Consider the following 112,343-nt stretch of genomic DNA (forward strand, 5'->3'; position numbering starts at 1 on the left):
TCACGTGCTGTCCCTCGCACAGCATGCAGTCCGTCCCATGGACGGACTGACGGGGCGGGGTGCCACCCCGCTAGGCTGGCGAGGTGCGCCTTCCGACAGAAGGTCGCAAAGCCGACAGCCGTCGCATCCCTGGGAGATCATCCATGGCCTCGTTGCCGACATCCGCCGCCGACAGCCGGACCCGAGCCGACGCCCTTCGTGAGGCGCTCGCCACCCGAGTGGTGGTGGCCGACGGCGCCATGGGCACCATGCTCCAGGCGCAGGACCCCACCCTTGAGGACTTCGAGAACCTCGAAGGCTGCAACGAGATTCTGAACATCACCCGCCCCGACATCGTCCGGTCGGTGCACGAGGAGTACTTCGCGGTCGGAGTGGACTGCGTCGAGACGAACACCTTCGGCGCGAATCTCGCGGCCCTCGGCGAGTACGACATCCCCGAGCGGGTGTACGAACTCTCCGAATCCGGCGCCCGTATCGCCCGCGAGGTCGCCGACGAGTTCACCGCGTCCACCGGACAGCAGCGCTGGGTGCTGGGTTCCATGGGGCCGGGCACCAAGCTGCCCACCCTGGGCCACGCCCCGTACGACAAGCTCCGTGACGCCTACCAGCAGAACGCCGAAGGCATGATCGCCGGCGGCGCCGACGCCCTCCTGGTGGAGACCACCCAGGACCTGCTCCAGACCAAGGCCTCCATCATCGGCGCCCGGCGCGCCCTGACGGCCACCGGCAGCAGTCTTCCGCTGATCTGCTCCGTCACCGTCGAGACCACCGGCACCATGCTGCTCGGCTCCGAGATCGGCGCCGCGCTCACCGCGCTGGAACCGCTCGGCATCGACATGATCGGCCTGAACTGCGCCACCGGCCCCGCCGAGATGAGCGAGCACCTGCGCTACCTCGCCCGGCACTCCCGGATCCCGCTCTCCTGCATGCCGAACGCGGGTCTGCCGGTGCTCGGCAAGGACGGCGCGCACTACCCGCTGGGCCCCTCCGAGCTCGCGGACGCCCAGGAGACCTTCGTACGCGAATACGGCCTCTCCCTGGTCGGCGGCTGCTGCGGTACGACGCCGGAGCATCTGCGCCAGGTGGTCGAGCGGGTCCGGGGCACGGTCCCCACCGTCCGCGAACCGCGCCCGGAGCCGGGTGCCGCCTCGCTCTACCAGAGCGTCCCCTTCCGCCAGGACACCTCGTACCTCGCGATCGGCGAGCGCACGAACGCCAACGGCTCGAAGAAGTTCCGCGAGGCGATGCTGGAGGCCCGCTGGGACGACTGCGTCGAGACGGCCCGCGACCAGATCCGCGAGGGCGCGCACATGCTCGACCTCTGTGTCGACTACGTGGGCCGCGACGGTGTCGCCGACATGCGGGAGCTGGCCGGCCGCTTCGCGACCGCCTCCACCCTCCCGATCGTGCTCGACTCCACCGAGCTGCCCGTCCTGCGCGCCGGACTGGAGAAGCTCGGCGGGCGTGCCGTGCTGAACTCCATCAACTACGAGGACGGCGACGGCCCCGAGTCCCGCTTCGCGAAGGTCACCGCGCTGGCCGTCGAGCACGGCGCCGCGCTGATCGCCCTGACCATCGACGAGGAGGGCCAGGCCCGTACCGTCGAGCACAAGGTCGCCATCGCCGAGCGGCTCATCGAGGACCTCACCACCAACTGGGGCATCCATGAGTCGGACATCCTCATCGACACCCTGACCTTCACCATCTGCACCGGTCAGGAGGAGTCCCGGGGCGACGGAATCGCCACCATCGGCGCCATCCGCGAGCTGAAGAAGCGCCACCCCGACGTCCAGACCACGCTGGGCCTGTCGAACATCTCCTTCGGCCTCAACCCGGCCGCCCGCGTCGTGCTGAACTCCGTCTTCCTCGACGAGTGCGTCAAGGCGGGCCTCGACTCCGCGATCGTGCACGCCTCCAAGATCCTTCCGATCGCGCGCCTGGAGGAGGAGCAGGTCAAGGTCGCCCTCGACCTGATCCACGACCGCCGCGCCGAGGGGTACGACCCCCTGCAGAAGCTCATGGAGCTCTTCGAGGGCGTCAACATGAAGTCGATGAAGGCGGGCAAGGCCGAGGAACTCCTCGCCCTGCCGCTGGACGAGCGCCTCCAGCGGCGCATCATCGACGGCGAGAAGAACGGCCTGGAGGCCGACCTCGACGAGGCGCTCCAGGACACGCCCGCCCTCGACATCGTCAACAAAACGCTGCTCGAAGGCATGAAGGTCGTCGGCGAGCTCTTCGGCTCCGGCCAGATGCAGCTGCCGTTCGTGCTCCAGTCCGCCGAGGTCATGAAGACCGCGGTGGCCCACCTGGAACCGCACATGGAGAAGTCGGACGCCGAGGGCAAGGGCACCATCGTGCTGGCCACCGTCCGCGGCGACGTCCACGACATCGGCAAGAACCTCGTCGACATCATCCTGTCCAACAACGGCTACAACGTCGTCAACCTGGGCATCAAGCAGCCCGTCTCCGCGATCCTGGAAGCCGCCGAGGAGCACCGCGCCGATGTCATCGGCATGTCCGGTCTCCTGGTGAAGTCCACCGTGATCATGAAGGAGAACCTCCAGGAGCTGAACCAGCGCAAGCTGGCCGCCGACTACCCGGTGATCCTCGGCGGCGCCGCCCTGACCCGGGCCTATGTCGAGCAGGACCTCCACGAGATCTACGAGGGCGAGGTCCGCTACGCCCGCGACGCCTTCGAGGGCCTGCGGCTGATGGACGCCCTCGTCGCCGTCAAGCGCGGAGTGCCGGGCGCCGCACTGCCCGAGCTCAAGCAGCGCCGGGTGCCCAAGCGCGAGGCCGCGGCCGTCGAGGTGACGGAGCCGGAGGAGGGCGTCCGCTCCGATGTCGCGACCGACAACCCCATCCCCGAGCCGCCCTTCCGGGGCACCCGGGTCGTCAAGGGCATCCAGCTCAAGGAGTACGCCTCCTGGCTGGACGAGGGCGCGCTCTTCAAGGGCCAGTGGGGCCTCAAGCAGGCCCGTACCGGCGACGGACCGACGTACGAGGAACTGGTGGAGACCGAGGGCCGCCCGCACCTGCGCGGCTGGCTCGACAAGCTCCACACCGAGAACATGCTGGAGGCCGCCGTGGTCTACGGCTACTTCCCCTGTGTCTCCAAGGGCGACGACCTGATCCTGCTCCACGAGGACGGCTCCGAGCGCACCCGGTTCACCTTCCCGCGCCAGCGCCGCGGCCGGCGCCTGTGCCTCGCGGACTTCTTCCGGCCCCAGGAGTCCGGCGAGGTGGATGTCATCGGCCTCCAGGTCGTCACCGTCGGCTCGAAGATCGGCGAGGCGACCGCCGAGCTCTTCGAGGCCAACTCCTACCGCGACTACCTGGAGCTGCACGGCCTGTCCGTACAGCTCGCCGAGGCCCTGGCGGAGTACTGGCACGCCCGGGTCCGCGGCGAGCTGGGCTTCGCCGGGGAGGACCCCGCCGACGTCGAGGACATGTTCGCGCTGAAGTACCGCGGCGCGCGCTTCTCCCTCGGCTACGGCGCCTGCCCCGACCTGGAGGACCGCGCGAAGATCGCTGACCTGCTGGAGCCGGAGCGGATCGGGGTCAAGCTCTCCGAGGAGTTCCAGCTGCACCCCGAGCAGTCCACCGACGCGATCATCATCCACCACCCGGAGGCGAAGTACTTCAACGCCCGATGAGGCGCTGTTCCCCGCACGGCCGCCCGCCGTTCCCCGCGCGGTGGCCGGACGAGTCGTAGACTGGTCGGTCCAGTGCAGGCCGGTCGCCCTCCCCACCGGGACGGCGGCCGGCCTTCTCGTCCCTACGGAAGGTGTGCCGGATGACCAGTACGGTTCCCGCGTCCCTGACCCGCACGGCCGAAGGCGCCGCCCTGCAGGCTGTCCTTCTCGACATGGACGGAACCCTCGTCGACACCGAGGGCTTCTGGTGGGATGTGGAGGTGGAGGTCTTCGCCGATCTGGGCCACCGGCTCGACGAGACCTGGCGCGACGTGGTCGTCGGCGGGCCGATGACCCGCAGCGCCGGGTACCTCATCGACTCCACCGGTGCCGACATCACGCTCGACGAACTCACCGTGCTGCTCAACGACCGGTTCGAGAAGCGCATCGGCCGCGGTGTCCCGCTGATGCCGGGCGCCGGGCGCCTGCTGGCGGAGCTGGCCGCGTGCGACGTGCCGACCGCGCTGGTCTCCGCCTCGCACCGCCGGATCATCGACCGGGTCCTGGACTCCGTCGGCCATCACCACTTCGCCCTGACCGTGGCGGGCGACGAGGTCACCCGCACGAAGCCCCACCCCGAGCCCTACCTCACCGCGGCGGCGGGCTTCGGCGCGGACCCCTGGCGCTGCGCGGTCATCGAGGACACCGCCACGGGAGTCGCCGCCGCCGAGGCCGCGGGGTGCCGGGTGGTCGCCGTACCGTCCGTGGCGCCGATCGCTCCGGCGGCCGGACGCGTCGTCGTCAGTTCCCTCGAAGACGTCGATCTCGCGTTCCTCCGGGAGCTGGTCACCGGACAGCCCTGAGGCGAACCTGGTCTGTCCCGCCAGGTCCCGGACAGACGGATCCGGTCCGGCACCACAGGGCCCCGGACCGGATCGCCGCACAGCCGAATCCCCGCGAGGGGCGGCTCGGTCACTGGGCGCCGGGGCGCACCAAGCCGCTCTCGTACGCGTAGACGGCGGCCTGCACGCGGTCCCGCAGGCTCAGCTTCGTCAGCACATGCCCCACATGGGTCTTGACCGTCGTCTCGCTGACGAACAGATCCGCGGCGATCTCCGCGTTGGACAGGCCGCGCGCCACGAGCTTCAGGACCTCCACCTCGCGGTCCGTCAGCGTGTGCAGGGCGTCCGGAACCGGGTCCTCGCCCGAGGGCAGGTGGTCCGCGTACTTGTCGAGCAGCCGGCGCGTGATGCTCGGCGCCAGCATCGCCTCACCCGCCGCGACCACCCGAATGGCCTGAACCAGCTCATTGGCCGGAGCGTCCTTCAGCAGGAAGCCGCTCGCGCCCGCGCGCAGCGCCTCCACCACGTACTCGTCGAGGTCGAACGTGGTCAGGACGAGCACCTTCGCCGGACCGTCCCGGCCCGGACCGGTGATCTGACGGGTGGCCTCCACGCCGTCCATGCGGGGCATACGGATGTCCATCAGCACCACATCGGGCTGGAGCGCCCGCACCTGGTCGATCGCCTGCAGACCGTCACCGGCCTCCCCGACCACAGCCAGATCGCCCTCCGCCTCCAGGATCATCCGGAAGCCGGTGCGCAGCAGCGGCTGGTCATCGACCAATAGGACGCGGATAGCCACGAAAACTCCTTACGGGCCCTCAAGGGCCACCGGTTGGCCGGCCTCGGCCCGGACCGGTCCCATTCTGCCCTGGCCGTCCCCGCCCGACTCCGCCGGGCGTACCGACAGGGGATAGACCGGGGGAGTCCCGCCGAATTCCGGGCAGACCGCGCGGTGGTCGCACCAGCCGCACAGCTTCGTCGGACGCGGCCGCCACTCGCCGGTCTCCGTCGCCAGCGAGATCGCGTCCCACAGGGCCAGCAGCTTGCGCTCCACCCGCTCCAGGTCCGCCGTCACCGGGTCGTACGTCAGCACGTCGCCGCTGCCCAGATAGACCAGCTGCAGCCGCCGCGGCACCACGCCCTTGAGCCGCCAGATCACCAGGGCGTAGAACTTCATCTGGAAGAGGGCGCCCTCCGCGTACTCCGGGCGCGGGGCCTTTCCCGTCTTGTAGTCCACGATCCGGACCTCGCCGGTCGGCGCCACGTCGATCCGGTCGATCACCCCACGCAGCCGCAGCCCGGACTCCAGCTCCGTCTCGACGAACAGCTCCCGCTCGGCCGGCTCCAGACGCGTCGGGTCCTCCAGCGAGAACCAGCGCTCCACCAGCTGCTCCGCCTCGCCCAGCCAGCGGGCCAGGCGCTCACCCTCCGTGTCCTGCGCGAACAGCTCCGTGAGCTCCGGCTTCGATTCCAGCAGCCGGTCCCACTGCCCGGGAATCAGCGCCCGCGCCCGCGGCGCCGTACGGTCGGCGGCAGGCGCGTCGAAGAGCCGCTCCAGCACCGCATGCACCAGCGTGCCCCGGGTAGCCGCCTCACTGGGCTTCTCCGGCAGCTTGTCGATGACCCGGAAGCGGTACAGCAAGGGACACTGCATGAAATCGCTCGCCCGCGACGGCGACAGTGACGAAGGCGGCTGGGGCGGCCGCGGTACGGAGGTCATGGCTCAGACCCTACGGCCCGCCACTGACAGCAAGCGGCATACCATCGACCACAGAGCCTCGCACACTGCATGATCGTGGCAAACGCCACCGACCGGAGGGATCCCGTGGACGAGAGCGGCGACAGCGGGCGGCCGCAGCCCGGCGCAGGGGGATCGGACCCCGGCGCCGCACCCGAGAACGGCAAACCGCGACGCCCCGAAGAACCCGGCGGCGGCCTGCTCATGGGCCGTCCCTTCGGGGTGCCCGTGTACGTCGCCCCCAGCTGGTTCGTCGTGGCCGCCCTCATCACCTGGGTCTTCGGCGGCCAGCTCGACCGGGTGCTGCCCGAGCTCGGCGGTGCCCGCTACCTGGTCGCCCTCTTCTTCGCGATCGCGTTCTACGCCTCCGTGCTCGTCCACGAACTCGCCCACACGGTCGCCGCGCTGCGCTACAAGCTGCCGGTCCGCCGCATCCAGCTGCAGTTCTTCGGCGGTGTCTCCGAGATCGAGAAGGAGTCCGAGACGCCCGGCCGCGAATTCGTCCTCGCCTTCGTCGGCCCGCTGCTCTCCCTCGTCCTCAGCGGTGTCTTCTACCTCGCGATGCAGTTCGTCGAGCCCGGCACCGTACCCGGAGTACTGCTCGCCGGACTGATGATCTCCAACCTCATCGTGGCCGCCTTCAACCTGCTCCCCGGCCTCCCGCTCGACGGCGGCCGGATGCTGCGCGCCGTCGTCTGGAAGATCACCGGCAAGCCCATGAGCGGCACCATCGCCGCCGCCTGGGTCGGCAGGGGCCTCGCCGTCACCGTCCTCATCGGTCTGCCGCTCCTCACCCACACCGGGGCCCTGGGCAACGCCACCGACGAGATCGGCGGTGTGGAGACCGTCACGGACGCCCTGCTCGCCGCGATCCTCGCCGGAATCATCTGGACCGGTGCCGGGAACAGCCTGCGCATGGCCCGCCTGCGCGAACACCTCCCCGATCTCCGCGCCCGCAGTCTCACCCGGCGCGCCGTCCCGGTGGAATCGGCCACCCCGCTCTCCGAGGCCCTGCGCCGCGCCAACGAGGCGGGCGCCCGCGCCCTCGTCGTCGTCGACGGACAGGGCAACCCCAAGGGCGTCGTCCGCGAGGCGGCCATCGTGGGTGTCCCCGAGCACCGCCGCCCCTGGGTCCCCGTCAGCGGTCTCGCCCAGGACCTCACCGACGGCATGAAGGTCCCCGCCGAGCTGGCCGGCGAAGCCCTCCTCGACCGGCTCAAGGCGACCCCGGCCACCGAATACCTGGTGGTCGAGGAGACCGGCGAGATCTACGGAGTCCTCTCCACCGCCGACGTCGAACGGGCATTCGTCGCAGCCATGGCCCGCCCCGGCGCCTGATCCGGCGGCGGGCGGCCGCCCGCCGCCCCGGCAGGCGGTCGGCACCCCCCGAATCACCGGTAGGCTGGTCACATGTCTGAACCGACCGGTGCCGCCCGCCGACGTGGGCCCTTCAAGGTCGGGGACCAGGTCCAGCTCACCGACCCCAAGGGACGCCACTACACCTTCACGCTCGAAGCCGGAAAGAATTTCCACACCCACAAGGGTTCTTTCCCGCACGACGAGCTGATCGGTGCTCCCGAGGGCAGTGTTGTCCGTACCACGGGAAACGTCGCCTATCTCGCGCTGCGCCCCCTGCTCCCCGACTTCGTCCTGTCCATGCCCCGCGGCGCCGCCGTGGTCTACCCCAAGGACGCGGGCCAGATCCTGGCCTTCGCCGACATCTTCCCCGGCGCCCGCGTCGTGGAGGCAGGCGTCGGCTCCGGCGCGCTGAGCACCTTCCTGCTGCGTGCCATCGGCGAGCAGGGCATGCTGCACTCCTACGAGCGCCGCGAGGACTTCGCCGAGATCGCCCAGCAGAACGTGGAGCGCTACTTCGGCTCCCCGCACCCCGCCTGGCAGCTCACCGTCGGCGACCTCCAGGACAATCTCTCCGACACCGAGGTCGACCGCGTCGTCCTGGACATGCTCGCGCCCTGGGAGTGCCTGGAGGCCGTGTCCAAGGCGCTGGTGCCCGGCGGCATCCTCTGCGCGTACGTCGCGACCACCACCCAGCTCTCGCGGACCGTCGAGTCCATCCGCGAGATCGGCTGCTTCGCCGAGCCGCAGCCCTGGGAGTCGATGATCCGCAACTGGCACGTCGAGGGCCTCGCCGTCCGGCCCGACCACCGGATGATCGGCCACACCGGCTTCCTGGTCACCGCCCGCCGCCTCGCGGACGGCGTCGAGGCGCCGCTGCGCCGCCGCCGCCCGTCCAAGGGTGCCTACGGCGACGACTACGACGGACCCGGCAGCCGGAGCGGCTCCGCCGCCCGCGACTGACCGCGCGCAACGCACCGGCGCCGCCGCGCAGTTCCCCGGGACGAACCGGGAACTGCGCGGCGGCGCCTTTCCGTTGTCCCCGGGGACGGCCGGCCGTTCCCGGGAGCCGGCGTCCACCCCGCCGTTCCCCCGCGGTGTGAGGTGTGGCACGATGCTGGCCACCCCTCACCCCCCACCGTCCGGCACCGCCTTCCGGCTCCACAGGAATCACAGGAGACATACCGCGTGCAGACCTCCGCGCTCCCGGACCTCGCGCACACCGACACCAAGCCGGTGCACTGGCTCGCCACGGCCGCGGCCATGGCCGCCGTCGTCGCCGGAGCGGGTCTGCTCCAGCCGGACTCCGCCACCGCGACCGCCTCGGCCTCAGAGCACCGCGGCGCGGCACGGCACGGCACCGCGCCCGCCAAGGCCCCCGATCCGGCGGCGGTGACCTTCCCGCTCGACTGCGGCACCGTGGGGAGCGTCGTGGCCCGTCAGGCGCCCGGAGACCTCGACGGCGACGGCAGGCCGGAGACGGTGGCGGTCGTCCACTGCGCCGCGGGCTCCGGCACCCCGCCCAGTGGTGTCTACGTCCTGACACAGGGGAACGGGGCCGCACCCCGGGTCGTGGCGACCCTGGTGGACCCCGCTCAGAAGATGACGGTCGGCGACTTCGCCGTACAGGGAGGCGTCGTCTCGGCGACCCTGCTCGGCTACTCCTCGGCCGATGTCCCGCGTTGCTGCCCGGACCGGCAGGAGAAGGCCACCTGGCAGTGGAAGGGCGGCGCCTTCGTCCGCTCCGGGGGCGACCTCACCCGGAGTGCCTGAACGGTTACGCCGCGTCCGGGCCGTACACCTCGACGCTGTCCGAAACACGACGGACGTGAATGCAGTCGCCGGGGCACTCCTTGGCCGAGTCCACGACGTCCTGGAGAAGCGGCAGCGGCACCGGCGTTGTGGCGCCCTTGTCCTGCAACAGCTCGTCGTCGCCGCTCTTCACATACGCCAGGCCGTCGATGTCCAGCTCGAAGACCTCCGGCGCGTACTGCACACAGATGCCGTCGCCCGTGCAGAGGTCCTGGTCGATCCAGACCTCCAGGTTCTGCGTGCCACTGTCGTCCGACGCGTCCTGCTGCACGGTCATGTGTCCTGCCGTTCCCTGCGTATCTGAACCAATTGGAGCCAGCCCTGACGGGTGTTGAACGCTTCGACGATACAACCGGCCGCTTTCCGATGTTGAAGGGTGGGTATTCCCTTGTCGTGAGGGAGAGCGCAAGGGTGAAGATCGGACACGTCCCGGAGTCTTTGTGATCTAGGGGTTTCAATCATCACCCACCCAGGTAGGGTCAGGAAGCGTCCAGCTCCCCATGGAGGAGGTGAGGACCGTGGCAGCCCACGACGACGACATCAACCGCGGCATCCGGCCCGGGCGGGGGTCTGATGACCCAGCCGGCCAGGTTGCCTATCTCGAGCAGGAAATCGCCGTCCTGCGACGTAAGCTCGCCGACTCTCCGCGTCATACGAGGATTCTCGAAGAGCGGATCGTCGAGTTGCAGACGAACCTGGCGGGCGTTTCCGCACAGAACGAGCGGCTCGCCAACACGCTCCGCGAGGCCCGCGACCAGATCGTGGCCCTCAAGGAGGAAGTCGACCGGCTCGCACAGCCGCCGGCCGGCTTCGGAGTCTTCCTGCAGGCGAACGAGGACGGTACGTGCGACATCTTCACCGGGGGCCGCAAGCTCCGGGTGAACGTCAGCCCCAGCGTCGAGCTCCAGGACCTCCGGCGCGGCCAGGAGGTCATGCTCAACGAAGCGCTCAACGTGGTCGAGGCCATGGCGTACGAGAGCGCGGGGGACATCGTCACCCTCAAGGAGATCCTTGAGGACGGCGAACGGGCCCTGGTGCTCGGGCACACCGACGAGGAACGGGTGGTGCGGCTCGCCGAGCCCTTGCTGGACATCACCATCCGCCCCGGCGACGCCCTGCTGCTGGAGCCGAGGTCCGGCTACGTCTACGAAGTGGTTCCCAAGAGCGAGGTCGAGGAGCTCGTCCTCGAAGAGGTCCCGGACATCGACTACGACAAGATCGGCGGACTGGGCGACCAGATCGAGCTGATCCGCGACGCGGTCGAGCTTCCCTACCTCCACCCCGACCTCTTCAGGGAGCACGAACTGCGGCCACCGAAGGGCATCCTGCTCTACGGCCCGCCCGGCTGCGGCAAGACCCTCATTGCCAAGGCGGTTGCCAACTCGCTGGCCAAGAAGGTCGCCGAGGTCACCGGACAGCCCGCGGGGAAGAGCTACTTCCTCAATATCAAGGGCCCCGAGCTCCTCAACAAGTACGTCGGCGAGACCGAGCGGCACATCCGCCTCGTCTTCCAGCGCGCCCGGGAGAAGGCGAGCGAGGGCACGCCCGTCATCGTCTTCTTCGACGAGATGGAATCCCTCTTCCGTACCCGCGGCAGCGGCGTCAGCTCGGACGTGGAGAACACCATCGTCCCCCAGCTGCTCGCCGAGATCGACGGGGTGGAAGGCCTGGAGAACGTCATCGTCATCGGCGCCTCCAACCGCGAGGACATGATCGACCCCGCCATCCTGCGGCCGGGCCGTCTCGATGTGAAGATCAAGATCGAGCGTCCGGACGCCGAGGCCGCGAAGGACATCTTCGCGAAGTACCTGACCCCGTCCCTCCCGCTGCACGCCGACGATCTGGCCGAGCACGCCGGCTCCAAGCCGGCCGCCGCCCACGCCATGATCCAGTCCGTCGTGGAACGGATGTACACGGAGTCCGAGGAGAACCGCTTCCTCGAGGTCACTTACGCCAACGGCGACAAGGAAGTCCTGTACTTCAAGGACTTCAACTCCGGCGCGATGATTCAGAACATCGTCGACCGGGCAAAGAAGATGGCCATCAAGGCATTCCTCGAACAGCGGCAGAAGGGCCTTCGCGTCTCCCATCTCCTCCAGGCATGCGTGGATGAGTTCAAGGAGAACGAGGACCTGCCGAACACCACCAACCCGGACGACTGGGCCAGGATTTCCGGCAAGAAGGGTGAGCGGATCGTCTTCATCCGCACACTCGTCACCGGAAAGCAGGGCGCGGACACCGGCCGTTCCATCGACACGGTGGCGAACACCGGGCAGTACCTGTAAAAAGCGGTCCGGCTGCGGATGCCCGAACGGGGCGTCCGCAGCCGGCTGCTTTCCGACACGTCGGCCCGGCCGGAACAATGACGTAATTGATCTCCCCACCGGCGCAGAGGCACTCTAGGCTCTGCGGTACCGCCGAGACGCGCAGTGCGGGGACGGGCACCGCATACGCACACCGGACAAGCAGCGGTACTTGAGCGTCGTCCCGGAGGGGAACGACGCCGGGCAAGGAGGGCCGCATGACCGTACGGCGAGTAATGGGCATCGAGACGGAGTACGGAATCTCCGTCCCCGGTCACCCCAACGCCAATGCCATGCTCACCTCGTCCCAGATCGTCAACGCCTACGCGGCGGCGATGCACCGGGCGCGGCGCGCCCGCTGGGACTTCGAGGAGGAGAACCCGCTGCGCGACGCGCGAGGCTTCGACCTCGCCCGGGAAACCGCCGACTCCAGCCAGCTCACCGACGAGGACATCGGCCTCGCCAATGTGATCCTCACCAACGGTGCCCGGCTGTACGTCGACCACGCGCACCCCGAATACAGCTCACCCGAGATCACCAATCCGCGTGACGCGGTCCTGTGGGACAAGGCCGGCGAGCGCATCATGGCGGAGGCCGCCGAACGGGCCGCGGCGATCCCCGGTGCCCAGCCGATCCACCTCTACAAGAACAACACCGACAACAAGGGCGCCTCCTACGGCACGCACGAGAACTACCTGATGCACCGGGAGACACCGTTCTCGGACATCGTGCGCCATCTGACGCCGTTCTTCGTCTCCCGGCAGGTCGTCACCGGCGCCGGCCGGGTCGGCATCGGCCAGGACGGCCATGAGCACGGCTTCCAGATCAGCCAGCGGTCGGACTACTTCGAGGTCGAGGTGGGGCTGGAGACCACACTCAAGCGCCCCATCATCAACACCCGGGACGAGCCGCACTCGGACGCGGAGAAGTACCGCCGCCTCCATGTGATCATCGGTGACGCGAACCTCTCGGAGATCTCGACCTATCTGAAGCTCGGCACCACGGCCCTGGTCCTCTCCATGATCGAGGACGGCTTCATCAACGTCGACCTCGCCGTCGACCAGCCCGTACGCACCCTGCACCAGGTCTCGCACGACCCGTCCCTGAAGCAGCTGATCACGCTCCGCAGCGGCCGGACACTCACCGCTGTCCAGCTGCAGATGGAGTACTTCGAACTGGGCCGCAAGTACGTCGAGGAACGTTACGGCGCCGACGCCGACGAACAGACCAAGGACATCCTGCTCCGCTGGGAGGACACCCTCAACCGGCTGGAGAACGACCCGATGAGCCTGGCCGGGGAGCTGGACTGGGTCGCGAAGCGGGAGCTGATGGAGGGCTACCGCCGCCGCGACAGCCTGGAGTGGGACGCTCCCCGGCTGCATCTGGTGGACCTCCAGTACGCGGACGTACGGGCGGAGAAGGGGCTGTACAACCGTCTGGTGGCCCGCGGCAGGATGAAGCGGCTGCTGGACGAGAACGAGGTCTCCAGGGCGCGCACGAAGCCCCCCGAGGACACCAGGGCCTATTTCCGCGGCCGGTGCCTGGAGCAGTACGCGGACGATGTCGCCGCGGCCTCCTGGGACTCGGTCATCTTCGATCTGCCCGACCGTGACTCACTGCAACGGGTTCCCACGATGGAGCCGCTGCGCGGGACGCGCGAGCACGTCAAGGAGCTCCTGGACCGCTGCCGCACGGCGGAAGAGCTGGTCCGGGTGCTGTCGGGCGGCTGAAAGCTCTCCCGGCTGGGAATCATTCAGATGACCTCCGGACGTTGAGACAAGTACCGGGCCAATGTCGGACCCCATGGGTAGGGTCTGATCAAGTGCTTCGAACCGAGCGGGGTGAGCTACATGGCGACCAAGGACACCGGCGGCGGACAGCAGAAGGCGACGCGTTCCACCGAGGAGGCCGAGGAGCAGGCGCAGGACGCGCAGGCGTCCGAGGACCTCAAGGAGCGCCAGGAGAAGCTGAGCGACGACGTCGACTCGGTACTGGACGAGATCGACGACGTCCTGGAGGAGAACGCCGAGGACTTCGTCAGGTCCTTCGTGCAAAAGGGCGGACAGTAGTTCACGGATGTGAACGCCCGGATGTGAGCCGGGCGCCCCGGGCCGGAAACGGTCCGGGGCACGGCCCGGCGGAGGCCGGCCCGGGGCGACAGGGCGGCCGCCCGCGCCGCGGAGACCGGCCTTCCCCTCGTGGGCGGCCCGCACGATCACATACCGCTACTCCCGCCGAACAGGTGGATCGCTGTCACGGGGCGGGTAGGGTCCGTGGCGTAATGTGCTGCAACTGCAATTCGGCCATCGGCAAGTTGGGGGATGATCCTGACACCTTGCGCAGGGCCATCGCATACCTGGAGGGAAACGCGTGGAAGCCAACACTCGTAGCACCGGGCGTCTACCAGCTGCCTTCCTGACGCCGGGTTCGTCCTCGTTCATGGACTTCCTGTCCGACCAGTCGCCCCAGATGCTCCCGGGCAACCGGAATCTGCCGCCTCTGCAGGGAGCCATCGAGGCGCCGCACGGCACGACCATCGTCGCGGCCTCGTTCCCCGGCGGAGTCGTCCTGGCCGGTGACCGGCGCGCCACCATGGGCAACATGATCGCGCAGCGCGACATCGAGAAGGTCTTCCCCGCCGACGAGTACTCGGCGGTCGGTATCGCCGGCACGGCCGGCCTGGCCGTGGAGATGGTCAAGCTCTTCCAGCTGGAGCTGGAGCACTTCGAGAAGGTCGAGGGCGCCCAGCTCTCCCTGGAGGGCAAGGCCAACCGGCTCTCCACCATGATCCGCAGCAATCTGGCCATGGCCATGCAGGGTCTCGCCGTCGTTCCGCTCTTCGCCGGCTTCGACGTCGACCGCGAGAGGGGCCGGATCTTCTCGTACGACGTCACCGGCGGCCGCTCCGAGGAGCACGGCTACGCGGCGACCGGTTCCGGCTCGATCTTCGCCCGCGGGTCGATGAAGAAGCTCTACCGCGAGGACCTGACGGAGGAGCAGGCTCTCACTCTGGTCGTACAGGCGCTGTACGACGCCGCCGACGACGACTCGGCGACCGGAGGCCCGGACGTGGCCCGCCGGATCTACCCGATCGTCACCGTCATCACCGACGAAGGCTTCCGGAGGCTGACGGACCAGGAGTCCGCCGAGATCGCGCGCGCGATCCTGGACCGGCGCCTGGAGCAGCCCGACGGCCCGCGCGCCGCGCTGCTCTGACCGGGTCCTGAGACCTCTCCGATGCACTCGTCACTGACAGAAAGGGACGGATAGCCGGTGTCGACGCCGTTCTATGTCTCACCCCAGCAGGCCATGGCCGACCGGGCGGAATACGCCCGGAAGGGCATCGCCCGCGGTCGCAGCCTGGTTGTGCTGCAGTACGCCGACGGCATTGTGTTCGTCGGCGAGAACCCGTCCCGCGCGCTGCACAAGTTCAGCGAGATCTATGACCGGATCGGCTTCGCCGCCGCCGGCAAGTACAACGAGTACGAGAACCTCCGCATCGGCGGCGTGCGCTACGCCGATCTGCGCGGATACACCTACGACCGCGACGATGTGACGGCCCGTGGGCTGGCCAACGTCTACGCGCAGACGCTGGGCACCATCTTCTCCAGTGCGGCCGAGAAGCCGTACGAGGTGGAGCTGGTGGTCGCCGAGGTCGGTGCCGCGCCCGACGGCGACCAGATCTACCGGCTGCCGCACGACGGCTCGATCGTGGACGAGCACGGCTCGGTCGCGGTCGGCGGCAACGCGGAGCAGATCGGCGGATACCTGGACCAGCGCCACCGTGACGGCATGACGCTCGCGGAGGCGCTCAAGCTGGCCGTCCAGGCGCTGTCCCGGGAGCCGAACGGCGGCGAGCGGGAGATTCCCGCGGAGCGGCTGGAGGTCGCGGTCCTGGACCGTACGAGGCCGCAGCAGCGCAAGTTCAAGCGCATCGTCGGGCGGCAGCTGGCGCGTCTGCTGGGCGCGGACGAGGCGGCGGCGAGCACCCCGACGGACGCTCCGTCCGACACCGAGGACGCCGATTCCACCGACACCCCGGCGGAGCCGGCGGGTTCCGCGGAGCCCGGTTCCGCGGAGCCCGGTTCCGCGGAGTCCGGGTCCGCGGAGTCCAGTTCCGGGAAGTCCGGCGGTTCCGCCGCGGACACGGACGCTCCCGATTCTTCGGGGTCCTCGGACGCGCCGGGGTCCTCGGATTCCTCGGAGGGATAGCCCCCTTCCGGCACAGTGCGTTCCCGTGTCCCGGCCCGCCGTCTCCGCGGTGGGCCGGGACACGGTCATGTCCGGGCGGCGACGGCGGGCGGCGGTGCGGTGGAGCCGCGTTCCACCAGCCGGACGGGCAGGCCGCCCCGTTCGGCCGGGCGGCCGTCCAGGACGGCGAGCAGTGCCGCCATGCCCCGCTCGCCGACCTGCTCGGCGGGCAGCTGGACGGTGGTGAGCTCCGGTTCCACGGCGGTGGCCAGCGCCAGGTCGTCGAAGCCGGTGACCGAGATGTCGTCCGGTACCCGCAGCCCGAGCCGGCGGACCGCCTTGCAGGCACCGGCGGCCAGCACGTCGTCGTCGCAGATGACCGCGGTCGGCCGGGGGCCCGGAGCGGCCAGTGCCCGCGCGGTGGCCTCGCGCCCCGCCCGTACGTCCAGGGAGGCCCGGACGGTGCGGACGGCGGCGTCCGGGACGTCCCGCAGCGTGTCGTGCAGCGCCTGGGCCCGGACCGCGAAGGTCCAGGTGTCGACTGCGGACGCGACATGGACGAACCGGCGGTGGCCGAGGGACAGCAGGTGCTCCGTCACCTGGCGCATGCCGTCGGCGATGTCGAGGTTCACATGCGCGGCGGCCTCCGGGCCGGCCGGATCGCTGTCCAGCATCACCAGCGGCAGCTCCGCGCCGTGCAGCGCGCCGAGGGCATCGGACGCCATGGAGGAGGCGATCACTCCGTCGAGGGCCGCCCGCGCGGAGGCGAAGGGGTCCCGCGCCGGGCCGGTCCCGTCGGGAGAGGGATAGAGCACCACCCCGAAGTCGTGCTCGGCGGCGACGGCGGCGGCGCCGGTGTAGACACGGGCGAAGAACTCGTTGGTGAGCGCGGGGACCACCAGCAGGGCGGTCCGGGTGCGGCCGAGGCGGAGACTGCGGGCGGCGAGGTTGGGCCGGTAGCCCAGCTCCCCGGCGCACTCCCGTACGCGCTGGGCCGTGGCCTGCGACACCCGGCCGCGCCACTTGCCGCCGAGGACGAGGGAGACGGTGGCCTGGGAGACCCCTGCGGCCCGTGCCACGTCGCGGCTGGTGGGCCGGGGCGGGACGGGCTGCTGTGCGCTGGTCACTCGGGCCTCCGTGCGGGGTGGTGCGGGGGTGATCGGGGTGGTGTGCCGCGAGAGCGGGGGTGCCGGGAGGTGGACCGGCCGACTGCCGACATGGTACGTATGGGCCTCGACGTTATACGTAAAACTCCAGCGGGGCGGAAGCCGGGCGGGGGAGAGGGACGGACATGGCCGCGGGATATCTGGAAATCCTCCGGGCGCGGCACGCCGCCCGGCTGCTGACCGGCACCTTGGTGGGGCGGCTGCCGAACGCCACCGCCCACATCGCGATCGTGATGTTCACCCGTGCCGAGGGCGGCAGCTACACCCAGGCGGGTGTCCTCGCCGCCGCGTACGGTCTGGCGACGGCCGTCGGGCAGCCACTGCTGGGCCGGGCCGTCGACCTCTACGGGCAGCCGCGCGTCCAGTTCCCCGCCTCGGTGCTCTCCGCGCTCGGCATGGCCCTGCTCGCGCTGACCGGCCTCGGCACACTGCCGCTGGCCTACCTCGCCGTCGTCGTCGCGGGGGTCTTCACGCCACCGCTGGAGGGCGGGCTGCGGGCCCTGTGGCCCACCGTCCTGGGGCGTGAGGACCGGGTGCACCGGGCGTACGCCATGGACGCCGTGGCCCAGGAGGTGATGTTCACCGTTGGCCCGCTCCTGGTGACCGTGCTGGTCTCCGTGTGGTCGCCCGCCGCCGCGCTCCTCGTCATCAACGCGATAGGTGTCGTCGGGGCCCTGTCCGTGGTCCTGTCGGAACCCTCCCGGACCTGGCGCTCGGCGCCGCGCGAGGCGCACTGGCTGGGCGCCCTGCGCTCGCCCGGACTCCTCGCGCTGCTCGGCTCCTTCTTCTTCGTCGGGCTGGCGATGGGCTCGATCACCGTGGCGGGAGTGGCCTACGCCGACGACCACGGCAGTGAATCCGTGTACGGCTGGCTGATGGCCGCCCTCGGCCTCGGCGCGCTGATCGGCGGCGCGGCCTATGGGGCGCGGCAGTGGGCGGGCGCGCCGGAGCGGCGGCTGCGGGTGATACTCGCTCTGCTGGCCCTGGGCTACCTGCCGTTGACGCTGACCCCCTCGGTGCCCGTGATGACGGCGCTGGCCGCGCTTGCCGGGGTGTTCCTGGCTCCGGCGATCGCCTGCTCGTTCATCGTCGTGGACCGGCACGCGCCGCGCGGCACGGTGACCGAGGCGTTCTCCTGGCTCGTCACCACGTTCGGCGTAGGTGCCGCGGCCGGAACCGCCGCGGCGGGCCCGGCCGTCGAACTCGGCGGAACGGCGTGGAGCTTCGCGGTGGCGGGGGCCGGCGGGGTGGCCGCGCTGCTGGTACTCCTGGCCACCGGAAGGGTCCTCGCAGTTCCCGGGCGTACGCCCGCTGTTGTGGCGGGATCGGAAAATGATCGAAACGGTGCCGTCGAACCCGGTTTCAGCTCAGGCCATAAGGCGTAATGTTCAGTCATGGACCGCCGCATTTTCGGGCTGGAGAACGAGTACGGCGTCACGTGCACGTTCAGGGGACAGCGCCGACTGTCACCTGACGAAGTGGCGCGCTACCTCTTCCGCCGTGTTGTGTCATGGGGCCGCAGCAGCAATGTCTTTCTGCGGAACGGCGCCCGCCTCTACCTCGACGTGGGATCGCATCCGGAATATGCAACCCCCGAATGCGACAATGTGACCGAACTGGTCACGCACGACAAGGCCGGCGAGCGCATTCTGGAAGGTCTGCTCGTCGACGCCGAACGCCGCCTGCACGAGGAGGGAATCGCGGGCGACGTCTATCTCTTCAAGAACAACACCGACTCTGCGGGAAACTCCTACGGATGCCATGAGAACTACCTCGTGGCCCGGCACGGAGAATTCTCCCGGCTCGCGGACATCCTCATTCCGTTCCTCGTCACGAGGCAGCTGATCTGCGGCGCCGGCAAGGTGCTCCAGACGCCGCGCGGAGCGGTCTACTGCGTCAGTCAGCGCGCCGAGCACATCTGGGAGGGCGTCAGCTCCGCGACGACCCGCTCGCGTCCGATCATCAACACCCGGGACGAACCCCACGCGGACGCGGAGCGGTACCGCCGCCTCCACGTCATCGTGGGTGACTCGAACATGTCCGAGACGACGATGCTGCTCAAGGTCGGCGCGACCGACCTGGTGCTCCGCATGATCGAGGCGGGCACCGTGATGCGGGACCTGACCCTGGAGAACCCGATCCGGGCGATCCGCGAGGTCAGCCACGACATCACGGGGCGGCGCAAGGTGCGCCTGGCCAGCGGCCGTGAGGCCTCCGCCATCGAGGTCCAGCGGGAGTACTACGAGAAGGCCGTCGACTTCGTCGAGCGCCGGGGCATCCGGACCGGCACCGTCGACCAGGTCCTCGAACTGTGGGGCCGTACGCTCGACGCCGTCGAGGCCGAGGACCTCGACCGGATCGGTACGGAGATCGACTGGGTGATGAAGTACAAGCTCATCGAGCGGTACCGCGCCAAGCACAACATGACCATGTCGAATCCGCGGGTCGCCCAGATAGACCTCGCGTATCACGACATCCACCGTCGCCGTGGCCTCTACTACCTGCTGGAGCGCAAGGGGCAGGTCGCCCGGATCTGCAACGACCTGAAGATCTTCGAGGGCAAGTCGGTGCCCCCGCAGACCACCAGGGCGCGGCTGCGCGGTGACTTCATCCGCAGGGCACAGGAGCAGCGGCGGGACTTCACCGTCGACTGGGTGCACCTCAAGCTCAACGACCAGGCCCAGCGCACGGTGCTGTGCAAGGACCCGTTCCGTTCCGTGGACGACCGAGTGGAGAAGCTGATCGCGGGTATGTGAGCCGGCGACCAGGAAACGCCCCGGCCTATCGCGCGACAGGGCCCCGTACGTTCCTCGTACGGGGCCCTCCGCATGGCCCGAAGGGTGTCCCGTGACCCCCGGTGAATCAGCGCGCGGCGTCGGATGCGGTGCGTGCAAGGCGGAGGGGCATCCGCATACCGGATGTATGCGGATGTTCCGACAATGCCGAGAGGTGCCGCAACTGTCGTCGCGCGCCCACCAGGGATGACGGGACAGCCTTTAGAGTGTCCGGGACCCAACTACCGTGCCCCCTGAGATCTGAGGAACCAGTGCGCCGACTTGCCGGCCTTCTCGTCGTCCCCCTCCTGCTGTTGTCGACAGCGGCGTGCGGCAGCGACGACAAGGCCTCCGACTCCGCCTCGTCGAAGAACGGAATGCCCGCGATCACCGCGGGTGCGAAGTTCGGCGAGAAGCCCACCCTCGCCAAGGGGAAGGGTGATCCGCCCAAGGAACTGAAGACCGAGGTCATCAGTGAGGGTGACGGCGCGAAGCTCAAGAACGGCGACGCGATCCAGGTCAATTATCTCGGTCAGTCGTGGGACTCCACCAAGCCGTTCGACAACAGCTTCGACCGCAAGACGCCGTTCGATCTGACGCTCGGCGCCGGAATGGTCATCCAGGGCTGGGACAAGGGTCTGGTCGGTCAGAAGGTCGGCAGCCGCGTCCAGCTGGTCATTCCCCCCGAGCTCGGCTACGGCGAGCAGGGCCAGGGCGACATCAAGCCCAACGCCACCCTCGTCTTCGTCGTCGACATCCTGAAGGCGACGCAGATCCCGGCCTCCGCCAAGGGCAGCGAGGTCGCCCAGGACAACATCGACCTGCCGAAGGTCGGCACCAAGACCGACGGCAAGGCGCCGACCGTCACGATCCCCAAGAGCGATCCGCCGAAGAAGCTGGTCTCCAACTACATCCTGGAGTCCGACGGCGCGGTCATCAAGGAGAGCGACAGTGTCGTCGTGAACTACGTCGGTCTCCTGTGGAAGGGTGGCAAGGAGTTCGACAGCACCTACGCCCAGGGCAAGACCCAGACCTTCCCGCTCGCCCAGATCACCCTCAAGGGGCTGAAGGACGGTCTGATCGACAAGAAGGTCGGCAGCCGCGTGCTGCTCGTCATCCCGCCGGACCAGGCGTTCGGCGACAAGGCGCAGCAGAGCATCCCCGCCAACTCCACGCTCGTCTTCGCCGTGGACATCCTGGCGAAGATGTAAGACTGTCCCGGTTGCCCAGTTCATCATTTAGAGGAGCAGTTCAGTGAGCATCGAGAAGCCCGAGATCGACTTCCCGGGTGGCGAGCCGCCGGTCGACCTGGAGATCAAGGACATCTGGGAGGGCGACGGCGCCGTCGCCAAGGCCGGCGACACTGTCTCCGTCCACTACGTGGGTGTGGCCTTCTCCACCGGCGAGGAGTTCGACGCCTCCTGGAACCGCGGCACCCCGCTGCGTTTCCAGCTCGGCGCCGGCCAGGTCATCTCCGGCTGGGACCAGGGCGTCCAGGGCATGAAGGTCGGCGGCCGTCGCCAGCTGACCATTCCCGCCGCGCTCGCGTACGGCGACAGCGGCGCCGGTGGCGGCCGCATCGCTCCCGGTGAGACGCTGATCTTCGTCTGCGACCTCGTCGGAGTCTGATCCGTCCGGCGGACGTGAGCACAGGGCCCATGCCGTACGGCATGGGCCCTCGGTCTGTCCAGCGGGAGGCCCTCGCTTTTGTCCGGACACGCGGGGGCGGTACGGTCGACGGTCATAGCACGTAGAGAAAGGGCGTCGATGGCGATTGCCAAGGCCGAGCGGCTGATGAACCTGGCGCTGTGCCTGCTGGGAACCAGGCGCCCGCTCAGCAAGCGCGAGCTCCGCGGCTCCATCGAGGCCTATCTGGAAGCCGGCTCCGACGACTCCTTCAACCGGATGTTCGAGCGCGACAAGGACGATCTGCGCGAACTCGGTCTGATCATCGAGACCGTCGAGAACCTGGACGGCGACACCGGATATCTCGCGCGCCGTGACAGCAACCGGCTCCCGCCCATCACGCTGGACGCCGAGGAAGCGGCGGCGCTGGGGCTCGCCGCCAAGGTGTGGCAGCAGGCCCGGCTCGCCGGGGCCGCGAGCGGCGCGCTGCAGAAACTGCGGGCCGCGGGCATGCCCGAGGCGGAGGACGCGTACGAGGTGCACAGCGCCCTCGAACCCCGTATTCCGGTTCATGAGGCGGCCTTCGAACCGCTGATGCTGGCCTGCCGGGACCGCCGCCCGGTCACCTTCGACTACCGCAAGGCGAACTCCGCCCGCCCCGGACAGCGGCAGGTCGAGCCCTGGACCCTGGAGTGCTGGCGCGGGCATTGGTACCTGGCCGGCTGGGACCGGGACCGGGGTGCCGAGCGGGTGTTCCGGCTCTCCCGGATCACCGGCCGGGTCCGCTCCAGGTCCGGCGCCTTCACGGCCGAGGTGCCCGACGTCGTGACGGTGCGCGAGACCGTCGAGAGCTGGGCGGGGGAGACCGCGACCAGGACCGCGCGGATCAGGCTGCGCGCCGGTTCCGGATACCCGCTGCGCTCACGCGCGATATCGGTACGGGACCTGGGCGACGGCTGGGACGAGCTGGAGATTCCGTACGGGCACGGCCTGGACGCCTGGCTCGTCGAGTTCGGCCCGGACGTCGTCGTGGAGGAGCCCGCCGATCTGCGGGCCGATGTGGTGGACCGGCTGCGTGCCGTGGCCAAGGACTAGGGGACCCGTACCGATGGCCACGAACGCGATCGACCAGACCCGCCGGATGCTCTCCCTGGTGACCTATCTGCGTGAGCGCCCCGGCGCGCACGTCCAGGACGTGGCGCGGGCCTTCGGGATCACCGAGGACGAGCTGATCTCGGACCTCGACGTGCTCCCGATGTGCGGGACCAGCTTCCGGGGCGGTGACCTCCTGGACATCGACACCGACGGTGACCGCATCTGGTGGCACAACCCCGACGACGTGGCCGAGCCGCTGCGGCTCGCCGCCGACGAGGCCACCGCGCTGCTCGTCGCGGCGCGCGCCGTGGCGACCCTGCCCGGACTGCGCGAGAGCGACCGGCTGGCGCTGGTACGGGCGACCGCCAAGCTGGAGACGGCCGCCGGTGAGGTGGGGGCCGCGAGCTCCCGGCTCTCGGTGACCTTCGAGGCGGAGGGCGGGGTCTTCGCCGATGTCGACCGGGCCATCTCCGAGCGGCGCCGGCTCTGGCTGCGCTACTACTCACCCGCCCGCGACGAACTGACCGAGCGGGAGGTGGACCCGATCCGGCTGTTCGCGGTCGGGCACACCTACATGGAGGGCTGGTGCCGGCTCTCCGAGGCCCGGCGCACCTTCCGGCTGGACCGGGTCGCCGAGATCCGGCTGCTCGACGCACCGTCCGCGCCGCCGGAGCTGGAACTGCGCGATCTGTCGGAGGGGCTGGTGCAGCCCTCGGCACAGGACCCGGAGGTCGTCATCGAGGTGGGCCCCGGCGGCCGGTGGGTCGCCGAGTACTACCCGCACGACAGCGCGGAGGAGCTCCCCGACGGCGGGATGCGCATCACGCTCCGGACCCCGGACCCCGCCTCGCTGCGCAGACTCGCGCTGCGCCTGGGCGGAGAGGGGCGCATCGTCGCACCGCCGGAGCTGGCGGACAGTGCGCGGCGGGCGGCCCGCGAGGCGCTCGCCGCCTATGACGGCGTGGCCTGAGCGGAGGCCGGAGGAGCGATGGACCAGATGTCTGTGATGTCCCGCGTCGCGGTGTTCCCGTGCCCGGTCCCCGGGCCGGGACGGACACCGGGACCGGGTACGGGACAGGGGCGGGCGCAGGGGTACGTCCCCGGCCCGGTCCCCGAACCCGTACCCGCCGCCGTGCGCTTCCGCGCCTCCTGTCCCGACTGCCAGGGGCGCTTCGAACTCGCCGCGGGCGGCCTGCGCCTGGTGATCGGCGCCGGCCCCCGCACCACGTTCTACTCCTTCACCTGCCCCGAGTGCGGCGCCGCCGTCCGCAAGCCCGCCGGTGAACGCATCATCGAACTCCTCACCGGCGGCGGCGTTTCCACGCTGCGCCTGCACACCGCCCCGTAGGAAGAAGAGGCTCCGCCGCATGTTCTGGCCCATGCTCGCCATCGCCCTGGGATTCCTGGGCATCGCCGTGCTCGGTGTCCTGGCCGTCAAGGTCTTCGTCGAAGCGGAGCGGCTGGGACGTCAGGTGTCCGCCACCACACAGCGCATCAACCGAGCGGCCGAGGACCTCGAACGAGCGGCGACCGACCTCGCCGCCACCGGGGATGCCCTGCGATAGCAGGGCCGCGGCCTGATGTTTCTCCACTTCGGGGGGTACGCTGCTGGAGTCGGCCCAGGCAGGGAGGTGCGGGCCGCAATCGGGAGTATGCACAGGCATTGCCTCACGTTTACCCCTGCGGGATACGATCGCTGCCAGCGCACAGGTCGGACGTATGTCCTGCCGAACGGGTAGCGAACCCACCCTCCAGTCGCCTCAGTGAGAAGGAAGTTGCCCATGATCGGCAATCTGAAGCCCCTCGAGATCGTTCTGATCATCGCTGTCATCCTGCTGCTCTTCGGTGCCAAGAAGCTTCCCGACATGGCGCGCTCGCTCGGCAAGTCGGCCCGCATCCTCAAGAGCGAGGCCAAGGCGATGAAGAAGGACGACGCGGAGCCCGCGGCCCCCACGACGGAGACCGTCGCGGACCAGACCCCGCCGCAGTCCACCACCGCGCGCACCATCCAGGCCGCTCCGGGAGACGTCACCAGCTCCCGCCCGGTCAGCGAGGCCAAGCCCACCACCCAGAGCTGACAGCTGACGCGTTCCGGCGACAGCCGCTGCACGAGACGAGGGAAGTGGGTTGCTCAAGTCTGCCCGCAAGCAGGAGAAGGACGACGAGGGGCGCATGCCCCTCCTCGATCACCTGCGTGAGCTGCGTAACCGGCTGCTGAAGTCGGTACTGGCCGTCGTGATCGCGGTGATCGTGGCAGCGTTCTTCCAGAAGGAGATCTTCGAGTTCCTGATGGAGCCGATCCTGGACTCGGTCGGCTGCAAGAACGGCGCCGTCACCATGGTCAACGGCCGGCCATGCGCCGAAATGACCACCAACGGTCTGCTGTCCCCCTTCACCATCGCCCTGAAGGTGGCGCTGATGGCGGGTGTGCTGGTGGCGACACCGGTATGGCTCTACCAGCTGTGGGCCTTCGTCGCCCCGGGCCTGCACAGCCAGGAGAAGCGGTACGCCGTCGCCTTCGTCGTGGCGGGCGTGCCCCTGTTCATCGGCGGGGCCTACCTCGCGTACGCGATTCTTCCGCAGACCGCCGAGATCATGCTCGGGTTCACGCCGGACAACGTGAAGAACCTGCTGCCCCTCGACGACTTCCTCGACCTGATCACCCGCATGGTGATCGTCTTCGGCCTGGCCTTCGAGCTGCCGCTGCTGCTTGTCGCGCTGAACATGACGGGCGTCGTGTCCGGCAAGCGGATGCTCACCTGGTGGCGCGGCATGATCGTGGGGCTCACCGCCTTCGCCGCCATCGCGACCCCCGGCGGTGAGCCGGTGTCCATGCTGCTGCTCGCCGGGCCGCTCGCGCTGCTGTACCTCGTCGCGGTCGGCTTCTCCCTGCTGAACGACAAGCGCAGAAGGCGCAACAACCCCGACGCCGAGCTCGGCGACGACGAAGCCTCCGTGCTCGACCTCACTCCCGAGGACGTCGGAGGCGTGGAGAGCGTGTCCGCCCGGCGCAAGGCCCTGCCGGAGCAGGCTTCCGGGGAGTCCGACCGCAAGGACACACATCGGCTGAACGGTTACGACGACATCACCTGACCTTGTAGGGTCCGGCGGGTGACCAGCGAGATCACCCTTTTCGTCAATCCCACCGCGGGAAGCGGCCGGGGCGCGCACGCCGCGCAGCCGGCCGCTTCCGCGTTGCGGGACGCCGGATTCTCCGTCCGTACGGTTCTCGGCGAGGACGCCGACGACGCCCTGGGCCGCGCCCGCGAGGCCGTGGCCGCGGGAACCGGGGCGCTGATAGCCGTGGGCGGGGACGGTCTGATGTCCCTCGCCCTCCAGGCCGTCGCCGGGACGACCACCCCCCTCGGTGTCGTCGCGGTCGGCACCGGCAACGACTTCGCCCGCGCGCTGGGCCTGCCGGTACGCGACCCGGCGGCCGCCGGCCGGTTCGCCGCCGGGGCGCTCAAGTCCGGGGGAGTGCGCGACATCGACCTCGGCCGGGCCGGCGGGCGGTGGTTCGGCTCCGTGCTCGCCTCCGGCTTCGACTCACGGGTGAACGACCGGGGAAACCGGATGCGCTGGGTCGGCGGGCGGTTCAAGTACGACCTCGCGATCCTCGCCGAACTGGCCGCCTTCCGCCCGATCCCGTACCGGATCCGGCTGGACGGCGGCGAGGTACGGGAGACCGAGGCGACGCTGATCGCCGTGGGCAACGGGAGCACCTACGGCGGCGGGATGCGGATCTGCGCGGACGCCGTGATGGACGACGGACTGTTCGACGTGACCGTGGTCGGGGACTGCAGCCGGGCCACCCTGCTGAAGGTGTTTCCGCAGGTCTACCGGGGAACGCATCTGAGCCACCCGAAGGTCACCGTGCACCGGGTCTCCTCGATCGAGCTCGCGGCCGCCGGTGTCACCGCGTACGCGGACGGTGAACCGATGGGAGCGCTGCCGCTCACGGCCACCTGTGTGCCCGGTGCGGTCAGGGTGCTGACCGGGTGAGATGCGGGGCGAAATAAAGATCGGGCTGACTGTCGGAGGTGGCGGGTAGGCTCGTATCAAGATGACAGAGGACCTCTCACCAGCTGAGCGATACCAGGCTTCTCGGGTCCGTGCGGCCGAGCAGGCCACGGCCCTCGGACCCTTCCGCGAGATGTACGAATTCGGACTGGACCCGTTCCAGATCGAGGCCTGCCAGGCCCTGGAAGCGGGCAAGGGGGTGCTGGTCGCGGCCCCCACCGGGTCGGGCAAGACGATCGTCGGCGAGTTCGCCGTGCACCTGGCTCTGGAGCAGGGCCGCAAGTGCTTCTACACCACGCCCATCAAGGCGCTGTCCAATCAGAAGTTCGCCGACCTGGTCAAGCGCTACGGCGCGGACAAGGTCGGCCTGCTGACCGGGGACAACAGCGTCAATTCGGAGGCACCGGTGGTCGTCATGACCACCGAGGTCCTGCGGAACATGCTGTACGCGGGCTCCCAGTCCCTGACCGGACTCGGATATGTGGTGATGGACGAGGTGCACTACCTCTCCGACCGCTTCCGGGGCGCGGTGTGGGAAGAGGTGATCATTCATCTGCCGGAGTCGGTGACTCTGGTCTCCCTGTCGGCGACCGTGTCCAACGCGGAGGAGTTCGGCGACTGGCTGGACACCGTCCGCGGTGACACCGCGGTGATCGTCTCCGAGCACCGGCCCGTGCCGCTCTGGCAGCACGTCATGGCCGGGCGCAGGATGTACGACCTCTTCGAGGAGGAGACCGACCACGGCGGCCGCGGTGCCGGACGCCGGGAGGTCAACCCCGACCTCGTCCGCCTCGCCCGGATGGAGAACCAGCGCGGGTACAACCCGCGCGAGCGCCGTCGCGGCAAGATGGTGCGCGAGGCGGACCGCGAGCGCGAGCGGCGTCAGCGCACCCGGATCTGGACGCCCGGACGGCCCGAGGTCATCGACCGGCTGGACGCCGAAGGGCTCCTGCCCGCGATCACGTTCATCTTCAGCAGGGCCGGCTGCGAGGCCGCCGTGCAGCAGTGTCTGCACGCCGGACTCCGGCTCAACGACGAGGACAAGCGCCGCCTGGTCCGGGAGATCGTCGAGGAGCGGACCGCGTCCATCCCCGGTGAGGACCTCCAGGTCCTCGGCTACTACGAGTGGCTCGAAGGGCTGGAGCGGGGAATCGCCGCGCACCACGCCGGCATGCTGCCGACCTTCAAGGAGGTCGTCGAGGAGCTGTTCGTGCGCGGCCTCGTCAAGGCGGTCTTCGCCACGGAGACGCTGGCCCTCGGCATCAACATGCCCGCGCGCTCGGTGGTGCTGGAGAAGCTCGTCAAGTGGAACGGCGAGCAGCACGCCGACATCACCCCCGGCGAGTACACGCAGCTCACCGGCCGTGCCGGACGCCGGGGCATCGACGTCGAGGGCCACGCGGTGGTCCTGTGGCAGCGCGGCATGGACCCGACCGCGCTGGCGGGCCTCGCCGGAACGCGTACGTATCCGCTGCGCTCCAGCTTCCGCCCCTCGTACAACATGGCGGTGAACCTGGTGCAGCAGTTCGGGCGGCACCGTTCGCGTGAGCTGCTGGAGACCTCCTTCGCCCAGTTCCAGGCCGACCGGTCCGTCGTCGGGATCTCCCGGCAGGTCCAGCGCAACGAGGAGGGCCTGGAGGGCTACCGGGAGGGCATGACCTGCCACCTCGGAGACTTCGAGGAGTACGCGCGGATGCGGCGCGACCTCAAGGACCGCGAGACGGAACTGGCCAAGCAGGGTGCCGCACAGCGGCGTGCCGCCGCGGCGTCGTCCCTGGAGAAGCTGAAGCCCGGTGACGTCATCCATGTGCCGACGGGCAAGTTCGCGGGTCTCGCCCTCGTGCTGGACCCGGGGCTGCCGGCGGGCCGGGCCAACGGCCACCGCGGATTCGACCACCACGACGGTCCGCGTCCGCTGGTGCTGACCGCGGAGCGGCAGGTGAAGCGGCTGGCGTCGATCGACTTCCCGGTGCCGGTGGAGGCGCTGGAGAGGATGCGCGTCCCGAAGTCGTTCAATCCGCGCTCGCCGCAGTCGCGCCGTGACCTGGCGTCCGCGCTGCGGTCGAAGGCCGGGCACATCGCGCCGGAGCGGCACCGCAAGCAGCGGGCCGCGGCGGCCGACGACCGGGAGATCACCCGGCTGCGCACCGAGCTGCGCGCCCACCCCTGCCACGGGTGCGACGAGCGCGAGGACCACGCGCGGTGGGCCGAGCGGTATCACCGCCTGCAGCGTGACACCCGGCAGCTGGAGCACCGGATCGAGGGGCGGACCAACACCATCGCCCGGACCTTCGACCGGATCGTCGCGCTCCTCACCGAGCTGGACTACCTGAGGGGCAACGAGGTCACAGACAACGGCAGGCGGCTCGCCCGGCTCTACGGCGAGCTGGACCTGCTGGCCAGCGAGTGCCTGCGCGAGGGCGTCTGGGAAGGTCTGAATCCGGCCGAACTCGCCGCGTGCGTCTCGGCGTTGGTGTACGAGGCGCGGCAGGCGGACGATGCGGTGGCGCCCAAGCTGCCCGCCGGTCCGGCGAAGACCGCCATGGGCGAGATGGTCCGTATCTGGGGCCGGCTCGACGCCGTGGAGGAGGACTTCAAGATCAACCAGGCCGAGGGGGTCGGGCAGCGCGAGCCCGACCTCGGGTTCGCCTGGGCGGTCTACATGTGGGCCTCCGGGCGCACGCTGGACGAGGTGCTGCGCGAGGCGGAGATGCCGGCGGGGGACTTCGTACGGTGGTGCAAGCAGGTCATCGACGTGCTGGGGCAGGTGGCGGCAGCCGCTCCCCGCGACGGGAGTTCGGTGGCGAAGAACGCGCGCAAGGCCGTGGACGCGGTGTTGCGGGGCGTGGTGGCGTACAGCTCCGTGGGATGACGCGTGAGAAGGGGGCGGGCGGGGAGGACTTCTCCCCGCCCGCCCCCTCACGCGTTCGCCGCCGCGGCCGCTTCGGGGGCGGTCACGGGGCGGGCCGGTCCGCCCGCCGGGACGCGTCGCGCCTGGCGACTTCCTCGCGGACGATCGGGATGACCTGCCGGCCGAAGTCGATGGCATCGTCCAGCAGGTCGTAACCGCGCGCGGAGAGGATCTCCACTCCCAGGTCGTAGTAGTCGAGCAGTGCCCGCGCCACCGTCTCCGGGGTGCCCACCAGGGCCGTCGAGTTGCCCGCGCCACCTGTCTCGGCGGCGGTGGGCGTCCACAGGGCCCGGTCGTGGCGCTCGCTCCGCGCGGCCACCCGGAGCAGCCGCTGCGAACCCGCGTTCTCGGGGTTCGTCAGCGGGTGGCGGCGACTCGGTGCGGCGCCCGCCCCGCGGGCCTTGACGCGGTCGAGCGTGCGGTGCGCCTTCTCCCAGGCCAGTTCCTCGGTCGGCGCGATGACCGGGCGGAAGGCGACCTGGATCCTGGGGGTGTCGGTGCGGCCCGCGGCCCTGGCCGCCGCCTTCACCGACTCGATCTGCTCGGCGGTCTCGGCGAGCGGTTCGCCCCAGAGGCAGTAGATATCGGCCTCGGCGCCTCCGGCCGCGTAGGCCGCGGGTGACGATCCGCCGAACGAGACGCGCGGGTGCGGCTGTTGGACGGGGAAGGTGTCGCTCACGAAGTCGTTGAACCGGTAGTGCGTGCCCTCGTGGTCGAAGGGTTCGTGCGAGGTCCATGCCTTCTTGATGATCTGGATGGCCTCGCGGGTACGGGCGTAGCGCTCGTCCTTCGTGAGGAAGTCGCCCTCGCGCCGCTGCTCGTGGTCGTTCCCGCCGGTGATGAAGTGCACGGCGAGACGTCCGTCGCTGATCCGGTCCAGGGTCGCGAAGGTCTTCGCCGCGAAGGTGGGGTACGAGACGTTGGGGCGGTGGGCCACCAGGATCTGCAGGGTCTCGGTACGGGCCGCGATGTAGGCGGCGGCGGGGGACGGGTCGGGGGAGCCGGAGCCGTAGGCGAACAGCACCCGGTCCCAGCCGTGGTCCTGGTGGGCGCGGGCCAGTCTGAGTGTGTACTCCTTGTCGAAGGACGCGCCGGAGCGGGCTGTCACTTCGGAACCTTCGTTGGTCGCCGCGATGCCGAGGAACTCGACGGGCATGGCAAGGCCTCATCTCGTGCTGCGCCGGAAACTGCCGTGTCGGGGAATGCCGTGACGTGGAGCGGTCAGGGACGACACGAGGCGGACCACACTCGACCGAAGTCGATGTGGTCACGGGTGACCAGCCGCAGCCGAGGGCGCATCCGCCCAGTGGAACAGGCGTGTTGGCGTCCCGTCAACCATGGGCCGGGAGCTCCCGGCCCACGGAGCGGGCGGAGCAGGGAGCGAAGCGGGGGGTGGAACAGGGAACGGAACAGGGGGTGACCGCGGCCCGTCGTCCGGACTCGCGGCCACGATGTACCCCTGCCCGTGATACCGCTCGGTCAGGTCCTGCGGCTCTTCGCCGCCGCCCCCGCGCAGATCATTCCCAGCAGCACGGTCAGCCCACCGACGATGACGTTGTTGATGATGACACCGGCGTCCGGGCTGCTGCCCACGACCCAGGTCGACACGATGATCCAGGCGCCCATGGCGCACATGGCCCAGCTCAGGCCGTACATGCGCTCCGGCATGACGGAGAATCCCAGGGCCAGTACGGCAATGGCGATACCCATCACGAGGTTGTGCGTCACGAGTGCGGGCTGGCTCGCCGTGAAGTGCAGCACCCATGGCGAGACGGCGCAGTACAGACCGACGAGGAATGCCGGTCCGTCCACCAGCGCCACATCACGGCCGCCGAGCACGCGGTCGTACCGGTCGCGCATTTCGGAGACATCGGGGTGACCAGCCAGGTCATGCCCGGTGTGCGAGACGTTGCTCATGAGTTTTCGTCTCCTTCGGTCCAGCAGGCCCGACCGCTGAGTGTGGAGTGCGCGGAAAGTGCCTGCATCTCCCATGATGCTCTTATCCCGCCCTTATGTGTAGATTTATTTGGCTATGACTGTTCCGGATGCGCGGCTGCGGCCCCCGCCCCGTCCGGCCGCCGGGCCGGCGGCCGGGATTCGCGGCCCGCGGCGGTGCCGGGCAGGACGGAGCGTGTCGCACCCCGTCCGGCCGTGCCACGCCGAGGAGCCGCCACCATGACCGATCCCCTCACTCCGCAACCGGCCGTCGTCGCGGTACTGGGCACCGGCACCCATGGGCGCGCCGATCGCACGCAACCTGGCCCGTAGCGGCTTCGTCGTGCGGGTGTGGAATCGCACCCGGGGCAAGGCGGAGGCGCTGGCCGGCGACGGGGCGTATGCCGCCGAATCACCGGCCGACGCCGTCGAGGGGGCCGGTGCCGTTCTCACCGTGCTCAGGGACGGCGCCGCCGTCCGGGAAGCGATCGAGGCCGCCGGGCCCGCACCGGGGACGGTCTGGATCCAGGTGTCGCCCCCGCGCACTTCCGCGATGTCGTCCTGGGCGGCCCGATGGACAACGGCTACTTCCGTTCGAAGTCGGCCGCGATCCTCGACGGAGACTTCACCCCCAGCTTCTCGGTGGACAACGCGCGCAAGGACGCGCTGCTGGTGCTGGAGGCGGCGGAGCGGGCCGGTGTCCGCATGGACACGGTGCGGGCGGGCGCGGAGCCGGGCTTCCGAACAGGGCCATGGCGCCGAGGACATGGCCGCCGGATACTTCGCCGGCTTCGACACCTGAGCCGGGCGGCCGCGTACCTCGCCGCCCGGCCGCCCGTCCCGTACCTCTCCGGCCCGCCCTGCGGGTCACATCGGCGGCATCAGGACCGTGTCGACGAGGTAGACCGTCGCGTTGGCCGTCGGAACACCGCCGCAGACGACCTTCGAGGAGTCGTTCACGGTGTACGTCACCCCCGAGCCGGATGCCGTCAGCGTGCTCTTCGCCAGAGTGTCGAAGGTCCCCTTCTCCAGCTGCTCCGGCGTCAGCCTCTGCCCCACCACGTGGTAGGTGAGCACCTCGGTCAGTGCGGCCTTGTCCGCCAGCAGCTTGTCCAGGTCCGCCTTCGGGATCTTGGCGAAGGCATCGTCGGTCGGCGCGAACACCGTGATGCTCCGCGCGTTGTTCAGGGTGTCGGCCAGACCCGCCTGCCCGACGGCGGCGACCAGGGTGGTGAGGTCCGGGTTGTTCGAGGCGGCCGTGGCGACCGGGTCCTTCGCCATGCCCGCGAACGAGCCCGCGCCGTCCTTCGGCACCGAGGCGCATCCCGGGCCGAACGGCTGGTCCTTGTCCGGGGAGCCGCCTTTCGGCGCGGCAGGAGCCGACGCGGTGCCCGGCCGGGACCCGGAGGCGGCGGCGGAGTCCTTGGAGTCGTCGGAGGAACAGGCCGTCAGGGCCAGCGGCAGAAGGGCCGCGGCGGACACGGCGACGGCGGCGCGGCGGAGGTGCAGGGCGTTCATGGTGTTCTCCTGGATCGTTGTTCTGGTGATCGCTCGGGGACCGGTATCGGTCATGTGCGGGTGGGTGACGGGGGATCAGGGCACGTCGACCACCACCGAATGCCAGCCGGTCGCTCCGTCGGGGACGGTGCCGGCGCGTTCGCCGGTCTGGGTGACGCCGGTACGGTCCGTCGCGCGGACCTCAAGGGTGTGATGGCCGGAGGTGGCCGGCCATTCCCACACCCACTGGCGCCAGGTGTCCAGGCTGTCCTGCGCACCGAGCCGGGCCGTGTGCCAGTCGCCGCCGTCCACCCGGACCTCCACCCGGGCGATGCCCCGGTGCTGGGCCCAGGCGACCCCGGCGACGGGCACCGTGCCCGGCCCGGGGGAGGCGAAGGGGCGCGGGGTGTCGATCCGCGACTGGGTCTTGACGGGGGCCCGGCGCGCCCAGCTGCGCTTGACCCAGTAGGCGTCGTAGTCGTCGAACGTGGTCAGTTCGATGTCCTGGATCCACTTGCAGGCGGACACATAGCCGTACAGACCGGGGACCAGCATCCGGACCGGGAAGCCGTGCGCGAAGGGCAGCGGTTCGCCGTTCATGCCGAGCGCGAGGAGCGCGTCGCGCCCGTCCATGACGTCCTCGACCGGTGTACCGATCGTCATGCCGTCCACCGACCGCGCCACGATCTGGTCGGCGGGTCCGCCCTGCGACGGGGGCTTCACTCCGGCCTCGCGCAGCAGGGCGGCCAGCCGCACACCGATCCAGCGGGCATTGCCGATGTAGGGTCCACCGACCTCGTTGGACACGCAGGCCAGCGTGATGTCGCGCTCGACGATCTCCCGCTCCAGCAGATCGTGGAAGCCGAGGGTGACAGGACTGCTCACGCCCCTGCCGTGGATCCGCAGCCGCCACCGGCCGGCGTCGACCTGCGGGACCACCAGGGCGGTGTCCACCCGGTAGAAGCTCTTGTTCGAGGTGATGAACGAGCTCACTCCCCGGATTCCCAGGTCCGCGCCGCGCGGCACGGCGGGCGCCGCCGAGTCCGGTGCCGGGAGGACCAGTTCACGGCGTGAAGCGGCGGCCCCGGCCTGCACGGACGCGGTGAGGCGGCGTCCCACCAGGCCCGCACCGGCCGAGGCCGCCGCCGCGGCGCTCGCCGCGACCACGAACCCACGACGGTCGAACGTCCCCGGCGCACCGCTGTCCGGCTCCCCGGCCGCAGTGGACCCGCCCGGTACCGGGGCGAGCCGTCCGACCAGGAGATACAGCACTCCCGCGGCCACCACGGCACCCACCACCGAAGGCAGCGCGTCGCCGGGCCCGCCCTCCGGCCGTCCGGCCGCCGACACCGCCCCGACCGCGCCGAAGACCAGAACCGCCGCCGAGCCGGTCCGCCGGTGCCGCAGCGCGAGCAGCCCCACCGCCATGGCGAAGAGCGCGAGCAGCACGAGGATGCCCAGCTGGAGCACCAGTTTGTCGGCGGTGCCGAAGTTCCGTACGGCGAAGTCCTTCAGCGCCGGGGGAGTGCGGTCGATGACCGCCCCGCCCACCGCCGTGACCGGACCGGCCTCGGGGCGTACGGCGGCGGCGACCAGTTCGGCGACGCCCAGGGCGCAGAACCCGGCGATCAGACCGCTGAGCGCGGCGAGGGCACGGCGCGTCCAGCGGGACCTCCGGGACCCCGTGGAACCGCGCGGCGGCGGATCGTTCTGATGCGGTCTCACACCATGCATTCGGCACGGAACCGGCTGGGGATTGGTCTTTCACCCGTTCGGGGGGCGGCCGAAGAGCCGCCGGTCCGCGCCGTTCCCGGCGGGGGATCGAGCGCACCGCCGTGCCGGGCGGCGCCCGGGAGACCGGACCGATCGCGGTACGCAGCCTTCCGGGACGGCCCGTCATGTCATGGCGGTGCAGGCAGGGCCCGGCCCGTCACGGCCCGTCAGGCGGGCAGGCAGGGACCGGCCCGGCCCGTCATGGCAGGCACGGACCGTCACGTCACGTCAGCCAGGGACCGGCCCGGACCGGCGGATCATCTGCGGCGCGTCAGGCGGGGAACGCCATCACGGCCAGGGGAGCCGACGTCGGCTCCTCGGACCCGCCGGCCGGTTCGACGGTGATGCCCATGCCGGACGCCCGTCCGACCGGCCCGTCCAGCAGGACCGCCCCGTCGGTGGCGGAGGGGTCCATCAGCCCGGCGGACCGCATGGTGCCGTTGTCGTCGAACCACAGCTGGTACACCTTGCCGCCGGGCGGCGGGGCCATCCCGGAGGCCAGGAACACCGCGTGATCGCGGCTCGCCGAGACGACGACCGTGCCCCGGGCGCCCCCGGCCAGCTCGCCCGAACGGCTCCTCGCGTCCGGTGCGGAAAGCACCCGCGCCAGCAGTTCGCCCCGCTGCCGCGAGAGGTCGGCCTCGTGCCGGGCGTCCTGCGCCAGCCGGCCCTGCCACACGGCGATTCCGCCGAAGGCGGCGGCGGCCGCGGCACAGGCGGCCAGCGCGAACGTCAGCCGGCGGCGGGAGCGGACACCGGCATCGGCGCGGCCGGTGGGGGACGGGCCGCCGCGGCCGTGGGCGGGCGGCTCCTGACGTACGGCCGTGATCTCCCGCAGCACGCGGGCGCGCAGTTCGCCCGGCGGTGTCCGTGCCGCCGCGAGACCGAGCCGGGCGGCGGTCGCCGACAGCTCCCGTACCTCCTGGGAGCAGGCCGCGCAGTCGTGCAGATGCCGCTCGAACTCGCGGCGCTCGGACTCCGGCAGCGCGTGCAGGGCATAGGCCCCGGTCAGTGTGTGCAGGTCGGCGGCGCTCACGCGCTCACCCCCAGGCAGTCGCGCAGCCGGATCAGACCGTCCCGCAGCCGTGTCTTGATGGTGCCCAGGGGTACGCGCAGGAGTTCCGCGACCTCACGGTAGGTCAGGCCCCGGTAGTAGGCCAGGTTCACCGACTGGCGCTGGAGCTCGGACAGGTTGCGCAGACAGCGCCGGACCTGTTCCCTCTCCAGCCGCGTCTCGACCTGCTCGGTGACCTCGTCGAAGGCGGGCGTACGGTCCAGCAGCGCGGCCCGGTGTTCCCTGGCCGCCGAGGCCTCCGCCGAGCGGACCCGGTCCACCGCCCGCCGGTGGGCGAGGGTCAGCACCCAGTTCATCGCGCTGCCCCGGGACGCCCGGAAGCGGGGCGCGGTCCGCCACACTTCGACCAGCACCTCCTGCGCCACCTCCTCGGACTGGGCGGGATCGCGGAGCACGCTGCGCACCAGCCCGAGGACCGGTCCGCAGACCGCGTCGTACACCTCGGCGAAGGCGTCCTGGTCGCCCATGGCGACCAGGACCAGAAGCTCCTGGAGATCGGGCCCCTGCACGGGTGCTCCGCAGATGTGTACGGCTTCCTTCACGCGGGGTTCCTCCTGGGATGCTCATCGGTTCCAGGAGTGATTCGGAGCCGGTGGCGGCGCGGATTGGCCGGTGCGCGTGAAGGTCCGGCGCACGCGGTCACCGAGCGCGCGTGATCCTGCCATGCCGTGGGCGCACCGCCGTCAGCGCACCGCGGTTCCGTCCGCCCGTCCGGGGATCGCGGTACCGGACGTCGCGTCCGCCGCCTCGGCCCTCTTCGACTGCCGTACCGCGCGGATGACCAGGAAGATCAGCAGCCCGAACGGCGAGAGCAGGATCGTCAGCACCAGCAGGGGGCCCATCACCAGCGGGGACACCGCCAGTTTCCGTGCCTGGAGGAACATCCACTGCCCCAGCAGCAGATCCCACGCGATGACCTGCGCCCAGAGTGCTCCCGCCCCGTTCCCGAGCGCCGCCAGGTCGCGGAAGGCGTCGATGTCGGGGTTGCTCACCGCCGTCCAGAGTTCGGGGAAGACGGGCAGGGCCAGCACGAGGTAGACCGCCAGCACCGGCAGGACGGTGAGGGGCGAGGAGACGATCCGGGTGGTGGTGCCCCAGTGGGGCGCGAAGATCATGAGCAGCCAGAACGGGGCCGTCAGATAGAACGTGATCTCGAAGAGTGCACCGGTCATGCCACGAGCTCCTTGTCGTAGGAATCGGTGTTCCGCCGGGCGGGTGTCTGCCGCAGCGCCACCCAGGCGCCGAGTGCGGCGGCGGCGAGGATCATGCCCGCGACGGCCAGGGTCGACCCGTCCGGGTGAATCAGCGGCTGGCCGCGCAGGGCCTGCCAGGTGATCAGGGCCACGACCGCCGCGTACGCGCCGGAGGCGACGAGCACGAGGCGGAAGCGGACACGCGGGTCGCGCAGCCTGGCGACGCGAGGCGCGAGCGCGAGCAGCAGGAGCAGGAACAGGGGGATGAGCTGGAGCGCGTGCATGCCGACGAAGTGGGGTATTCGCAGATCGCCGCCGGTTGTCGACCAGCCGGTGATCGGCATGGAGGGGCCGCCGTCCGGTACGCCCACGGCGTGCGCGCCCACCACGTCGGCGGTGTCCAGATCGCCCGCCGCCCGCTGCTGCGCGCTCGGCTGGGACATCAGGAAACCGATCCCCGCGCCCACCAGGGCGAGCACCACGCCGGAGCGGATCGCCCAGGCGGAGGCCCGGTCGGCGATCCGGGCGCGCAGCAGCAGCAGGGCGATCACCAGGGTCGCGGTCCAGAGGGTGATGACGGTGTACGCCATCACGTCGTAGAGCCGGGTGTCGAACGGCGTCTCGTGATTGAAGTGGCTGCGCTTGCCCCGGATGACCTGCCCGGTGATGATCGCCATCTCGCAGAGGCTCGCCAGGACGACCACATTGCCGGCCCAGCGGCCCGTTCGCCGGCCGTGGGTGAGGAGCGTCAGCATCCATGCCAGGGCCAGGCAGTAGGGCACGAACGAGACGGCGAACTTGAACGGCTTGGCCCAGATCGGCGCACCCGCCAGCATCCGGTCGTCGACCACCAGACCCACCGCGGAGACGACCGCCATCACGGCCATCGCGGCGGAGAACAGGACCAACGGCCGGTGCCATGAACGCCACGTCGACATGGAGAACCCCCTGGAGCGAGATGATTATGGATAGCAGGACTCCCCACTATCCGATAGAGGGACTATCTATGATGGGCGCGGGATTTGGCAAGTCATGAAAGGGCGGACACGCGGTGCGCATCGGTGAGTTGAGTCGTAGGTCCGGGGTCCCGGTGCCGACGATCAAGTACTACGTACGCGAGGGGCTGCTGCCCGCCGGGCGGCTGACCAGCCCGAACCAGGCGAGCTACGACGCCGGGCACGAGCGCAGGCTGCGGCTGATCCGCGCGCTGCTGGATGTCGGCGGGCTCTCGCTGTCCGCCATCGGGGATGTGCTGGAGGCCGTCGACGACCCCGAGCAGCCGGTGCACAAGGTGCTGGGTGCCGCGGCGGAGGGTGTCACGCCGACGGACGAGGAGGAGACGGGCCCCGAGCTGGAGGAGGCACGTGACGAGGTCGCCGAGCTGCTGGAGCGGCGGGGCTGGCACGTCGAGGAGGAGAGCACGGCCGGTGAGTCGCTGGCCGGGGTGCTGGTCGCACTGCGGCGGGCCGGGCACGGCGGATTCACCGAACTGCTGGATGTGTACGCGGATGCCGCCGAGCCGGTCGCCCGCGCCGACCTCGACTATGTGGCGCGCCGGGTGGCGCGCGAGGACCTGGTGGAGAGCGTGGTCGTGGGAACGGTGCTCGGAGAGGCGATGTTCGGGGCGCTGCGGCGGCTCGCGCATGTCGACGCCTCCGCCCGTCTCTACGAGGAGGCGGGCACACGCGGGGAGCCGGGAGGCGAGGAGGCTCCGGACGGCGAGGGGGCTCCGGACGGCGAGGAGGCCTCGTACGGCGAGAAGGCTTCGGATGGCGCCGAAGGGGCGCCGGGCGGCGGCGCGGAGGCGTCAGGGGCCCCCGAGCCCAGCGCGCGCGCCTGACGGACAGGGGCCCCGGTCGCCATGGCGACCGGGGCCCCTGTCAGGTGCGAGAGTGCGCGGGATTACGAAGGCGCGAAAGTGCGCGGGCGCGCGAAGGCGCGCGAAGGCGCGCGGATGCGGGCCTGTGCGTGCCCGCGGGCGTGACGGCGCGCGCTACGCGGCGCCCTCCTGCTCGCGCTCCACCTGGTCGTTCCACTCGCGCTTGACGGCGCGCCAGGCGTCGTCGTTCTTCCCGAGCCGCCAGTAGCCGGAGATCGACAACTGCTGGAGGGGGATCTTCCGGTCGAGCCGCAGATAGCTGCGGATCTGCTTCACGAAGCCCGCCTCCCCGTGCACGAACGCCTGCATCTCACCCGCGGGGAAGTCCAGCCCCTTCACTGCGGCGGTCAGGGCCTCGCCGACCGGGCGGTCACCGCGGTGCAGCCAGGTCACCGACACTCCGTCGGCCGTCACGACCTTCTGCTCCTCCGAGGCGTCCTGCACCTCGATGAACGCGTGCACCAGCGCGCCTGCGGGCATCTGCTCCAGCGCCGCGGCGATCGCGGGCAGCGCGCTCTCGTCGCCGGCCAGCAGATGCCAGTCGGCCGAAGCCTGCGGGCCGTAGCCGCCGCCGGGGCCCAGGAACGTCACCTGCTCGCCCGGCCGGGCCCGCGCCGCCCACGGTCCGGCGAGACCCTCGTCGCCGTGCACCACGAAGTCGATGGCCAGCTCGCGGGAGGCCGGGTCCCAGGAACGCACCGTGTAGGTACGGGTGGTGGGCCACAGCTCGCGGGGGTGCGACTCGCGGATCGCGGCCATGTCGAAGGGGTGCGCGTAATCGGCGCCCTCGGGCGCGAAGCACAGCTTGACGTAGTGATCGGTGAAGCCGGAGAGCTCGAAGCCGGCCAGCCCGTCACCGCCGAGGACCACCCGCACCATGTGAGGGGTGATCTGCTCGGTGCGCACGACCTGCGCGCCCTGAGCCTTGGGTGCCTGCCGGACCGGCCGCTCTGCCACGGAGTTCTCCCTGATCTGGACATTCGGGGACCCGGGAACGGGATCCCGGAAAGTTAGGTAAACCTAACCTAGCATCTCAGGCCCGAAGAGTGGAGAGCAGTCTCCGCACGGCGCCGCCCAGGCCCCACTGCTCCGCCAGTGCTTCGAGGGCGGCCGGATCACGCGGCTCGCGGGGCAGTGCCGGGTCGAAGGCGGGCAGCGGTACGTCACCGGCGACCCGGACCACCTTCGGCGCGACGGCGACATAGTCCCGTGCCTCGTCCAGCCGCTTGCGCTGCGAGGGCGTCAGCCTGGCTGCCGGATCGTCCACGGCGGCCATGATCCCGGCCAGATCGCCGAAGGCGTCCAGCAGCTTGGCCGCCGTCTTCTCGCCGATGCCGGGGACGCCGGGCAGGCCGTCGCTCGGGTCTCCGCGCAGCAGGGCCAGATCGACATAGCCGGCACCGTCCACGCCGTACTTCTCGCGCAGCCACGCCTCGTCCGTCACCTGGAGCATCCCGACCCCCTTGAGCGGGTACAGCACGCGCACCTGCCGGGCGTCGTCGACCAGCTGATAGAGGTCGCGGTCGCCCGTGACGATGTCGACGGGGCCGGTCGCCAGGCCGGTGAGCGTCCCGATCACATCGTCCGCCTCGTACGGCGTGACGCCGACCCGGGCGATCCCCAGCGCGTCCAGCACGTCCTCGATGACCGGGACCTGGGGGGACAGGGTGTCGGGTGTGTCCTCCTCGTCGGCGAGCCCCTCGGCCGTCTCCACCGCCACCCGGTGCGCCTTGTACGTGGGGATCAGCTCGACGCGCCAGTGCGGCCGCCAGTCGTTGTCCCAGCAGGCGACCAGGTCGTCCGGGCGGTGGTCCTGCACCAGGCGGGTGATGAAGTCGAGCAGTCCGCGCACGGCGTTGACCGGGGTGCCGTCCGGTGCGCGCACCGAATCGGGGACGCCGAAATAGGCGCGGTAGTAGAGGGAAGCGGTGTCGAGGAGCATCAGGCGTCGCGTCACACCCCGATGATGCCCCACGCCGCTGACACCGGCCTGAAGGTGACTTGAATCACACTTGTGTTTGGTGTGTGTAAGTGCGGGCAGGCGCGCCACCGGAGCGGACCACGTCGCATTTTCAACTAATGCGCGTGCAGTGCGGACCGAATCCGCACCGCTCCACGGTCTGCCGGAGGGGGTGGCAGACCGTTTTTCGGTTCAACGCGTGAGGTGTATGTGTCAAGGCTGCAAGCCGACCACTTGTACAAAGTGTTCGGCAGACGACCCGATCAAGCCGTGCGGAAACTCGAGAGCGGCACCGGCCGCGACGAGCTGCGCGCCGACGGAACGACCGCAGCGGTGATCGACGCCTCGTTCACCGTGGAGCCGGGCCAGATCTTCGTCGTGATGGGTCTCTCGGGGTCCGGCAAGTCCACGCTGCTGCGGATGCTCAACGGACTGCTCGACGCCACTGCCGGACGTGTGCTGTTCGACGGCCAGGACCTGACCGCCCTGAGCCCCCGGGAACTGCGTCATGTCCGGTCCTCCAAGATCAGCATGGTGTTCCAGCACTTTGCGCTCTTCCCCCACAGGAGCGTGCTGGAGAACGCCGCCTACGGTCTCGAAGTGCAGGGTGTGCCGCGCGCCGAGCGTGAGCAGCGCGCCGCCCAGGCGCTGGAACTGACCGGCCTGGCCGGCTGGGAGAAGTCCTGGCCCGACGAACTTTCCGGCGGTATGCAGCAGCGCGTGGGCCTGGCCCGCGCGCTGGCCACCGACGCCGATCTGCTGCTGATGGACGAGTCCTTCAGCGCGCTGGATCCGCTGATCCGCCGTGACATGCAGGACCAGCTGCTCGAACTCCAGAAGCGGCTGAAGAAGACGATCGTCTTCATCACCCACGACCTCAACGAGGCCATGCGCCTCGGTGACCGGATCGCCGTGATGCGCGACGGGCGGATCGTCCAGCAGGGCACCGCCGAGGACATCCTCGTCCGTCCGGCCAACGACTACGTCGCGTCGTTCATCCAGGACGTCGACCGCTCCCGGGTGCTCACCGCCGGTTCGATCATGGAGCAGCCCGAGAAGGGCCGCTCCGAGGCGGACCTGCTGGCCGAGGCGCCCGCGACCGTGACCGCCGAGACGCCGATCGCCGAGCTGTTCACACCCTGTTCCACCAGCGGGGTCGCCGTGGCCGTCACCGATGCCGGGGGCGGGGTGATCGGTGTCGTGCCGCGCGGACGTCTGCTCGCCGCACTCGGTGAGGAGCCGCGTGTCGAGGACGTACCGTCCACCCGGCCCGCCGACGTCGAGAAGGTGAGCGCCGGTGCCTAGGTTCACCTTCGGCGAGTGGGTCGAGAGCGCGGTCGACTGGCTCCAGTCGAACCTCACCTGGATCTTCGACGCCATCAAGGCCGTGCTCGGCGGAATGTACGACGGGGTCAACGCCGTCCTCGGCGGCGGTGAGCCGCTGCTGATGGCCGCGATCTTCGCCGTCATCGCGTTCTGGCTGCGCGGTGCGGTTCCGGCCGTGCTCACCTTCGCGGGCTTCGCCCTGATCGACTCCCTCGCCCTGTGGAACGACGCGATGGCCACGCTGTCGCTGGTCGTCGTGGCTGCCGTGATCACCATCGTGATCGCGGTCCCGACGGGCATCTGGGCCGCGCGGAACAACAGGGTCAGTGCCGCGCTCCGGCCGGTCCTCGACGTCATGCAGACGATGCCCGCCTTCGTCTACCTGATCCCCGGCGTCATGTTCTTCGGCGTCGGCGTCACCCCCGGGGTCATCGCCACCATCGTGTTCGCGATGCCCCCCGGCGTCCGGATGACCGAGCTCGGCATCCGTCAGGTGGACAGCGAGCTGGTCGAGGCCGCCGAGGCGTTCGGTACGACGCCCCGTGACACCCTGACCCGGGTGCAGCTGCCGCTCGCCCTGCCGACGATCATGGCCGGTATCAACCAGGTCATCATGCTGGCGCTGTCGATGGTGGTCATCGGCGGTATGGCGGGCGCGGGCGGTCTCGGCGAGAAGGTGTACGCCGCGATCACCCAGCTCCAGGTCGGCCTCGCGGCCGAGAGCGGTATCGCCGTCGTCATCCTCGCCATGTACCTGGACCGGATGACCGGCGCGCTCAACGAGCGGGTTTCCCCGCTCGGCCGCCGGGCCGCCGCCAAGATCGCCTCCGGCGCGCGTGGCCTGAAGATCACCCACTACAAGCCGGGCACCGCCGTCGCGATGATCGGTGTGGTCGTCCTCGCGCTGATCGCGGGCGGACTCAACATCGCCGGTTCGGACGACGGCGGGAAGAGCGCCGCCGGTGACAGCGCGAACGTCGGCAAGGGCCAGAAGATCAACCTGGGCTACATCCCGTGGGACGAGGGCATCGCCTCCACGTTCCTCTGGAAGGAGCTCCTGGAGCAGCGCGGCTACACGACCGACATCAAGCAGCTGGACGCCGGTCCGCTCTACTCCGGCGTCGCGCGCGGCGACATCGACTTCCAGACGGACTCCTGGCTGCCCACCACGCACAAGGACTACTGGGACAAGTACAGCTCCCAGATCGACGATCTCGGTTCCTGGTACGGGCCGACCTCGCTGGAGCTGACGGTTCCCTCGTACGTGAAGGGCATCGACTCGCTCGACGACCTCAAGGGTCAGGGCAAGAAGTTCAACGGCAAGATCATCGGCATCGAGGCCAGTGCCGGGATGATGGGCACGCTCAACGAGAAGGTGCTCAAGGAGTACGGCCTGGAGGGTGAGTACAAGGTCGTCTCCTCCAGCACGTCCTCGATGCTGGCCGAGCTGAACGCCTCGATCAAGAAGAAGGAGCCGGTCGTGGTGACCCTGTGGTCGCCGCACTGGGCCTACGGCAAGCACGACCTGAAGAAGCTCAAGGACCCCAAGGGTGCCTGGGGCAAGGGCGAGAACGTGCACACCGTCGCCCACAAGGGGTTCGCCGAGAAGGCGCCGGCGGTCTCCGAGTGGCTGAAGGACTTCAAGCTCACCGAGGAGCAGCTCACCAGCCTGGAGAACGAGATCCAGACCGCCGGTCAGGGCAAGGAGCAGGAGGGCGTACGCGCCTGGCTGAAGAAGTCCCCGGGCCTCGTCGACCAGCTCGCCCCGCTGCCCGAGGACGCCGGTGGCGGCCGCCAGGGCGAGGACGCGGGCAAGACGGTCAACATGGGCTACTTCCCGTGGGACGAGGCCATCGCGAGCACCTACCTGTGGCAGAACCTGCTGGAGGACCGCGGCTACCGCACGACCGTCAAGCAGCTGGACCCCGGTCCGCTCTACACGGGTCTCGCGCAGGGGCAGATGGACGTCCAGTTCGACTCCTGGCTGCCGACGACGCACAAGGCGTACTGGGACAAGTACAAGGACAACCTCACCGATCTCGGTTCCTGGTACGGGCCGACCTCGCTGGAGCTGACGGTTCCCTCGTACGTGAAGGGCATCGACTCGCTCGACGACCTCAAGGGTCAGGGCAAGAAGTTCAACGGCAAGATCATCGGCATCGAGTCGAGCGCCGGGATGATGGGCACGCTCAACGAGAAGGTGCTCAAGGAGTACGGCCTGGAGGGTGAGTACAAGGTCGTCTCCTCCAGCACGTCCTCGATGCTGGCCGAGCTGAACCGCTCGATCAAGAAGAAGGAGCCGGTCGTGGTGACCCTGTGGTCGCCGCACTGGGCCTACGGCAAGCACGACCTGAAGAAGCTCAAGGACCCCAAGGGTGCCTGGGGCAAGGGCGAGGAGATCCACACGGTCGCGAAGAAGGACTTCGCGAAGGACTTCCCCGAGCTCACCCGCTGGCTGAAGGACTTCAAGCTCACCGAGGCGCAGCTGGCCTCGCTGGAAGTGGAGATCCAGAACGGGGGCGGTGGCAAGGAGAAGGAATCCGCCCGCCGCTGGATGGACGCCAACCCCGAGGTGGCCGCCGCGCTGACGCCCGTCGGCAGCTGATTCGGGCACCCGGCCAGGAAGGGGACGGCCCCGGTTCAGCACCGGGACCGTCCCCTTCGCCATGGCCGAAGAACGCCCCTGGCGGGTTTCCCGCCTCTTCTCCCGTGCTCCATCTCCCGAACGATGTGCGTAGTGTGCTCGCAACCGGGAGGATGGCCAGGCGGGAGGGAGCCCGGACATGGACGAGAAGGAAGCACTGCGGGTCGGTGCCGCGGTCCGCCGACGGCGCAGAACCCTGGGGCTCACACTGGCCTCGGTCGCCGCGCGCAGCGGACTGTCCGTGCCGTTCCTGAGCCAGATCGAGAACGAGCGCGCCCGCCCCAGCGCCAGGTCGCTGGACCGGGTCGCCGAGGCGCTGGAGACGACGACCGCACGGCTGCGGGCCGCCGCAGACTCGGCGCGCTCGGTGGACGTGGTGCGCGCGGGCGAGGGGGACGGGGTGCGCCGCGTGGTGCGCGGCCGCCACCAGCTCAGCGCGCTGGAGTTCACCGGTGAGCAGGATCTGGGGCGCGAGTTCCAGCACCGCAACGACGAGGTGATGTACGTCGTCGAGGGCGCCGCCGAGGTGGAGGCCGAGGGGCAGGCGTACCGGCTGGAGCGCGGCGACACGCTGTTCCTGTCCGGCGGTGTCCGGCACCGCTGGCGCGCCACCGTCCCGGAGACCCGGCTGCTGATCGTCTCGGTGGCCGAGAACATCGACGCCACGTACGATTCCCGCCGCTGACCGCCGCTGACCGCCGCTGACCGCCGCTGACCGCCGCTGACCGCCGCTGACCGCCGCTGACCGCCGCTGACCGCCGCTGACCGCCCCGGGCCTCCGTGGACCTCCGTGGACCTCCGTGGACCTTCCCGGGCTGCCCTGGACCTCCCCGGACCGCCCCGGCCCGGCGGAGTCACCGGCCCGTCGCCGTACGTCCGTCCGAGAAAGGCCCGCCGTGCGTGTCGTCTCCCTGGTCCCCTCGCTCACCGAGGCCGTCGCCGCCACCGCACCCGGACTGCTGGCCGGGGTCACCGACTGGTGCACCCACCCGCCGGGCCTGGCCGCCGCCCGCGTCGGCGGCACGAAGAACCCCGATGTGGCGGCGGTGGCCGCGCTGCGCCCGGACCTGGTCATCGCCAATGAGGAGGAGAACCGCGCCCCCGACCTGGCCGCGCTGCGGGAGGCCGGGCTCGATGTCATGGTCACCGTGATCCGCACCCTCGACGAGGCCTTCACCGAGCTGGAACGGGTACTGGTCACCGGCTGCGGCCTCGGCCGGCCCCGCTGGCTGGACGAGGCGGAGGCCGCCTGGGCGGCGGTCCCCGCGCCGGGATCCCCGCGCCCGGCGGTCGTGCCCGTCTGGCGCAGACCCTGGATGGTGCTCGGCCGTGACACGTTCGCCGGTGATCTGCTGGCCCGCCTGGGGGTGCGCAACGTCTACGCGGACCACGCCGAGCGCTACCCCCGTATCCCGCTCGCCGAACTGAACGCGTCCGGCGCCGAACTGGTCGTGCTGCCCGACGAGCCGTACCGCTTCACCGCCGACGACGGGCCCGAGGCCTTTCCCGCGCTGCCCGCCGCACTCGTCGACGGGCGCCACCTCACGTGGTACGGGCCGTCACTGGCCGAGGCGCCCGCGGTGCTGCGAGCAGCGCTCCGCTGACCAGCCCGCGCAGCGTGGCCGTCCCGGCCACCGCCCAGGCGGCCACCAGGAACACATACAGCGCGACGGCCAGCCAGGTGAAGACGTCGAGCCCGGTGTGCCGGGCCAGCCCGGCGGCCCCGGTCACACACGTACCGACCGGGAAGGTGAATCCCCACCACGTCATCGCGAACGTCATCCCGGCACGCAGCGCCCGCACCACCATCGCCAGGGCCAGCGCCAGCCACAGCAGCGCGAACCCCATCACCGGCACCCCGTAGAGCACGGCGAACGCACCGAAGGCCGAGGCGTACGGGGCACCGGCCGCCCCCGGCGCCACATCGGCCAGCTGATTGACCGCGGTGGTCGACTGGCCCAGCGGACCCAGTACCAGGAACAGCGTCGGCGTCAGCGCGAGCGGCAGCGGCCCCTGGTGGACCAGCCGCGCGAAGACGGCCGGGAGCACCACCAGCGTGGCCAGCAGGGACAGCCCGAACATCGCGTAGCAGGCCATCAGCAGCGTCTCGCGCCACTGGCCCGCAGGCAGTTCGGGCACCAGCAGCGCGCCGAGCGAGGCGGAAACCATCGGCGCCACCAGCGGCAGCAGCCAGACGGGTGAGGCGCTGCCGGGCTCCAGGCGGTGGCGCACGACCATCAGATACGGGACGGTGACCGCGGCGGCGAGACCGATCAGCGTGCCCGCGACGTACAGCACCGTGTTCACGACCAGCGCGGCCTGCTCACCGATGACGTCCTTGCCGACCACCATGGTGCCCCCGCCGACAGCGAGCAGAGCCATCGACAGGCACCCGTAGAACGGGGCGACGGCCGGGTCCAGGAGATGGGCGCGGGCCTGGTCGCGGTGGTGGATCCAGTGCCCCGCACGGGCCACCAGGACAGTGGCGAGCCACAGCGCGGAGAGCGCCCACACGACGGTGCACACGGCCCGCAGGCCCGGCACTTCCAGGGGCAGCGCGACACCCGCGCTCGCGACGATCGCGGTCCCCATCACGGAGGCGTACCAATTGGGGCCGATGTGCCGCAGGGACGGCAGCCGGACGGCGGCCGTCCGGGGGGCGACGGACGGGGAGGACGACGGCGTCCGGGGCTGGGGTTCTGCCTCGGTCTGCGGAAAGATGGCCATGCCACGATTCTTGGCCGGGCCACCGCTCCCCACCAGGGAGTCCGTCCCTATGAGGTCATAAGCTGGCTTTATGCCCAGCGATGAACACGTACCCCTGTCCCACCGGGTTCCCGACCTCGGGGCGCTGGAGCTGCTGCTCGCCGTGGCCCGGCACGGCAGCCTCGGACGGGCCGCCCGGGACGTCGGTGTCACCCAGCCCGCCGCCTCCAGCCGCATCCGGTCGATGGAGCGGCAGCTCGGCGTCGCCCTCCTGGACCGCTCCCCGCGCGGCTCCCGGCTGACCGACGCGGGCGCCCTGGTCACCGACTGGGCGCGCAGGATCGTCGAGGCCGCGGAGGCGTTCGACGCGGGGGCCCAGGCACTGCGCGACCGGCGGGACTCGCGGCTGCGGGTCGCGGCGAGCATGACGATCGCGGAGTACCTGCTGCCGGGCTGGCTCATCGCGCTGCGCGCCCAGCGGACGGACACCGCCGTGTCCCTCGTCGCGGGGAACTCGGCCGCGGTCGCCCGGCGGCTGGTGACCGGTGAGGCCGACCTGGGGTTCGTGGAGGGCCTGTCGATACCGGAGGGCCTGGACGGTACGGTCATCGCCCACGACCGCCTGGTGGTCGTGGTCGCGCCCTCCCACCCCTGGGCCCGCCGCCGGACACCGCTGCTGCCGGCGGAACTGGCCGCGACCCCGCTGATCCTGCGGGAGCACGGCTCGGGCACCCGGCAGGTCCTGGACGCCGCGCTCGCCCCGCACGGCGGGCTCGCGCAGCCGTTGCTGGAGCTCTCCTCCACGACCGCGGTGAAGGGCGCGGCGGAGAGCGGCGCGGGTCCCTGTGTGCTCAGCGAACTGGCGCTGGGCGAGGAGCTGTCGGCCCGCCGTCTGGTGAAGGTCCCGGTCGCGGGCGTACGCCTCCGCCGCCAGCTGCGCGCCGTATGGCCCTCCGGTCACCGGCCCACCGGACCGGCCCGGGACCTGCTGTCCCTCACCCGGCCGGACGCCGACGCGCCGGGCGTCTGAACGGGGCGGGGCCGCCGGGAGGGCAGGTCCCGCGGGGACCCCCGGCGCACGGCATCCGCCCCGCCGCCCGGCGGACGTCAGACCCGGCCGGGTGCCGAGACCAGGGCGGTCCGGCCGGCGCCCCGCCGGTCCGGCCCCGCCGATGCGGCCGCCACCAGCGCCCGCATCACCCGCGGGTCCTCGCCCATCTCCGGGTGCCACTGCACGCCCAGCACCCACTGCGGTCCGGGGAGTTCGACCGCCTCGACGGTGCCGTCCGCCGCGTGGGCGGAGGCCACCAGCGCCGGGGCCAGCCGGTCGACGGCCTGGTGGTGGTAGGTCGGTACGGAGCACTCCCCGGCGACCACCGACGCGTAGCGGGTACCGGGCACGGGTGTCACCACATGCTCGCCGAGGATTCCGGTCGTGCCGGGCGGACCGGCGTGCCCCTCGATGTGCTGGATCAGGGTGCCGCCCAGGACCACGTTCAGCAGCTGCATGCCCCGGCAGATCCCGAGCACCGGGATTCCCGACTCCAGCGCCGCGTCGAGCAGAGCCTTCTCCCAGGCGTCGCGCTCCAGGGCCGGCGGCCCGGTGCGGGGGTCGCGCTCCGCCCCGTACATCCCGGGCCCGACATCGGCGCCGCCCGCCACGACGAGGGCGTCCAGCCGGGACACGGCGGCCGCGGCCCGCTCGGGGGAGTCCGGCGGGAGCAGTGCGGCCAGCCCGCCGGAGCGCTGCACCAGAAGCGGGTACGCGGCGGGAAGGACGGCTGCGGGCAGCTCCCAGACACCCCACCTGGCCGCGGGCTCCAGATAGGTGGTGATGCCGATGAGAGGTTCGGGCATGGTGCGGTCCCTTCGGTAGGCCGCGTGCAGCGGGCCGAAGTCAATGGTGTCACCGCATACCTTAGGGTCTCGGCGCGATGCGGCAAGGAGGCGGACCGATGCTCCGGTCAGGCCAGGAAGCCGCGCAGCAGCGCCGCCGTTCCGGCGCAGTGCTCACGCATCACCGCGCGTGCGGCCTCCTCGTCCCCGTCCAGGACGGCCTCGACGAGAACGGTGTGCTGATGCTGCGAATGCTCCAGGTTGCGCACGAGCAGGGGGATGCAGTCCAGCAGGTCGTTCACCGTGGCGCGGACCGCCGCGTACTGGGCGGCCAGCGACGGCGAACCGGAGAGCCGGGCCAGTGTCAGGTGAAACAGGGTGTCGTGCCTGCGGTAGTCGGGCAGAGGTGTCTCGTGTGTCGCCGCCAGTGCCCTGCGCAACCGGTCCGCGCCCTCGCCGGTCAGCCCGTGCGCGGCGCAGAGTCCGGCCGCTCCGGTCTCCAGGACCTCGCGGAAGCGCAGTACGTCCTCCATGTCGACCTCCGCCACCCGGCGCCGCAGCTCGTCCTCGCCGGCCGTGCCGGTGCGCGGTGTCACGAACGTGCCGCCGTAACGGCCGCGCCTGCTCTCCACCAGGCCCTGCTCCTGGAGCACCTTCAGGACCTCGCGCAGCATGACCCGGCTGATCCCGAGCAGTTCGGCCAGCTCCCGCTCCGCGGGCAGCCGTTCGCCGCCGGCCACCAGACCGAGCCGGATCACCTGGAGGATCTGCTCCAGTGCCTCCTCGAAGCCGTTGCCCGCGCGGACGGGGCGCAGCACCGGCTCCAGGCGGGCCGCCGCCGGATGCTCACCGGATTCCTCGGTCACGTTCCGTTTCCCTTTCTTTCAAAGGTCTCATCCCATACCTTAAGGCTTCCGTCCGGCCGAAGGAGGAATATCCCGTGGCAGTGCGAACACCCCCGCTCGGTATCGAGGAACTGCGTGTCCTCGTCGCGAGCGGTGAGATCGACACCGTCGTCCTCGCCTTCCCCGATATGCAGGGAAGACTGCAGGGCAAGCGGTTCGCCGCCGCCTTCTTCCTCGACGAGGTCATGGAACACGGCACCGAGGGCTGCAACTACCTGCTCGCCGTGGACACCGACATGAACACCGTCGACGGCTTCGGGATGTCCTCCTGGGACCGGGGCTACGGCGACTTCGCCATGCGCCCCGACCTCAGCACCCTGCGCCGCGTCCCGTGGAACGAGGGCACGGCCATGGTCATCGCGGACCTCGCCTGGGAGGACGGCTCGCCCGTCGTCGCGGCCCCCCGACAGATCCTCCGCCGCCAGCTGGAGCGGCTCGCCGGACTCGGCCTCACCGCCCACGTCGGCACCGAACTCGAGTTCATCGTCTTCAAGGACACCTACGAGCAGGCCTGGGACCGCAACTACCGCGGTCTGACACCGGTCAACCAGTACAACATCGACTACTCGGTCCTCGGCACCGGCCGTATCGAGCCCCTGCTGCGCCGGATCCGCAACGAGATGGCGGGCGCCGGCCTCACCGTGGAGTCGGCCAAGGGCGAATGCAACCCCGGCCAGCACGAGATCGTCTTCCGCTACGACGAGGCACTGGTCACCTGCGACCAGCACGCGGTCTACAAGACCGGCTCCAAGGAGATCGCCGCCCAGGAAGGTGTCGCGCTCACCTTCATGGCCAAGTTCAACGAGCGCGAGGGCAACTCCTGCCACATCCACCTCTCGCTCCAGGATGCCGAGGGCCGCAACGTCATGGCGGGCGAGGACGGCGCGATGTCCCCGCTGATGCGCCACTTCCTCGCCGGACAGCTGGCCGCGCTGCGTGACTTCACCCTGCTCCACGCCCCGAACATCAACTCCTACAAACGGTTCCAGCCCGGCTCCTTCGCCCCGACCGCGGTCGCCTGGGGCCACGACAACCGCACCTGTTCCCTGCGGGTCGTGGGCCACGGCCGCTCGATGCGCTTCGAGAACCGGCTGCCCGGCGGCGACGTCAACCCCTACCTGGCCGTCGCCGGTCTGATCGCCGCCGGACTCCACGGCGTCGAACAGGAACTGGAACTGCCCGAGGGCTGCGAGGGCAACGCCTACACCTCCGGATATGAGCAGGTCCCCACCACCCTCCGGGAAGCCGCCGGACTCTGGGAACGCAGCGAGGTGGCCCGTGCCGCCTTCGGCGACGAGGTCGTCGGGCACTACCGCAACATGGCGCGCGTCGAACTCGAAGCCTTCGACGCCGCGGTGACCGACTGGGAGCTGCGCCGCTCCTTCGAACGCCTGTGAGGAACCCCGTGACCACCGACCACCGCCCCGCCGCTCCCGACGCCCCGCACCACGCACCCGACGCGCCCGACGCCCACGACGTACTGAACCCGGCCACCGGGGAGCACCTCGCCACCGTCCCGGCCACCACCCGGGCCGGGGTGGACGCCGCCGTGACCCGGGCCGCCGCCGCCCAGCGCACCTGGGCCGCCCTGGCCCCGGCAGACCGCGCCCGGCTGCTGCGCCGCTTCGCGGCAGCGGTCGACGCCGAGACCGAGTCCCTGGCCCGGCTGGAGACGGCCGAGGCGGGACATCCTCTCGGCAACGCCCGCTGGGAGGCCGGCAACGTACGCGATCTGCTCGCGTACGCCGCCGGGGGAGTGGAGCGCCTCAGCGGCCGGCAGATCCCGGTGGCGGGCGGAATCGACTTCACCCTGCTCGAACCCCTCGGTGTCGTCGGTGTGATCGCCCCCTGGAACTTCCCCATGCCGATCGCCGCCTGGGGCGTCGCACCCGCCCTCGCCGCGGGCAACGCCGTCCTCCTCAAGCCCGCCGAGACCACCCCGCTCACGGCCCTGCGGCTGGCCGAGATCGGGCGGGCGGCCGGCCTTCCCGAAGACCTCTTCCAGGTGCTGCCCGGAGCGGGCGCGGTGACCGGTGACGCCCTGGTCGAACACCCCGGCGTCGCCAAGATCGTCTTCACCGGTTCCACCCGGGTCGGCAAGCAGATCATGGCCAAGTGCGCCGACCGGGTGAAGCGGCTCACCCTCGAACTCGGCGGCAAGAGCCCCAACATCGTCTTCGCCGACGCCGACATCGAGGCCGCCGCGGCAGCCGCCCCCATGTCCTTCCTGGACAACGCGGGCCAGGACTGCTGCGCCCGCACCCGCATCCTCGTCCAGCGCTCCGCGTACGACCGCTTCCTGGAACTGCTCGCCCCCGCCCTCGCCGCGGTCGTCGTCGGGGACCCGGCCGACGAGAAGACCCAGATGGGGCCGCTGATCTCACGAGCCCAGCTGGAACGGGTCCGCGGCTACGTCCCCGGGGACGCTCCGGCCCTGCGTGGCAGCGCCCCCGAGGGTCCCGGCTTCTGGTTCCCGCCGACCGTCCTCACCGGCGTCGCCCCGGACGCGCCCGTCGCCACCGAGGAGGTCTTCGGCCCGGTCGCGGTCGTCCTCCCCTTCGAGGACGAGGCCGACGCCGTCCGGCTCGCCAACGCCACCGACTACGGCCTCGCGGGCTCCCTGTGGACCCGCGACGTGGGCCGGGCCCTGCGCGTCGCCCAGGCGGTCCGGGCCGGGAACCTGTCCGTCAACTCCCACTCCGCCGTCCGCTACGGGACACCCTTCGGCGGCTACAAGCAGTCCGGCCTCGGCCGCGAGCTGGGCCCCGACGCCCTGACCGCCTTCACCGAAACCAAGAACGTCTTCCTCAGCACGGAGGCCTGAACCAGCATGAGCAACGACAACGAGAGCATCTGCCGCCGACTGGTCGGCCGCACCGCCGTCATCACCGGAGCGGGCAGCGGGATCGGCCTGGCCACCGCCCGCCGGCTGGCCTCGGAAGGGGCCCATGTCGTCTGCGCCGACATCGACGCGGCCGCGGGCGGGGCCGCCGCCGAGGAGGCCGGCGGCCTCTTCGTACAGGCCGACGTCACCGACCCGGGCCAGGTCGAGGCACTCTTCAAGGCCGCGTACGACACCTACGGCTCCGTCGACATCGCCTTCAACAACGCGGGCATCTCACCGCCCGACGACGACTCCATCCTCACCACCGGCCTGGAGGCGTGGAAGCGCGTCCAGGACGTCAACCTCACCTCCGTCTACCTCTGCTGCAAGGCCGCCCTGCCCTATATGCGCCGCCAGGGCCGCGGCTCCATCATCAACACCGCGTCCTTCGTGGCCAGGATGGGCGCGGCGACCTCCCAGATCTCGTACACCGCCTCCAAGGGCGGCGTGCTCGCCATGTCCCGGGAGCTCGGCGTGCAGTTCGCCCGGGAGGGCATCCGGGTCAACGCCCTGTGCCCGGGGCCGGTCAACACCCCGCTGTTGCGGGAGCTGTTCGCCGCCGACCCGGAGCGCGCGGCCCGCAGGCTCGTCCACATCCCGCTCGGCCGCTTCGCCGAGGCGACCGAGATCGCGGCAGCCGTCGCCTTCCTGGCCAGCGACGACTCCTCCTTCGTCAACGCCACCGACTTCCTGGTCGACGGCGGCATCTCCGGGGCCTATGTGACCCCGGTCTGACAGCCCACGCGGCCCGCCGCACCCGGACCCTGGAGTGGGGGCATGAGTCACGCGACACCGCCCGGCCGGTACCCGGACGCGGGTGCGCCCGGCACCGAGCGCTGGTGGGACGGAACGGCCTGGACCGCGCACACCCGCCCGCTCGCCGCCGCCCAGCCCGTTGCGCAACAGCCGTACGCGGCGCAGTCGTTCGGGCCCGGGCCGCTTCCCGCGCTGCCGCGGCAGCGGGCCGGTGGCAGCGCGCCCCCGGGAGGCGGGCCCCGGGCGGCGGGGCCCGCACCCGCGTCCTGGCGGTCGCCCTGTCCGGGCTGGTGCTCGCCGGGGTGGCCGTCACGGCGGCCGTGCTGCTGGGCGGGGACGACGGCGGTACGGGCCCGGCGGCGGTGTCCAGCGGCACGCCGCCGCCCGCCAGCGCGTCGGCCACCGCCTCCGTCGGCACCCCCGCCCCCGGCGACTCACCGGACGAGGACCCCGGCATCCTCACCGATCAGCTCAACGGGATCACCCTGCCGGTCCCCGCGGGCTGGGAGAAGCCGGAGAGCACCGTCGACGACGCGATCACCATGCGGACCGCCGGCTCCTACTCCTGCCCCGGCGACTTTGGCGCCTTCTGCTACCACGGCACCGTCACCACCCGCACCCCCAGCCGCACCGACGCGACCACCCCCGAGGCCCTGGCCGAGCAGGACATCCCCACGGCCGCGGACCGCGTGTACGAGGAGAACCTCGTCGGCCGGCGCGTCCACGGCGGCATCGTGCCGCACAAGGTGCTGAGGTCGGAGTCGGTGAGCGTGGCGGGACGTACCGGATATCTGGTGCGCTGGCAGGTCACCACCGCCAAGGGCCCCGGCGGCGTGGTGCAGTCGGTGGCCTTCCCCTCGGCGGTGGGCAGCGGGACACCGGTCCTCGTCCGCATGGCGTTCGACGCCGGACAGAAGGACCTGCCGCTCTCGCTCATGGACACGATCACCCGGGGCATCCGCCCGGTCGGCGACAGCGCGACGGGCGGCGGGGCCGGCAGCTCGGTCGCGCCCTGAACGCCGCGTACCGCCGCACACCGCTGTGCGCGGCGGCCGCCGGTCAGAGGAAGGTGCGGCCCTCGCCCCGGTACGTCGGAACGGTCGCCGTGATCCGGTCGCCCTCGATCAGCCGAAGCTCCTCGAAGCGCTCGCACAGCTCACCGGCCTTGGCATGCCGGAACCACACCTTGTCGCCGATCAGCAGGTCGTCCGCCGGGGCGCCGAGCAGCGGCGTCTGCACCTCGCCCGCGCCCTCCTGCGGGTCGTAGCGCAGCCCCTCGGGGAGATACGGGACGGGCAGCCGGTCCGCACCGGCCGCGCCGGACGCCGGATAACCGCCGCCGAGCACCGTCACCACGCCCACCCCGGGCCTGCGCACCACGGGCTGGGCGAACAGCGCCGCCGGACGGCCGGTGAACGACGTGTAGTTGTCGAACAGCCGGGGCACGTACAGCCCGGACCCGGCCGCGATCTCCGTCACCGCGGGTTCGGCCGCGGTGTGCTGCACGCTGCCCGTGCCACCGCCGTTCACGAACTCCAGGCCGGGCGCCACCGCCCGGACCGCCCGCACCACCTCGGCCCGGCGGACCGCCAGTTCCCTGCGGGCCGCGGACTGCATCAGCCGGATCGCCCGGGACCGCAGCGGACTCCCCGCGACCGAGTCGCCGACCCCGGCGACATGGCCCTCGTACGCCATCAGGCCCACCAGCCGGAATCCCGGGCGGCGGGCGACCGCGCGGGCCAGCTCCGCCAGCTCGGCGGGCGAGCGCAGCGGTGAGCGCAGCGCGCCGACCCGGACCCGGCCGCCCAGCAGACGCAGCGAGGTGTCCAGTTCCAGACAGACCCGGATCTCCTCCTTCCCGCCGGACCGCGCCGCGTCGATCAGCTCCAGCTGTGCCCGGTCGTCCACCATCACCGTCACCGCGGCGGCGAGCTTCGGGCCGGCGGCCAGCTCGGCGAACGCGGCGCGGTCGGCGGACGGGTAGGCCAGCAGCACATCCTCGAAACCGGCCCGCGCCAGCCACAGCGACTCCGCGAGCGTGAACGACATGATCCCGGCGAACCCGGGACGCGCGAGCACCCGCTCCAGCAGGGCCCGGCAGCGTACCGACTTGCTCGCCACCCGGATCGGCTTCCCCGCCGCCCGGCCGACGAGATCGTCGGCGTTGGCGTCGAAGGCCTCCAGGTCGACCACCGCGATCGGGGCGTCGAGATGGGCGGTGGCCCGGTCGTACCGGGCCCGGTCAGTGGCGCGGGCAGTCATGGCCGCAGCTTGCCAGACACCCGTACCGCTGGGTAGGGGGACGATCGGGGCAGATCCCCCGGGCGTGGCGTCCCGTTGCCCTCCGTGGCCCCCCAGCCCGTAGAGTGACGGGCACGCGCGAACCAACGGGCCTGCCCGTGACGGTGATCTGCGGACGGTACGGGGACGTGAACCAGGGGGCGGGCCGGATGAGTGCCGAAGCGCAGCGCGCTCCCGTGCCGCCCCGCCCGGCCACTTCGCCGCCCGCCCCGGCAACCGCGCCCGGGGTCCCGGCACCGGCGTCTCCGGTGAAGCCGCAGCCCGGACCGCCCCCCGCGGCTCCTCCGGCCCCGCCCGCCGCCGCTCCGCCCGCCCAGCCGCCGACCCCGGCGTCCGCGCCCGCACCGCCGCCCCCGCGGACCGCCGCCGGGACCCCGCACGCCCCCGCGCCGGCCACCCCTGCGCCGGTCACCGCCCCGGCGCCCGCTCCCGCCGAGACCACCGCCCGGCTGCGCCCCGTACCGCCCGCGCCCCGGCGCACCGCCCCGCAGCCGGCCCAGACACCGCAGCCGGTCCAGACACCGCAGCAGGGACGGACACCGCAGCCGGTCCAGACACCGCAGCAGGGACAGGCGCCGCAGACGCGGCCGCAGGTGCCCGCGCACCCCGCCGTGCCGCCGCCCCCGCCCCCCGCGACCCGGCGCAGACCCGTCGGCGCCGTGGACCTCACCCCCCGCCCCGGCACCGCGTCCACGCCCGGCGGCGCCCACCCCGGCCCGCCGCCCGCGCACCCCGCCCCGTACCCCGTACCGCCCCGCTACGGCTTCCCCGAGACGCCCGCGGAGACGACGACCCGGCTGCGCCCCGTACGCCCGCGGCGCCGGGGGAGGACCGCGGCGGCGGCCACCTGTGTCGTCCTCGGTCTCGGGCTGATCGGCGGCGCTGTCACCGGCACCTGGCTCACCGGTGACTCCTCGGCCGAACCGGGCACCCGCAGCGCGTACGCCACGGGCCGCACCGTCTGGCACACCGTCCCCGTCGACACCCTCTTCCCGCGCACGCTCAAGGGCATCGGCGCGGGCCCCGGTGCCACGGACCGGGTCTGGACCAGGATCGCCGTCGCCCCCGACAGCGGCTGCGCCAAGGGGGTCGATCCCCTGCTCCTGACGACCCTGCGCCCGGTCGGCTGCGAGCGCATGGTGCGGGCCACGTACACCGACGCGACCCGCAGCAGCGTCACCACGGTCGGGATGATCTTCACCGAGGCCTCCGAGAAGGGCATGAGAGCGCTCGCGACCCGCTTCACCGATCAGCGCCTCGGCGCGCGCAAGGACCTCATGCCCCGTACGTACGCCGTCGAGGGGACCGTCGCGGCGGCCTTCCGCGACGGGCAGCGTGCCAGCTGGACGGTCCATGTCCTGACCGAACTCCCCGTCGTCGTGTTCGCCGTCTCCGGCTTCGCGGACGGGCGCACCGTCGCCGACCCGCAGCCCGCCGACGTGGCCACGGCCGCCGGAGCGACGACCGCCGTCGCCCAGGCCGGGCTCGGCCACGAGGCCGGCGGCCTGGCGGACCGGGTCGAGCGCGGGCTGCGCGGGACCGTCGCCGACCTCACGGAGAAGCCGGAATGAACCGCCGCCGCCGTGTCCTCGCCGCGGCCTGCGCCGCCGCCGTCCTCGCGCTCTCCGCGGCCGCCCCCGCCCACGCGGACGCCATCCGGGACCAGCAGTGGGGTCTGGCCGCCCTGCACACCGACCGGGCCTGGCAGACGACCAAAGGCAGGGGCATCACCGTCGCCGTCCTCGACACGGGGGTCGACGACACCCACCCCGACCTCGCCGGACAGGTCCTCCCCGGCAAGGACCTCATCGGCTTCGGCGCCGGCCGGGGAGACGCGGCCTGGGCGCTGCACGGCACCGCGATGGCCGGCATCATCGCGGGCCGCGGACGGGGGCCGGGGCGCGGCGACGGCATCCTCGGCATCGCCCCCGAGGCACGGGTCCTTCCGGTCCGGGTGATCCTGGAGTCCAACGACACCTCCCGCGCGAAGGCCCGCAAGTCCCGCGGCACCGCGCTCGCCGAGGGCATCCGCTGGGCCACCGACCACGGCGCCGATGTCATCAACCTCTCCCTGGGCGACGACAGCAAGTCCGCGCACCCCGAGCCGGGCGAGGACGCCGCGATCCAGTACGCCCTGGGCAAGGGCGTGTCCGTCATCGCCTCGGCGGGCAACGGGGGCGAGAAGGGGGACCGGGTCTCCTATCCGGCCGCCTACCCCGGGGTCATAGCGGTCGCGGCCGTCGACAAGCACGGCACGCACGCCTCGTTCTCCACCCGTCGCTGGTACGCCACCGTCAGCGCGCCCGGCGTCGACATCGTCGTCGCCAACCCGGACCGCAAGTACTACATCGAGTGGGGCACCTCGGCCGCCTCGGCCTTCGTCTCCGGAGCCGTCGCCCTCGTCCGCGCCGCCCACCCCGGGCTCACCCCGGCCCAGATCAAGAAGCTCCTCGCGGACACCGCCCGCGACGCCCCGGCCAACGGCCGTGACGACGCCCGCGGTTACGGCATCGTCGACCCGGCCGAGGCCATCGAGACCGGCTCCCGGCTGCGCCCCGCCGACCTGAGCGCCCGGTCCGCCACCACCGGGTACCGCGAGCGGTACTTCGGCCCCGGCCCCACCCCGCCGCACAAGGAACCGGCCCCCGTGAACTGGCTCGCCCCGGCCGCGGGCGGCCTCGGTGCCGTCCTGCTGGCCCTGGCCGTCGTCCTGTGGCGGGGCGGGACGCTCACCGGGCGCCGCTGACCGCCGGGACGGCCCTCCCCGTGCCCCGGCGGCCGGAGCCGGCAGCCCGCGCCCGACCTGTTGTCGGGGCCATGGGACACAGGGACTACGCTCGTCCCGTGGCGCTCAAGAACATTCCGGACCCCGGTTTCTCCGACGACGACGGCTCGGCCGCTCCCGCACTGACGGCGGCGCTCGCCGCCTGGTCGCAGGACCGCACGGCACTCGGCCCGGTTCTCGAAGCCCTTCTGGGCGCCCGGCTGCTCGTTCCCGTGGTCGCCGTCCTCGGCGAGGTCGAGGAGGACGAGAACGGGCTGCGCCGCGAGAAGACCAGCGACATGGCGGTGCCCACGCTCCAGGCCGGTGACCGGCGCGCGCTGCCCGCCTTCACCTCCACCGCCTCGCTGGCCCGCTGGGACCCCGAGGCACGCCCCGTCGCCGTCCCCCTGCACCAGGCACTCCAGGCCGCCGCGCACGAGAAGGCCGACACGGTGGTGCTGGACCTCGCCGGGCCCGTCGCGTTCGAGCTGACCGGCCCGGCACTGCTGGCGCTGGCCGAGAACCGCACCAGTACCGACCCGCTCCAGGACCCGGCGGTCGTCGCGGCGGTACGCGACACCGTCGCCGCCGAACCCGCCGTGGTCCGCGCCCACCTCGGTCCGGGCCGGGCCGACGGCACGCTCGCACTGGTCCTCGCACCGGACGCCGTACCCGCCGAGGCCGCCCGCCGCGTCGCCGAGGCGCTGTCGGCCAGCGAGGTCCTGCGGGCCAGGCTGGTACGCGGTCTCGATCTGGCGCTGCTGCCCGCCGGGACGGCCACCGAGGGTGACCCCCTGTTCGCCCGCTGACCGCCCGAACGGCTCAACGCGCGCATCTCGCTCCGTACCGTGAGAATTGACGGGAAATCGGTGGAAACCGACTGATCGCCCCAGATCTCGCGAGGTGGTTGTATGCAGACGCGGACAGTGGTGTCGGAATTCCTGGGCACGCTGCTGCTGGTCTTCTTCGCCGTCGGATCGGCGGTGCTCGCTGTCGAGTACATCGGGACGGTGGGCATCGCCCTCGCGTTCGGCTTCACCCTGCTCGCGCTCGCCTACGCGCTGGGCCCGGTCTCCGGATGCCATGTGAACCCGGCGGTCACCCTGGGCATGCTGCTGGCCCGCCGGCTCGACCTCCGCACGGCCGTCGAGTACTGGGTGGCCCAGTTCCTCGGCGCCATCGTGGGTGCGGCCCTGCTCTTCCTGCTGGCGAAGCAGGTACCGGGGCTGAAGACGAGCGGCGCGTTCGGGAGCAACGGCTACGACGACCGGTCGGCCGTCGGCATCAACCTGGGCGGAGCCTTCCTGGCCGAGGTGGTGCTGACCTTCCTGCTGGTCTTCGTGGTGCTCGCGGTGACCCACAGGGTCGCGGTCGTCGGCTTCGACGGGCTCCCCATCGGGCTGTCCCTCGCGGTGATCCACCTGGTGGGCATCCCGCTGACCGGTACCTCGGTCAACCCGGCCCGGAGCCTCGGCCCGGCCCTGTTCGCGGGCGGCGCGGCACTCTCCCAGCTGTGGCTGTTCATCGTGGCGCCCCTGGTCGGCGGTGCCCTCGCGGCGCACGCGCACCGGCTGACCCATCCGGTGCCGGCCCAGGAGGCCGCCGGGCTCGGCGGGACCGGCTGAGCGGGAGAGGGGCGACGCCCCGGCCCGGACACGCGAAGCGCGGGCCCGCCTCCGCCGGAGGCGGGCCCGCGCTTCGCGTGTCCGGGGGAGCGGTCAGCCGTAGACCGGGCCGGTGTACTTCTCGCCGGGGCCCTGGCCGGGCTCGTCCGGTACCAGCGACGCCTCGCGGAAGGCCAGCTGGAGCGACTTCAGGCCGTCCCGCAGCGGGGAGGCGTGGAAGGTGCTGATCTCCGTGGTGCTCGCGTCCAGCAGGCCGGCCAGGGCCTGGACCAGCTTGCGTGCCTCGTCCAGGTCCTTGTGCTGCTCGCCCTCCTCGGTCAGGCCGAGCTTCACGGCGGCCGCGCTCATCAGGTTGACGGCGACCGTGACGATCACCTCGACCGCGGGGACCTCCGCGATGTCGCGGGCCATGTCGTCGAAGCCGGGAGAAGCGGAAGAACCGGTGCTGGGGGTCGCGTCACTCATGCCCCACACGATAAGGCCAGGCCCGGAGGTCACCGCCCGCGGGAGTCCGGAGCCGGGGGATTAGCGCACCCGCCACCGGGCTGCTAACCTTGTGTAACGACCGGCCGGACATCTATGTGCCCGGCCCACAAGTGGAGGCTCCGATCTCCCACCTGGCTGTCCTCCAAGGACGGCGGGTCACCGGTCAGGTGGCGACCATCGTTCCGTACGGACGATGGAGCCGCCCGATGCGCCCCGCGGTTGACCGCGGCGGTGTTCCGGTATTTCCAGGAGCCCCGCCTGTGTCCCGTCCGGGGCATTTTTGATGTTCCGGCTCGGTTGGTCTTATGAAACAGACGTTACGTGGCTGTCCGCCAGGCGGTCGCGTGGTGCTACCGAGGAGGATCCATCAGCGCCGAGCCCCGCATCAACGACCGGATTCGCGTTCCCGAGGTGCGACTTGTCGGTCCCAGCGGCGAGCAGGTCGGGATTGTTCCGCTTGCCAAGGCCCTGGAGCTCGCACAGGAGTACGACCTCGACCTGGTCGAGGTGGCGGCGACCGCCCGTCCGCCCGTGTGCAAGCTCATGGACTACGGGAAGTTCAAGTACGAGTCGGCCATGAAGGCCCGTGAGGCGCGCAAGAACCAGGCGCACACGGTCATCAAGGAGATGAAGCTCCGGCCGAAGATCGACCCGCACGACTATGACACCAAGAAGGGTCACGTCGTCCGGTTCCTCAAGCAGGGCGACAAGGTCAAGATCACGATCATGTTCCGTGGTCGTGAGCAGTCCCGCCCCGAGCTGGGCTTCCGACTGCTCCAGCGTCTCGCTTCGGATGTCGAGGACCTCGGTTTCATCGAGTCCAACCCGAAGCAGGACGGCCGGAACATGATCATGGTTCTGGGCCCGCACAAGAAGAAGACCGAAGCCATGGCCGAGGCCCGTGAGGCCCAGGCCGCCCGCAAGGCGGAGCGTCAGGGCTACGCGCCCGACGCCGAGTCCGAGGGTGAGGCTGCCGAGGCTCCGGCCGCGGACGCCGAGGCTCCGACCGAGACACCTTCCGAGGCGTGACCTTCGGGGGCCGCCATCCAGGCGCCCCGGGTCCCTGCGGAATCCCATAGAGATCTGACGCCCCTGCAGTCCGGTGCCCGCACCGTGAGGGGCGCCACTGACGAGGAGAGAACGGCGCGATGCCGAAGAACAAGACGCACAGCGGTGCCAGCAAGCGCTTCAAGATCACCGGCTCCGGCAAGGTGCTCCGCGAGAGGGCCGGCAAGCGGCACCTGCTCGAGCACAAGTCGTCCAAGAAGACCCGCTCGCTGACCGGCACGGTCGTCGTGGCTCCGGCCGACGCCAAGAAGATCAAGAAGCTTCTCGGCAAGTGAGGTCCGGCCCCCGGTGAATCCGGGGGCACGACCTCGATCACACCGGGACCAATTCGTTTCCGGGCCGTGTGAGGACCACCACGGCCCCGCTACAAGGAGTTAACAAGTGGCACGCGTCAAGCGGGCAGTCAACGCCCACAAGAAGCGCCGGGCAATCCTCGAAGCCGCCAGCGGCTACCGCGGTCAGCGTTCGCGCCTGTACCGCAAGGCCAAGGAGCAGGTCACCCACTCCCTGGTCTACAACTACAACGACCGCAAGAAGCGCAAGGGCGACTTCCGTCAGCTGTGGATCCAGCGCATCAACGCCGCTGCCCGCCAGAACGGCATGACGTACAACCGCCTCATCCAGGGTCTGAAGGCCGCCAACATCGAGGTGGACCGCAAGATCCTGGCCGAGCTCGCGGTCAACGACGCCAACGCGTTCGCCGCCCTCGTCGAGGTTGCCCAGAAGGCCCTCCCGAGCGACGTCAACGCCCCGAAGGCCGCCTGATCAAGGCCGCTCTTCCAGGTATCTGAGCCGGACCCGCAGGCGTACACCGTCTGCGGGTCCGGTGCGTTGCACCACCTGATCCCCACCTCCGTACGCAGAGAGGCTCGCCGCCGACCATGGGCACCCCCGAACTGATCTCCCCGCGCTCGCCCCGTGTCACCGCCGCCCGGCGGCTGGCCAAGCGAAACTTCCGCGGCAAGGAGCGCCGGTTCATCGCAGAGGGGCCGCAGGCCGTGCGCGAGGCCGCCGGGCACCGGGGCAGCGACGGCGAGCCGACCCTCATCGAGCTGTTCGCCACCGTCGAGGCCGCCGAGCGCTACACCGACATCGTCGACGCCGCCCACGCCGCGGGTGCCCGGGTGCATCTCGCCGACAGCGAGGTACTGGCCGATGTGTCGCAGACCGTCACCCCGCAGGGTCTGATCGGCGTCTGCCGCTTCCTGGACTCGCCGTTCGAACAGATCCTCGCCGCGAAGCCCACGCTGGTGGCCGTGCTCGCCAACGTACGGGACCCCGGGAACGCCGGTACGGTGCTGCGCTGCGCCGACGCGGCGGGCGCCGACGCGGTCGTGCTCACCGATGCCTCGGTGGACCTCTACAACCCCAAGTCGGTACGGGCATCGGTCGGGTCGCTGTTCCATCTGCCGGTCGCCGTCGGCGTCCCCGTCGAGCACGCCGTGCGCGGGCTGCGGGACGCGGGGGTGCGGATCCTCGCCGCCGACGGCGCGGGCGCCGACGACCTCGACGACGAGCTGGACGCGGGCACCATGGGCGGGCCCACCGCCTGGGTCTTCGGCAACGAGGCCTGGGGCCTTCCCGAGGAGACCCGCGCGCTGGCCGACGCCGTGGTCCGGGTTCCCATCCACGGCAAGGCGGAGAGCCTGAACCTCGCGACCGCCGCGGCCGTCTGTCTGTACGCCTCCGCACGGGCGCAGCGCCCCCGCCGTACCGCCTGAGCGGCCGTACCCGCCTCCCCGCGGCACCCCCCGGAACCGGTGCACATCTGTTCACCGACTGTTACCGGCCACGGTCCGGGCCCGTGCCACCGGCGCACCGGCCGAGTGCGCCCCCGCAGGGTGTCGCTCGTTCCCCGGCGACTAGTAGGGTGACGAACTCGGGGGCCCACTGCACCGGTTCGAGAGGTGGGGTACGGGAATATGGCTGTCGGCATGAGTCCGCGTCAGGCACACAAGGCCGTCGTGCGCACCGGAGCGGACCGGGACGGCACCGGCCCGGACACCACGGACCCCGGCGGTGACCTCCGGGGCGCTCTCCTCGCCGGCGTCGACCCGGACGACCTTCCCGACGGTCTCGTCGTCGCCGACGAGAGCGGCCGGGTCATCTGCTTCAACACCGCCGCCGCCCGGATCACCGCCACCCCCGCCGCCGCCGTACTGGGCCGGTCCCTGGAGCACGCGCTGCCCCTGGAGGACCTCAAGGGGAAGCGCTGGTGGTCCCTGACGGATCCCTACGGGGGCCTCGCCACCCGGGGCGGACAGCCCGAGCGCAATCTCCTGCTGCCCGGCGGCCGTGAGGTCCTGGTCTCCGCACGCTACGTACGCGAACGGCCCACCGGCCCGGTGCGCCGGGTGGTGGTCTCCCTGCGCGGGACCGAGGCCCGCCGCCGTACCGAGCGCAGCCACGCCGAGCTGATCGCCACGGTCGCCCATGAGCTGCGCTCCCCGCTGACCTCGGTCAAGGGCTTCACCGCGACGCTGCTGGCCAAGTGGGAGCGGTTCACCGACGACCAGAAGCGGCTCATGCTGGAGACCGTCGACGCCGACGCGGGCCGGGTCACCCGGCTCATCGCCGAACTGCTCGACATCTCCCGGATCGACTCCGGCCGGCTCGAACTGCGCCGTCAGCCGGTCGACATCTCCGCCGCCGTCGAGCGCCATGTCCAGGCCCTCACCGCGAACGGCCAGGCGCCCGACCGCTTCCTCGTCCGCACCCGGCAGCCGCTGCCCGATCTGTGGGCCGACCCCGACAAGGTCGACCAGGTGCTCGGCAACCTGCTCGAAAACGCGGTGCGTCATGGCGAGGGAACCGTCACCATTGAGATCGCCCCCGCACCCGCGCCGGCGAACAGTGACGAGACAGGGACGGCGGTCACCGTGAGCGACGAAGGTCCCGGCATCCCCGAGGAGTCGATGGGCCGCGTCTTCACCCGCTTCTGGCGGGGCAGCAAGCGCGGCGGGACCGGCCTGGGCCTGTACATCGTCAAGGGCATCGTCGAGGCCCACGGCGGCACGATCAGCGTCGGCCGGGGGCCCGGCGGCGGCGCGGAGTTCCGATTTATTCTGCCCGTGAGCGCGCCGGGCTACTTGAGCTAGCAGAATCCGCGGAGCGACCGGACCGGGTGGCGGCGGGCGACGGGCGGGCCCGAGCGGCCCGCGGGCCCCCTCCGCTTCGCGCGGCCCTTAGACTCGACCTTTGGCACCTTTGTGTCCTCCAGGCGTCGAGCGGAGCCACGGAGGTCCGGGGGTATCCCCCGGTAAGAGCAGTATCAGCCAATCGGAAGCACGGGAAGAGATGTCGGCACCGAACAAGTCGTACGACCCAGTCGAGGTCGAGGCACTGAAACCGGAAGAGATCGAGCGCATGCGGGACGAGGCGTTCGCCGCCTTCGCCGCCGCGGGCGACCTCGACGCGCTCGCCCAGGCGAAGACCGCGCACACCGGAGGTACCTCGCCGCTGTCCCTCGCCAACCGCGAGATCGGCGCCCTGCCGCCGCAGGCCAAGGCCGAGGCGGGCAAGCGCGTGGGCCAGGCCCGCGGCGCCGTCTCCAAGGCCTTGGCCGCCCGCCAGGCGGAGCTGGAGGCCGAGCGCGACGCCCGGGTCCTGGTCGAGGAGGCGGTGGATGTCACCCTGCCCTACGACCGCACCCCGGCCGGCGCCCGCCACCCGCTCACGACCATCATGGAGCGCGTCGCGGACGTCTTCGTGGCCATGGGCTACGAGATCGCGGAGGGCCCCGAGGCCGAGGCGGAGTGGTTCAACTTCGACGCCCTGAACTTCGTGCCCGACCACCCGGCCCGGCAGATGCAGGACACCTTCTTCGTCCAGGGCACCACGCCCGAGGGCGGGCCGACCACGGGTGACGAGTCCGGTGTCGTGCTGCGTACGCACACCTCGCCGGTCCAGGCCCGCTCCCTGCTGGAGCGCAAGCCCCCGGTCTACGTCGTCTGCCCGGGGCGGGTCTACCGCACCGACGAGCTCGACGCCACGCACACCCCGGTCTTCCACCAGATCGAGCTGCTCGCCGTCGACGAGGGCCTCACCATGGCCGACCTCAAGGGGACCCTGGACCACATGGTGCAGGCGCTCTTCGGGCCGGACATGAAGACCCGGCTGCGGCCGAACTTCTTCCCGTTCACCGAGCCGTCCGCCGAGATGGACATGGTCTGCTACGTCTGCCGCGGCGAGTCCGTCGGCAACCCGGACCGCCCCTGCCGCACCTGCGGCAGCGAGGGCTGGATCGAGCTCGGCGGCTGCGGCATGGTCAACCCCAAGGTGCTCATCGCCTGCGGTGTCGACCCCAAGAAGTACAGCGGATTCGCCTTCGGGTTCGGCATCGAACGGATGCTGATGTTCCGCCACAACGTCGAAGACATGCGAGACATGGTCGAGGGTGACGTCCGGTTCACCCGGCCGTTCGGGATGGAGATCTGATGCGCGTCCCGCTTTCCTGGCTGCGGGAGTACGTCGACCTGCCGGCGACGGAGACCGGCCGTGACGTACAGGCCAAGCTCGTCGCCGTGGGCCTCGAGGTCGAGACCGTCGAGCAGATCGGCGCCGGCCTCAAGGGCCCCCTGGTCGTCGGACAGGTCCTGACCATCGAGGAGCTGGAGGGCTTCAAGAAGCCCATCCGCTTCTGCACGGTGAACGTCGGCACCGCCAACGGCACCGGTGAGCCGCAGGAGATCGTCTGCGGAGCCCGCAACTTCTCCGTCGGCGACAAGGTCGTCGTGGTCCTGCCCGGCGCCGTGCTGCCCGGCGACTTCGCCATCGCCGCACGCAAGACGTACGGCAGGACCTCGCACGGCATGATCTGCTCCACCGACGAGCTCGGCATGGGCGACGACGGTACCCACGGCATCATCGTGCTGCCGCCGGAGCACGAGGCCGGGACCGACGCGATCGAGCTGCTCCAGCTCGTCGACGAGGTCCTCGACATCGCCGTCACCCCGGACCGGGGCTACTGCCTGTCCATGCGCGGTGTCGCCCGTGAGGCGGCCATCGCCTACGGGCTGCCGCTGCGCGACCCGGCGCTCCTGGACGTGCCCGCGCCGAACGCGTACGGCTACCCGGTCAAGGTGGCCGACCCGATCGGCTGCGACCGCTTCACCGCGCGCACCGTCACCGGCCTGGACCCCGAGGCGCGTTCCCCGATCTGGATGCAGCGCCGTCTGCAGAAGGCCGGGATGCGTCCGATCTCGCTGGCCGTCGACATCACCAACTACGTGATGCTGGAGCTCGGCCAGCCGCTGCACGCCTACGACCGCACGCGGATCGACGGGCCGATCGGGGTGCGCCGCGCCCAGCAGGGCGAGAAGCTCACCACGCTCGACGGCACCGTACGGGTACTGGACGCCGAGGACCTGGTCATCACCGACAACCGCGGGCCGATCGGCCTCGCCGGTGTCATGGGCGGCGCCAACACCGAGATCGCGGACGCCCGGAACGGCGAGAGCCACACCACCGAGGTGGTCATCGAGGCGGCGCACTTCGACGCGATCTCGATCGCCCGGACCGCGCGTCGCCACAAGCTGTCCTCCGAGGCGTCCAAGCGCTTCGAGCGCGGCGTCGACCCGCAGGCCGCCGCCGCTGCCGCGCAGCGCACCGTCGACCTGCTCGTCCTCGTCGCGGGCGGCACCGCCGAGGCGGGTGTCACCGAGATCAGCGCCCCCTCGGCGCCCCGCACCATCGCGATGCCCGCCGACCACCCGGACCGGGTCGCCGGTGTGGACTACGGCCGCGAGACCGTCGTACGCCGTCTCCAGCAGGTCGGCTGCGACGTCTACGGGCAGGACGAGCTCATCGTCACGGTGCCGTCCTGGCGCCCCGACCTGAACGAGCCGAACGATCTGGCCGAAGAGGTCATCCGGCTGGAGGGTTACGAGAACCTCCCGTCCACCCTGCCGACGCCGCCGTCCGGCCGCGGGCTCACCGACCGCCAGCGGCTGCACCGCCGTATCGGCCGGGTGCTCGCCGGATCGGGCTATGTCGAGGCGCTGAGCTACCCGTTCATCGGCGACGCCGTCCTGGACCAGCTCGGACTGGACCAGGACGACGCCCGCCGTCGTACGGTCAAGCTCGTCAACCCGCTGTCCGACGAGGAACCGGCACTGCGCACCACGCTGCTGCCCGGCCTCCTCGGCGCACTGCGGCGCAACGACGGCCGCGGCAGCCACGACCTCGCGCTCTTCGAGACCGGGCTGGTCTTCCGGCCGACCGGCCGGGAGACCCGCGCCGTACGGCTGCCCGTCGACCGGCGGCCCTCCGCCGAGGAGATCGCCGCACTCGACGCCGCGCTGCCGCGCCAGCCGCGCCGCGCCGCCGTCGTCCTGGCCGGCGCCCGCGAGCAGGCCGGCTGGTGGGGCAAGGGCCGTCCCGCCGACTGGGCGGACTCCGTCGAGGCCGCGCGGGCGATCGCCCGTGAGGCGGGTGTCGAACTCACCGTCCGCGCCGACCAGCACCAGCCGTGGCACCCGGGCCGCTGCGCCGCGCTGTTCGTCACGGTGAACGGCGAGGAGACCCTGTTCGGGCACGCGGGCGAACTGCACCCGCGGGTCATCAAGGAACTCCACCTGCCCGAGCGGACCTGTGCCATGGAGGTCGAGCTCGACGTCCTGGAGCAGGCCGTCGACGGCGCGCTCCAGGCGCCCCGGATCTCCACCTTCCCGGTGGCCACCCAGGACGTCGCGCTGATCGTCGCCGAGGACGTGCCCGCCGCCGAGGTGGAGCGCGCCCTGCGTGAGGGAGCGGGCGAACTCCTCGAATCGCTGCGGCTGTTCGACGTGTTCACCGGTGACCAGATCGGTGCGGACCACAAGTCCCTGGCGTACGCGCTGCGGTTCCGCGCCGCGGACCGCACGCTGACCGTCGAGGAGGCCTCGGCCGCCCGTGACCGCGCGGTCGCCCTGGCGGCCGAGCGCACCGGCGCGGTGCTGCGCGGCGCCTGACGCACAGCACGGCCGCACAGCGGGGAGGGGCGTATCCGGTGCACCGGGTACGCCCCTCCCTCATGTCCCGCCGAGCGGCGCGGGGACCGCACGCGGACCCGGAGACGGAACCGGGAGGAACTCGGTTCCGGCTTCGTTCCGCAGCCACCCTCCTCTTCGTTGGGCAGTGGGTCGTGCGGTCCGGCGCCGTCCGTTCCGGCCACGGAGTGTCGGACAGGCCGGCAGGGCGGACGGCGCGGGTGCGGGTCGTCGTCTGTACGAGGGGGAGCCGACGACCCGGCCGCCTCCTGCGGGACGACCAAGTCAACCGATCCGGGACGGGGAGCGACAGGGCGCACAGCAGGATGGTTCGGGCATTCCGTTCACACCCCGTGTGAACCGTGCTCCACTAGGGTCATTGCGACACGCACCATGGGGGGGCAATGGAGCCCAACATCCTGCTCGAATCCCTGATCGACGAGGCGGGCGTGTCCCGGGCGGGGCTCGCCGGGCACGTCAACCGGGCGGGTCTGGCCCGCGGCCTGAACCTGCGCTACGAACACACGGCGGTGTCCCGCTGGCTCAAGGGACAGCGCCCGCGCGGCCAGGTGCCCGACCTCATCTGCGAGGTCCTCGGCGGCCGGCTGCGGCGCCCGGTCGCGCTCGACGACATCGGCATGGGGCGCTCCGGCCCGGACGCCGCGACGCACGGCACCACACTGTCCTGCTTCGTCGACCGGGCGACGGCACTGTGGCGCGGGGACGAGCAGCACCGCCCGCACCTCGCCACCGCACCCGCGGTCACCGGCACGGCGGCGGTGATGCCGGTCTGGGAGTGGGAGAACCCGCCGGAGGACACGGACGTCTCCCGCCCGGGACCGGTCCGGGTGACCGTGGCCGGCATCGTGATGCTCAGGGCGGCCCGCGGCCACTACGAGCAGATGTACCGCAAGGCCGGTGGCATCGCGACCCGCTCCCGTGTCGTCGGTTTCCTCAACGCCGAGGCGGCACCCCTGCTGCGCGGCGGCTGCGGCGACGCGCTGGGGCGCCGGCTGCACCGGGCGACGGCCGGTCTGGTGGCCGTCGCGGGCATCTGTGCCTACGACTCCGACGCCCATGGCCTGGCCCAGCGCTACTTCCACCAGGCGCTGCGCCTGGCCAAGGCGAGCGGGGACCGGGGGCTGGGCGGCTATGTGATCGCGCTTCTGGTCAACCAGTCGCTGTTCCTGGCCGACTACCGGCGCTCGATCGCCTTCGCGGAGGCGGCGCTGCGGGCCGCCGGAGCCCACATCACCCCGGCGCTGGCCGCCGATCTGTACGCGATGCAGGCGAAGGCCTACGTCCGGCTCGGGGACTCGGCCGGCGCCCGTAAGTGCATCCGGAGCGCCGAGTCCCGGGCGGAGCGCATCCGCCCCGGCGGGGAGCCGGAGGAGACGGGATACGTCCAGCCGGGTCTGGTCGATGTGCAGGTGGCGGAGGCGCTGCTCGGCCTGGGGGACCTGTCGGCCGCCCGGGAGCACGCGGCCTCGGCCGTGCGAGCCCCGGCGCACGACCGGGGGATGGTGCACCGCCTCGCCATGCTGGCCCGGCTGGAACTGCTCCAGGGCGAGGCCGACCGGGCGGCGTGCACCGCCGTGGACATGGCCGAACGGGCCCGGGGCATGGATTCCCGGCGGCTGCGCGACCGGCTGTCCTCGGTACGGGAGCAACTGGCGGCGAGCGGCTGCGCGGATGCCGCGCGGACGGCCGAGATGATCGACGGGGCACTGCGCGTGCCCCTGTGACTCAGCCGCCCGCCCTGCCGCGCGTGCCCTCGGGGCCGGCCGGGGGTGTACCGGCCGGCCCCGAGGGGCAGTGGCGCCGCGGGTCAGGCGTACGGGTAGAAGCCCGAGCCCGTCTTGCGGCCGAGCCGGCCCGCGTCGACCATGCGCTGGAGCAGCGGGGGAGCGGCGTACAGCGGCTCCTTGAACTCGGCGTACATCGAGTCGGCGACCGAGGCCACCGTGTCCAGACCGATCAGGTCGGCGAGCTTGAGCGGACCCATCGGGTGGGCGCAGCCGAGCTCCATGCCGTTGTCGATGTCCTCACGGCTGGCGATGCCCGACTCGAACATCCGGATCGCGGAGAGCAGATACGGAATCAGCAGCGCGTTCACGACAAAACCGGACCGGTCCTGGGCGCGGATCGCGTGCTTGCCGAGCACGTCGTGGACGACGGACTCGGCGCGGGCGATGGTCTCGTCCGAGGTGGTCAGCGCCGGGATCAGCTCGACGAGCCGCTGCACCGGGGCCGGGTTGAAGAAGTGGATGCCGATGACCCGGTCCGGACGCGAGGTCGCGACGGCCAGCTTCACCAGCGGGATGGAGGAGGTGTTGGACGCCAGGATCGCGTCCTGCCGGGTCACCACCTGGTCGAGCACCTGGAAGATCTCGGTCTTGACCTGCTCGTTCTCCACGACGGCCTCGATGACGAGATCGCGGTCGGCGAACTCGCCGAGGTCGGTGGTGAAGCTGAGGCGGCCGAGGGTCTCATCGCGCTCGGCCTCGGTGATCTTGCCGCGCTCGGCGGCCTTCGAGAGGGAGTTGTGCAGCCGGGTGCGGCCGATCTCCAGCGCCTCACCGGTGGTTTCGGCCACCTTCACTTCGAGGCCGCTGCGCGCGCACACCTCCGCGATACCTGCGCCCATCTGGCCACAGCCCACCACCCCGACGCGTGCAATGTCGGCCATAGAGTCCGTCACCTCGTGCCTTTCGCCGTTCTCCGTATCGCAGGGTCCCGTGTGATTCCGGTGCCCGCCTCGACCCCACGACGTTACTCCGCGACGCGGCCCCGTCGGTCCGCGGGTCAACCGGCTGCCAACGGGCATGATGTGCGTCACGCAGTGCTACCGGACGGGCACGAAGAGGTGGAGAGGTGGCGGGTGCAGGAAATGGGGCATCTGAGAAGAAGGACGCTCGTGGCGGGCGCGGCCGCGCTGATCGCCGCGACGGCGGCGGGCGGTGACGCCGCGGCATCCCCGGGTGCGGCGGCCCGCGGCAGGGAACGGGGCGGAAGGCCGCAGGAGGCGCGCGGGCGCCGCAGCGAGGCGGCGCGGAGCGAACTGCGCGGCATGTGGATCGCCACGGTCGCCAATCTGGACTGGCCCTCCGCGCCGGGCCGTACGGCGGCGGAGCAGAAGGCCGAGCTGACCGGGTATCTGGACAGGGCCGTCGCACTCCGGCTCAATACCGTGGTGCTTCAGGTCCGGCCCACCGCCGACGCGCTGTGGCCCTCACCGTACGAGCCGTGGGCCCAGTGCCTCACCGGCGTACAGGGCAAGGACCCGGGCTGGGACCCGCTCGGTACGGCGGTGCGCGAGGCGCACGCCCGCGGTCTGGAGCTGCACGCCTGGTTCAACCCGTATCGCGTGGCGAACCACACGGACCCCTCCAGGCTCACCGCCACCCACCCGGCACGGCTGAACCCGGACTGGGTCCTGCCGTACGGCGGGAAGCTCTACTACAACCCGGGGCTGCCCGAGGTCCGCAGCTTCGTCCAGGACGCCATGCTGGACGCGGTGCGCCGGTACGACATCGACGCGGTCCACTGGGACGACTATTTCTACCCCTACCCGGTGGCCGGTCAGGTCTTCGGCGACGACGCCGCGTACGAGCGCCACGGCGCGGGCTTCCCGGACCGGGCCGCCTGGCGCCGCGACAACACCGACCGGCTGGTGCGGGAGACGGCCCAGCGGATCAAGGCCATCAGGCCGGGTGTCCGGTTCGGGATCAGCCCCTTCGGGGTGTGGCGCAACGCGGCGAGCGACCCGCTCGGCTCGGACACCCGGGCCGGGGTGGAGACGTACGACGATCTGTACGCCGACACCCGTAAGTGGATCAAGGAGGGCTGGATCGACTACATCTGCCCGCAGATCTACTGGAACCTCGGGTTCGCCGCGGCGGACTACGCCAAGCTGGTGCCCTGGTGGAACGAGACCGTACGGGGCACGGGCGTCGATCTCTACGTGGGGGAGGCGCTGTACAAGGCCGGTGACCCGGCCCAGCCCGCGGCCTGGCAGGACCCTGCCGAACTCTCCCGCCACCTGGCCTTCGCCCGTGACTACGACGGCGTCGGCGGGCACATCTTCTTCTCGGGCAGAGCGGTGCTGGCCGACCGCATCGGCGCGCTGGCGCGCGTGGCGGCCGATCACTACCCGAGCACCGTCGGCCGGTCCGGTGGCCATCGCCGTCCGGGCGCCGACGGCTGAGCAGGCGGGGTGCGCCGGGGCCGGGGGCGCGTGCCCCCGGCCCTCGGCCCCCCGGCGCCTAGTACGGCTCCCGGTCCTGATCCGCCGCGGTGTGCTGCACGACGCTGTCGGGCCCGGGGGACACCAGGGACTCGTGTCCGTCCGCGAAGCGCACACGGTACGGGGGAGCACCCCCGTCGCCGAGCACTTCGATGATCTCCGCGACACGGTCGTGCTGCCCCACGGTCCTGCCGTGCGTCAGCAGCCGGTCGCCGGCGTGTGCCTCCATCGGGAGTGACCTCCTCACGGATGGTGATCCATGTCGACAAGTCTATGACCGAACGCCGGGTTCGCCTCCCGTGCGCTGGGTGGCCGCGATACAGACGAGTACGGCCACCGCCGCGACCGGCGCCGCCACCGGCACACTCTCGCCGAGCAGGAAGAAGGACCACACCAGGGTCAGCAGCGGCTGCGCGAGCTGGAGCTGACTGGCCCGGGGCACCCCGATCTCCGCCATGCCCCGGTACCAGACGTACAGACCGAGGAAGGTGGACACCACCGCCACCCACAGCAGGCCGATGACACCGTGCGCGCTCAGGCGCACCGGTTCGAGCGGCAGCGCGACGGCGGCGCCCGCCACCGACAGGGGCAGGCAGAGGACCAGCGCCCAGCCGATGACCTGCCAGCCGGGCATGCTCCCGGCCAGCCTGCCGCCCTCCGTGTACCCGGCCGCGCACACCAGCAGCGCGCCGAACAGATACGCGTCACCCGCCGACAGCGCCCCGCCGCTCTGCTGCACCGTGAAGGCGATCACCACGGCGGCCCCGGCCAGAGCCGCGGCCCAGAACGTGCGCGAGGGGCGCGCCCCGGTACGCAGCGAGGAGAACACCGCCGTGGTCAGCGGCAGCAACCCCACCACCACCGCGGCGTGCGAGGTGGTGGAGGTCCGCAGGGCGAGCGTGGTCAGCAGGGGGAAGCCCACGACCACACCGCCCGCGACGACCGCGAGCGGTCCCCAGTGGCGGCGGTAGGGCAGCGGGACCCGGGCCACCAGCAGCACGGCGCCCGCGATCAGCGCGGCGACCGCACCGCGCAGCGCGACCAGGGACCACGGGCCGAAACTCTCCATGCCCCAGACCGTGGAGGGGAAGGTCAGCGAGAACGCGACGACACCGAGCGCCGCGAGCACGGTGCCGCCGCGGGCCGCGGCAGAGCCCGGGACGGTCGGTGTGCCCGCCGGCGGGGCCGGTGCGGCCTGCGGCGCACTCGCTGTCCCCGAAGGGGTGACCGCTATCGAGTCCTGATCGGTAGCGCTATCCTTTGCTGTCATGCATGAGCGTAGCAGCGTCGCCGAACTGGCAACCGCTCTCCGTGGAGAGCTGAACCGCTACTCACCCGGCGGAAAACTACCGTCCAGCCGCGCCCTCGTCGAACGGTTCCGGGTCAGCCCCGTCACCGTCTCCCGGGCCGTCGCCCAGCTCGTGGCCGAGGGGCTCGTCGTCACCCGGCCCGGCTCCGGGGCCTTCCGGGCACACTCTCCCGCGGGCGTCCCCGCCCCCGGCGACACCTCCTGGCAGGAGGTGTCCCTGAGCGGCGACGGCGGCCCGGCGGCCGTGCCGCGCGCCGTCGACGCCTCCGGCGTCCTGGTCACCCTCGCCGCCCCGCCGCCCGGCGTCATCGAGTTCAACGGCGGCTACCTCCACTCCTCGCTCCAGCCGGAGCGCGCCCTGTCCGCCGCGCTGGCCCGCGCCGGCCGCCGCCCGGGTGCCTGGGGCCGGCCGCCCACCGACGGGCTGCCCGAACTGCGGGCCTGGTTCGCCCGGGAGACAGGCCCCGGGGTCAGTGCCGCCGACGTCCTGATCACCGCGGGCGGCCAGAGCGCCCTGGCCACCGCCCTGCGCGCCCTCGCCCCGCCCGGCGCCCCGGTCCTGGTCGAATCACCCACCTACCCCGGCATGCTCGCCGTCGCCCGCGCCGCCGGACTGCGCCCGGTGCCGGTGCCCGTCGACCCCGACGGCGTCCGGCCCGACCTGCTCGCCGCCGCGTTCCGGGCCACCGGGGCCAGGGTCTTCGTCTGCCAGCCGCTCTTCCAGAACCCCACCGGCGCCGTGCTCGCGGCCGGCCGGCGCAGCGAGGTCGTCGCGATCGCGCGGGCCGCCGGGGCGTTCGTGGTCGAGGACGACTTCGCCCGCCGCCTCGTCCACGAGGACGCGGACCCGCTCCCGGCGCCGCTCGCCGCCGACGACCCGGACGGCGTCGTCGTCCACGTCTGCTCGCTCACCAAGGTCACCTCGCCCAGTCTCCGGGTGGGCGCGCTCGCCGCCCGCGGCCCCGTCCTGGAACGGCTGCGCGCCATCCAGGTCGTCGACAGCTTCTTCGTCCCCCGTCCGCTCCAGGAGGCCGCGCTGGAACTGGTCGGCGCCCCGTCCTGGAGTCACCATCTGCGCTCGGTGGCGGCCGAGCTGAAGAGCCGCCGCACCGCCATGACGGCCGCGCTCCTGACCGAGCTGCCGGAGCTGGTCCTGCCGCACCTTCCGTCGGGCGGCGGCAGCCTCTGGCTGCGGCTCCCGGGGGCGGACACGGCCGCCGACGAGTCCGCCGTCGTCTCCGCGGCCCTGCGCGCCGGAGTCGCCGTCGCCCCGGGCCGCCCGTACTTCTGCGCCGAACCCCCGGCCGGGCACGTCCGGTTGAGCTATGCGGCCGTCTCCGGCCCGGCGGAGATCACGGAGGGCGTCCGCAGGCTGCGCACCGCCTGCGACGGACTCTTCGCCCCTCCCGGGCGGGGCGATAGCCTCCGGCCATGAGCGAAACTCCCGAGCACCGTTACGAGATCTCCTCCGATCCCGGCCGGCTCGACCCGGCCCGCATCCACAACTGGCTCTCCACCGACACCTACTGGGCGCTCGGGCGCGCCCGCGAGCACCAGGACCGGGCCATCGCCGGATCGCTGAACTTCGGCGCGTACGACACCGCGTCGGGCGAACAGGTCGCCTACGCCAGGGTCGTCACCGACCGGGCCACCTTCGCCTGGCTCTGCGATGTGTACGTCGACCGCTCGGCCCGCGGTCACGGCCTGGGCACCCGGGTGGTGGAGGCCGTCCGCGACCACCTGGCCCCCACCGGCGTACGACGGCTGCTGCTGGCCACCGACGACGCCCACGGTGTGTATGAGAAGGTCGGTTTCACCGGACTGGACAACCCGGAGAAGTGGATGTCCCTCCGGCCCGCCTGATCCGGCACCCCGGGCCCGACCCCTTGACCGGCGTGGCGTTCGGCCCCACGATCACCGCCATGAGTGTTCGAGTCTGCCTGGTCGCCGCGGCGCGCAGCTCCTCCCTGCCGGCCGAGCGCTTCGACGACGACCGGCCGCTCGACCACGCCGGCTGGCACGAGATCCAGCTGGTCGCGCACACCCTGGTGCCGCTCCGCGGGGCCGAACTGCGCTACTGCTCGCCCACCCCGCGCAGCCGCGCGACCGGCGACGCGCTCGGCTTCGCGCCGATGGCGCAGCCCGCCCTCCGCGACTGCGACATGGGCCGCTGGCGGGGCCTGACCCTGGCCGAGGTCACCGCCCGTGAACCGGCCGCCGTCGACGCCTGGCTCGCCGACCCGCGCTCCGCCCCGCACGGCGGTGAATCGCTGCACGCCTTCATCTCGCGGATAGGGGGCTGGCTGGACACCCGCCCCGCCTGCGACGGTCCCATCGTCGCGGTCGCCGAACCGGCGGTGATCCGTGCCGCCCTCGTCTACGCGCTGAACGCCCCGCCACCGGCGTACTGGAACGTGGATGTCCGCCCGCTCTCCACCCTCACGCTGACCGGCCTCCCGGGCCGCTGGAGCGTGAACCTCGAAGCCGGCGCCGGCTGACCGGCCGCCCGGGTGCCCTTCCTCCGGTCCGGCCGGTCGCAGGACAGGCACCGCGCTCGGCCATGTCAGGAACCGGATGGGTACGGACATCGCGCACGACCCCAGCAGGACAGCGCTGGTCGAGGCGGTGCGGGCGGCGTTCGGCGGCCGGGCGGGCGGCCCCGGACCCCGGCTCGGTGATTCACCGGCCGTCCCCGGGTTTCACCTGTGGTTGCCAGGAGTGTGAGGATGGCCCCATGACAACCAAGGTCTTCTTCGACATCACCATCAATGACGAGCCCGCGGGGCGGATCAACTTCAACCTGTTCGACGACGTCGTGCCCCGGACGGCGGAGAACTTCCGTGCCCTGGCGACCGGCGAGAAGGGCTTCGGCTACAAGGGCTCCTCCTTCCACCGGGTCATCCCGGACTTCATGCTCCAGGGCGGCGACTTCACCCGGGGCAATGGCACGGGCGGCAAGAGCATCTACGGTGACAAGTTCGCCGACGAGAACTTCAAGCTCACCCACGACCGTCCCGGTCTGCTGTCGATGGCCAACGCCGGACCGAACTCCAACGGTTCGCAGTTCTTCATCACGACCGTGGTGACCTCCTGGCTGGACGGCAAGCACGTCGTCTTCGGCGAGGTCGAGGGCGAGGACAGCATGGCGCTGGTCCGCAAGATCGAGAGCCTGGGCACGCCGAACGGCAGCACCCGTGCCAAGGTCACCATCGCCGACTGCGGCGTTCTCTGACCTTTCCAGGACCCGTACGGGCCCGCGGCTGAGCCGGCCGGCCGACGTAGACCGTCGGCCGGCGCCCCGCCCCGGGCGGCCGGGCCGGGCTGTGCCCGGCCCGTTGTCGTACCCGTGTGCGAGGGTGCCTCCTGGGCGCCGAACGGGGTGTCCGCACCCCTGTCCGGGCCGCAGCCGCCCGGCTGCCCAAGGAGTCCGCACCATGTCCGGCACCGACGTCGTCCGTACGTCCCTCGAAGCCATCGCCGCCCTGCTGGCGCCCGCCCGTCCGGCAGTCGCCGAGCGGGCGCTCCACGCCCATGACGACCCCGCCGGCTATCTCCGCGACCACGCGGACGGGCTTGAGGACCGGGGCATCGACGAGCCCGTCGCGAACCTCGCCTGGATAGCACTCATCGACGCGCTCACCGAGAACGGGCTGCTCGCGGAGTTCGACTGGAAAGAGGACCCCGGCGAGATCCGCTCCCAGCTCGGCCGGCTGGAGTCCCGCCCGTCCGTCGACCCCTGGGTGCTGTTCGACGCCGACGAGATGTTGCTGCCGACCTTCGAGTTCCTGGAGGCGTGCGGCCGTCACTACCGGGAGGCCGGGGCCGCGACGGCCGTCCTCGACATCGAGTCCGACTGCTATCCCGTGTTGATCGTGCGCGCCGCGCGCGCCGAGGAGCTGACCTCACTGGCCAGGAGCGCGGGATTCACCGTCCTGAGCCCCGGCGCGTGAGGACCGGCGCGCTCCGTCCCTGACCCCGTCGGTCCGCCGCGGCCCGCGGGACCTCGCCCTCAGGGCTGGGGCGAGGCGGCCGTCCGGCCGGTCATCGTGGCATTGACGGTCTCGTACGGGAGCCCGTCGGCGAATGCCGTGCTCGTACCGCTGGTGAGGAGTTCACGCGCGCTGCGGGAGACCACGGCGTAGGCGGCCTCGGCGATCGCGGATCCCGCGCTGACCCGGGCGACCCCGAGCTCGGCCAGCGCGGGGACGGGGAGCGCACCGGGCCCGCACCCCGGATACGCAGGGGCTTCCCCGTCCGCTGCGAGCGCGCCGCCGCGAACCGCCGCCGCGCCGCCGCTGCCGGAGCGGCCCGCGGGCCGGGGCCCCGGTCCGCGTGCGCGGAGGCACGCGTCTCCCGGATGGCAGGGGCGTCGGGCCGGTCCTGGCGTGGGCGGCAGGTGTCACGGAATCCAGTCGGAGAGCTGGTGCGTGAAGATGGCGGACAGACCCACGATCGTCCTGGTCCATGGATCTGGGGCGGGGCAGCCCACTGGGGCATGTGATCACCGAGCTGGACCGGCGTGGCCATCGCTCGCTCCGGGCGGTGGAGATGCCCCTCACCTCGCTGGCCGACGACGCCGAACGCACCCGCAAGATGGTCCGCCAGGTGGAGGGCCCCGTCCTGCTGGTCGGCCACTCGTACGGCGGCGCGGTCATCTCCGAGGCGGGCGGCCTGCCCCAGGTCACGGGGCTCGTCTACATCGCCGCGTTCGCCCCGGACGCGGGCGAGAGCCCCGGTGGGATCACCCAGGAACACCCGCCCGCCGCGGCCGACAACCTCGCCCCGGACTCGGACGGCTATCTGTGGGTCGCCCAGGACAAGTTCCACGAGAGCTTCTGCCAGGACCTGTCCGCCGACGAGGCCCGGGTCATGGCCGTCACCCAGAAGGCCCCGCTCGCCTCCACCTTCGGCGACACCGTCACCGCCCCGGCCTGGCGGACCAAGCCCTCGTGGTACCAGGTCTCCACCGAGGACCACATGATCCACCCCGACAACCAGCGCCGGATGGCCGCGCGGATGAACCCCCGGCAGACCGTCGAGCTCGCCGCCGGCCACGCGTCCCTGGCCTCGCGGCCCGGGGCCGTCGCCGACCTCATCGAGGCCGCGGCCGACGGCCGCGGCACCGGCTGAGCCCTCCCGGACCGGCCGGCCTGATTCGTCCTGCGGCCGCGTGCGCGCTCGTCCTGCGGGGATCACGGTGGGGCCGAGGGTGGCGCGTGGGGGGAGCGCGCGGGTAGCGCGCCGTAGTTCGATCTTTCTGCGCCTATGTCACGCCTGGTCAGATTGGCGGGCGCGCTCTCACACTGTGGGTCGGCCCGCCCGGGCTGTCGTCGGCACACTGCGCCGCCCCCGGGTGAACGGGCGTATGCGGGCTCAACGTACCGGCATGCGTGTGCGGAAGGCCGAAATTTCCGGGTGGTAACAGATATGAGTCATCAGAGTTGGCCGATTTTCGCCGTATGCGCTCATGGCGGGGAGCGAACGGTGAATTTCGGCGAACAATTCCGGGCGCCGCTCGGCGAGGTGGCCGACATGGATTCCCTGATCCGTACGGCCTATGGTTATTTCGCGGCGCTCGGCTCGCATGTTCCGGCGTCGCCGTCCGGGTTCTGCGGCTGCGGTCACGGGCGGAAAAAGGTGTGCGCCCAGTGCGGCGGGCGCTGGCTGGCCGCCGCGTACCGGGCCGCGGAGATTCCCGAGAAGGCCAGCCGCGGAGCCTTTCTGGAAGATCTGCTGAAGGCGGGGAACGAGGACGCTTCCGGGATTACCAAGGCGGCGGTCCTGGGCAGTGTTCTCAAAGTGGTGGGTGATGTGCTGCGGGAATGGCACCGGGAAAACAGTGTCGAATATCCGGGCGGTGGTGAGAGGATTTCGCTGCTCGGCAGGAACCCTTTTCTGCGGCCCGCTCCCGAGTTGTGCGCCGACCATGTCGGCGAATGCGCGATCCTGGTGCTGACCAGCGGATTCCCGCTCGCCCGCGGCCGGTCGGACCTGTGGGCGGCATCTCGGCTGGGTCTCGGCTGGGCATGTGACTATCAGGGCGGAGACCATTACGGGTACGCGGACTGGCTGAAGGTGCAGCGGGAGACGACGCTGCCGGGCCGGGTGCGCGACGCGGAAGAGGCGCTGTGCCTCGGACTCAGCCAGGGCGTGGACTCCGGCGGGCGGGTGGACGCCCACTGGCTCTGCGATGCCGCGCTTCCCGCGGGAGTGGACCCGCTGCCGATCCTGCTGGGCTCCGAACTCGTCAATTTCGGAATCCTCGGCGATGTCGAGTCCGACTGCGACGAGTTCGCGCGGAGTGTGGTCGCCCGGCTCGGAGTGATGATCATCTGCAGCAGTGTCGACATCGTGGACGAGGCCATGTGCGGGGAGCGCAATCTCCTCGACACCCTCTGCGGGTCCGGAGCCCGGGGCGCGGTCGGCTGGGCGGTGGAGCGGATCCGGGACGACACCTGGTCCCCGGCGGAGACGGACGCCTGGGCCCTGTGGAGCCACTACGTCTGGCTGGGCCAGCGCCACCGGTTCGTGTTCCGGGGAATGCCGGAGCGTACGCAGGCCGCACTGGCGACGAGCTGGAAGGACTCCGACACCCTGCCCGCGCTGCTGCGCACCCAGCGCGAATACCTCTCCATCGTGGTGCCCGACCCGGAACTGCTGGTGGCCTGCGACTGCTGCGACCACGTCGCCCTGGCCCGCGAGATGACGGCCTGGCTGATGGCGGCGAACGGCTCGGTCGATGTGCGGGACAAGGGGCAGCTCGCCTTCCTCAAACTCGTGGACGCGTGCGGGATCAACGAGTGCGACACCTGGCATCGCAGCATCCTCGATCTGTGCCCGTCGCTGCGGGAGCGGCACCGGGTCCTCCTGCGGTCCCTGGTGCGCGACGTCCGGAAGTTCACGGCGGGGCTGGACCACTACGTGGCGTACCTCAAGGGTGCGGACTGCCGTTTCCTGCCCGTCCGGCCGCAGTGGATCGCGCACGAGGCGTCGGCGGACCTGTGCGCGAAGCACCACGGGTATCTGATGCGGGCCGCGCGGAGCGAGCGCCTGGAGCCGGCCGTGTGCCGATGACCCGCGGAGTACCGGCCGCACGCCGCCCGGCCGCGTCCGGGCCCGACAGGCCGTCGGGAACGCCGGGGCGGGCCGCCTGGAACACTGAAGGGCCCGGACGCGATGTCCGGGCCCGGCGCTCGCCGCCCCGTGCCGTCATGAAATTCTTTGCATAAAAGTGCGGCACTGCGTATAGTCATGCCATCGACGAGGAGGATACCGATGGTGGTACGTGCGGCAGTGGCAGGGGCGAGCGGCTACGCCGGCGGGGAGCTGCTGCGCCTTCTGCTGGCCCACCCCGAGGTCGAGATCGGCGCCCTCACGGGCCACTCCAACGCGGGACAGAGCCTCGGCCCGCTCCAGCCCCATCTGCGGCCGCTCGCCGACCGGGTGCTCCTGCCCACCACCGCCGAAGTTCTCGCCGGGCACGACGTGGTCTTCCTGGCCCTGCCGCACGGGCAGTCCGCCGCGGTGGCCGAACAGCTCGGTGACGAGGTCCTCGTGGTCGACATGGGCGCGGACTTCCGGCTGGGGAACGCGGCCGACTGGGAGAAGTTCTACGGCTCCCCGCACGCCGGCACCTGGCCCTACGGACTGCCCGAGCTGCCCGGCGGCCGGGCGGCGCTGGAAGGGGCCAGGCGCATCGCCGTGCCCGGGTGCTATCCGACCGCCGTCTCCCTCGCGCTCTTCCCGGCGTACGCGGCACAGCTCGCCGAGCCCGAGGCCGTCGTCGTCGCCGCGTCCGGCACCTCCGGAGCGGGCAAGGCGGCCAAACCCCATCTGCTGGGCTCCGAGGTCATGGGCAGCATGACCCCGTACGGAGTCGGCGGCGTCCACCGCCACACGCCGGAGATGATCCAGAACCTCAGCGCCGCCGCCGGAGAGCCGGTCACCGTCTCCTTCACCCCGACCCTCGCGCCCATGCCCCGCGGCATTCTCGCCACGTGCAGTGCGAAGGCGAAGCCCGGCGTGGACGCCGAGGCCGTACGCGACGCCTACGAGAAGGCGTTCGCGGACGAGCCGTTCGTCGATCTCCTCCCCGAGGGCCAGTGGCCCGCCACCGCGTCCGTGTACGGCTCCAACGCTGTCCAGATCCAGGTCGCGTACGACGCGGCGGCCGGCCGGATCATCGCGATCAGCGCCATCGACAACCTCGCCAAGGGCACCGCCGGCGGCGCCCTGCAGAGCATGAACATCGCGCTCGGACTTCCCGAGGGCACAGGTCTTTCCACGATCGGAGTGGCACCGTGAGCGTCACGGCAGCACAGGGATTCTCGGCGGCGGGCATCGCCGCCGGAATCAAGGAGAGCGGTAACCCCGACCTGGCCCTCGTGGTCAACAACGGGCCGCGTCGCGCCGCCGCGGGCGTCTTCACCTCCAACCGCGTCAAGGCCGCCCCGGTCCTCTGGTCGGAGCAGGTGCTCAAGGGCGGCGAGGTCACCGCCGTCGTCCTCAACTCCGGCGGCGCCAATGCCTGTACGGGCCCCCAGGGCTTCCAGGACACCCACGCCACCGCGGAGAAGGCCGCCGAGGTCCTCCCCGGACACAGCGCGGGCGAGATCGCGGTCGCCTCGACCGGGCTCATCGGCCTGCTGCTCCCGATGGACAGGCTGCTGCCGGGCATCGAGACGGCCGCCGCGGCCCTCAGCGAGCACGGCGGCGAGAAGGCCGCCATCGCCATCAAGACCACCGACACCGTGCACAAGACGGCCGTCGCGGGCGGCGAGGGCTGGACCGTCGGCGGCATGGCCAAGGGCGCGGGCATGCTCGCCCCCGGCCTCGCCACCATGCTGGTCGTCCTCACCACCGACGCCGACGTGGACGCGCCCGGTCTCGACGCCGCGCTGCGCGAGGCCACCCGCACCACCTTCGACCGGGTCGACTCCGACGGCTGCATGTCGACCAACGACACCGTGCTGCTGCTCGCCTCGGGGGCGAGCGGGATCACCCCCGAGAAGTCGGAGTTCGCCGAGGCCGTACGGGCCGTCTGCGCCGACCTCGCCCGCCAGCTCATCGGCGACGCCGAGGGTGCCTCCAAGGACATCCGGATCGAGGTGATCAACGCCGAGAGCGAGGACGACGCCGTCGAGGTGGGCCGCTCCATCGCCCGTAACAACCTCCTCAAGTGCGCCATCCACGGCGAGGACCCCAACTGGGGCCGTGTCCTGTCCGCGATCGGCACGACGAAGGCCGCCTTCGAACCCGACCGGCTCAACGTCGCCATCAACGGCGTCTGGGTCTGCAGGAGCGGCGGTGTCGGCGAGGACCGCGACCTCGTCGACATGCGCTACCGGGAGGTCACGATCACCGCCGACCTCGCCGCCGGCGCCGAGTCGGCCGTCATCTGGAGCAACGACCTCACCGCGGACTACGTCCACGAGAACAGCGCGTACAGCTCATGAGTACGGCCCGCAAGCACACCGCGCTCCCCAAGGCACAGATCCTCATCGAGGCGCTGCCCTGGCTGACCCGGCACAACGGCAGGACCGTCGTCATCAAGTTCGGCGGCAACGCCATGGTCGACGAGGAGCTGAAGGCCGCCTTCGCCCAGGACGTCGTCTTCCTGCGGCAGGCCGGCCTCAAGCCCGTCGTCGTGCACGGCGGCGGCCCGCAGATCAGTGCCCAGCTGGACAAGCAGGGCCTGGTCAGCGAATTCAGGGCCGGGCTGCGCGTCACCACGCCCGAGGCCATGGACGTCGTGCGGATGGTGCTGGCCGGACAGGTCCAGCGCGAGCTCGTCGGGCTGCTCAACCAGCACGGTCCGCTCGCCGTCGGAATGACCGGCGAGGACGCCCACACCATCACCGCCACCCAGCACCGGCCCACCATCGACGGCGAACTCGTCGACATCGGCCGGGTCGGCGAGATCACCGCCATCGACACCGGGGCCATCCAGGCGCTGCTGGACGACGGCCGGATCCCGGTCATCTCCTCCATCGCCCGCTCGGCCGACGACAACCACGTCTACAACGTCAACGCCGACACCGCGGCCGCCGCACTCGCCGCCGCGCTGAACGCCGAGACCCTCATGGTCCTCACCGATGTCGAGGGCCTCTACGAGGACTGGCCGCACAGCGACGACGTGATCAGCCGCCTCACCGCCTCGGAGCTGGAGAAACTCCTGCCCGACCTCTCCAGCGGCATGGTGCCGAAGATGCAGGGCTGCCTGCACGCGGTACGCAACGGGGTCGAGACCGCCCGGGTCATCGACGGCCGCGTCCAGCACTCGATCCTGCTGGAGATCTTCACCGACGAGGGAATCGGCACGATGGTCGTGCCCGACACACAGCACCTGACACAGGGGGAAGCATGACCAACGCCGGGCTCTCGAAGCGGTGGCAGGGCGCGCTCATGGACAACTACGGCACCCCCCAGCTGTCCCTGGCCCGCGGCTCCGGCGCCCGCGTCTGGGACGCGGACGGCACCGAGTACCTCGACTTCGTCGGCGGCATCGCGGTGAACGCGCTGGGCCACGCCCACCCCGCGGTGGTCGAGGCCGTCTCCGCCCAGGTCGCCGCCCTCGGGCATGTCTCCAACCTCTTCATCGCGGAACCGCCCGTCACGCTCGCCGAGCGGCTGCTCCAGCTGTTCGGCCGGACCGGCCGGGTGTACTTCTCCAACTCCGGCGCCGAGGCCAACGAGGCGGCCTTCAAGATCGGCCGGCTCACCGGGCGTACCGGCATGGTCGCCACCGACGGCGGGTTCCACGGCCGGACGATGGGTGCGCTCGCCCTCACCGGCCAGCCCGGGAAGCGTGACGCCTTCCTGCCGCTGCCCGGCGAGGTCACCCATGTGCCGTACGGGGACGTGGCGGCCCTGAAGGCGGCGGTGACCACCGATACCGCGCTGCTGATCATCGAGCCCGTCCAGGGCGAGAACGGTGTGGTCGTGCCCCCCAGGGGCTATCTGGAGGCCGCCCGCGAGATCACCCGGGCCACCGGCACGCTGCTCGTCCTGGACGAGGTGCAGACCGGCATCGGCCGGTGCGGCCACTGGTTCGAGCACCAGGCCCACCAGAGTGTCGAGCCCGATGTGGTCACCCTCGCCAAGGGCCTGGGCGGCGGGCTGCCGATCGGCGCCACCGTCGCGTTCGGACCGGCCGCCGACCTGCTGACGCCGGGTCAGCACGGCACGACCTTCGGTGGCAACCCGATCGCCTGTGCCGCCGGACTCGCCGTTCTGGACACCCTCGCGGCCGACGGCGCCCTGGACAACGTCAAGCGGCTCGGCGAGCGGATCCGCGACGAGGTCGAGGGACTTGGGCACCCTCTGGTCTCCCACGTCCGCGGCTCCGGGCTGCTGCTGGGTATCGTGCTCACCGGACCCCTCGCACCGCAGGTGCGGCAGGCGGCCCAGGGAGCCGGCCTCCTGGTGAACGCACCCGCCCCCGATGTCGTGCGGCTCATGCCGCCGCTGATCATCGGTGACGGCGAGGTGGACGCGTTCCTGCGGATTCTGCCGGGCGCTCTCGACGCGGCATACGGGGACGGACGATCCGGAGAATGAGGCGACGACGATGACCGAGGCGCAGGAATCCGAGCACGGCGGGCCGTCCGTGCCGCAGACCCGCACGGCCCGCCACCGCCGGATCGTGGACATCCTGAACCGGCAGCCCGTGCGCTCCCAGAGCCAGCTGGCCAGACTGCTGGCCGACGACGGGCTGAGCGTCACTCAGGCGACACTCTCCCGGGACCTCGACGAGCTGGGCGCGGTCAAGATCCGCAACACCGGCGGCGAGCTGATCTACGCGGTGCCGAGCGAGGGCGGATTCCGTACCCCGCAGGCGCCGCTGGGCGGCTCCGCCAAGGAGGAGCGGATGCGCAGGCTCTCCGCCGAACTCCTCATCTCGGCGGAGGCCTCGGCCAACCTCGTGGTGCTGCGCACACCGCCGGGCGCGGCGCAGTTCCTCGCCTCGGCCATCGACCAGGCCGAACTGCAGGACATCCTCGGCACCATCGCGGGTGATGACACCCTGATGCTGATCAGCCGCGACCCGAACGGCGGGCAGGCGCTCGCGGACCATCTGCTGCGGCTGGCCCAGAACGACCGCTGAGCCGGTCCGGACCGGACGGGAGCGTCTCAGTACCGGGTGATCGCGGTCGGGCCCGAGGAGGTCCCGATCGCGATGTGCGGACGGCGGGCCGGGTCCGCCCAGGCCAGGATCCGGTCCATCGCGCCGGCCGGTACGGAGACGCAACCCGCCGTCGCCCCGCGCCCGTTCACATGGAGGAAGATCCCCGCGCCCCGGCCCCGTACCGGCCGGTCGTAGTTGAAGCCGATGACCAGCGCGCGGGCGTACTGCGCCTCGTAGGTGACCAGATGCTCGGCCTCCCCGGCCCGGCAGTCCGCCGGCAGCGGCTCCACCCAGCGGTTGTAGGCCCGTGCCGCGTTGTCCTGGCACCACCAGGAAAGCTCGCCCGCACGGCGGTAGGGGTACGCCGTCCCCGGTGCCGGTGGCTCGATCCCGAAGGCGTACGGCAGGCGGTACAGGCCGCTGGGCGTGGTGTCGGTGCCCTGCACCCGCGTACGCCCTTCGGCCAGCCCCTTCGCGCCGAACCGGGCGGGCGCGGATCCGGCCGCCTCCCACCGGCCCCGCCGCCGCTCCCACCAGGTCACCGTGCCGGTGGTGGAGCCCGCGTCCGGAGCCTCGGCCGTGATCAGCTGGCTGCCGCCGCCGGTGTCGGCCAGTCGCTCCGGGAGGGGCGGGCCGTCCGCCGGCCGGGCCGCGACCGAGCCCACCAGGGCGAGCAGTACCCCACACATCACCAGAGATCCGCGCATGGTCCGGACCGTACGGTGCCCGGTGCCGCCGCCCCACCGGGCCTGCGCCGTACGGCCGAACATCTCACCCCGCAGGCGGCACCGGCTGCGGCGTCATCGGTGGCAGCGGCAGCGGGAGGCCCGGCAGCCCGTCGATGCTCGTGGCGATGTCCTGCTTCTTCCCGAAGTACGCGCTGAGGCTTTCGTCGTCCTCACGCCGGAAGCGGTCGGCGTGCAGCGTCCGGTCCTCCTCGTACGAGAGATGGGGCACCGCGAATCCGCAGGTGTCGCGGATCAGTTCGGCCCGAACGAGGATGACCGCGCGAAGCCCGTGCGGTGCGGTGTCGACGCCGGGGAAGTGCGTGAGGAGCCCGTGGAACCGCGGGTCGTCCCGGAAGACCGGCTCCCCGAGGCCGTGCACCCGCACGATGTTCGGCGGCCCCTGGAAGGCGCACCACATCAGCGTGATGCGCCCGTTCTCGCGGAGGTGGGCGATGGTCTCCGCGTTGCTCCCGGCGAAGTCCAGGTAGGCCACGGTCGTTTCGTCGATGACGGCGAACGAACCGCTGACGCCCTTGGGGGAGAGGTTGACGGTGCCGTCGGCGTCCAGGGGAGCGGTCGCGGTGAAGAAGATGTGCTGTGCCTCGATGAAGGCTCTCAGCCGTCCCTCGATGCGTTCATGTGTTCGTCCCATGGCGTCGATTATCTGTGGCAGTGGTTGTCCGGCGCGGTCTTTTACTGCCGTGCGTCCCGGCAGTGCGCCCCTGACCTGCGCTTTTGACAAAGCATACGGAGCATTGCATAGTTATACCCATCAGTGATTGCACCGTAAGGAGAAACCCGTGACCGAGCGCGTCGTACTCGCCTACTCGGGCGGCCTGGACACCTCCGTCGCCATCGGCTGGATCGCCGAGGAGACGGGCGCCGAGGTCATCGCCGTCGCCGTGGACGTCGGCCAGGGCGGCGAGGACCTGGACGTCATCCGCAAGCGCGCGCTCGCCTGCGGTGCCGTCGAGGCCGAGGTCGCGGACGCGAAGGACGAGTTCGCCGAGGAGTACTGCCTCCCGGCGATCAAGGCCAACGCCCTCTACATGGACCGCTACCCGCTGGTCTCCGCACTCTCCCGGCCGACCATCGTCAAGCACCTCGTCGCCGCCGCCAAGAAGCACAACGCCGGCATCGTCGCCCACGGCTGCACCGGCAAGGGCAACGACCAGGTCCGCTTCGAGGCCGGCATCTCGGCCCTCGGCCCCGATCTGAAGTGCATCGCCCCGGTCCGCGACTACGCGATGACCCGGGACAAGGCGATCGCCTTCTGCGAGGAGAAGAACCTCCCGATCGCGACCACCAAGAAGTCCCCGTACTCCATCGACCAGAACGTCTTCGGGCGCGCCGTCGAGACGGGCTTCCTGGAGGACATCTGGAACGCGCCGATCGAGGACATCTACGAGTACACGGAGAACCCGGCCGCCGTCCGGGAGGCCGACGAGGTCGTCATCTCCTTCAAGGAGGGCGTGCCGGTCGCGATCGACGGCAGGCCCGTCACCGTTCTCCAGGCGATCCAGCAGCTCAACGAGCGGGCCGGAGCCCAGGGCATCGGCCGGATCGACATCGTCGAGGACCGGCTCGTGGGCATCAAGTCCCGTGAGGTGTACGAGGCTCCGGGCGCCATCGCCCTGATCACCGCGCACCAGGAGCTGGAGAACGTCACCGTCGAGCGCGAGCTGGCCCGCTACAAGCGGCAGGTCGAGCAGCGCTGGGGCGAGATGGTCTACGACGGCCTGTGGTTCTCCCCGCTCAAGCGTGCCCTGGACGGCTTCATCAACGAGGCCAACCAGCACGTCACCGGCGACATCCGGATGACCCTGCACGCCGGCCGCGCCGTGGTCACGGGCCGCCGGTCCGAGGAGTCGCTGTACGACTTCAACCTCGCCACCTACGACTCGGGCGACACGTTCGACCAGTCCAAGGCGCAGGGCTTCATCGAGATCTTCGGCCTCTCGTCGAAGATCGCCGCCAAGCGTGACCTGGCCTGACCCCGGCCCGTTTACGTCACCGCCTCCCCGTTCCTCCGCGGCGGGGAGGCGGTCGCACATCCACCCCCTGTTCTCCGAGGAGCACGCAGTGAGCAACGGCACCGGCAACGGCAACGGCGATGTACGCCTCTGGGGCGCCCGCTTCGCCGACGGTCCGGCCGAGGCGCTGGCCAAGCTGTCCGCGTCCGTCCACTTCGACTGGCGGCTCGCGCCGTACGACATCGCCGGCTCCCGCGCCCACGCGCGTGTCCTCAACAAGGCGGGACTGCTCACCGAGGACGAGCTGACCCGGATGACCGAGGGCCTGGACCGGCTGGAGGCCGATGTCGCCGACGGGTCCTTCACCGGGACCATCGCCGACGAGGACGTCCACACGGCACTGGAGCGGGGACTGCTGGAGCGCCTGGGCCCGGACCTCGGCGGCAAGCTGCGGGCCGGCCGGTCCCGCAACGACCAGATCGCCACGCTCTTCCGGATGTACCTGCGCGACCACGCCCGGATCATCGGCGGCCTGATCGCCGAGCTCCAGGACGCCCTGGTGGGCCTGGCGGAGGCGCACCCGGACGTGGCGATGCCGGGCCGTACGCACCTCCAGCACGCCCAGCCCGTCCTCTTCGCCCACCATGTGCTGGCCCATGTGCAGTCCCTGACCCGGGACGCCGAGCGGCTGCGCCAGTGGGACGAGCGGACCGCCGTGTCCCCCTACGGTTCCGGCGCGCTCGCCGGGTCCTCGCTCGGCCTGGACCCGGAGGCGGTCGCCGCCGACCTCGGCTTCGAGCACGGTTCGGTGGCCAACTCCATCGACGGCACGGCCTCGCGGGACTTCGTCGCCGAGTTCGCCTTCATCACCGCGATGATCGGCGTCAACCTCTCCCGGATCGCCGAGGAGGTCATCATCTGGAACACGAAGGAGTTCTCCTTCGTCACCCTGCACGACGCCTTCTCCACCGGCTCCTCGATCATGCCGCAGAAGAAGAACCCCGACATCGCCGAGCTGGCGCGCGGGAAGTCCGGCCGCCTCATCGGCAATCTGACCGGTCTGATGGCCACGCTGAAGGCCCTTCCGCTCGCCTACAACCGCGACCTCCAGGAGGACAAGGAGCCGGTCTTCGACTCCTGCGACCAGCTCGAAGTCCTGCTGCCCGCCTTCACCGGAATGATGGCCACCCTCACCGTCAACCGCGAGCGGATGGAGGAGCTGGCCCCGGCCGGCTTCTCGCTCGCCACCGACATCGCCGAGTGGCTGGTCAAGCAGGGTGTACCGTTCCGCGTCGCGCACGAGGTCGCCGGCGAGTGCGTCAAGGAGTGCGAGGCGCACGGCATCGAGCTGGACCAGCTCACCGACGAGCAGTTCGAGAAGATCTCCGCGCATCTGACCCCGGAGGTCCGCACCGTCCTCAATGTGAAGGGCGCCCTCGCCTCCCGCAGCGGCCGTGGCGGTACGGCTCCCTCCGCCGTCGCCGTACAGCTCGCCGAGGTGAAGGCGGACCTGGCGGCGCAGCACGCCTGGGCGACCGCGCGGCGCTAGCGCCCGTCCGCTGCCTCCCGTCCGGCCGCCCCGCTGCACCCGGGCAGGCCACAGCAGGTGTACGAACGGCATCGCGGGCTACGTTGGTCGGGAAGGAGTGACGGAACCCGACACGAGGAGCCCGCGATGCCTTTCGCCGCACTGGCCGCCGCGACGACACCGACCGCTCACATCGGGCTCGGCCTTGCCGCCGTCGGCAGGCCCGGCTACATCAATCTGCACCGCGACCGGGATCTGCCCGCCGACCGCGGTGTCGACGCCCTGCGCGCCCGCACCCATGAGCTGCTGGACGCCGCGTACGCCCAGGGCGTGCGCTACTTCGACGCGGCCCGCTCCTACGGCCGCTCCGAGGAGTTCCTGGCGGACTGGCTGACCGGGCACCCCGATGCCACGGACGTCGTCATCGGCAGTAAATGGGGCTACACCTACACCGCGGGCTGGAGCGTCGAAGCCGAGGCGCACGAGGTCAAGGACCACGGCCTGGCCATGTACGAACGCCAGCGGGCCGAGACCCGCGAACTCCTCGGGGACCGGCTCGACCTCTACCAGATCCACTCGGTGACCGCCGACAGCCCGGCGCTCGGTGACAAGGAGCTGCACGCACGGCTCGCCGCGCTCGCCGCCGAGGGCGTCACCGTCGGTCTCTCCACCAGCGGCCCCGGCCAGGCCGAGGCGATCCGGGCCGCCCTCGCCGTCACGGTCGACGGAGAACCCCTCTTCCGTACCGTGCAGGCCACCTTCAACGCGCTGGAGACCTCGGCCGCGGGGGCGCTCGCCGACGCCCATGACGCCGGGCTCACCGTGATCGTCAAGGAGGGCATGGCCAACGGCCGCCTCGCCGGGACCGACGCCCCCGCCGTGATCCGGGAGATCGCCGAGGAGGAGGGCCTGGGCAGCGACGCGGTCGCCCTCGCCTTGATCCTGCACCAGCCGTGGGCGGGCGTCGTCCTCTCCGGCGCGGCCACCGTGGACCAGCTCTCCGGGAATCTGCACGCCGCCGTGGTCGACCTCGACGAGGAGCGGCGCGACCGGCTCGACGCCCTGGTGGAGGAGCCCGAGGCGTACTGGCGCCACCGCTCGGCACTGCCCTGGAGCTGACCGGTCCGCCGGCCGCTCACCGCCTGCCGCTCACTCCTTGGACCGCGCGCCCGCGGCGGACCAGCCGGCGAGCGCGTCGAAGTCGCCGCGCTCCAGTCCGACCCCCGGATCGACGTACCGCAGCAGCGCCCGGACCGGGTGGTGGGCCCCCACCCACGCCCGGTCCCGGTCGGTGATCTCGTCGTCCACCCAGGCGAACGGGCGCCCGGCGGCATACTCGACGACGTACCGCGTCTTCCAGTACGTCCCGTCCGGCCCGGTGCCGTGCATCTCGGGCCAGTCGATGTAGGGCAGCGCGGGCAGTCCCAGAAGCGGGCCGACCCACTCGTTGGCCTCGTCCTTCCAGGTCGTCGCCCAGACCAGTTCGTAGCCGGCCGCCAGCCCCAGCAGTTCGCCGCCGTGCTCCGGCTTGAGCAGGACCGGCAGGGCGGGGCCCCAGGTCCACCCCGTCGGGCGCATGAGGTGTCTGCGGTATCCCTCCGGGGCTCCGCGGCGGGACAGTGCCTCGTAGGGGTTGAGCGGACCGTCGATGTCGATCAGCAGCAGCGGCTTCATGCCTTCATGCTGCCCAATCCCCGCGGCCCCGGCACCGGACCGATGAGACGATGATGTCTCGTATGGTTTAGGGTTGTCTCATGACTTTGGACCGTGAGCAGGTGCTGCGCAGTGCCGCCACCCTGCTGACCCACAAATCCACCGCCACCATGGACGAGGTCGCCAAGGCGGCGGGCATCGGCCGCGCCACCCTCCACCGCCATTTCGCGGGGCGGGACGCGCTGGTGAAGGCGTTGGAGGACCTCGGGATCCGGGAATTCGAAGCGGCCCTGGACGCCGCCGCCCTGGACGAGGGCACCTCGGAGGAGGGGCTGCGCCGCCTCGTCGCGTCCGTCGAGCCCGGGGCCGGACTGCTGTCCTTCCTCGTCACCGAGAACCAGCTCTTCGAGGGCGACGAGGTCCACGAGGGCTGGAACCGGCTCGATGCCAGGGTCTCCGCCTTCTTCCGGCGCGGTCAGGAGCGCGGCGATTTCCGTATCGACCTCACCCCGGCCTGGCTGACCGAGGCCCTCTACGGGCTGATCGGCTCCGGCGCCTGGTCCGTCCAGGTGGGACGGGTGGCCGCACAGGACTTCCAGTACATGATCGTCGAGCTGCTGCTCGGCGGAGCACGGCGGAGCGTGGAGCAATGACCATCATCGACCAGCACCAGGACACCGCGGAAGCGGTACGACGCCCCGGGCGGTGGATCGCCCTGGCCGTACTCGTGCTCGCGGTGCTGCTGGTGGCCGTCGACGCCACCGTTCTCGGCCTCGCGACCCCGTTCCTCAGCGAGGACCTCGAACCGACCGGCACCCAGCTGCTCTGGATCGGCGACGTCTACTCCTTCGTCATCGCCGGACTCCTCGTCTCCATGGGCAGCCTCGGTGACCGCATCGGCCGCAAGAAGCTGCTGCTGATCGGCGCCGTCGCGTTCGGCGCGGTCTCCGTGCTCAACGCGTACGCGCACACCCCGGAGATGATGATCCTGGCCCGGGCGCTGCTCGGTGTCGCGGGCGCCACCCTGATGCCGTCCACCCTGGCCCTCATCCGCAACCTCTTCCACGACCCGCGCGAACGCAGCCTCGCCATCGGCATCTGGGGTGCCATGGCCTCGGCGGGCGCGGCGGTCGGCCCCGTCGTCGGCGGATTCCTGCTCGAACACTTCTGGTGGGGCTCGGTCTTCCTCATCAACCTGCCCGTCATGGCGGTGCTCGTGGTCGTCGGCATCAAGCTGATCCCCGAGTCGAAGAACCCGGCACCGGGTCCCTGGGACCTGATGAGTGTCGCGCTCTCCCTGATCGGCATGATCGGAGTCGTGTACGCCATCAAGGAGGTGGCCGCGCACGGGGCGAGCTGGGAGGTCGCAGCGGCGGCCGTCATCGGCGTGGCCGCGCTCACCTGGTTCATCCGCCGGCAGCTGAAGCTGCCCGCGCCCCTGCTGGACATGCGGCTCTTCCACCACCGGGGCTTCTCCGGCGCGGTCCTCGCCGACCTGCTGACCATCCTCGGTCTGTCCGGGCTGGTCTTCTTCCTCTCCCAGTTCCTGCAGCTGGTCCAGGGCCGCGGCCCGCTGGAGGCCGGGCTCGCCGAACTGCCCGCCGCCGTCGGCGCGGTGACCGCGGGTCTGCTGGCCGGGTTCGCGGCCCGCCGGTTCTCGGTCCGCTCCGTGGTCTCCGGCGGGCTCGCGGCGGTCGGCCTGGCCCTGGCGTGCGTGACCCTGCTCAGCAAGGACACCGGGTACCCGATGCTCGGCGGCATGCTGCTGGTCGTCGGCGTCGGTGCCGGGTTCGCCTTCACCGTCACCGCCGACGTCATCCTCTCCAGCGTGCCGAAGGAGCAGGCCGGCTCCGCGTCCGCCGTCTCCGAGACGGCGTACGAACTCGGCGCCGCCCTCGGCATCGCGCTGCTCGGATCCATCGTCACCGGTGTCTACCAGGACTTCGTGACCCCGCCGGGTGTCCCCTCCGACACGGCGGCGGCCGCCCACGAATCCCTGGGCGGCGCCGTCGAAGCGGTCGGCGACCTGCCCGCCGGGCAGGCGGAATCCCTGATCTCGGTGGCCCAGGAGTCGTTCGTCGACGGGCTCCAGCTCGCCGCGGGGGTCGGTGCCGCGGTGCTCCTGGCGACCGCGGTCGCCGCCTGGTTCCTGTTGCGGGGCCAGAAGCTGGAGGAGGGCGTCGAGCACCCGTAGCCGCCCGTACGCGAAAGGGCCCGCACCCCGAGGAGGGGGTGCGGGCCCTTTCGCGTACGGTTCAGGCGGCCTTGGCCTTCGTGGCGTAGATGTCGACGTACTCCTGGCCGGACAGCCGCATCACCTCGGCCATCACCGAGTCCGTCACCGCCCGGAGCACATAGCGGTCGCGGTCCATGCCCTCGTAGCGCGAGAACTCCATCGGCTCACCGAAGCGCACCGTGACCTTGCCCGGACGGGGCAGTCCGGCGCCGCCGGGCTGGAGCTTGTCCGTGCCGATCATCGCGAACGGGACCACAGGCGCGCCCGTCATCAGCGTCAGCCGGGCGATTCCCGTACGGCCCCGGTAGAGGCGGCCGTCGGGGGAGCGGGTGCCCTCCGGGTAGATCGCGAAGGCATGGCCCTCGTCCAGCACCCGGCGCCCGGTCATCAGCGCCGCCACGCCGCCGCGCCCGCCGTCCCGGTCCACCGGGATCATGCCGCAGCCGGTGAAGAACCAGGCCATCAGGCGGCCCTTGAACCCCTTGCCCGTGACGTACTCGTCCTTGCCGATGTAGAACACCGGCCGGTCGCAGCAGATCGGCATGATCATCGAGTCGATGAACGTGAGGTGGTTGCCCGCGAGGATCACCGGCCCGGTCCCGGGGATGTTCTTCGCGCCTTCCACCTGCGGGCGGAACATCAGGCGCAGGATCGGTCCGAGCACTGCCTTGATGACCGTGAGTCGGGACAACGGTTCCTCCGGTGTCGTGGCCGGGCCGGCCTGGGTGCGGTGAGGGTCTGTGCGGATGCGGGTCTGTGCAGGTGAGGACGATACTCGCGGGTACCACCTGATCGCACATCGGGTTCACGAAGCGGATACACGGTGTTGACGCGTGTTTGCGCCATGTTCGCCGCAGGGCTGCCGGGCGGACGGCCCGGCTGCCTACGATCGGCCCTCGCTCGACAGGTACCAGACATTACATGCGAGGAGCATTCATGACAGAGCGTGAGTGGACGAGCCCCGGCCGGCGGACCCTTCTGGGGGCGGCCGTCCTCGGTACCGCGGCCCTCGGGCTGTCCGGTACGGCGCAGGCCGCCGAGCGGGGCCGCGGCGGTGGCCACGGCCACGGCTCCTTCCGCGATCTGCCCGTGCCGACCGTCATAGGCCACCGGGGCGCCAGCGGCTACCGCCCCGAGCACACGCTCGGCTCCTACCGGCTGGCGCTCGACATGGGCGCGCACATCGTCGAGCAGGACCTCGTCCCGACGAAGGACGGCCACCTCGTGTGCCGCCACGAGAACGACATCACCGCCACCACGGATGTCGCCGACCACCCCGCGTTCGCGAGCCGCAGGACGACCAAGAAGGTCGACGGGGTCTCTCTCACCGGCTGGTTCACCGAGGACTTCACCCTCGCCGAGCTGAAGACCCTGCGGGCCAAGGAGCGCATCCCGGGCACCCGTCAGGAGAACACCCTCTACGACGGCCGCTGGGAGATCCCCACCTTCGAGGAGGTCCTGCGCTGGGCCGACAAGGAGGGCCGCAGGCGCGGCAGGCCCGTCTGGCTGTACGTCGAGACCAAGCACCCCACGTACTTCCGCGGACTGGGCCTCGGCCTGGAGGAGCCGCTGGCCCGGCTGCTGCGCCGCTACAACCGCCACCGCGCGAACTCCCCGCTCATACTCCAGTCCTTCGAGCCCGGCTCCATCCAGCGGCTGTCCCGGCTGGTCGCCACCCCGCGTGTCGTCCTGCTGTCCGGCCCCAAGGAGCGCCCCTGGGACTTCGTGGAGGCCGGGGACCCGCGTACGGTCGCGGACCTCGTCAAGCCGGCCGGTCTGAAGTGGATGGCGTCGTTCGCTCAGGGCATCGGCCCCACGCTGGACCTGATCATCCCGAAGGACGCCTCCGGCCGGCTGACCTCGCCGACCTCTCTGGTGAAGGACGCGCACGCACAGGGCCTGGTCCTCCACCCGTACACGATGCGCAACGAGAACAGCTTCCTGCCCGCCGACTTCCGCCGGGGCACCGACCCGAGCGCGTACGGCGACGCCTTCGGCGCGTTCCGGGCGTACTTCGCCACCGGCATCGACGGGATCTTCTCGGACAACCCGGACACCGCGCTGCTCGCCGCGGCGGACTTCGCCGGGAACTGACGTACCTCCTCCGGCGCCGCTGAGCACCACCCGCTGTCAGCGCCCGCCGTCAGCCACCCGGCCGGACATGCCCCGGTCGGGTGGCGCTCCCCGCGTGCGGCAACCGGGTGCGGGCGGGGCACGTCCGCTGGGGCATGACACTTCATGATCATGCTCGGGCCGTATCCGCCGTATCCGCTCCGTCTGCCGTGCCCGCGGCGTCCGCCGCGTCCGCCGCCCTTGTCGTCCGCGCCCTGCACCCTCTGGTGCGCGCGGAGGCGACGGCCGAGGCACCCGCCGCCGCGGTCGACCCCGCCGATCTCGAACAGGCCGTATGGCTGCGGCTGATGGAGCGGCTGGCCGCGGTGGGGCCGCCGGACGACTCCGCCCGCTGGGTGCGCGACTCCGTACGGGCGGAGGCCCGCCGGGCCCGCCGCAGGGCCCGGCACGAGCACCCGTACGCCGGAAGGGAGCCCGCCGCCGGCCCCTCCGGCTGCCCCGAGCGCACCGCGCTGGGTGCCGCCGAACGACGGGCGCTGCGCGCCGCGGTGGCCCGGCTGCCCCGGCGGTGTTCCCGGCTGCTGGAGGCGATGCTCGCCCCGGGGGATCCGACCTACCGGGAAATCGCAGGGGAGTTGGGTATGTCACAGGGCAGTTTGGGTCCGATGCGTTCCCGATGCCTTGGATGTCTGCGCAGAATGCTCGCGGCGGAGGTTGTCGCTCCTGAACTGCGGGGATAGGAGCGGGTAGACAACCGGCGGACAGGTGAGCGGGAGGCATGCGCACATGGGCATGAGTGTGACCATCTCGGCGGCGACCACTGGGGACGTCGAGCAGATCTTCAAGCTTCAGTACCTCTGCTTTCAGAGCGAGGCGGAGCTCTACGACAACTACCGGATAGACCCTCTCGTCCAGACCCTCGAATCGGTGCGCGGTGAAGTCGCCGCGGATGTGGTGTTCGTGGCCAGGCTGGGTGAGGAAGTGGTCGGTTCGGTGCGCGGATTCACCGACCAGGACGGCACGGGCCAGATCTCCAGGCTCTGCGTCCATCCCCGGCTCCAGGGGCACGGCCTCGGTGCCCGACTGCTGCGGGCCGCGGAGGCGGGCCTGGCCGAGGGCCGGTCGGCCACCCGCTTCCGGCTGCACACCGGCCACCGCAGCGAGAACAACCTGCGGCTCTACCGCAGGGCGGGCTATGCCCAGGTGGGGGACGCCACCGGGGCGGACGGGGTGCGGATGATCCTGCTGGAGAAGGACGCCGACGCGCGGGCCTGCATGGCCAGCGCCTGAGCGCTCCGTCCGGCCCGCTCGGGGTCCGGAGGACCTGTTCCGGGCCCCCGCGGCCCGTCCCCGGGCCCTTCCGGCCCGGCGATGGGCCCGGTGTACGAGGCGCGGGCCGCTAGACGGTCTTCGCGCGGCGCAGCCAGATCATCCCGGTGACCGGCAGGATCACCGGGATGAACAGGTAGCCCATCCCGAAGTCCGACCAGACGGTCGCGTCGGGGAAGGCGGACGGATCCGCCAGCGTCCACGTACCGACGACGAGTACCCCCACGAGCTCGGCGGCGCAGCACACCAGCGCCGCCCTCCGGGCCTTCTCCCCGCCGCGCACCAGCGAGTACGTGATGAAGCCGTACACGACGGCCGCGACGGCGGACAGCACATAGGCCAGCGGCGCCCTGTCGAAGTCCAGGATCATCTGGACGACCGAGCGGGAGGCGGCCGCCACGGTGAACACTCCGTAGAACCAGACCAGTACCCGTCCGGGCCCGGTGCCCAGCTCGAAGGACGGCTTCGCGGGAGCCTCGGGGCGTTCGGTGTCGGTCACGGTCAGTTTCCCCAGATGTCGTAGAGCCGCACTTCGAGCACCGCGAGCACGACGGCGCCGGCCGCCACCGTCACCGAACCCCAGCGGGTCCGCTCGGTCAGCGACAGGAATCCCGCCGCCGGTACGGCCGCGAAGGAACCGATCAGATAGGCGATGAAGATCGCCATGCCCTGTTCCGGCCGCTCGCCCCTGGCCAGCTGCACGATCCCGACCGACAGCTGGGCCAGGGCCAGTACCGAGACGATGGCCATCCCGATGAAGTGCCAGTCCTTCGTGGGCTGGTCCCGGTAGGCGGCGTGTCCGCACCAGGCGGCGAGGGCGAGCGCGGACACGGCGACCGCGACCGTCAGGGCGTCAAGCATGAAGCGAGGGTATTACGGACGTGCCGGGCCTCCGCGCGGGGGCCGGGGCCCTGCCGCCGGGCCCCGCGGCGCACGCGACGGGGCGGCGGCCACGGGATCGTGGCCTTGGCCACAGCGGCCGTCGGCCGCACCCCGGCCCACGGGGCCGCCGCCGCAGGCAACGCCCCCGAATCGGCGCAGGTCACAGCCTTTCGGCGGGGGACTGCGGCCGAGTCCCCGACCGCGCGGCGTGACCATCCACGACTGTCCGCTATCCGGACAGCCTGGTTGGGGGAGGCGATACGTCTGTTTTACTGGGGGACATGACCACGACGAGCAGCCGCACCCTTGCGACCGAGGCGATCAGCACGCCCGGTGCTCGTTGTATGTGTCGAATGCGCGCCTTCTGAGGGCCCCCGCCTGAGCCTCGCGCCCCGAAGCGAGACCGAGCCTGCGCCGTTTGCACCCAATGGAACGAGCCCGCCCGAGCATGCGCTGCCGCCCGGCCTCCGCCGCGCCCGGCCATGCCGAGACCCGCCGGCAGATCAGCCCGAACAGTCTCTTCAGACGAATGCCCCGTGCCCGGCGGACACCGCGCCGCGCACTCGACAGTGACGGAAACCCCTGTGATCACCACTACGGGCCTCACGAAGGTCTACCAGTCGCGCGGCCGTGAGGTCACCGCACTCGACGGCGTCGACCTGCATGTCCGCGAGGGCGAGGTCTACGGAGTCATCGGACAGAGCGGCGCCGGGAAGTCCTCCCTGATCCGCTGCGTCAACCTCCTGGAGCGTCCCACCTCCGGCACCGTCACGGTGGCCGGCCAGGACCTCACCGCACTCGCCGGCCGCGGCCGGCGCGCGGGCAGGGAACTGCGCGAGGCGCGCAGCCGTATCGGCATGGTCTTCCAGCACTTCAACCTCCTGGCCTCGCGCAACGTCCGGGACAACGTGGAACTCCCGCTGGAGATCCTCGGCGTCTCCGGCCAGGCCCGCACCCGCAAGGCACTCGAACTGCTCGACCTCGTCGGCCTCTCCGACAAGGCGAAGGCCTACCCCGGTCAGCTCTCCGGCGGCCAGAAGCAGCGCGTCGGGATCGCCCGCGCCCTGGCCGGCGACCCCAAGGTGCTGCTCTCGGACGAGGCGACCTCCGCACTGGACCCCGAGACCACCCGCTCCATCCTCGCGCTGCTGCGCGACCTCAACCGGCAGCTGGGTCTCACTGTCCTGCTCATCACGCACGAGATGGACGTCGTCAAGACGGTCTGCGACTCCGCCGCGCTGATGCGGCGCGGCCGCATCGTCGAGTCCGGCACCGTCGGCGAACTGCTCGCCACCCCCGGCTCCGAACTCGCCCATGAGCTCTTCCCGGTCGGCGGCAGTGCCTCGGCACCCGACCGCACGGTCGTCGACGTCACGTTCCACGGTGAGGCCGCGAGCCGGCCGGTGATCTCCCAGCTCTCCCGTACGTACAACATCGACATCTCCATCCTCGGCGCGGCGATGGACACCGTCGGCGGCAACCAGATCGGCCGGATGCGCATCGAGCTGCCCGGCCGGTTCGAGGAGAACGTCGTCCCGATCGGCTTCCTGCGCGAGCAGGGTCTACGGGCCGAGGTCGTGGACGCGGAGTCCGCCGCCGTACCGCAGGACGCCGTACCCGAACAGGCAGCCGCCCCGCTCACCAAGGAGGTCGCCAAGTGACCTGGTCCGAAATGCAGCCACTGCTGACCCAGGGCACTGTCGACACCCTCTACATGGTGCTGTGGTCCGCGGTCGTCACCGTGCTGGTGGGGCTCCCGCTCGGCATCCTTCTGGTCCTCACCGACAAGGGCGGACTCCTGCGGAACACGGTGGTCAACAAGGTCATCGGCGTGATCGTGAACATCGGCCGTTCGCTGCCGTTCATCATCCTGCTGATCGCCCTGATCCCCTTCACCACCTGGGTCGTCGGCACCTTCATCGGCCCGACGGCGATGATCGTGCCGCTCGCCGTGGGCGCCATCCCGTTCTTCGCCCGGCTCGTGGAGACGGCGGTCCGCGAGGTCGACCACGGGCTCGTCGAGGCCGTCCAGTCGATGGGCGGATCGATCCCGACGATCGTGCGCAAGGTACTGCTGCCGCAGGCCCTGCCCTCGCTCGTCTCCGGCGTCACCACCACCGTCATCGTGCTCATCGGCTACTCCGCGATGGCCGGCGCGGTCGGCGGCGAAGGCCTCGGCTCCAAAGCCGTCACCTACGGATTCCAGCGCTTCGACAACCAGTTCATGCTCATCACCGTCGCGCTGCTGATCGTCATCGTGACCGTGATCCAGCTGATCGGCGACGGGGTCGTGCGCCTGCTGGCCCGCCGGGGCCGCACCCTCTCCTGACCCCGCCCGCCCCCCTGACTTTTTCCTCCACCAAGCCCGAACTCCTTGTCCGGGCGCACCACCTCATCACCGAAAGAGGCACTTTTCGTGCGTAAGAACATCAAGATCACCGCAGCTGCCGCAGCCACCGCCGCCGTCGCCCTGGGCCTCAGCGCCTGCGGTACGGACTCCGACCCGGCGTCCAAGAGCGGCACCGGCGCCAAGGCCGACACCTCCAAGGCGCTCGTCGTCGCCGCGTCCCCGACGCCGCACGCCGACATCCTCGGCTACGTCCAGAAGAACCTGGCGGCCAAGGAAGGCCTCAAGCTGGAGGTCAAGGAGTTCACGGACTACGTCCTGCCGAACACCGCCACCGAGACCGGCCAGGTCGACGCCAACTTCTTCCAGCACCAGCCCTACCTGGACGACTTCAACAAGAAGAACAACACCCACCTCGTCCCCGTCGGCACGGTGCACCTGGAGCCGCTGGGCCTGTACTCCAAGACGGTCAAGGACCTCAAGGACATCAAGTCCGGCCAGACCATCGCGGTGCCCAACGACACCACCAACGAGGGCCGCGCCCTCCAGCTGCTCGCCCAGAACGGCCTGATCACCCTCAAGGACGGCGTCGGCACCGACGCCAAGCTGAGCGACATCACCGACAAGAAGGGCCTGGAGTTCAAGGAGCTGGAGGCCGCCACCGTGCCCCGCGCGCTGAACGACGTCGACGCCGCCGTCATCAACGGCAACTACGCCATCGAGGCGAGGCTCAAGCCCTCCACGGACTCCCTGGCGCTGGAGAAGGCCGACGGCAACCCGTACGCCAACATCATCGCCGTGAAGAAGGGCAACGAGAAGGACGCCCGCGTCGAGAAGCTCATCAAGCTCCTCCACTCCGACGAGGTCAAGAAGTTCATCGAGGACACCTACCAGGGCTCGGTCATCCCGGCCTTCGGTACCCCCGCCAATTCCTGACCCCCGCCGGGTACTTGCGAACGGAGCCCCGCGCCTTCCCGGAGGGAAGCGCGGGGCTCCGCCGTGCGGACCCGCCCATGCGCGACGCCGGGCCGATGCTGCATGCTGTGCCTTTACCCGGTCTTCGGCATGGAGCTGCGCATGACTACCACCTTTCCGTCCATCTCCATCAGCACGGACAGGTTGGTGATGCGCCCCTTCGAGATGGACGACATCCCGGCGTACATCGAGATGATGAACGACGAACTCGTCACCGCCTGGACCGACGGACCGCACCCCTACACCCAGGTCGACGCCGAACGCTGGGTCCGCAGGATCGCCCCGGCCGAGCGCACCACCGGCAACGGAATCGTCCTCGCCGTCACCGAGTTCCTCACCCAGCGCCTGGTCGGCTCCGTCCAGCTGCTGAACACCGACTGGCGCACCCTGGCCACCGAGGTCCGCTACATCACCGCCCCCTGGGCGCGCGGTGAGGGGTACGCCACCGAATCCGTGCTGGCGCTGGCCGAATGGCTCTTCCGCGACCAGCGGTTCGAACGCATGGAGCTGCGCACCCCCGCCGACAACACCGCCTCCCAGCAGGTCGCCCAGAAGCTGGGCTGCATCAGCGAGGGCGTCCTGCGCAACGCCCGGATAGCGCGCACCCGCACCGAGAACGGCACGGACGGCGGCTGGACCGACATCCGCACCGATCTGATCGTCTGGGGCCTGCTGCCCGAGGACCTCGAAGGTGTCGCCGAGGAGCTGGCCGACGCCGGCGGCTACGGCACCTACAACGACTGGAACTGACCCCCGCGACGACCACGAGCGACACCGCGCGGCCCCGCCGCCGGGACCCGGCACCGGCCGGGTACTCTCACCCTGCCCGCCACCCCGCGGACACCCCGCCCTGCTGCACCCCCGCCTGCTACACCCCCAGGAGACAGACGACGATGGCCGACCGGGTCACGGTGATCGGCTGGGACGGCTCGCCACTGACCGGAGCGGCAACGGCAGCGCTGTCGGCCGCCACGCTCGTCGCGGGAGCCGCCCACCACCTCGCACTCCCCGAGATCCCCGGACGCGCCGAACGCATCCGTCTCGGCAGCGTCGACCTCGCCGCCCGCCGGATAGCCGGACACCGCGGCAGCCCCGTGGTCCTCGCCGACGGAGACCCCGGCTTCTTCGGTGTCGTACGCACCCTGCGCGCTCCCGAGCACGGCCTGGAGGTCGAGGTCGTGCCCGCCGTCTCCTCGGTCGCCACCGCGTTCGCCCGCGCCGGAATGCCCTGGGACGACGCACAGGTCGTCGTCGCCCACCCGCGCACCCTGCGCCGCGCCGTCAATGTCTGCCGCGCCCACCACAAGGTCGCCGTCCTGACCTCGCCCGGTGCGGGCCCCGCCGAACTGGCGCTCCTGCTCGAAGGGGTTCACCGCACCTTCGTGATCTGCGAGGAGCTCGGCACCGCCCGCGAACAGGTCTCCGTCCTCACCTCCGACAAGGCCGCCGACCACGCCTGGCGCGACCCGAACGTGGTCATCGTCATCGGCGCCGGCCCCGAGACCACCGCGTCCGGAGCCTGGATCGCCGGCCGCCTGCCCGCCTACCCCCAGGGCGTACGCGGCTGGGCACTGCCCGCCGAGGCGTACCGGGACGGCCCGGCGGACCGCGGCGAGAAGGCGGGCGAGGGCGAGTCACCGGCACTGCGCGCCGCCCAGCTGGCCCGCCTGGGCCCGCGCACCGGCGACCTGCTCTGGGACATCGGGTCCGGCGGCGGGGCGCTGGCGGTGGAGGCGGCCCGCTTCGGCGCGGCGGTGCTGGCCGTGGACAGCGACCGGGCCGCCTGCGACCGTACGGCGGCTGCCGCCCGCGCCTTCGGCGTACCCCTCCAGGTCGTCCAGGGGCGGGCCCCGCATGTGCTCGAACGGCTGCCCGAACCGGACGTCGTACGGATCGGGGGCGGTGGCGTTCCCGTGGTCACCGCGGTCGCCGACCGCCGCCCGGAACGCATCGTCACCCACGCGTCGACCCGGGACGAGGCGGAGGCGCTCGGGGCGGCGCTCTCCGGGAACGGATTCACCGTCGAATGCTCCCTGCTCCAGTCCGTCGACCTGGACACCTCCGGGTGGGCGGAACGCGAACGGTCCGTCGTCTTCCTGCTCTCCGCACGGCGTTCGGACCTCGCCCCCTGACCTCTGCCGCACGCCGACCGGGGTAGGCTGGCCGATCGTTGTACCGTGCCCGGCCGTTCGTCGCTTCGTTCGTCAATGTCCGGAAAAGGGAACCGTTTTGTTCCCCGTTGTGGTACGGCAGATCCCGGGGGACGCGCGAAGTGGCGCAGTCCACAGAGAGCCGTGGCAGAACTGCCTGTCGCGGCGGCGTACGGCCGCGAGAATATGAAGAGGTCCGCGGGCGTTTCGTGCCGCGCGGCGAGCCCGCTCGTTCTTGTTGACGAGCACCGGCGTGCCGTGGTTCGGGCGTCCCGGGCGAAGGGCCGAAGGAGCACTGACGATGGGCGAGGGGTACGCATGACTGACACCGGCCAGATCCCGGGCGAGGGACTGCCGGAGAACGCAGGCATGGTGGAGCAGCCGGGCATCCCCGCCCCGGACGCGTACACCTTCCTCGATCCCTCCGAGCACACACCCGAGGACGACGATCTTCTGCTGATGCCGACTTCCCAGGGCGCGTGGAGCGACCCGCAGGCCGCTCCCGCCCCCGTTCCGGGCCCGGCCGCGGAGGCCCCCGCGGCGTACCCGCAGGCACAGGGGCACGCCCCGGCGGCGACGGCCGAACAGGCCGGACCGCAGGCGCAGGCGCAGACCCAGGCGGGCGTTTCCGCGCAGGGCCGGGCCGCGTACGCCGCCCAGCAGCCCGGCGCCGCCCACGGCACCCATGAGTCCGGTGGCCGGGACACCGGTTCCGTCGACCTCAACGGCGTACGGATCCCGGGCCCCACGCCCGCCCCCGCGCAGGTCCCGGCGGCCGCGCACACCGCCGCCCCCGCCCGCCGCCCGCTGCACCGGGGCCCCGCGTCCGCCGAGGCCCCCTCGTACGGCGGTACGCCGACCGGCGGTGTGGTCCGCTCCCTCGCCGACCGCGGCCCCGCCGGAGCGCCGCAGCCTCCCGTGTCCGCACGCCATGCCGGGCCGGCCGCGACGGGCCCGCAGTACCTCGACGCCCCGGCCGGGGAGGCCCCGCTGCTGCCCGGTCCGCAGCTGGGCGAGATCCCGCCGCAGAGCGGTGCTCCGTGGTCGTCCCAGCCCCCCGTCCAGCCCGACGCCGTGGTCCAGCCGGAGCAGGCCGTCCAGCCCGAGGCCGTGGTCCAGCCCGAGCCGGTGGCGCAGCCCGAGGCCGTTGCCGTGGAGGCAGCCGCGGTCGTGGAGACAGCCGTTGCCGTGGAGACAGCCGCAGCCGCAGTCGCGGAAACGGCCGCTCCTGAGCCGACGGAAGCGCAGGCTCCGGAGACCGTGAACGAGGTACCGGCACCGGCGGAGTCGGCCGTCGAGGTCCCGGCCGCGGTGGCGGCGGAACCCGCGGAGCAGCCCGTACCCGTCGAAGGGCCGGAGGCCACGCTTTCGCAGCCCGCCCCGGCGCCGGTCGTGGAGGCCGCCCCGGCGGATGCCGCGCCGCAGGAGACCACAGTGCCGGAGGCCGCACTGCCGGAGGCCGTCGTCGAGGCGGAGCCCGTGCCCGTGCCCGAAGCCGTCGTGGAAGCGCCCGTGGAAGCCGTTGCCGGGGAGCCCGCGGCGGCCGCCCCCGCCGCCGTCCCCGTGCCGGCCCCTGTCGCTGCCCCCGCGGAGGCGGAGCCCGTCGCGGAGCCGATCCTGGCGGAGACGGCGCCGCCCGGGGCCGTCGAGGCCCCCGCACCGGTGGAAGCGGCACCCGCCGAAGCTGCGCCCGAAGCGGTGGCCGTGCCCGCCGATGCCGCGCCCCCCGTCGTGGTGGAGGCGCCGGCGGAGGCCGCGGCCCCGGAGCCCGCCCCGCAGCCGGAAGCCGTTGCCGTCGCGCAGCCGGCCGCCGTTCCCGATGACGCCACGGGGCCCGAGATCATCGAGACCCCCGAGCTCGCCGAGCCGGAACAGGCAGAGGTTCCGGCCGGGACCGAGCCCGTGCCCGCCGGGGAACAGCCCTCCCATGCCGGGTCCGCAGAAGCGCAGTCCGCCGGCACCGAGCCCGCGGGAACGGAGCCCACCGGCACCGAGCCCGCCGGCACCGAGCCCGCCCCGGCGGAGCCCGCCGAGGAGTTCACTCCGCCCGCCCCCGGCTACGACGACGCCGAACGCGAAGCGGTCCTGCGCGTGATGCGCGAGCGCCGCGACATCCGCAACGGCTTCCGCAGCGACCCGATCCCGCACGAGGTCCTGCTCCGGGTCCTCGAAGCCGCGCACACGGCCCCGAGCGTGGGTCACTCGCAGCCCTGGGACTTCGTGGTCATCCGCTCCGCGGAGACCCGCCGCTCCATGCACGAACTGGCCCAGCGTCAGCGCGACGCCTACGCCAGCTCGCTCCCCAAGGGCCGGGCCAAGCAGTTCAAGGAACTGAAGATCGAGGCCATCCTCGACACCCCGGTGAACATCGTCGTCACCGCCGACCCCACCCGTGGCGGCCGGCACACCCTCGGCCGGCACACCCAGCCGCAGATGGCCCCGTACTCCTCGGCCCTCGCGGTGGAGAACCTGTGGCTCGCCGCGCGCGCCGAGGGCCTGGGCGTCGGCTGGGTCAGTTTCTTCGACGAGCGCGAGATGGTCCGCGCGCTCGGACTGCCCGAGCACCTCGAAGTCGTCGCGTACCTCTGTGTCGGATACGTCGACGAGTTCCCCGAGGAGCCCGAGCTGATGCAGGCGGGCTGGTCCAAGCGCCGCCCGCTCTCCTGGGTCGTTCACGAGGAGACGTACGGGCGCCGCGCCCTGCCGGGCGAGGAGCCGCACGACCTGCTCCAGGAGACCATCTCCAGCATCCGCCCGCTGGATGCCAAGGCGCTCGGCGAGGCCTGGGAACGCCAGAAGCGGATGACGAAGCCCGCCGGTGCGCTCGGCATGCTGGAGATCATCTCCGCCCAGCTGTCCGGGCTCTCCCGGATGTGCCCGCCGCCCATTCCCGAGCCCGCGGCCGTGGCGATCTTCGCCGGGGACCACGGGGTGCACGCCCAGGGAGTCACCGCCTGGCCGCAGGAGGTCACGGCCCAGATGGTGGCCAACTTCCTCGGCGGCGGAGCCGTCTGCAACGCCTTCGCGGCCCAGGTCGGCGCCGAGGTCTGTGTGGTCGACGTCGGTGTCGCCTCCGAACTGCCCGCGACGCCGGGACTCCTGCCGCGCAAGGTGCGCCCCGGAACGGCGGACTTCACCACCGGTCCCGCCCTCAGCCGTGAAGAGGTCCTCGCGGCCATCGAGGTCGGTATCGAGACCGCCCGTGATCTGGTCGCAGCGGGCAACAAGGCGCTGCTGACCGGCGAGATGGGCATCGCCAACACCACCGCCTCCGCCGCGCTGATCTGCGTGTACACCGGCATCGACGCGGCCGAGGTGACCGGCCGGGGGACCGGTATCAACGACGAGATGCACGCCCGCAAGGTCGATGTCGTCCGCCGGGCGCTCGACCTGCACCAGCCGGACCCGTCCGACCCGATCGGCGTGCTCGCCGCGGTCGGCGGCCTGGAGCACGCCGCGATGGCGGGCTTCCTGCTCGGCGGCGCTTCGCTGCGTACGCCGGTGATCCTGGACGGCGTGAGCGCGGGCGCGGCGGCCCTGGTCGCGCGGGCCATCGCCCCCGAGGCCCTCGCCGCCTGCATCGCAGGTCACCGCAGCGCGGAGCCCGGTCATGTCGCCGCGCTCAACAAGCTGGGCCTGCGCCCGCTGGTCGATCTCGACCTGCGCCTCGGTGAGGGCACGGGAGCCCTGCTCGCGCTCCCGATCGTGCAGAGCGCGGCCCGCGCGATGCACGAGGTGGCCACGTTCGATTCTGCGGGCGTCACCGAGAAGTAACCGCGCCCCACCCGTGCGCCGGGCGGACCATCGGCCCGTCCGGCGCACGACGGCACCCCTCGGGTGCCCCGATCCGGTCCCTCGGTGGCGGCCGGGGTCCGCCGCGGGTCTTCCACCGGGCGGCCGCCCTTCCCGCCGGCCGACCGCCCCCTCACCCACGCGCCCCCCCCGCGTATCGTGGTGGCCACCCCGCGCGCGCCCCGCGCCGATCCCCCCCCGCACGTCACAGCCGCTCCACCGCCGCAGCGGCCCCCTACGCAGCACCCGCACGAGGAGTCCGCACCGCCATGGCCGAGCACGCCGATCACCCCGCGTACCCCGTCGGACTGCGCCTGAACGGGCGCCGCGTCGTCGTCGTCGGCGGCGGCCAGGTGGCGCAGCGCCGTCTGCCCGCGCTCATCGCGAGCGGTGCCGACATCACCCTCGTCTCCCCGTCCGCGACCCCGTCCGTCGAGGCGATGGCCGACACCGGCGAGATCCGCTGGGAGCGCCGCCGGTACGAGGACGGCGATCTCGCCGACACCTGGTACGCCCTCGTCGCCTGCTCCGACCGGGCCGCCGCCGACGCCGCCTCGGCCGAGGCGGAGCGCACCCGCACCTGGTGCGTCCGCAGCGACGACGCCGAAGCCGCCACCGCCTGGACCCCGGCCACCGGCCGCAGCGAGAACGTGACGGTCGCGGTCCTCACCACCACCTCGCAGGGCCGCGACCCCCGCTACTCCGCGGCCGTACGCGACGCCATCGTGGAGGGCCTGCGCGACGGCACCCTCGCCGCCCCGCACCACCGCACCCGCGCGCCGGGTGTCGCGCTGGTCGGCGGCGGTCCCGGTGACCCCGACCTGATCACCGTCCGGGGCCGCCGGCTGCTCGCCGAGGCCGATGTGGTCATCGCCGACCGGCTGGGCCCCCGTGACCTGCTCGACGAACTCCCGCCGCATGTCGAGGTCATCGACGCGGCGAAGATCCCGTACGGCCGCTTCATGGCGCAGGAGGCGATCAACCGGGCGCTGATCGAGCACGCCAGGGCGGGCAAGGCCGTCGTCCGGCTCAAGGGCGGCGACCCGTTCGTCTTCGGCCGGGGCATGGAGGAGGCCCAGGCACTGGCGGCCGAGGGGATACCGTGCACCGTTGTCCCCGGGATCTCCAGCTCCATCTCCGTACCGAGCGCGGCGGGCATTCCGGTCACCCACCGCGGCGTCGCCCACGAGTTCACTGTCGTCAGCGGCCATGTCGCCCCGGAGGACCCGCGCTCCCTGGTCGACTGGGCGGCGCTCGCACAGCTGCGGGGCACGCTCGTCCTGCTGATGGCCGTCGACAAGATCGGCGCCATCGCCGCCGCGCTGATCGCCCACGGCAAGGACCCGCGGACCCCGGTCGCCCTGGTCCAGGAGGGCACCACGGCCGCCCAGCGCCGCGTCGACGCGACTCTCGCCACCGTCGGCGAACGCGCCGTCGCCGAAGAGGTGTGCCCGCCCGCCGTGATCGTCATCGGCGAAGTCGTCGCGGTCGGCCCGGGCCCCCTCGTACCCGCCGCGGAGTAACCGGCGGTAACAGACTTTCCTCCAAGGCGTTGGCACCACACACCGGACAAGGCAGTATCACCCTGTGGCAGATCTCATCACCGTCGACGACCCCGACGACCCGCGCCTGCGCGACTACACCGGCCTGACCGATGTCGAGCTCCGGCGCCGCCGTGAGCCGGCCGAGGGCCTCTTCATCGCCGAGGGCGAGAAGGTGATCAGACGGGCCAGACACGCCGGATACGAGATGCGGTCGATGCTGCTCTCCGCCAAGTGGGTCGATGTGATGCGCGACGTCATCGACGAGGTCCCGGCACCCGTGTACGCCGTCACTCCGGAACTCGCCGAACGCGTCACCGGCTATCACGTGCACCGGGGTGCCCTGGCCTCCATGCAGCGCAAGCCGCTGCCCACGGCCGACGAACTGCTCGGCACGGCCCGCCGGGTGGTCGTCATGGAGTCGGTCAACGACCACACCAACATCGGTGCGATCTTCCGCAGCGCCGCCGCCCTCGGCATGGACGCCGTGCTGCTCTCGCCGGACTGCGCCGACCCCCTCTACCGCCGTTCGGTGAAGGTCTCCATGGGCGCGGTCTTCTCCGTCCCGTACGCGAGGCTCGACGCCTGGCCCAGGACGCTGGAGAGCGTACGGGGCGCGGGCTTCACGCTGCTCGCGCTCACCCCCGACGAGAAGGCCTCCAGCATCGACGAGGCGGCACCGCACCGGATGGAGCGGGTGGCGCTGATGCTCGGAGCCGAGGGCGACGGGCTGTCCACACAGGCACTGATGGCCGCCGACGAATGGGTCCGCATCCCCATGGCGCACGGCGTCGACTCACTGAACGTGGGAGCGGCGGCGGCGGTCGCCTTCTACGCCGTGGCGACAGGACGCCCTCAGAGCTGACCCCGGACCTGTCCGGGGTCAGCTCTCCCCGGACCTGCCCACCCTTCAGGCCCGCGCGGCCCGTTCCGGAACCGGTCCGCCGGGGGCGGCTGCCGTCGGCTGCGTGTGCTGCGCGCCGGCGGCCCGGTCGTGCGGCAGCGAGGGTACGTCCAGCCCGCGCGCCGGCCCCTGGCAGCCCTGTGCCGCCGCGATGCCCAGCGCCACGAGCAGTGTCACGACGACGAAGACCACGAGCCGCTGCCGGAGCAGCCGCGGATTCGCCGGCCGGCGGCCCGGTGAAGTGGTCCGGTTCCCGCCCCGCGTGCCCGGCCTGCCGTTCGCCGCGCCGGGGCGCTTCCCGGACCGCGTGGTGTTGCGGGGAGCCTGCCGGGGGCGCGGGTCTCCGGTGCGGGAGGCGGCCGGACGCGGCCCGGTACGCCTGCTCTGCTGGGGCCGCGAGGAGGACGGGCCGTCCGAACGGCGGGTCTGCTGCTCGGTGTACGGACCGTCCAGGCGGCCGGTCGGGCGGTCCAGCTCCTGAGCGGAACGCTGGGCCGGCGGCCGGCTCTCGTGCAGGCCCTGCGCCTCCCGGGCGGCGATCTCCTTGAGCCGCATGGAGAGTTGCAGCGTGCTCGGCCGCTCCTCCGGGTCCTTCGCCAGACAGGCGCGCACCAGCGGAGCGAGCGCGTCGTGCACATCGTGCAGCTGCGGCTCCTCGTGCACCACGCGGTACAGCATCACCTCGGAACTGCCGTGCCCGAAAGGTGAGTCGGCCATCGCCGCGTACGCCAGGGTGGCACCCAGCGAGAAGACGTCCGTCGCGGGCGTCACGGCCGCGCCCCGGACCTGCTCGGGCGCCAGGAACCCGGGCGACCCCACCGCCGTACCGACATGGGTCAGCGTGCTCGCCCCGGTCGCCCAGGCGATACCGAAGTCGATGATCCGGGGACCCTTGGGGGAGAGGAGGATGTTCGACGGCTTCAGGTCCCGGTGGACGACACCGGCCTCGTGCACCGCCACCAGCCCCTCGGAGAGCGCCGCTCCGATCGAGGCCACCTCGGCGGCCGGCAGGGGACCCTCCTCGGCGACCTTGTCGTGCAGTGAGGGGCCGGGGACGTACTGCGTCGCGAACCAGGGGCGGTCCGCCTCCAGATCGGCGGCGACCAGCCGTGCCGTACAGCCGCCCCGGATCCGCCGGGCCGCCGACACCTCGCGTGCGAAACGCGACCGGAACTCCTGATCCTCCGCCAGGTCGGGGCGGATCACCTTGAGGGCGACCCGCTGACCGCGGCGGTCGGAGCCCAGATAGACGACACCCATGCCGCCCGCCCCGAGTCGCCGGTGCAGCCTGAACGAGCCGACGAGACGCGGGTCCTCGCGCCGGAGCCGCATCATCGCCATCGTCTGCCCATCCCCGCTGCCTGGTCCGCCTGACGAGGCACAGCTTACGTACCCGGCGCCCGGCTCGCTCAGAGGCCGCGCCCTCGCCGGAGATTCGATTGTCAGTGCCGGGTGGGAGGCTTGAAGAGTGGTCAGGGAGCCGTGGATCCGGGCTCC

103 protein-coding genes and 3 pseudogenes are annotated in these 112,343 nt (G+C 71.6%); 76 read left to right on the forward strand and 30 right to left on the reverse strand.

Annotation, left to right across the window (positions count from 1 at the left end):
- Window positions 1-143: 143 nt before the first annotated feature.
- Together metH and ACIGJO_RS21825 are read left to right on the forward strand one after the other, a co-directional pair.
- Window positions 144-3,656, forward strand: coding sequence for a methionine synthase (metH, locus tag ACIGJO_RS21820; protein ID WP_399960470.1), 3,513 nt, complete (start codon window positions 144-146; stop codon window positions 3,654-3,656).
- Between the two features lie 140 nt (window positions 3,657-3,796).
- On the forward strand, window positions 3,797-4,498 hold the full coding sequence (locus ACIGJO_RS21825; protein WP_399960472.1) for an HAD family hydrolase: 702 nt from the start codon (window positions 3,797-3,799) through the stop codon (window positions 4,496-4,498).
- Between the two features lie 109 nt (window positions 4,499-4,607).
- On the opposite strand, the gene ACIGJO_RS21830 is transcribed toward ACIGJO_RS21825, so the two are convergent.
- Window positions 4,608-5,279 carry a response regulator gene (locus ACIGJO_RS21830; protein ID WP_399960474.1) on the reverse strand — a complete coding sequence of 224 codons (672 nt, stop codon included), beginning with the start codon at window positions 5,277-5,279 and terminating at the stop codon, window positions 4,608-4,610.
- Window positions 5,280-5,288: 9 nt separating this feature from the next.
- Entirely contained in the window at window positions 5,289-6,134 is an 846-nt protein-coding gene (locus tag ACIGJO_RS21835; RefSeq protein ID WP_399960476.1) for a RecB family exonuclease, read from the reverse strand.
- Window positions 6,135-6,305: 171 nt separating this feature from the next.
- Here ACIGJO_RS21835 and ACIGJO_RS21840 point away from each other — a divergent pair, with 171 nt between their 5' ends.
- From ACIGJO_RS21840 to ACIGJO_RS21850, 3 genes are all read left to right on the forward strand, one after another.
- Window positions 6,306-7,556, forward strand: a complete 1,251-nt coding sequence (locus ACIGJO_RS21840) for a site-2 protease family protein (RefSeq protein WP_399960817.1) — start codon at window positions 6,306-6,308, stop codon at window positions 7,554-7,556.
- A 72-nt stretch (window positions 7,557-7,628) separates the two neighbouring features.
- Window positions 7,629-8,537, forward strand: a complete 909-nt coding sequence (locus tag ACIGJO_RS21845) for a tRNA (adenine-N1)-methyltransferase (protein WP_399960478.1) — start codon at window positions 7,629-7,631, stop codon at window positions 8,535-8,537.
- Between the two features lie 225 nt (window positions 8,538-8,762).
- Window positions 8,763-9,347, forward strand: a complete 585-nt coding sequence (locus tag ACIGJO_RS21850; RefSeq protein WP_399960480.1) for a hypothetical protein — start codon at window positions 8,763-8,765, stop codon at window positions 9,345-9,347.
- A 4-nt stretch (window positions 9,348-9,351) separates the two neighbouring features.
- On the opposite strand, the gene ACIGJO_RS21855 is transcribed toward ACIGJO_RS21850, so the two are convergent.
- Complete coding sequence (locus ACIGJO_RS21855; RefSeq protein ID WP_266929344.1) at window positions 9,352-9,663, reverse strand: ferredoxin; 312 nt, start codon at window positions 9,661-9,663, stop codon at window positions 9,352-9,354.
- Between the two features lie 241 nt (window positions 9,664-9,904).
- On the opposite strand from ACIGJO_RS21855, the gene arc reads away from it, so the two are divergent.
- The 6 genes and pseudogenes from arc (at window position 9,905) to prcA (ending at window position 15,901) form a co-directional block, all read left to right on the forward strand.
- A complete protein-coding gene (arc, locus tag ACIGJO_RS21860; protein ID WP_399960483.1) occupies window positions 9,905-11,671 on the forward strand; it encodes a proteasome ATPase in 1,767 nt (588 codons plus the stop codon).
- Between the two features lie 236 nt (window positions 11,672-11,907).
- Entirely contained in the window at window positions 11,908-13,419 is a 1,512-nt protein-coding gene (gene dop, locus ACIGJO_RS21865) for a depupylase/deamidase Dop (RefSeq protein WP_399960485.1), read from the forward strand.
- 120 nt (window positions 13,420-13,539) lie between these two features.
- Complete coding sequence (locus tag ACIGJO_RS21870) at window positions 13,540-13,758, forward strand: ubiquitin-like protein Pup (RefSeq protein ID WP_073729588.1); 219 nt, start codon at window positions 13,540-13,542, stop codon at window positions 13,756-13,758.
- Window positions 13,759-13,913: 155 nt separating this feature from the next.
- Window positions 13,914-14,108: pseudogene (locus ACIGJO_RS21875) on the forward strand (endonuclease domain-containing protein); the annotation flags it as partial.
- A complete protein-coding gene (prcB, locus tag ACIGJO_RS21880) occupies window positions 14,060-14,905 on the forward strand; it encodes a proteasome subunit beta (RefSeq protein ID WP_399960488.1) in 846 nt (281 codons plus the stop codon). The pseudogene ACIGJO_RS21875 and the gene prcB, both read left to right, overlap by 49 nt.
- Before the next feature lie 57 nt (window positions 14,906-14,962).
- On the forward strand, window positions 14,963-15,901 hold the full coding sequence (prcA, locus tag ACIGJO_RS21885; RefSeq protein ID WP_399960490.1) for a proteasome subunit alpha: 939 nt from the start codon (window positions 14,963-14,965) through the stop codon (window positions 15,899-15,901).
- Window positions 15,902-15,966: 65 nt separating this feature from the next.
- Here prcA and ACIGJO_RS21890 read toward each other — a convergent pair whose 3' ends face one another.
- The gene (locus tag ACIGJO_RS21890; protein WP_399960492.1) at window positions 15,967-17,007 is read right to left on the reverse strand and encodes a LacI family DNA-binding transcriptional regulator; all 1,041 of its coding nucleotides are present in this window, start codon (window positions 17,005-17,007) and stop codon (window positions 15,967-15,969) included.
- Window positions 17,008-17,171: 164 nt separating this feature from the next.
- Between ACIGJO_RS21890 and ACIGJO_RS21895 the strand changes: the two genes are divergently transcribed.
- The 12 genes from ACIGJO_RS21895 (at window position 17,172) to ACIGJO_RS21950 (ending at window position 29,433) form a co-directional block, all read left to right on the forward strand.
- Entirely contained in the window at window positions 17,172-18,431 is a 1,260-nt protein-coding gene (locus ACIGJO_RS21895) for an MFS transporter (RefSeq protein WP_399960494.1), read from the forward strand.
- A 9-nt stretch (window positions 18,432-18,440) separates the two neighbouring features.
- Window positions 18,441-19,802 carry a Pup--protein ligase gene (pafA, locus tag ACIGJO_RS21900; RefSeq protein ID WP_399960496.1) on the forward strand — a complete coding sequence of 454 codons (1,362 nt, stop codon included), beginning with the start codon at window positions 18,441-18,443 and terminating at the stop codon, window positions 19,800-19,802.
- Window positions 19,803-20,092: 290 nt separating this feature from the next.
- A complete protein-coding gene (locus tag ACIGJO_RS21905) occupies window positions 20,093-21,031 on the forward strand; it encodes an FKBP-type peptidyl-prolyl cis-trans isomerase (RefSeq protein WP_399960498.1) in 939 nt (312 codons plus the stop codon).
- Window positions 21,032-21,074: 43 nt separating this feature from the next.
- The gene (locus ACIGJO_RS21910; RefSeq protein WP_266929335.1) at window positions 21,075-21,449 is read left to right on the forward strand and encodes an FKBP-type peptidyl-prolyl cis-trans isomerase; all 375 of its coding nucleotides are present in this window, start codon (window positions 21,075-21,077) and stop codon (window positions 21,447-21,449) included.
- 138 nt (window positions 21,450-21,587) lie between these two features.
- Window positions 21,588-22,541 (forward strand): helix-turn-helix transcriptional regulator, encoded by a 954-nt coding sequence (locus tag ACIGJO_RS21915; protein WP_399960501.1) that lies wholly within the window; start codon window positions 21,588-21,590, stop codon window positions 22,539-22,541.
- A gap of 13 nt (window positions 22,542-22,554) precedes the next feature.
- A complete protein-coding gene (locus tag ACIGJO_RS21920; RefSeq protein WP_399960503.1) occupies window positions 22,555-23,511 on the forward strand; it encodes a helix-turn-helix transcriptional regulator in 957 nt (318 codons plus the stop codon).
- Between the two features lie 36 nt (window positions 23,512-23,547).
- A complete protein-coding gene (locus ACIGJO_RS21925) occupies window positions 23,548-23,889 on the forward strand; it encodes a hypothetical protein (RefSeq protein WP_399960820.1) in 342 nt (113 codons plus the stop codon).
- 19 nt (window positions 23,890-23,908) lie between these two features.
- Window positions 23,909-24,106, forward strand: a complete 198-nt coding sequence (locus ACIGJO_RS21930) for a hypothetical protein (RefSeq protein ID WP_266929332.1) — start codon at window positions 23,909-23,911, stop codon at window positions 24,104-24,106.
- 216 nt (window positions 24,107-24,322) lie between these two features.
- Complete coding sequence (tatA, locus tag ACIGJO_RS21935) at window positions 24,323-24,619, forward strand: Sec-independent protein translocase subunit TatA (protein ID WP_266929331.1); 297 nt, start codon at window positions 24,323-24,325, stop codon at window positions 24,617-24,619.
- 49 nt (window positions 24,620-24,668) lie between these two features.
- A complete protein-coding gene (gene tatC / locus ACIGJO_RS21940; protein ID WP_399960506.1) occupies window positions 24,669-25,634 on the forward strand; it encodes a twin-arginine translocase subunit TatC in 966 nt (321 codons plus the stop codon).
- Window positions 25,635-25,652: 18 nt separating this feature from the next.
- A complete protein-coding gene (locus ACIGJO_RS21945; RefSeq protein ID WP_399960508.1) occupies window positions 25,653-26,543 on the forward strand; it encodes a diacylglycerol kinase in 891 nt (296 codons plus the stop codon).
- A 61-nt stretch (window positions 26,544-26,604) separates the two neighbouring features.
- Complete coding sequence (locus tag ACIGJO_RS21950; RefSeq protein ID WP_399960510.1) at window positions 26,605-29,433, forward strand: DEAD/DEAH box helicase; 2,829 nt, start codon at window positions 26,605-26,607, stop codon at window positions 29,431-29,433.
- A gap of 82 nt (window positions 29,434-29,515) precedes the next feature.
- On the opposite strand, the gene ACIGJO_RS21955 is transcribed toward ACIGJO_RS21950, so the two are convergent.
- Window positions 29,516-30,628 (reverse strand): LLM class flavin-dependent oxidoreductase, encoded by a 1,113-nt coding sequence (locus ACIGJO_RS21955; protein ID WP_399960512.1) that lies wholly within the window; start codon window positions 30,626-30,628, stop codon window positions 29,516-29,518.
- A gap of 323 nt (window positions 30,629-30,951) precedes the next feature.
- A complete protein-coding gene (locus ACIGJO_RS21960; RefSeq protein WP_399960514.1) occupies window positions 30,952-31,389 on the reverse strand; it encodes an SPW repeat protein in 438 nt (145 codons plus the stop codon).
- A 258-nt stretch (window positions 31,390-31,647) separates the two neighbouring features.
- Here ACIGJO_RS21960 and ACIGJO_RS21965 point away from each other — a divergent pair.
- Window positions 31,648-32,209, forward strand: a pseudogene (locus ACIGJO_RS21965) (NAD(P)-binding domain-containing protein).
- 65 nt (window positions 32,210-32,274) lie between these two features.
- On the opposite strand, the gene ACIGJO_RS21970 reads toward ACIGJO_RS21965, so the two are convergent.
- From ACIGJO_RS21970 to ACIGJO_RS21995, 6 genes are all read right to left on the reverse strand, one after another.
- Window positions 32,275-32,925 (reverse strand): fasciclin domain-containing protein, encoded by a 651-nt coding sequence (locus tag ACIGJO_RS21970; protein ID WP_399960517.1) that lies wholly within the window; start codon window positions 32,923-32,925, stop codon window positions 32,275-32,277.
- A gap of 75 nt (window positions 32,926-33,000) precedes the next feature.
- A complete protein-coding gene (locus tag ACIGJO_RS21975) occupies window positions 33,001-34,638 on the reverse strand; it encodes a molybdopterin-dependent oxidoreductase (protein WP_399960519.1) in 1,638 nt (545 codons plus the stop codon).
- A gap of 310 nt (window positions 34,639-34,948) precedes the next feature.
- A complete protein-coding gene (locus tag ACIGJO_RS21980; protein WP_399960521.1) occupies window positions 34,949-35,713 on the reverse strand; it encodes an anti-sigma factor domain-containing protein in 765 nt (254 codons plus the stop codon).
- A complete protein-coding gene (locus ACIGJO_RS21985; protein WP_399960523.1) occupies window positions 35,710-36,294 on the reverse strand; it encodes a sigma-70 family RNA polymerase sigma factor in 585 nt (194 codons plus the stop codon). The genes ACIGJO_RS21980 and ACIGJO_RS21985 overlap by 4 nt, the downstream gene beginning before the upstream one ends.
- Window positions 36,295-36,435: 141 nt before the next feature.
- On the reverse strand, window positions 36,436-36,924 hold the full coding sequence (locus ACIGJO_RS21990) for an ABA4-like family protein (protein ID WP_399960525.1): 489 nt from the start codon (window positions 36,922-36,924) through the stop codon (window positions 36,436-36,438).
- Entirely contained in the window at window positions 36,921-37,883 is a 963-nt protein-coding gene (locus ACIGJO_RS21995) for a hypothetical protein (protein ID WP_399960527.1), read from the reverse strand. The genes ACIGJO_RS21990 and ACIGJO_RS21995 overlap by 4 nt, the downstream gene beginning before the upstream one ends.
- Window positions 37,884-38,035: 152 nt before the next feature.
- Between ACIGJO_RS21995 and ACIGJO_RS22000 the strand changes: the two genes are divergently transcribed.
- Complete coding sequence (locus ACIGJO_RS22000; protein ID WP_399960529.1) at window positions 38,036-38,785, forward strand: MerR family transcriptional regulator; 750 nt, start codon at window positions 38,036-38,038, stop codon at window positions 38,783-38,785.
- Between the two features lie 153 nt (window positions 38,786-38,938).
- Here ACIGJO_RS22000 and ACIGJO_RS22005 read toward each other — a convergent pair whose 3' ends face one another.
- Window positions 38,939-39,781 (reverse strand): siderophore-interacting protein, encoded by an 843-nt coding sequence (locus ACIGJO_RS22005; protein WP_399960531.1) that lies wholly within the window; start codon window positions 39,779-39,781, stop codon window positions 38,939-38,941.
- Between the two features lie 76 nt (window positions 39,782-39,857).
- Window positions 39,858-40,766 (reverse strand): 5'-3' exonuclease H3TH domain-containing protein, encoded by a 909-nt coding sequence (locus ACIGJO_RS22010; protein WP_399960822.1) that lies wholly within the window; start codon window positions 40,764-40,766, stop codon window positions 39,858-39,860.
- Window positions 40,767-40,994: 228 nt separating this feature from the next.
- Here ACIGJO_RS22010 and ACIGJO_RS22015 point away from each other — a divergent pair, with 228 nt between their 5' ends.
- From ACIGJO_RS22015 to ACIGJO_RS22030, 4 genes are all read left to right on the forward strand, one after another.
- The gene (locus ACIGJO_RS22015; RefSeq protein ID WP_399960533.1) at window positions 40,995-42,089 is read left to right on the forward strand and encodes a glycine betaine/L-proline ABC transporter ATP-binding protein; all 1,095 of its coding nucleotides are present in this window, start codon (window positions 40,995-40,997) and stop codon (window positions 42,087-42,089) included.
- On the forward strand, window positions 42,082-44,715 hold the full coding sequence (locus ACIGJO_RS22020; RefSeq protein ID WP_399960535.1) for an ABC transporter permease/substrate binding protein: 2,634 nt from the start codon (window positions 42,082-42,084) through the stop codon (window positions 44,713-44,715). Before ACIGJO_RS22015 ends, ACIGJO_RS22020 begins: the two co-directional genes overlap by 8 nt.
- A 178-nt stretch (window positions 44,716-44,893) precedes the next feature.
- Window positions 44,894-45,439, forward strand: a complete 546-nt coding sequence (locus tag ACIGJO_RS22025; protein WP_266929313.1) for a helix-turn-helix domain-containing protein — start codon at window positions 44,894-44,896, stop codon at window positions 45,437-45,439.
- 211 nt (window positions 45,440-45,650) lie between these two features.
- The gene (locus tag ACIGJO_RS22030; RefSeq protein WP_399960538.1) at window positions 45,651-46,358 is read left to right on the forward strand and encodes a helical backbone metal receptor; all 708 of its coding nucleotides are present in this window, start codon (window positions 45,651-45,653) and stop codon (window positions 46,356-46,358) included.
- On the opposite strand, the gene ACIGJO_RS22035 is transcribed toward ACIGJO_RS22030, so the two are convergent.
- Window positions 46,297-47,481, reverse strand: a complete 1,185-nt coding sequence (locus ACIGJO_RS22035) for a TDT family transporter (RefSeq protein WP_399960540.1) — start codon at window positions 47,479-47,481, stop codon at window positions 46,297-46,299. The genes ACIGJO_RS22030 and ACIGJO_RS22035 overlap by 62 nt on opposite strands.
- 70 nt (window positions 47,482-47,551) lie before the next feature.
- Here ACIGJO_RS22035 and ACIGJO_RS22040 point away from each other — a divergent pair, with 70 nt between their 5' ends.
- The gene (locus ACIGJO_RS22040; protein WP_399960542.1) at window positions 47,552-48,490 is read left to right on the forward strand and encodes a LysR family transcriptional regulator; all 939 of its coding nucleotides are present in this window, start codon (window positions 47,552-47,554) and stop codon (window positions 48,488-48,490) included.
- Between the two features lie 77 nt (window positions 48,491-48,567).
- Here ACIGJO_RS22040 and ACIGJO_RS22045 read toward each other — a convergent pair whose 3' ends face one another.
- Window positions 48,568-49,317, reverse strand: a complete 750-nt coding sequence (locus ACIGJO_RS22045; protein ID WP_399960543.1) for a gamma-glutamyl-gamma-aminobutyrate hydrolase family protein — start codon at window positions 49,315-49,317, stop codon at window positions 48,568-48,570.
- A 107-nt stretch (window positions 49,318-49,424) separates the two neighbouring features.
- Window positions 49,425-50,162 carry a FadR/GntR family transcriptional regulator gene (locus ACIGJO_RS22050; protein ID WP_399960545.1) on the reverse strand — a complete coding sequence of 246 codons (738 nt, stop codon included), beginning with the start codon at window positions 50,160-50,162 and terminating at the stop codon, window positions 49,425-49,427.
- A 74-nt stretch (window positions 50,163-50,236) separates the two neighbouring features.
- On the opposite strand from ACIGJO_RS22050, the gene ACIGJO_RS22055 reads away from it, so the two are divergent.
- From ACIGJO_RS22055 to ACIGJO_RS22075, 5 genes and pseudogenes are all read left to right on the forward strand, one after another.
- The gene (locus tag ACIGJO_RS22055; RefSeq protein ID WP_399960547.1) at window positions 50,237-51,598 is read left to right on the forward strand and encodes a glutamine synthetase family protein; all 1,362 of its coding nucleotides are present in this window, start codon (window positions 50,237-50,239) and stop codon (window positions 51,596-51,598) included.
- Window positions 51,599-51,606: 8 nt separating this feature from the next.
- Window positions 51,607-53,025, forward strand: coding sequence for an aldehyde dehydrogenase family protein (locus ACIGJO_RS22060; protein ID WP_399960549.1), 1,419 nt, complete (start codon window positions 51,607-51,609; stop codon window positions 53,023-53,025).
- Between the two features lie 6 nt (window positions 53,026-53,031).
- Window positions 53,032-53,820, forward strand: a complete 789-nt coding sequence (locus tag ACIGJO_RS22065) for a 3-oxoacyl-ACP reductase (protein ID WP_266929305.1) — start codon at window positions 53,032-53,034, stop codon at window positions 53,818-53,820.
- A gap of 42 nt (window positions 53,821-53,862) precedes the next feature.
- Window positions 53,863-53,934 (forward strand): annotated as a pseudogene (locus ACIGJO_RS22070) (hypothetical protein); the annotation flags it as partial.
- Between the two features lie 209 nt (window positions 53,935-54,143).
- The gene (locus tag ACIGJO_RS22075; RefSeq protein WP_399960552.1) at window positions 54,144-54,857 is read left to right on the forward strand and encodes a hypothetical protein; all 714 of its coding nucleotides are present in this window, start codon (window positions 54,144-54,146) and stop codon (window positions 54,855-54,857) included.
- Window positions 54,858-54,900: 43 nt separating this feature from the next.
- Here the strand turns inward: ACIGJO_RS22075 and ACIGJO_RS22080 are convergent, their stop codons facing one another.
- Window positions 54,901-56,103 carry an amino acid deaminase/aldolase gene (locus ACIGJO_RS22080; protein ID WP_399960554.1) on the reverse strand — a complete coding sequence of 401 codons (1,203 nt, stop codon included), beginning with the start codon at window positions 56,101-56,103 and terminating at the stop codon, window positions 54,901-54,903.
- Window positions 56,104-56,801: 698 nt separating this feature from the next.
- Between ACIGJO_RS22080 and ACIGJO_RS22085 the strand changes: the two genes are divergently transcribed.
- From ACIGJO_RS22085 to ACIGJO_RS22100, 4 genes are all read left to right on the forward strand, one after another.
- On the forward strand, window positions 56,802-57,713 hold the full coding sequence (locus ACIGJO_RS22085; protein WP_399960824.1) for a hypothetical protein: 912 nt from the start codon (window positions 56,802-56,804) through the stop codon (window positions 57,711-57,713).
- Entirely contained in the window at window positions 57,710-58,888 is a 1,179-nt protein-coding gene (gene mycP / locus ACIGJO_RS22090) for a type VII secretion-associated serine protease mycosin (protein ID WP_399960556.1), read from the forward strand. Before ACIGJO_RS22085 ends, mycP begins: the two co-directional genes overlap by 4 nt.
- Before the next feature lie 98 nt (window positions 58,889-58,986).
- Window positions 58,987-59,715, forward strand: coding sequence for an SseB family protein (locus ACIGJO_RS22095; protein WP_399960559.1), 729 nt, complete (start codon window positions 58,987-58,989; stop codon window positions 59,713-59,715).
- A gap of 102 nt (window positions 59,716-59,817) precedes the next feature.
- On the forward strand, window positions 59,818-60,531 hold the full coding sequence (locus ACIGJO_RS22100; protein ID WP_399960561.1) for an MIP family channel protein: 714 nt from the start codon (window positions 59,818-59,820) through the stop codon (window positions 60,529-60,531).
- 93 nt (window positions 60,532-60,624) lie between these two features.
- On the opposite strand, the gene ACIGJO_RS22105 is transcribed toward ACIGJO_RS22100, so the two are convergent.
- Complete coding sequence (locus ACIGJO_RS22105; RefSeq protein ID WP_399960563.1) at window positions 60,625-60,996, reverse strand: DUF1844 domain-containing protein; 372 nt, start codon at window positions 60,994-60,996, stop codon at window positions 60,625-60,627.
- Window positions 60,997-61,338: 342 nt separating this feature from the next.
- Here ACIGJO_RS22105 and infC point away from each other — a divergent pair, with 342 nt between their 5' ends.
- From infC to ACIGJO_RS22145, 8 genes are all read left to right on the forward strand, one after another.
- Complete coding sequence (gene infC / locus ACIGJO_RS22110) at window positions 61,339-62,046, forward strand: translation initiation factor IF-3 (protein ID WP_399960565.1); 708 nt, start codon at window positions 61,339-61,341, stop codon at window positions 62,044-62,046.
- 119 nt (window positions 62,047-62,165) lie between these two features.
- Entirely contained in the window at window positions 62,166-62,360 is a 195-nt protein-coding gene (gene rpmI / locus ACIGJO_RS22115) for a 50S ribosomal protein L35 (RefSeq protein WP_003970213.1), read from the forward strand.
- Window positions 62,361-62,466: 106 nt separating this feature from the next.
- A complete protein-coding gene (gene rplT, locus ACIGJO_RS22120) occupies window positions 62,467-62,850 on the forward strand; it encodes a 50S ribosomal protein L20 (protein ID WP_003970214.1) in 384 nt (127 codons plus the stop codon).
- Window positions 62,851-62,966: 116 nt separating this feature from the next.
- Complete coding sequence (locus ACIGJO_RS22125) at window positions 62,967-63,806, forward strand: TrmH family RNA methyltransferase (protein WP_399960567.1); 840 nt, start codon at window positions 62,967-62,969, stop codon at window positions 63,804-63,806.
- A 201-nt stretch (window positions 63,807-64,007) separates the two neighbouring features.
- A complete protein-coding gene (locus ACIGJO_RS22130; protein WP_399960569.1) occupies window positions 64,008-65,183 on the forward strand; it encodes an ATP-binding protein in 1,176 nt (391 codons plus the stop codon).
- 199 nt (window positions 65,184-65,382) lie between these two features.
- Entirely contained in the window at window positions 65,383-66,522 is a 1,140-nt protein-coding gene (pheS, locus tag ACIGJO_RS22135) for a phenylalanine--tRNA ligase subunit alpha (RefSeq protein WP_399960571.1), read from the forward strand.
- Window positions 66,522-69,035, forward strand: a complete 2,514-nt coding sequence (gene pheT, locus ACIGJO_RS22140; protein ID WP_399960574.1) for a phenylalanine--tRNA ligase subunit beta — start codon at window positions 66,522-66,524, stop codon at window positions 69,033-69,035. Before pheS ends, pheT begins: the two co-directional genes overlap by 1 nt.
- A 422-nt stretch (window positions 69,036-69,457) precedes the next feature.
- Complete coding sequence (locus ACIGJO_RS22145) at window positions 69,458-70,798, forward strand: transcriptional regulator (protein ID WP_399960576.1); 1,341 nt, start codon at window positions 69,458-69,460, stop codon at window positions 70,796-70,798.
- Window positions 70,799-70,881: 83 nt separating this feature from the next.
- Here ACIGJO_RS22145 and ACIGJO_RS22150 read toward each other — a convergent pair whose 3' ends face one another.
- Window positions 70,882-71,742, reverse strand: coding sequence for a 3-hydroxybutyryl-CoA dehydrogenase (locus ACIGJO_RS22150; RefSeq protein WP_399960578.1), 861 nt, complete (start codon window positions 71,740-71,742; stop codon window positions 70,882-70,884).
- Between the two features lie 228 nt (window positions 71,743-71,970).
- Here ACIGJO_RS22150 and ACIGJO_RS22155 point away from each other — a divergent pair, with 228 nt between their 5' ends.
- Entirely contained in the window at window positions 71,971-73,260 is a 1,290-nt protein-coding gene (locus tag ACIGJO_RS22155) for a glycoside hydrolase family 10 protein (protein ID WP_399960826.1), read from the forward strand.
- A 58-nt stretch (window positions 73,261-73,318) separates the two neighbouring features.
- Here the strand turns inward: ACIGJO_RS22155 and ACIGJO_RS22160 are convergent, their stop codons facing one another.
- Complete coding sequence (locus ACIGJO_RS22160; RefSeq protein ID WP_399960580.1) at window positions 73,319-73,528, reverse strand: DUF1918 domain-containing protein; 210 nt, start codon at window positions 73,526-73,528, stop codon at window positions 73,319-73,321.
- Window positions 73,529-73,570: 42 nt separating this feature from the next.
- Window positions 73,571-74,569, reverse strand: a complete 999-nt coding sequence (locus ACIGJO_RS22165; protein WP_399960582.1) for a DMT family transporter — start codon at window positions 74,567-74,569, stop codon at window positions 73,571-73,573.
- Between ACIGJO_RS22165 and ACIGJO_RS22170 the strand changes: the two genes are divergently transcribed.
- The 5 genes from ACIGJO_RS22170 to ACIGJO_RS22190 all read left to right on the forward strand — a co-directional run bounded on the left by ACIGJO_RS22170 (window position 74,568) and on the right by ACIGJO_RS22190 (window position 78,558).
- Window positions 74,568-76,043 (forward strand): PLP-dependent aminotransferase family protein, encoded by a 1,476-nt coding sequence (locus ACIGJO_RS22170; protein WP_399960584.1) that lies wholly within the window; start codon window positions 74,568-74,570, stop codon window positions 76,041-76,043. The genes ACIGJO_RS22165 and ACIGJO_RS22170 overlap by 2 nt on opposite strands.
- Complete coding sequence (locus ACIGJO_RS22175; protein WP_399960586.1) at window positions 76,040-76,471, forward strand: GNAT family N-acetyltransferase; 432 nt, start codon at window positions 76,040-76,042, stop codon at window positions 76,469-76,471. Before ACIGJO_RS22170 ends, ACIGJO_RS22175 begins: the two co-directional genes overlap by 4 nt.
- 59 nt (window positions 76,472-76,530) lie before the next feature.
- Window positions 76,531-77,106 (forward strand): histidine phosphatase family protein, encoded by a 576-nt coding sequence (locus ACIGJO_RS22180; RefSeq protein ID WP_399960588.1) that lies wholly within the window; start codon window positions 76,531-76,533, stop codon window positions 77,104-77,106.
- 236 nt (window positions 77,107-77,342) lie between these two features.
- The gene (locus ACIGJO_RS22185; protein ID WP_399960590.1) at window positions 77,343-77,840 is read left to right on the forward strand and encodes a peptidylprolyl isomerase; all 498 of its coding nucleotides are present in this window, start codon (window positions 77,343-77,345) and stop codon (window positions 77,838-77,840) included.
- 202 nt (window positions 77,841-78,042) lie between these two features.
- Window positions 78,043-78,558: a DUF6630 family protein gene (locus ACIGJO_RS22190; protein ID WP_399960592.1), complete on the forward strand. Its 516-nt coding sequence runs from the start codon at window positions 78,043-78,045 to the stop codon at window positions 78,556-78,558.
- A gap of 59 nt (window positions 78,559-78,617) precedes the next feature.
- On the opposite strand, the gene ACIGJO_RS22195 is transcribed toward ACIGJO_RS22190, so the two are convergent.
- On the reverse strand, window positions 78,618-78,743 hold the full coding sequence (locus ACIGJO_RS22195) for a hypothetical protein (protein ID WP_399960594.1): 126 nt from the start codon (window positions 78,741-78,743) through the stop codon (window positions 78,618-78,620).
- A 329-nt stretch (window positions 78,744-79,072) separates the two neighbouring features.
- Here ACIGJO_RS22195 and ACIGJO_RS22200 point away from each other — a divergent pair, with 329 nt between their 5' ends.
- From ACIGJO_RS22200 to ACIGJO_RS22230, 7 genes are all read left to right on the forward strand, one after another.
- The gene (locus tag ACIGJO_RS22200) at window positions 79,073-79,738 is read left to right on the forward strand and encodes an alpha/beta hydrolase (RefSeq protein ID WP_399960596.1); all 666 of its coding nucleotides are present in this window, start codon (window positions 79,073-79,075) and stop codon (window positions 79,736-79,738) included.
- Between the two features lie 402 nt (window positions 79,739-80,140).
- A complete protein-coding gene (locus tag ACIGJO_RS22205) occupies window positions 80,141-81,682 on the forward strand; it encodes a hypothetical protein (RefSeq protein ID WP_399960598.1) in 1,542 nt (513 codons plus the stop codon).
- Window positions 81,683-81,883: 201 nt separating this feature from the next.
- Window positions 81,884-82,912: an N-acetyl-gamma-glutamyl-phosphate reductase gene (gene argC, locus ACIGJO_RS22210; protein WP_399960600.1), complete on the forward strand. Its 1,029-nt coding sequence runs from the start codon at window positions 81,884-81,886 to the stop codon at window positions 82,910-82,912.
- Window positions 82,909-84,063: a bifunctional glutamate N-acetyltransferase/amino-acid acetyltransferase ArgJ gene (gene argJ, locus ACIGJO_RS22215; protein WP_399960602.1), complete on the forward strand. Its 1,155-nt coding sequence runs from the start codon at window positions 82,909-82,911 to the stop codon at window positions 84,061-84,063. Before argC ends, argJ begins: the two co-directional genes overlap by 4 nt.
- Window positions 84,060-84,974 carry an acetylglutamate kinase gene (gene argB, locus ACIGJO_RS22220; RefSeq protein ID WP_399960604.1) on the forward strand — a complete coding sequence of 305 codons (915 nt, stop codon included), beginning with the start codon at window positions 84,060-84,062 and terminating at the stop codon, window positions 84,972-84,974. The genes argJ and argB overlap by 4 nt, the downstream gene beginning before the upstream one ends.
- Window positions 84,971-86,167, forward strand: coding sequence for an acetylornithine transaminase (locus ACIGJO_RS22225; RefSeq protein WP_399960606.1), 1,197 nt, complete (start codon window positions 84,971-84,973; stop codon window positions 86,165-86,167). Before argB ends, ACIGJO_RS22225 begins: the two co-directional genes overlap by 4 nt.
- Window positions 86,168-86,177: 10 nt before the next feature.
- A complete protein-coding gene (locus ACIGJO_RS22230) occupies window positions 86,178-86,714 on the forward strand; it encodes an arginine repressor (RefSeq protein ID WP_266929278.1) in 537 nt (178 codons plus the stop codon).
- Between the two features lie 26 nt (window positions 86,715-86,740).
- Here ACIGJO_RS22230 and ACIGJO_RS22235 read toward each other — a convergent pair whose 3' ends face one another.
- Both ACIGJO_RS22235 and ACIGJO_RS22240 read right to left on the reverse strand, forming a co-directional pair.
- Window positions 86,741-87,442, reverse strand: a complete 702-nt coding sequence (locus ACIGJO_RS22235; protein WP_399960608.1) for a L,D-transpeptidase — start codon at window positions 87,440-87,442, stop codon at window positions 86,741-86,743.
- A gap of 64 nt (window positions 87,443-87,506) precedes the next feature.
- Window positions 87,507-88,115: a pyridoxamine 5'-phosphate oxidase family protein gene (locus tag ACIGJO_RS22240; RefSeq protein WP_399960610.1), complete on the reverse strand. Its 609-nt coding sequence runs from the start codon at window positions 88,113-88,115 to the stop codon at window positions 87,507-87,509.
- 148 nt (window positions 88,116-88,263) lie between these two features.
- Here ACIGJO_RS22240 and ACIGJO_RS22245 point away from each other — a divergent pair, with 148 nt between their 5' ends.
- The 3 genes from ACIGJO_RS22245 (at window position 88,264) to ACIGJO_RS22255 (ending at window position 92,083) form a co-directional block, all read left to right on the forward strand.
- On the forward strand, window positions 88,264-89,457 hold the full coding sequence (locus ACIGJO_RS22245) for an argininosuccinate synthase (protein WP_329945407.1): 1,194 nt from the start codon (window positions 88,264-88,266) through the stop codon (window positions 89,455-89,457).
- An 88-nt stretch (window positions 89,458-89,545) separates the two neighbouring features.
- A complete protein-coding gene (gene argH / locus ACIGJO_RS22250; RefSeq protein WP_399960613.1) occupies window positions 89,546-90,985 on the forward strand; it encodes an argininosuccinate lyase in 1,440 nt (479 codons plus the stop codon).
- A gap of 126 nt (window positions 90,986-91,111) precedes the next feature.
- Entirely contained in the window at window positions 91,112-92,083 is a 972-nt protein-coding gene (locus ACIGJO_RS22255; protein WP_399960615.1) for an aldo/keto reductase, read from the forward strand.
- Between the two features lie 30 nt (window positions 92,084-92,113).
- Here ACIGJO_RS22255 and ACIGJO_RS22260 read toward each other — a convergent pair whose 3' ends face one another.
- Window positions 92,114-92,638, reverse strand: a complete 525-nt coding sequence (locus ACIGJO_RS22260) for a hypothetical protein (RefSeq protein ID WP_399960617.1) — start codon at window positions 92,636-92,638, stop codon at window positions 92,114-92,116.
- An 80-nt stretch (window positions 92,639-92,718) separates the two neighbouring features.
- On the opposite strand from ACIGJO_RS22260, the gene ACIGJO_RS22265 reads away from it, so the two are divergent.
- Both ACIGJO_RS22265 and ACIGJO_RS22270 read left to right on the forward strand, forming a co-directional pair.
- Window positions 92,719-93,270 (forward strand): TetR/AcrR family transcriptional regulator, encoded by a 552-nt coding sequence (locus tag ACIGJO_RS22265; RefSeq protein WP_399960619.1) that lies wholly within the window; start codon window positions 92,719-92,721, stop codon window positions 93,268-93,270.
- Window positions 93,267-94,811, forward strand: coding sequence for an MFS transporter (locus tag ACIGJO_RS22270; RefSeq protein ID WP_399960621.1), 1,545 nt, complete (start codon window positions 93,267-93,269; stop codon window positions 94,809-94,811). Before ACIGJO_RS22265 ends, ACIGJO_RS22270 begins: the two co-directional genes overlap by 4 nt.
- A gap of 61 nt (window positions 94,812-94,872) precedes the next feature.
- Here the strand turns inward: ACIGJO_RS22270 and ACIGJO_RS22275 are convergent, their stop codons facing one another.
- Complete coding sequence (locus tag ACIGJO_RS22275) at window positions 94,873-95,544, reverse strand: lysophospholipid acyltransferase family protein (protein WP_399960623.1); 672 nt, start codon at window positions 95,542-95,544, stop codon at window positions 94,873-94,875.
- A 245-nt stretch (window positions 95,545-95,789) separates the two neighbouring features.
- Here ACIGJO_RS22275 and ACIGJO_RS22280 point away from each other — a divergent pair, with 245 nt between their 5' ends.
- From ACIGJO_RS22280 to ACIGJO_RS22290, 3 genes are all read left to right on the forward strand, one after another.
- Window positions 95,790-96,947: a glycerophosphodiester phosphodiesterase gene (locus ACIGJO_RS22280; protein WP_399960625.1), complete on the forward strand. Its 1,158-nt coding sequence runs from the start codon at window positions 95,790-95,792 to the stop codon at window positions 96,945-96,947.
- Between the two features lie 134 nt (window positions 96,948-97,081).
- On the forward strand, window positions 97,082-97,666 hold the full coding sequence (locus ACIGJO_RS22285; RefSeq protein WP_399960627.1) for a sigma-70 family RNA polymerase sigma factor: 585 nt from the start codon (window positions 97,082-97,084) through the stop codon (window positions 97,664-97,666).
- 46 nt (window positions 97,667-97,712) lie between these two features.
- Complete coding sequence (locus ACIGJO_RS22290; RefSeq protein ID WP_399960629.1) at window positions 97,713-98,216, forward strand: GNAT family N-acetyltransferase; 504 nt, start codon at window positions 97,713-97,715, stop codon at window positions 98,214-98,216.
- Window positions 98,217-98,325: 109 nt separating this feature from the next.
- Here the strand turns inward: ACIGJO_RS22290 and ACIGJO_RS22295 are convergent, their stop codons facing one another.
- Both ACIGJO_RS22295 and ACIGJO_RS22300 read right to left on the reverse strand, forming a co-directional pair.
- Window positions 98,326-98,754: a hypothetical protein gene (locus tag ACIGJO_RS22295; RefSeq protein ID WP_399960631.1), complete on the reverse strand. Its 429-nt coding sequence runs from the start codon at window positions 98,752-98,754 to the stop codon at window positions 98,326-98,328.
- A 2-nt stretch (window positions 98,755-98,756) separates the two neighbouring features.
- Entirely contained in the window at window positions 98,757-99,116 is a 360-nt protein-coding gene (locus ACIGJO_RS22300) for a hypothetical protein (RefSeq protein WP_399960633.1), read from the reverse strand.
- Window positions 99,117-99,721: 605 nt separating this feature from the next.
- Here ACIGJO_RS22300 and ACIGJO_RS22305 point away from each other — a divergent pair.
- The 8 genes from ACIGJO_RS22305 to ACIGJO_RS22340 all read left to right on the forward strand — a co-directional run bounded on the left by ACIGJO_RS22305 (window position 99,722) and on the right by ACIGJO_RS22340 (window position 110,807).
- Complete coding sequence (locus ACIGJO_RS22305) at window positions 99,722-100,798, forward strand: methionine ABC transporter ATP-binding protein (protein WP_399960635.1); 1,077 nt, start codon at window positions 99,722-99,724, stop codon at window positions 100,796-100,798.
- Window positions 100,795-101,466, forward strand: a complete 672-nt coding sequence (locus ACIGJO_RS22310; RefSeq protein WP_266929261.1) for a methionine ABC transporter permease — start codon at window positions 100,795-100,797, stop codon at window positions 101,464-101,466. The genes ACIGJO_RS22305 and ACIGJO_RS22310 overlap by 4 nt, the downstream gene beginning before the upstream one ends.
- Before the next feature lie 87 nt (window positions 101,467-101,553).
- Window positions 101,554-102,420 (forward strand): MetQ/NlpA family ABC transporter substrate-binding protein, encoded by an 867-nt coding sequence (locus tag ACIGJO_RS22315; RefSeq protein ID WP_399960637.1) that lies wholly within the window; start codon window positions 101,554-101,556, stop codon window positions 102,418-102,420.
- Between the two features lie 102 nt (window positions 102,421-102,522).
- Window positions 102,523-103,209 (forward strand): GNAT family N-acetyltransferase, encoded by a 687-nt coding sequence (locus ACIGJO_RS22320; RefSeq protein ID WP_399960640.1) that lies wholly within the window; start codon window positions 102,523-102,525, stop codon window positions 103,207-103,209.
- Between the two features lie 143 nt (window positions 103,210-103,352).
- A complete protein-coding gene (gene cbiE, locus ACIGJO_RS22325; protein ID WP_399960642.1) occupies window positions 103,353-104,591 on the forward strand; it encodes a precorrin-6y C5,15-methyltransferase (decarboxylating) subunit CbiE in 1,239 nt (412 codons plus the stop codon).
- A 336-nt stretch (window positions 104,592-104,927) separates the two neighbouring features.
- Window positions 104,928-108,383 carry a nicotinate-nucleotide--dimethylbenzimidazole phosphoribosyltransferase gene (gene cobT / locus ACIGJO_RS22330; protein ID WP_399960644.1) on the forward strand — a complete coding sequence of 1,152 codons (3,456 nt, stop codon included), beginning with the start codon at window positions 104,928-104,930 and terminating at the stop codon, window positions 108,381-108,383.
- 287 nt (window positions 108,384-108,670) lie between these two features.
- Window positions 108,671-109,924 carry a uroporphyrinogen-III C-methyltransferase gene (gene cobA, locus ACIGJO_RS22335; protein WP_399960647.1) on the forward strand — a complete coding sequence of 418 codons (1,254 nt, stop codon included), beginning with the start codon at window positions 108,671-108,673 and terminating at the stop codon, window positions 109,922-109,924.
- A gap of 64 nt (window positions 109,925-109,988) precedes the next feature.
- A complete protein-coding gene (locus ACIGJO_RS22340) occupies window positions 109,989-110,807 on the forward strand; it encodes a TrmH family RNA methyltransferase (RefSeq protein WP_399960649.1) in 819 nt (272 codons plus the stop codon).
- Window positions 110,808-110,852: 45 nt separating this feature from the next.
- On the opposite strand, the gene ACIGJO_RS22345 is transcribed toward ACIGJO_RS22340, so the two are convergent.
- Complete coding sequence (locus tag ACIGJO_RS22345; RefSeq protein WP_399960651.1) at window positions 110,853-112,187, reverse strand: serine/threonine-protein kinase; 1,335 nt, start codon at window positions 112,185-112,187, stop codon at window positions 110,853-110,855.
- Window positions 112,188-112,343 lie beyond the last annotated feature (156 nt).

It is taken from the genome of Streptomyces sp. NPDC079020, from assembly GCF_044542225.1.
Lineage (GTDB): Bacteria > Actinomycetota > Actinomycetes > Streptomycetales > Streptomycetaceae > Streptomyces.

Excerpts from the sequence above, each read along its gene's own strand:
- metH (WP_399960470.1), top strand. The coding sequence starts at position 144 with ATGGCCTCGTTGCCGACATCCGCCGCCGACAGCCGGACCCGAGCCGAC.
- ACIGJO_RS21825 (WP_399960472.1), top strand. The coding sequence starts at position 3,797 with ATGACCAGTACGGTTCCCGCGTCCCTGACCCGCACGGCCGAAGGCGCC.
- ACIGJO_RS21835 (WP_399960476.1), bottom strand. The coding sequence starts at position 6,134 with ATGCAGTGTCCCTTGCTGTACCGCTTCCGGGTCATCGACAAGCTGCCG.
- ACIGJO_RS21845 (WP_399960478.1), top strand. The coding sequence starts at position 7,629 with ATGTCTGAACCGACCGGTGCCGCCCGCCGACGTGGGCCCTTCAAGGTC.
- ACIGJO_RS21855 (WP_266929344.1), bottom strand. The coding sequence starts at position 9,663 with ATGACCGTGCAGCAGGACGCGTCGGACGACAGTGGCACGCAGAACCTG.
- dop (WP_399960485.1), top strand. The coding sequence starts at position 11,908 with ATGACCGTACGGCGAGTAATGGGCATCGAGACGGAGTACGGAATCTCC.
- ACIGJO_RS21870 (WP_073729588.1), top strand. The coding sequence starts at position 13,540 with ATGGCGACCAAGGACACCGGCGGCGGACAGCAGAAGGCGACGCGTTCC.
- ACIGJO_RS21895 (WP_399960494.1), top strand. The coding sequence starts at position 17,172 with ATGGCCGCGGGATATCTGGAAATCCTCCGGGCGCGGCACGCCGCCCGG.
- pafA (WP_399960496.1), top strand. The coding sequence starts at position 18,441 with ATGGACCGCCGCATTTTCGGGCTGGAGAACGAGTACGGCGTCACGTGC.
- ACIGJO_RS21915 (WP_399960501.1), top strand. The coding sequence starts at position 21,588 with ATGGCGATTGCCAAGGCCGAGCGGCTGATGAACCTGGCGCTGTGCCTG.
- ACIGJO_RS21920 (WP_399960503.1), top strand. The coding sequence starts at position 22,555 with ATGGCCACGAACGCGATCGACCAGACCCGCCGGATGCTCTCCCTGGTG.
- ACIGJO_RS21925 (WP_399960820.1), top strand. The coding sequence starts at position 23,548 with ATGTCCCGCGTCGCGGTGTTCCCGTGCCCGGTCCCCGGGCCGGGACGG.
- ACIGJO_RS21930 (WP_266929332.1), top strand. The coding sequence starts at position 23,909 with ATGTTCTGGCCCATGCTCGCCATCGCCCTGGGATTCCTGGGCATCGCC.
- tatA (WP_266929331.1), top strand. The coding sequence starts at position 24,323 with ATGATCGGCAATCTGAAGCCCCTCGAGATCGTTCTGATCATCGCTGTC.
- ACIGJO_RS21950 (WP_399960510.1), top strand. The coding sequence starts at position 26,605 with ATGACAGAGGACCTCTCACCAGCTGAGCGATACCAGGCTTCTCGGGTC.
- ACIGJO_RS21955 (WP_399960512.1), bottom strand. The coding sequence starts at position 30,628 with ATGCCCGTCGAGTTCCTCGGCATCGCGGCGACCAACGAAGGTTCCGAA.
- ACIGJO_RS21960 (WP_399960514.1), bottom strand. The coding sequence starts at position 31,389 with ATGAGCAACGTCTCGCACACCGGGCATGACCTGGCTGGTCACCCCGAT.
- ACIGJO_RS21970 (WP_399960517.1), bottom strand. The coding sequence starts at position 32,925 with ATGAACGCCCTGCACCTCCGCCGCGCCGCCGTCGCCGTGTCCGCCGCG.
- ACIGJO_RS21975 (WP_399960519.1), bottom strand. The coding sequence starts at position 34,638 with ATGCATGGTGTGAGACCGCATCAGAACGATCCGCCGCCGCGCGGTTCC.
- ACIGJO_RS21990 (WP_399960525.1), bottom strand. The coding sequence starts at position 36,924 with ATGACCGGTGCACTCTTCGAGATCACGTTCTATCTGACGGCCCCGTTC.
- ACIGJO_RS21995 (WP_399960527.1), bottom strand. The coding sequence starts at position 37,883 with ATGTCGACGTGGCGTTCATGGCACCGGCCGTTGGTCCTGTTCTCCGCC.
- ACIGJO_RS22010 (WP_399960822.1), bottom strand. The coding sequence starts at position 40,766 with ATGCTCCTCGACACCGCTTCCCTCTACTACCGCGCCTATTTCGGCGTC.
- ACIGJO_RS22025 (WP_266929313.1), top strand. The coding sequence starts at position 44,894 with ATGGACGAGAAGGAAGCACTGCGGGTCGGTGCCGCGGTCCGCCGACGG.
- ACIGJO_RS22035 (WP_399960540.1), bottom strand. The coding sequence starts at position 47,481 with ATGGCCATCTTTCCGCAGACCGAGGCAGAACCCCAGCCCCGGACGCCG.
- ACIGJO_RS22040 (WP_399960542.1), top strand. The coding sequence starts at position 47,552 with ATGCCCAGCGATGAACACGTACCCCTGTCCCACCGGGTTCCCGACCTC.
- ACIGJO_RS22045 (WP_399960543.1), bottom strand. The coding sequence starts at position 49,317 with ATGCCCGAACCTCTCATCGGCATCACCACCTATCTGGAGCCCGCGGCC.
- ACIGJO_RS22065 (WP_266929305.1), top strand. The coding sequence starts at position 53,032 with ATGAGCAACGACAACGAGAGCATCTGCCGCCGACTGGTCGGCCGCACC.
- ACIGJO_RS22080 (WP_399960554.1), bottom strand. The coding sequence starts at position 56,103 with ATGACTGCCCGCGCCACTGACCGGGCCCGGTACGACCGGGCCACCGCC.
- mycP (WP_399960556.1), top strand. The coding sequence starts at position 57,710 with ATGAACCGCCGCCGCCGTGTCCTCGCCGCGGCCTGCGCCGCCGCCGTC.
- ACIGJO_RS22100 (WP_399960561.1), top strand. The coding sequence starts at position 59,818 with ATGCAGACGCGGACAGTGGTGTCGGAATTCCTGGGCACGCTGCTGCTG.
- ACIGJO_RS22105 (WP_399960563.1), bottom strand. The coding sequence starts at position 60,996 with ATGAGTGACGCGACCCCCAGCACCGGTTCTTCCGCTTCTCCCGGCTTC.
- rpmI (WP_003970213.1), top strand. The coding sequence starts at position 62,166 with ATGCCGAAGAACAAGACGCACAGCGGTGCCAGCAAGCGCTTCAAGATC.
- ACIGJO_RS22125 (WP_399960567.1), top strand. The coding sequence starts at position 62,967 with ATGGGCACCCCCGAACTGATCTCCCCGCGCTCGCCCCGTGTCACCGCC.
- ACIGJO_RS22130 (WP_399960569.1), top strand. The coding sequence starts at position 64,008 with ATGGCTGTCGGCATGAGTCCGCGTCAGGCACACAAGGCCGTCGTGCGC.
- pheS (WP_399960571.1), top strand. The coding sequence starts at position 65,383 with ATGTCGGCACCGAACAAGTCGTACGACCCAGTCGAGGTCGAGGCACTG.
- pheT (WP_399960574.1), top strand. The coding sequence starts at position 66,522 with ATGCGCGTCCCGCTTTCCTGGCTGCGGGAGTACGTCGACCTGCCGGCG.
- ACIGJO_RS22145 (WP_399960576.1), top strand. The coding sequence starts at position 69,458 with ATGGAGCCCAACATCCTGCTCGAATCCCTGATCGACGAGGCGGGCGTG.
- ACIGJO_RS22150 (WP_399960578.1), bottom strand. The coding sequence starts at position 71,742 with ATGGCCGACATTGCACGCGTCGGGGTGGTGGGCTGTGGCCAGATGGGC.
- ACIGJO_RS22160 (WP_399960580.1), bottom strand. The coding sequence starts at position 73,528 with ATGGAGGCACACGCCGGCGACCGGCTGCTGACGCACGGCAGGACCGTG.
- ACIGJO_RS22170 (WP_399960584.1), top strand. The coding sequence starts at position 74,568 with ATGCATGAGCGTAGCAGCGTCGCCGAACTGGCAACCGCTCTCCGTGGA.
- ACIGJO_RS22165 (WP_399960582.1), bottom strand. The coding sequence starts at position 74,569 with ATGACAGCAAAGGATAGCGCTACCGATCAGGACTCGATAGCGGTCACC.
- ACIGJO_RS22175 (WP_399960586.1), top strand. The coding sequence starts at position 76,040 with ATGAGCGAAACTCCCGAGCACCGTTACGAGATCTCCTCCGATCCCGGC.
- ACIGJO_RS22180 (WP_399960588.1), top strand. The coding sequence starts at position 76,531 with ATGAGTGTTCGAGTCTGCCTGGTCGCCGCGGCGCGCAGCTCCTCCCTG.
- ACIGJO_RS22185 (WP_399960590.1), top strand. The coding sequence starts at position 77,343 with ATGACAACCAAGGTCTTCTTCGACATCACCATCAATGACGAGCCCGCG.
- ACIGJO_RS22190 (WP_399960592.1), top strand. The coding sequence starts at position 78,043 with ATGTCCGGCACCGACGTCGTCCGTACGTCCCTCGAAGCCATCGCCGCC.
- ACIGJO_RS22200 (WP_399960596.1), top strand. The coding sequence starts at position 79,073 with ATGGATCTGGGGCGGGGCAGCCCACTGGGGCATGTGATCACCGAGCTG.
- ACIGJO_RS22205 (WP_399960598.1), top strand. The coding sequence starts at position 80,141 with ATGGATTCCCTGATCCGTACGGCCTATGGTTATTTCGCGGCGCTCGGC.
- argC (WP_399960600.1), top strand. The coding sequence starts at position 81,884 with ATGGTGGTACGTGCGGCAGTGGCAGGGGCGAGCGGCTACGCCGGCGGG.
- argB (WP_399960604.1), top strand. The coding sequence starts at position 84,060 with ATGAGTACGGCCCGCAAGCACACCGCGCTCCCCAAGGCACAGATCCTC.
- ACIGJO_RS22225 (WP_399960606.1), top strand. The coding sequence starts at position 84,971 with ATGACCAACGCCGGGCTCTCGAAGCGGTGGCAGGGCGCGCTCATGGAC.
- ACIGJO_RS22230 (WP_266929278.1), top strand. The coding sequence starts at position 86,178 with ATGACCGAGGCGCAGGAATCCGAGCACGGCGGGCCGTCCGTGCCGCAG.
- ACIGJO_RS22235 (WP_399960608.1), bottom strand. The coding sequence starts at position 87,442 with ATGCGCGGATCTCTGGTGATGTGTGGGGTACTGCTCGCCCTGGTGGGC.
- ACIGJO_RS22240 (WP_399960610.1), bottom strand. The coding sequence starts at position 88,115 with ATGGGACGAACACATGAACGCATCGAGGGACGGCTGAGAGCCTTCATC.
- ACIGJO_RS22255 (WP_399960615.1), top strand. The coding sequence starts at position 91,112 with ATGCCTTTCGCCGCACTGGCCGCCGCGACGACACCGACCGCTCACATC.
- ACIGJO_RS22260 (WP_399960617.1), bottom strand. The coding sequence starts at position 92,638 with ATGAAGCCGCTGCTGCTGATCGACATCGACGGTCCGCTCAACCCCTAC.
- ACIGJO_RS22265 (WP_399960619.1), top strand. The coding sequence starts at position 92,719 with ATGACTTTGGACCGTGAGCAGGTGCTGCGCAGTGCCGCCACCCTGCTG.
- ACIGJO_RS22270 (WP_399960621.1), top strand. The coding sequence starts at position 93,267 with ATGACCATCATCGACCAGCACCAGGACACCGCGGAAGCGGTACGACGC.
- ACIGJO_RS22280 (WP_399960625.1), top strand. The coding sequence starts at position 95,790 with ATGACAGAGCGTGAGTGGACGAGCCCCGGCCGGCGGACCCTTCTGGGG.
- ACIGJO_RS22285 (WP_399960627.1), top strand. The coding sequence starts at position 97,082 with ATGACACTTCATGATCATGCTCGGGCCGTATCCGCCGTATCCGCTCCG.
- ACIGJO_RS22290 (WP_399960629.1), top strand. The coding sequence starts at position 97,713 with ATGGGCATGAGTGTGACCATCTCGGCGGCGACCACTGGGGACGTCGAG.
- ACIGJO_RS22300 (WP_399960633.1), bottom strand. The coding sequence starts at position 99,116 with ATGCTTGACGCCCTGACGGTCGCGGTCGCCGTGTCCGCGCTCGCCCTC.
- ACIGJO_RS22320 (WP_399960640.1), top strand. The coding sequence starts at position 102,523 with ATGCTGTGCCTTTACCCGGTCTTCGGCATGGAGCTGCGCATGACTACC.
- cbiE (WP_399960642.1), top strand. The coding sequence starts at position 103,353 with ATGGCCGACCGGGTCACGGTGATCGGCTGGGACGGCTCGCCACTGACC.
- cobT (WP_399960644.1), top strand. The coding sequence starts at position 104,928 with ATGACTGACACCGGCCAGATCCCGGGCGAGGGACTGCCGGAGAACGCA.
- cobA (WP_399960647.1), top strand. The coding sequence starts at position 108,671 with ATGGCCGAGCACGCCGATCACCCCGCGTACCCCGTCGGACTGCGCCTG.
- ACIGJO_RS22345 (WP_399960651.1), bottom strand. The coding sequence starts at position 112,187 with ATGGCGATGATGCGGCTCCGGCGCGAGGACCCGCGTCTCGTCGGCTCG.